We start from the raw sequence: 85734 nt of genomic DNA, 5'->3' as shown, positions 1-85734 counted from the left end.
ACGGCGGAGCCCCAGCGTCGTTGACCGCCGATCGCGCCGCCACGCTGCCCGGCCGGACCCGCCGAGCGTGCTACCCGCCGTGCCCACGCAGTCGACCTGGTCGCCGAAGTCCGTCATCCCGACAAGAAGATCGCCGCCCCAGAGCAACGCGTGTCGGATCGCTCGACCGGCCCCCAGCTCCCGCCACCTTGCGTCCTACTGCGGCACCGCGCCCATCGAGGTGTCGACCATCGGGCCGCAACACCAGAGGCAGCTTGCCAGAGAAGAGCTACCACCGACCACACACCGCCGCCGGAAACCGGCCCCCAGCCACCCGGCTCCACCCAGGCGTCACCAACATCAAGGCCTCACAAAGCTAGACGTTGACCGGGAACCCGAGTGCCAGACCGTCCTCCGGCCGCCTCGCCGGATCGGTCCATCGAGTCGTCACGACTTTGCCGCGGGTGAAGAAGTGCACTCCCTCGGTGCCGTGCGCGTGAGTGTCACCGAACAGCGAGCGCTTCCACCCGCCGAACGAGTAGTAGGCGACCGGAACCGGGACCGGAATGTTGACTCCGATCATTCCAACGTTGACGTCGGCTTCGAAGCGGCGAGCCGCCCCGCCGTCGTTGGTGAACACCGCTGTCCCGTTACCGTACGGATTGGCGTTGACGAGCTCGACCGCTTCGGCGTAGGTCTCGGCGCGGACGACGGAGAGCACCGGCCCGAAGATCTCCTCGCGGTAGATCTCCATGTCCGTCGAAACGTGGTCGAAGAGCGTCGGGCCGAGCCAGAAGCCGTCTTCGGCTCCGCGGGCGGACACCTCGCGGCCGTCGACGACGATCTTGGCGCCGGCGCGCGCGCCCGACTCGATGAACGACGCGACGCGGTCCCGGTGCGCCTTGGTCACGAGCGGGCCCATGTCGGCCTCCCGCTCCCCCGCCGGCGGGGTGCCACCGTCGCCGACCACCAGGGTGCGGGTCCGGTCTGCGATCCGCGCCACCAGCTCGTCCCCGGCCGACCCGACCGCGACGAGGACGCTGACCGCCATGCACCGCTCGCCGGCACTTCCGTAACCCGCGTTCACCGCGGCGTCCGCGGCCAGGTCGAGATCGGCGTCCGGCAGCACCACCATGTGGTTCTTGGCGCCCCCGAGGGCCTGCACCCGCTTCCCGTGCCGAGTCGCCTCTTCATAGACGTACTGGGCGACCGGCGTCGACCCCACGAAGCTGATCGCTTCGACATCCGGACTGCGCAACAGAGCGTCCACGGCTTCTTTGTCGCCGTGCAAGACGTTGAACACCCCGTCCGGCAAACCCGCTTCCTTCCAGAGCCGGGCCAGCCAGACGGCGGCTGACGGGTCTTTCTCGCTGGGCTTGAGCACGACGGTGTTGCCCACGGCGATCGCGATCGGGAAGAACCACATCGGCACCATGGCAGGGAAGTTGAACGGCGAGATGATGCCGACCACCCCGAGCGGATCACGCTTTGAGTGCACGTCGACACCGGTCGACACGCCTTCGGAATGACCGCCCTTGAGCAGGTGGGAGGTGCCACAGGCGAACTCGACGACCTCCTGCCCCCTGGCGATCTCGCCTTCGGCGTCGGACAGGACCTTTCCCTGCTCGGCGCTGATGATCGCGGCCAGCTCACCCCGGCGGGCGTTGAGCAGCTCCCGGAACGCGAACATGATGCGCGTCCGGCGCGCCAGCGATGTCTCGCGCCACGGCCCGGCCGCCGCCTTCGCGGAGGCGATGACGTGCTCGGCGTCGCTACCGGAGGCGAGCGTCAGGTGACCGGTGACCTGCCCCGTGGCGGGGTTCGTGACCTCCGACATACGCTCGCCGGTGCCGCGGACCGGTGCACCTCCGGCCCAGTGGGTGATGGTCTCGGTCGTCATGGGGGTGTCCTTTCGGAAACGTCTTCTAGAACTTGGCATGCCAGCCGCCGTCGACCGGCAGCTCGACGCCGGTGATGAACCGGGCTTCGTCGCTGGCGAGCCAGAGCACGGCATTGGCGACGTCCTCGGACTCGACCCAGGGCGTGGGAAGCAAGGCAAGGCCCTGCATGGTCTCGCGCACGTCGTCGACGGTCGGGTCCGCCACGTCGGGCCGGAACAGCCGGAAGGTCGCGGAGTTCATCGCCAGCGGCGTGTTCGTCGTTCCCGGCAGGACCGCGTTGACGCGGATGCCGTACTGCCCGGCCTCGTTCGCCAAGGTGCGCATCAGGCCCACCACGCCGTGCTTGGCCGCCACGTACGCCGACGTGTGCCGCAGGCCCCGGATACCGCCGAGAGAACTCGTGAGGACGACGGATCCGCCACCGTTCTCGATGAGCGTCGGCATCGCGGCGCGGACGGTCTTCCAGGCGCCGAGCAGGTTCACGTCGAGCACGGTCCGCCAGACCTCTTCATGCGTGGTCCACACCGTGCCACGCTCCCCGCCGATCCCCGCGTTCGCACACACGGTCGTCAACGTCCCGAAACTGTCGATCGCAAGCCGGACCGCGGCGTCGAGCTCCGCCGAGTTCCGGACGTCCGCAATCATCGTCTCGATCCGGCCGCCCTCGGCCGTGACCAGCTTCGCGGTCTCGTCGAGGTCTGCCGGAGTCGGCAGTGGATAGTCGATGTGGTCGTAGGTGGTGCACGCGTCGAGCGCGACCACGCGCGCCCCCTCCTGCGCAAGACGGACGGCGTGTGCCCGTCCCTGGCCGCGCGCGGCACCCGTGACGAGTACGACCTTGCCTGCCATCCGGCCCATCGGAACCTCCTCATTCCCCAAAATGTATGCATTATTGCAGTCAGAATATCACTTCACGGCGACTGCGTTCGCCATCGAGGCGATGCCGCCTTCCTTGTTCATCGGGGCGCAGACCACCTGGCACGTGTAGCGACCGTCCGCCGCGCAGTCGACCGCGAGCCGGTCGAGGTCCCAGAGTTCACCGATGGGGATGCCGAGCAGCGGGATGAGCGCGGTGTGCAGGAAGCGCTCCTCCGCGGCCTCCGGATCACCCATCAGATCCGCCGGGTCGGCCTTCGGCGGCCATACCTCCAGCCCCATGTTGTCGGCGGCAACCAGGCTCGGGTGCAGGTCCCACAGTGCCCGCGCCATGTCCGTGCCCTGCGCCAGCCCCGGCATCCGGAGCTCGGTCGTGAACGCTTCACGCTCCGCTCGGCCGAGGCCGCGATACCAGCTGACGAATCCGGTCCGGACCAGGAGCACGTCACCCGGCTCGACGACGGAGCCCTGGTCGTCGAAGGTGGCGAGCAGGTCGTGCGGGGTGATGGGATCCGTGGTCCCCTGCGCCAGCGGACGGCCTTGGCGCTCCCGCCAGCCGGCGACGTCCGCGAGCACGCCGCGCGCCGCGATGCCCCGCCGCGCCCAGTAGTGCATTCCGTGGTCCTCGCGGGCCAGGCCGTTGTAGAACCCGAGCTTCGGGTGTCGCACGTGGGCAAATCCGTCGATCTGCGAACTCGCCTGGACGTTGAACTGGTCGTATTCGTCGTCGTTGCCCAGTTCGGCGGCGACCGGGACGACGCGGTAGGCGAACGACGGACGTCCGCTGAGCGGCGGGTCCGGCAGCTCGAGCTCCAGGTTCAACGGGAAGGCCCGCCCGGTGCGCACCTCCGCCGCGCCTGCCTTGGTCCGGGCTTCGGTGACGAGGTTGAGCGCGCCGAACCGGTCCTCGGGCCCCCACAGGCCCCAGGAGGATCGCACGCCCTCCCGCACCGGCAATTCGCTGTACGGCGTATCCATTGGACAGTCCTTTCGAGATTCGCGGAAGTTTCAGGTGGTTCGCCGCAAGCGCAGTCGTTTTCCCGATAGCCGATCGCCGAGAACGGCGAGCACCAGGATCGCCCCGGTCAGCACCTGCTGCCAGAAGCTCGGGATTCCGGCGAGGCTCAGGCCGTTCTGCAGCACTCCGAGAAACACGACCCCGAGCACGGTGCCGCCGACACCACCGGCGCCGCCGGCGAGACTCGCGCCGCCGAGGAAGACGGCCGCGATCGTCATCAACGGCAGGTTCGCGTCGACCGTGGGAGACGCGACCCCGATCTGGCCGACCACCAGCAGCCCGCCGATCGCGGAGCACAGGCCCGCCCACGCGAAGATGCCGATCACCACTCGCTCGACCCGGATTCCCGACAGCCGCGCGGCGGCCTGGTTGCCGCCGACGGCGTAGATGTCCCGGCCGTACATGGTGAAGTTCTGGATGTAGGCCGCGACGAGAATGACCAGGCCGGTAACCCACAGCGGCGCCGGCACGCCGAAGAAGTCGTCTCGCGCGATGGCCGCGACCACGTCGTCGGTCACGAAGACGGACTTGGTGTCGGACCAGAGGTTGACGGCTCCGGTGAACGCCGTCATCGATGCGAGCGTCACGACGAGGAACGACAGCCGCAGCCTGCCGACGAGGAAGCCGTTCACCACAGCCCCGAGCGCGGTCCCGAACAGCAGGGTGGCCGCGAGGGCGAGCCCAGCCGGGACGTGTGCTGCCAAGGCCTTGCCCAGCAGGTACCCGGACAGCGTCGCGATCGCCGACACGGACAGATCGGCTGCCCCGCCGAGCAGGACGAACGTCTGCCCGATCGAGATGACCGCGAGCACCGAAGTGCTCACCAGGAGGTTGAGCAGGTTGTCGCGGTCGAGGAACATCGGCTGCGTAACGGCGAACACGAGCACCAGCACGACGTCCACGGCCAGCACCGGCCGGGCCCGCCGCGACGAGTTCCAGATCCTCCGGCCGACGCGCGCGCCACGACTCGACTGCGGGCCCGGCTCGGTGGCGACGGGTTCGAGATCAGTCAACTGGCTCATGGACTCCCTCTCTCGACAACCGGGTGACTTCGCCGAGCGTCGCTCCGGCCGCACTCACTTCCGCCACCACGCGACGCCGGGCCATGACGAGGATGCGGTCGCACACTGCGAGCAGCTCCTCGTTCTCCGAGGAGCTGACCAGGACCGCGGCGCCGTCGTCCGCGGCGGCCCGGAGCAGGGCGTGGATCTCCATCTTCGCTCCGACGTCGACACCGCGGGTCGGCTCGTCCAGGAGCAGGATGTGCTGCCCGGCGACGAGCCACTTCCCTAAGCTCACCTTCTGCTGGTTGCCACCGCTGAGGGTGCCGACCGGCTCGTGCGGGGCTTTCACTCGCAGTCGTGTTCGCCGGACGAGGTCCCCGATCAGGCCCTGTTCGTGCCGGACGGCCGGCCGTCGCCAGCGTTTCCGGCCGAGCGTGCCGACCATGCCGGCGTTGCCGAGGGTGCTCATCGACAGGACCAGGCCGCGTTCCTTGCGATCGGGGGGCAGGTAGGCCACGCCGGCGTCGATCGCGGCTCGCGGGTTACGCGGGGTGAACGCCCGACCGTCGACGGAGATCCGGCCGCCGGTAACCGGACGCACGCCGAAGAGGCTTTCCAGTAGTTCGCTGCGGCCGGCGCCCTCCAGGCCCGCCAGGCCGACGATTTCCCCGTGCCGGACCGACAGGCCGATGTCCTCGAAGGCGCCGGGCGCAGTCAGGTCCGAGACCTCGAGCGCGACATCGCCGAGTCGGGTTGTCCTGGTGTCGGACAGTTCCCGGTCGTGGGCCGCTTTGGCCTCACCCAGCATCGCCGTCACCAGCGTCTCCGCCGACTGCGTTTCGGCGGGCCCGGTGTAGGCGACCGAGCCGTCCCGGAGCACGGTGATCCGGTCGGCGATCGCGAAGACCTCGGGCATGCGGTGGGAGACGAAGAGGACGACGACATCGTCGCGGCGCAGTTCGTCGATGGCCTCCAGCAGTGCGTCGGCTTCGTCGGCGGCCAGGGAGCTGGTGGGTTCGTCGAGGATCAGGATCCGCGCGTTCATCGAAAGTGCCCTGGCGATCTCGACGATCTGGAGCTGGTCCGCGCGCAGTTCGCGCGCGGGCGTCCGCGGGTCCAGCCGGGAGCCGAGCCGGCCCAGGTAGCCGCGGGCCGTGTCCACCGAGGAACTGCGGTCGACGCCCCACCAGCGCCGCTCGAGCCTGCCCAGCAGGACGTTCTCTCCCGCGGTGAGGTCCGGCGCGATCGAAGTCTCCTGCGACACCATGCAAATGCCATGCGCGATCGCGTCCGCCGGGTTGCGGAAGCTCACGCGTCGGCCGTCGAGGAGGATCTCGCCTTTGTCGGGGCGGGTCTGTCCGGAGAGCACACCGAGCAGCGTCGACTTGCCGGAGCCATTCTCCCCGCCGAGTGCGTGGACCTCGCCCGGCGCGGTCACCGTCAGCCCGGCGTCGCTCAGTGCAACCAGATTGCCGTAGCTCTTGTGCACGCCCTGCAGCTGCAGGACCGGATTCCGGGTGGTGGTCATCCGACGACCGGAACCTGCTCGTAGTTGTCCTTCGTCACCAGAGTCCCGCCGCCGGCGCTGACCACCGGCGGGGTCGTCTGCTTCGTCGCCGCGAGGTACGCGGCCTGGGCGACGGACTTGCCGAGACCTTCCCAGTTCCACCGGACGCTGCAGCTGCCGTTCTTCGTCGACACGGCCTGGTAGCCGTTCTTGTCGTAGTCGGTGCCGCACACGATGACATCGCGCTTGTTCAACTGGCGCGCGGAGACGAGTACGCCCGCGGTGATCGCATCGGTGAACGAGACGACCGCCTTGATGCCGGGGTTGCGCTCCAGCATGGCGGTCCCGGCGACCTGGCCCGCGTTGATGGTCAGGTCGGGCACGTCCGAGCGCTGTGCGATCTTCAGGCCGAACTGCTGTGCCCAGTACTCGGTCCGATCAACGCCGTACTTCACCGAGTCGCTCGGCACGCCGTACCCGAGGACGCCGATTTCGGCATCCTTCGGGAGGCTCATCGCCAGATACCGGGCTTTGGTGAACGCCGCCTGGTCCAGCCCGAAGGTGACGTTGCTCGTGACGCCGGGAAGCAGCGGCTTGGTGGTGTCACCCGGAGAACCGATGGTGATCACCGGAATACCCGCGACCCGGGCGTCGACGAAAGCGGGTGCCATCGCGGTCTCGACGAGCGGTTGCACGATGATCGCCTGGACGCGCTGGGCAACGAACTGCCGGAACTGGCTCAGCTGCTTCTGCGGGTCACCGCCCGCATCGAGCAGGGTGACACGGCCGCCAAGTCCCTCGATCGTCTTGCGCGCCGCGCTCGCCCCGAGGGCGACGCCGGGGATCTGGCACGCGGCACAAGCGATACCGACGTTGATTCCGGCGTTGGTCTTCGTGGGTTCGGGGTACCGGGTGGGCAGCCCCGCCTCTGGTCCGGTGTACGGCTCGGCGTGCGTCAGGGCCTTGGGGCCGCTGGCATTCGCCGGACTTCCGCCGGAACCGCTGCAAGCGGAGGTCAAGATCGGTAACACGAGAAGGAGCGCGCCGAAACGGCGGATCTTGCCAGTTCTAGGTGACATCTTCGTCTCCCTGTTCCGGAGCGGCGCCCGTGGGACCGACCCGACGGCCGAGTGCATCCTTTAATGTATGCAAAAGTGCAGGCGCAACGCTAGGATCCGCCTCGACGCTTGTCAACATCGGGAGATTTCGGTTCGGCATCGTGCCGCGGCCGGCTCTCACTCGGCGGGATTCTGCGGCCGGAGGCCGCCGACGGCCAGGGCGTCCGCTTCCGGTCCGTGCGTATTGACCCGAACGGCACCCGACGCCCGCGCGGACGTGAATGTCCGGTCTGCGAGCGCTGCCGTTCGAGCCGTCAGTACATGATCACGCCGACGGTGACATTCACGTCCTGTCCGGTCACGTGCCGCGCGTGACCGGAGGCAAGGAACAGCGCCGGGCTCAGCACGTTTTCCGGCGCCACCTGGGCCCCCAACGGGGAAAGTACGAGAGCTTGCTGCGTCGCTGCGTTGAACCCGGCAGCTGACGGGCAGGACGGGCACGCCCGCAGCGGTCGTCGATCCGCCTCGGGATCGGGCATACCGCGATCGACGAGGACGAACGCGATGAGGCAGTCCTGCGAGGTGCGGTGCTCCACCCGTGTGTTGCTCATGAAGCCGTTCTTTCCGCTGTTTTCGCGTCGCGGCGACGTTGTGCGGCCAGTTGCGCCGCCCCGACTAGGTTGACCTAGCCCGTGCACCGGCAGAGATTTCTCCCCAGCGCACGGCGAATCTCGATCTACGATGGGTCCGGAGTGGACTCGAGCAGGTCCTCGATCACGAAGCAGAGTCCGCACTGGAACGTGTCGGCGTCCCAGAACGCCTGCTGGACGTCACCGAGCCTGCCGTCCGGCGCCATCCCCTCGAACGTGGTGATTCCGGGCCCGTCGACGGCCGGGGTGCGCACCAGGCACGACTTCGCGATCCAGCCGTCCACGCGAACGGTGCAAGCGCCGCGGTCGCCGTTGCGGCAACCGACGTGCGTCCCGGTCAGGTGCAGCTCGGACCGGACCGGGTCGACCAGCAACCCGCGGTCTTCGATCGTGGCCGACCGCGACTCGCCGTTGACGGTCAACTCGATCGTCCGCGTCGTTCCCGCCCGTCTCAGCCTCCCACCAGTTCCCCGGCTGCCCGGCGCGCGACCACCGGCGAGATTTCCGCGCGGTACTTCCCCGAAGCGGGGACAGCGGACCAGGGCACCGCGATCGCGGCGGTCACTCGGTTCGTCAGCTCGGCGGGGTCGTCCGCGGCGTCGACGGGCACGATGACCGGAACGGCCTGGGCCGCCCGGACGACGACGCGGACCGCGCCGGCTGTCGCGAAGGGCCACGACCCGCTGCTGTGCTTGACCTTGCAGCGGCCGCCTGAAGGTGGTGGGGCGAACCGCAACGACCGGACGAATTCGCCGGGTTGCAGGTCGATGGTGTAGGCGTCGACCAGGAAGTCCGTGATTCCGATCGTGCGCCCGCCGTCCGGACCCTCGATCCGAACCTGGGCGTCGAGTGCGGCCAGTGCGCCGGGCACATCGGCGCTGGGGAAGCCGAGGCACGCCGCGCCGACCAGAGTCGCCTGCAGAGTGAGCTGGCGCCCGCCCGTGACGCCGTCGGCCGTGCGTGGCAGCAACGGCAGGTCTTCCCGGAGCAGGGGCGAACCGAGCACCTCCGAGTACGTCGCCCTCGCACCGATCTCCACCGCCCCGTCGACTCTCCGGATGCCCGCCAAGCCGAGGTCCTTGAGGTCCACGACGTGCTCGGCTTCGATCAGCTGCCTGGTCATCCGCGGCAGGAGCTGCCCCCGCCGAGCACGGCGACGTTCCCGTGCGGTGCCAGGAGCACCTCGGCGGCCTCAGCCGGTGTCCGCGGGCGGTGGTACCGAAGGCGGGTCCGGATCATGTCAGCGTCACCCCTTTCACCGCGCTCAGCACCCGGGGCGGGGTGAGCGGCAGTTCGTGCAGCCTCGCTCCGAGCGGGACTACAGCGTCGTTGACCGCACCGATCACCGCGGCCACCCCGGCGCCCATGCCACTCTCCCCTGCTCCCTTTTCCCGGTCGACCTCGGCCACCTCGGTGAACGGGTAGGCTGGGTAGAAGTTCGTCCGGCCTTGCGCGTCGGGTTCGTACTGGAAGTTGCGCGGGCCGGCGAGCTCGGTGGCCTCGAGGTGGCCGTGGTTGATCCCGTGCATCGTCGACCCGCAGGTGCAGACGGTCCTGACCAGTTCGGAAAAGGTAATCGACTCGTCCGGCCTTGCCACGTTCCGCACCAGGCCGCCGGCGAACTCCACCTGATCGGCCGGGCAACTCCATTGTTCTCCGGCGGCGAGCGCCAGGTGCCCGCGGATCGGCGGACCGCGGCGGCGTCCACGCTCGCGGTGGCCGCGCGGCTGCTGAACGAGCCGAACCCGTAGGGCACCGATCGGTGTCGCCCCTCCCCCACTTCGACCTGGCCGGTCCCGATCCCGAACTCCCGTGCCACCAGGTAGCCGATGGTCGTCTCGTTTCCGGTGCCCGGATCGGCGACGCCGGTGAGCACCTTGACGGTGCCGCCGGGGTGCATCCGGGCCGTCGCGCTGTCGTGGCCCCGGGGCAGGGTGTCGATGAGCTCGCCGCCTTCGGCGGAGAGCCGGAATCCCCTCGGGGACTGGAAGTTGCGGAAGCGGACGGTCGCCGGATCGAGGCTGGGCTCGGCCGCGATCAGGTCCATCACCCGTTCGAGGACGATGGCTGCCTTTTCTTTGCCGTAGCCGAGAGATCCGGCCCATGGGGCTTTGTTGGTCACCACGGCGGCACCGTCCACTTCGTAGTCGGTGCACCGGTAGCGTCCGGGGAAGTTGAAGCTCCCCATGCCTGTCAGTCCCCGCCCGCTCCACGACGCGAGGCAGCCGGAGTTCGCGAGCATGCGGACCCTGGGCGCGCGTAGGACGCCGTCGGGATCGAACCCGATGTCGTGGACGAACTCCCGGGCGCCGGCCAGCAAGGCGGATCTCGACCCATTTCGCCGGCACGCGCGCGATTCGGCTCAGGACGCAGACGAGGACTTCCTCCGGGTAGCCCACGAACTTCGGCCCGACCGCACCGGCCATCCGGGTCACCACGACAGGACCCGTTCTTCCGATACGTCGAGCACGTTGGAGAGCCGTGTCCGGAGCATATGCGGCGGCCCCAGCCGTGGCAGCCGAATCGGCGGCAACGGCAACGACCGGGTCTCTCCGCCCCAGCGGACCTTGTCCGTCGCGAGCACCGGGAACTCGGCGGTGTTGCACCCCATCAGCCCGGGGTCCATGAGGTGGGGACCGGCTTGGCGAACGCGGCCGCACGCTCCCCCGTGAGCACGACCCGCACTCCGGGGCTCCTCTCAGCCGCCGTGGTGTCGATCGACACGATGCGCGCGTACGGCTGGGAACTGCGACCCAAGGCCGCGTACAGCATGCCGAGCAGTGTCACGTCGTCGGGGAACTGCGCGTGCCCCGTCAGGATCCGGCCGCCGTGCTGCCGGCGCCGCTGATCCGGCCGGGCGCCCGGTCAGCTTGGCGCTCCGGCCGGGCCGCGCATCGATCGGTGGTCATCGCGTCCGGCGACCTCAGGTGTCGAGCCCCAGCAGGTCTTCGGTCAGCCCGCGGAGGCGCCGCCGTGCCGCGCGGTCGTAGGCCTGGCTGTTCGCGCGGGATTCCCTGCGGCAGTTGAAATACGCGCCGGTTCGGCCTTCGTGCGCGGGATCCACCGCGAGGGCGACCGTGGCGTCGGCACCTTTGTCCACTGAGTTCGACGGAGTGATGCCCGCCGCGCGCACCGGCGCGGTGTCCATGTGGTCGGCCGGGTGCAGACAAGTGGCGGTGACGCCCGTCCCGGCCAGGTCGTCCGCCAGGTCGAAGGTGAACATGATGTCGGCCAGCTTGCTTTGTCCGTAGGCGCGGTAGCCGGAGTAGCCCTGCTCGAGCATCACGTCGTCGAAGTCGATCGCGTTCTGCGCGGCCGAGGTGAGGGTGACGACCCGGGACGGCCGTCCACCGCCGAGCAAGGGGCGCAGCAACCGGGTCAGCAGCACGGGCGCCAGGTAGTTGACGGCGAAGTGCAGTTCATGACCGTCGCGGCTGGTCCGCCGCGGGCCGTCCACCTGGGCGATGCCGGCGTTGTTGATCACCGCGTCGAGATGCTCCGTCTCGGCGCCGACCATCGCGGCGAGGTCGCGGACCTTGTCCAACGAGGCCAAGTCGGCGCGTAAGAACCGCGCGGTACCGCCGGCGCGGACGACGGCCTCGACCGCCTCCTTGCCCCGCACCTCGTCACGTCCGTGCACGAGGAGATGAGTACCCGGGGCCGCGAGCTTTTCGACTACCCGCCGCCCGACCCCGTCCGTCGAACCCGTGACGAGAATGGTCCTGGCGAGGCTCATGAATCCACCTTTCGGTTCACGGAATGCTCTGTCCACTGTCGACGGGGAAGACGACACCGGTTACGTGCCGTGCATCGTCGGAGGCGAGATACAGCATCGCACTGGTGACGTCCTCGGGCTCCACGAAAGCTTCGCCCATCGGGTTCATCCCACCGGCCCGCTCGATGAATTCCGCGTCGCTCGGCAGGTCCTCGCGTTCGGGGAAGTAGACGCGATACACCGGCTCGTTGACCACCATCGCCGTGCGCACGTTGCCGGGTGTGACGAGGTTGACCCGGATCCCGTGTGCCCCCAGCTCCCGGGCGGCGGTCCTGACCAGGCCCACCAGTCCGTGTTTCGCTGCGACGTAAGGCGCCAGGTTGGCCGATCCCTTGGTGGACGCGCCGGATCCGGTAACCAGCACGGATCCGCGGACGCCGTCGTCGAGCATCGCCCGGACGCCGTGCTTGACCACTCGCCAGGCACCCACCAGATCGATGTCCACGACGTCCTGGTAGACCTCGTCGTCGATCTCCCAGGTCGGGGCCAGGTGACCGAGGATGCCCGCGTTCGCCAGCACCACGTCCACCTGGCCGAAGTGGCGCCTCGCTTCGGCGAAGACGTCCGAAACCTGTTCGCGCGAACGGACATCCGCCTGCATGGTAACGATGTTCCCGCCCGCGTCCCGCACGAGCTTCTCGGTCTGTGCCAGGTCCTCTTCGCGCGCGAGGGGTATCGCCGAAGAGGCGAGATCCGCACAGATGTCGAACCCTACGATGTTGGCGCCCTCCCCGGCGAAGCCGAGCGCATGCGCCCTGCCCTGCCCCCGACCCGCACCGGAAACGACGACCGTCTTTCCTGCATAGCGCTTCACGGCACCAAGACCATTCCGTGCGTGCCCCCGTAGGAGCCTCCGGCGTTGTTGTCGAGGTCGGCGATCCGGCGCCGGCCGGCCACGTCGACGACGGCCACCCGGCCGGTGGCCAGGCTCGCGACCCACGCCGTCGCGTTGTCCGGCGACACGCGGATCGTCATGGGCAGCGCGTCCACGGTCACGGTGCCGACCAGCGACATGTCCGTGGCGTCAAGGATGTTCAGCACCCCGTCGGTGCGGGGCAGGGCACTCAGATCGGCTTCGGGTCCTGGTCGTACCCGGTTGTTCATGGAACTTGCGTACACCCGGCCGTCACAGCCGGCGCGGATCCCCATCTGGTGGTTGCCGAACTGGATCTCGTCGATGACGGCGTTCGTCTCGACGTCGATCTTGACGATCCGCGGCACAGGATCTCCCGGCTGGGGTTCCGGCCGGAAGAAATGCCCGCTGGCCAGGTCCACCTCGACCGGCATGCGCGGCGTGACGGCATAGACGAAGTCACCCTCGGGAGCGGCATCGATCTCCTCGGCTCCGCCCGGCACTTCGATGCTTCCTTCCAACCGGCGCCCGACCAGGTCGATGACCGAAATGATCGGCGCCTCCTTGTGGGTCACGTACACCTTCCGGCCCGGCACGAGCGCCAGCCAGTGGCAGTTGCGGGCGTCGGTCGCGATGCCCGCCTCGATCTCGTGCGTCGTCGCGTTGATCAGCACCACGCCGCGCCTGCCTGCTAAGTTCTCGACGCCGGTGATGATCAAGTCGAGCTCGGGGTCGTACTCGACGTCGTGCGGCGCGTGGTACGGCGCGATGTCGATCACCGACTCCACAGCCCGGTCATCGACGTTCACGACGGTGATCTCGTGGGACTTGGGCACGTCCTGGTCGTAGACACCGTGCCGGTAGGTGTGCGCGATGTACGCCCTACGTCGGCCGGCGTCGTAGGCGATCTCGTGGGGTTCAGCGAGGAGGTCGGTGATGGTCCCGAGCTTCCGGCCTGACCGGAGGTCGAAGAAGTCGAGGTTCTTCGCCGTCGAGCTGGAGACCAGTAATGTCCCCGCAGTGTAGGTCGTCGATGTCATGCCAACCTCTCTGTCAGCCCGTACTACCTCGCGTGCACGCAAATATGTATACGAAAAAGCGTACACCATCAGCCTGAGCCGGGATACTTCGAACTGTCCGGAAGGGCGGTCAGGCCGGCTGGCGGCGGCGCCCGAGGCGGCGGACCACGAGCTTCTCCGTCCCGGCGCGGTGCGCGTCGAGCTCCCTGAGCAGACGCTTCGAGTCCTGTGCCTTCACCACGTCGATGATGGCCTTGTGTTCGGCGACCAGGCGCTGGGTGGTCTCGAGCTCGTACAGGTAGAGCGAGCGGTAGAAGTCGGACATGTACCACAACCGCTGCAGCTCCTGACGCACCAGCGTCAGCGGAGAAGCATCGAAGATCGCGAAGTGGAACTGCCGGTTCAGGCGCTGGAACTCCTCCGGGTCCTGCGCACGGGCGGCCGCCACCATTTCGGTGTGCAGCTTCCGCATGGCAGCCACGTCGACACGGGCGAGATCGGCCGATTTCACCAGCTCGGTCTCCAGCAGACGGCGCATGAGGTAGAGCTCCGCGAGATCTTCGCTATTGAACCGCGCCACCGTGTAGCCGGTGTTCGACTTGTGCTCGACGATCCCTTCGGATTGCAGCCGCGACAACGCCTCACGGACCGGGATACGGCTCACACCCAACGCCTCCGCCAGGGCGGCCTGCTGCACCTTCTGCCCCGGCAGAAGCTCGCCGCTCAGGATCATCGAGCGGATCGCGGCAAGACACTTGTCGACCCCGGAGCCCGTCACAGGATCGGTGCTCTTGCCCATGCGAACCCCTCACGCGAAGACCGTCGGCCGGAAGTGGATAAAACTTTGCATCCACAGCTTACAGGCATACCCGGCCGCGGCCACGTCCACCCGAAGCACGACGGGTCACCCATCGACAGAAATGCATACAAAACTGTATAGTTTTGCTCGGCTGCCGACGGAGAACCAGTAGTGGAGGCGAATGTGCTCAGTGATGACCCCCAGGTCGGCCCTCGGGAACCTGCCGCCGGACCGTTGCACGGCATCCGGGTCCTCGACCTGACCCGGGTGATCATGGGCCCGCTCGCGACCCAGATCCTCGGCGACCAGGGCGCGGACGTCCTCATGGTCGAGGCTCACGACGGCGACACGAACCGGGTGATGGGGCCTGGCCCCCATCCGGAACTTTCCGGCATCGCGCTGAACCTGCTGCGCAACAAGCGCTCGGTCGGTCTCGACCTGAAGACGCCCGAAGGTGTGCTCGCGGCGCAGCGGCTTGCCGCGACCTGCGACGTCGTCGTCGCCACGATGCGGCCGGCCGCGCTCGAACGCCTGCGCCTGGACTATTCGACGCTCTCGGCGCTGCGGCCCGGCCTGATCTACTGCCAGGCACAGGGTTTCCCGCTGGACACCGCACGCGCGAACGATCCCGCCTACGACGACATCATCCAGGCCGCCAGCGGTGTCTCGGACATGATGGAACGAGTGTGGGGGCAGCCCGCGCTGCTGCCGACGATCTTCACGGACAAAGTTTGCGGACTGGTGATCGCGCAGGCGGTCACCGCCGCGCTCGTGCACCGCGAACGGACGGGCGAAGGCCAGCACGTCGAGGTTTCGATGCAGGAGGCGACTGCCGCCTTCATGCTCGCCGAACACGGCAGTGGCGGGATCGCCGAACCGCCGATCGCCTACCCCGGAGAGCCGGCCGCAGGCTATCCGCGCGTCCTGTCGGCAGAACGCCGTCCCCACAAGACAAAGGACGGCCAGATTCACCTGTTTCCCTATCTGCCGAAGCACTACGCGGCGATGTTCGCCGCTGCCGGGGTTCCTGACGCCGATCGCGATCCGCGCTACGCCGACCGGCGGGCGGCCCTGCGCAACTCCGATGCCCTCTACCGTGACATCCGCGCGATCGCTCCGGCCCGCACGACCGACGAATGGCTGGAGTTCTGCGCGACGACCGGTATCCCCGCAACCCGCGTCGCCACCCTCCAGAACCTGCTCGACGACCTTCCGCTCGCGACGCATCCGGCGTCCGGCTCCTACCGGGTCATCCCGCAGATGGCGCGCTTCTCCCGCACCCCCGGCGCGCTCCGCCGTCATGCCCCGTTGATCGGCGAGCACACCCGCGACACCTTCGAAGAAGCCGAAATCCCGACCCTGCGACCGGAGGCGCGCGGATGAATCTCCTCCCGACCGAACTGACCGAGGACGAACTGCGGTTGCAGTCGGAAGTCCGGTCCTTTCTCGAGGACCGGCTGCCCGCCGGCAGCTACCCGGTACAGCTCGGCATCGGCGGGTGCGACCCCGCCTTCTCCCGCGACCTCGCCCGGAAGGGCTGGGTCGGTATGGCCATCTCGCCCGAATACGGCGGCCACGGCCGCAGCGCCGTCGACCGCCTCGTCGTCGTCGAGCAGTTGCTGGCCCGTGGCGCTCCGGTCGCCTACCACTGGATCGCCGACCGGCAAAGCGGGCCGATGATCGAACGCCACGGGTCCGAGGCTCAGAAGCAGCAGCTCCTACCCGGCATCGCCGGTGGCGAGCTGTCGTTCTCCATCGGCATGAGCGAGCCCGGCTCCGGCTCCGACCTCGCTTCCCTGCGCTCCCGCGCACAGTGGCGCGGCGACCGCTGGGTGCTCAACGGCACCAAGACCTGGACGACCGGCGCCGCGCAGGCCACGCACATTCTCGGCCTGTTCCGGACTTCCGAAGACCGCCACGGCGGGCTCACGCAGTTCGTCGTCGGGTGCGATACGCCGGGCCTCACCATCTCCCCCATCGTCTTCATCGACGGGTCCAGCGAGTTTTGCGAGGTGTCGTTCGAGGACGTCGAACTCGCCGACGAGCACCGACTCGGTGAGACCGGCGCGGGCTGGGCCCAGAACACCGGCGAGCTCGTGCTCGAACGCGGCGGGGTGGATCGCTGGATGTCGATGTTCCCGGTCATCGAGCACTGGGCGGGTCGGCTCGCCGCGGACGACAGCGTGGCCCAGTCCGACCTGGGGACGATCACGGCACGGATGTGGGCCCTACGTGGACTGTCGCTGTCGATCGCCCGGCTCGTCGACGAGGGTAAGTCACCCGTGACCGAGGCGGCCATGGTTAAGGAACTCGCCACCGGCTGGGAGGCCGATTGCGTCCGTCTCGTGGCGCGGCACCTCGGCCGGGCACCGGATCCCACGTCGCCCGATCCGTGGGAAAGATTGCTCGCCCGCGCCGTGCTCGTTTCGCCATCATGGACCATTCGCGGTGGCACCAACGAGATCCTGCGTTCCGTCGTCGCGAAAGGTCTGGCCCGCCGATGACCGCAAGCCCTGACCCCGACCTCGCTGCCGGCGTGCGGGAGTTCTTCGCCGGCAGCGCTGCCGAAGCGGCCGCCGACTTCGACCGGAGCGGCAGGTTCCCGCGCGAGCTGTGGGCCGCGGCAGAGCAACTAGGCCTGACCCTGGTTGCGGTCGACGAGTCCGGCGGCGGCTCCGGCGGCTCGCTGACCGACCAGCTGACAGTCCTGGTGACGGCGGCGCGGTACGCCGCGCCGCTCCCGCTTGCCGAGACGGCGCTCGCCGCGTACTTGCTCGCCTCTGCTGGTGTTCCGGTGCCGAAGGGCCCGCTCACCGTCGCGCCGGTGAACACCTTCCGGTTGGATGACGATCAGCTACGCGGCACCGCCCGGGACGTTCCGTGGGCGGGGGCCGCCGGCTTGGTGGTCGCGCTGGCGACCGACGACGACGGCCGGAGCCGGGTCGTCGCAGTCGATCCGTCGGGATACGAACGTGAGGACGGCACCGATCCGGCCGGTCTCCCTCGCGATCGCCTGACGGTCGAAGCGACGGCGGTGATCAACGCGGATACCGAGCTCACCGCGGCTGACCTGCGGGCTCGCGGTGCGCTCCTGCGGACCGGCCAGATGGCCGGGGCGCTCGAGGCCATCCACCTGCTCACCAGCCGCTATGTCGGGGAGCGAGTCCAGTTCGGACGCCCGATCGGCCGGTTCCAGGCCGTGCAGGCGCACACCGTGGCCATCGCTCAGGCCGCCGAGATCACCGCGATGAGCACCTGGCGGGCAGCCGCCATCGCCGCCCGTCGTCCGGCCCGGTTCGAGGCGTTCGCGGCCAAGCTCGTCGCGAACGAATCGGCGCGCACGGCTGTCCGTGCGGCCCACCAGGCGCACGGCGCGATCGGCATGACCCGCGAGTACCCCCTGCACCTGCACACCCGGCGGCTCAACGCCTGGCAGCACGAATTCGGCACCGAGCGAGAGCTCTCCAGCGCGATCGGCGCCGCGGTGGCGCCGGGTTCGTTTTCCCGCTCGGTCTCCGACCACGACCCCGACATCGAGGTGCCATGACCGAGGATGTGACCGTCGGGCGAGTCGGCTTCGTGGCCGACATCGTCATCCATCGCGGTCCGGCGAACTTCTTCGACGCGGAAGTTCTGTGCCGGGTGGCCGACCTCGGCGAGCAGTTGTCCGCCGCGGACGGTGTCCGAATCATCGTGCTGAGTTCGGCCGGGAAGCACTTCTGCGCGGGCGCGGACTTCGGGGCCGGCTCGCTGGCCGACGACCGGGACCGCGCCGCCGCCGAGATCTACGAACACGGCGCGCGGCTGTTCGACCTGCCGCTGCCCATCGTGGCCGCGGTGCAGGGCGCCGCTGTGGGCGGCGGGCTGGGTCTGGCGTGCGCCGCCGATTTCCGGGTCGTCTCCCGCGCCAGCCGCTTCGCCGCCAACTTCACCGCGCTGGGATTCCACCACGGCTTCGGCCTGTCGGTGACGCTGCCTCGTATCGTCGGCCACCAGCGCGCGCTCGACATGCTGGTCACCGCACAGCGCGTCGACGGAACAGAAGCTAGGCGGACAGGTTTGGCCGACCGCCTCGTCGAGCCGGGCGAAGAGCACGCGGGGGCCCTGGCCCTGGCCGAGGAGATCGCCGGCCAGGCCCCCCTCGCCGTGCGGGCTGTCAAGCGGACGCTGCGTGCGGAGCTCGCCGCCGAAGTGCGCGCCGCGCTCGCGCACGAACTCGAGGAGCAGCGCCGGTTGTGGCGCACGGAGGACAGCCGCATCGGCATAGCTGCCGCTCGTACCCGCGCAGAGCCGGTGTTCACCGGCCGGTGATCCTCTCCGCGGCACGGCGGTCGAGAGCCATCTCGTCGCCTGGATTTTGCATATGTCTTCATATACAGCCGGCCCGGGACGACGCGAAGGTAAGGGGCTGATCGACGTGGATCTGGAGTTCGACACCGGGAACGAGCAGTTCCGCGCGGAGGTGTCGGCCTGGCCCGACGAAAACACCCCGGCCGGAGAGCTTTCTCCACCGGCGACCGTGGAAGGACTGTGGCAGCAACTGGAGTGGGAGCGCCGACTGTTCGACGCTGGCTACGCCGCACCGGGTTAACCGCGGTGGTTCGGCGGCCTCGGGCCGGACCTGTGGGCGAGACCGTTTTCGATGAGGAGTACGTCCATCGGCAACTGCCCGAACGGCTCAACAAGATGGCGCTCATTCACGGCGCACGCACCGTGCTGGTACATGGAACCGAGGAGCAGCAACGAAACTGGCTGCCGAGAGTACTCGACTGCTCGGACATTTCGTGCCAGGGGTTCTCCGAGCAGCACGCGGGCAGCGATCTGACGAGCCGGCGCACCACGGGACGTCTCGACGGGACGAAGTCGTCCTGAACGGACAGACGACGTGGACGTCCAACGGAGTCGATCGCCACGCACGTGTACGCGCTCGTACGCACCGACCCCGCCGCGCCGAGACACCACGGGACCAGCTTCCTCGTTTCCGACTTGCGCCGGCCGGGCGTCGAGATCCGACCGGGGCAGCCATACGCGCCTTCCCGAGCATCTGGGCAAGTATCGAGGACACTCCGGGCAGGACGAGAGCTGCATCTGCGAGTCCGTCCACCGCGAGCTCAACCGGATCGGCGACGACCTGGACAAGTCGGCCAAGGACCGCCCCGGGTTCGTCCGCCCGACTACCGACGAAGAGCCGGGAACAGTGGCGCAGATCGCGATCGCACATCCCGGCCGGTGCGGGAACAGGTCAACGAGGCCGATCCGTTCGTCATCGCCACGCGAACGCCGGGAGCTCAATTGTGCTGACCCGAGCGCAGCGCAACGGCCCCGGCACCGTCGATAAGAACCCCAAGATCCCCAACGTCGCTGACGAGCACAGGGAGGACGTGCTCAAGTTCTTCAATCAAGTCCACCGCGAAAGGTGGTCATTCCGGGCCATGAGCTCGCCAAAGCCGAGTCTATGGTCGACGCCCAGTTCTGAAGCACAGTCGGTACCTTGGCCGCCAGATCTTCGTCGATCTCGATGACGGGCTTGGCACCGCTAGGGGGCGGCGACCTTCCGTCTTGGTCGCACACCCGGCGAGCGTGACCAACATGATGCGCCACGAAGGCCCACGCGGCCCGTTGCCTGCGGAACATCGAAGCTCTCTTGTCTCGTCACGCACGACTGGTCTCGCCACCCGCAGCCGTGTCTCCGGTGACGCAACTCTCACCTTTTCAGATATGATCCAGCGCGCAGACGTGCTGCACATCCATTGCCCACGAGGCCGTTGTGGCATCAAAACGCGGCCACATCGGCACATCTCAGCAGGTCACGGGCTGTTCCGTGCCCGCTTGACGCCTTGACCTGTCCGCGTTACAGTCAAGCTGCCCTCGCAGATAAGATCTTATTTGAGTGCAGACGCCATCCACCGCCGCGGGGCTAGCGTCCCCCAGCGCTGTTTGGTTTACCTTGCGGTCTAGTTGTCGGACGGAGCTGACGGTGGACGAACGTGTTGAGTTGCCGGCGTCGGTGAACAGTGCTGATGCGCCTGCGACGGTGACGATGCGAGCGCGGATTGCCGTGTGGCGTGCAGGGAATCGGCAGAAGCAGCAGGTTGCGGCGTTGGCTCCGATGTCGCGTCCGACAGTCGATCAGTGGCTGGGGAGGTACTCGGCGGAGGCATCGGCGAGCTGCTCGACCGTCCTCGCGCGGCCGGACGAGAGCAGGTGCCAGCGGCGGGACAAGACGTTGCGATCGCAGAAACCGAGAACGCACTTACGACTACGTCCGAAACGGGGTGACACACCCGGTTCGCCGCCCTGAAGTTCGGCACCCGGCGAGCGCTACCCGTCCGCGGCCGCACAAACTTCCCGACCTTCCTGGAGGAAGCGACCAAACACCACGCGGGCAAACCGATCCAGGTCGTCCTGGACAACTTGTCCACCCACGTCACCCCCGGACGTCCAGACACAACCGGAGGCCCACCCGGACGTGCGGTTCCACTCCACACCGAAGAGAGCCTCGTGGACCAACCGGATCGCGGCCTGGATACCGGCGACGAGAGCGTCGCCAGGGTTCGACTTGCGCAACAAGTCGTCAACATCCTCGTCGACGACAACGGAATATACGAGTCATCGGAATCACGAGGCACGAGCAGTGCTCTGGACATGAGAACTACGGGATACCAGGAGGCAGCGACAATTGTCGACGCTCGAACCGAAATCGGGTGGCCGAAACCTGCTCGTCGACGAGGTGTATGCAGCTATTAAAGATGCGATCCAGACGATGACTCTTGCGCCCGGCGTCGCTCTCGTGGAGAGTCGCTTGGCAGCTCAGCTGAATGTGAGCAAGACGCCGATACGCGAAGCACTTGGCCGGCTGGCCCAAGAAGGATTGACGGAGGCTGCGGCATTCCGCGGTTATCGTGTGACAAAGTTCACGGGAGCGGACGTGCGGTCCATTATGGAATTGCGGTCGGTATTAGAGGGTTTGGCTGCGCGCAGGGCATGTAAAGCGATGCCGGAGGAAGCGCTGGAGCTTCTTGCACGGACCACGTCGCTTGCGGAGCAGGAGCGCGAACGCGAAAACTGGTCTTCTGTCTCAATTCTGGTCCACCAGGTTCACAACCTGATACACGAGAACTGCGGTGACGCACGCCTAACCACAATGATCGGGGTGCTGGACGGACAGTTCGAGCGCGCCAGGTTCGCAATGCCGGTTACATCCTTTCGCTTGGTAAAATCAGTGCAGGAGCATTCACTGCTGTCGTTGGCCATCCAAACGCGAAACGGCCATCTTGCCGAATCGATAATGCGTGACCACCTGGTTGCACTCATCGACAAGATCGATCTGGATGCCGCATTACGCCAAACTGATATCAAGCGGACCTCGCTAGCGGAGATAGCCCGCAATCGCCCCTTGTCGAAATCGGGGCAAACAGGAGTGTGTTAACGCATCGGTCAATCGACATGGCGAGCCCATACCAGGTCGGCCCGCCACTGCTTACCCATAAGCGAGCCGCCGGCTTCTGGACCTGTCAAGTGCGCGAAGTTCACGGGCGTCGGATCTCGAGTTGTCGTCCAATCGCCGGGACACCGGAAAATCTGACGAAAGTTCTCAACAAACTACTGGCAGCAGCTAGCGGCGTACCGACCGCGAGCCGATTCTTCGCCACTTTCATACCAATGAAAAGAGGCCAGAGAGCCCATGGCAGTCAACGTAGCTCTTGATCACAATGCGGTCTCCGAATACCACGGAAACGGCGCAGAGATCATCACAAATTGGCTTCAAAGAAGCGATGTGGATACGATTTTCGGTGTTCCTGGCGATACCGGGGTCGCACTCTACGATGCGCTGCGAGCAACCCCGAAGCTGAAGCACGTGTTGATGAACGACGAGCGGGGAGCGGTGTTTGCTGCGGACGCCTATGCTCGGCTCACCAACCTTCCCGGCGTGGTCGAAGTCTCAAGCGGCGGTGGAGCAACGTTCTGCATCGGAGGTCTCGGGGAAGCGCTGGCCGCATCTGTGCCGATGGTGGTGATCAGCAGCGATATCCACATCAAGAGCCGTCATTCAGGAGCGCTCACCGAAATCGATCAGATTGCTTTGTTTGCCGGTGTGACGAAGTGGCAGGGGCGGGCCGAGAGTGCGCACGAGCTGCCGGCAATTCTCAGCGATGCATTCCGGGAGGCGGTAAGCGATAGGCCCGGTCCCACGGTCGTCATAGTTCCCGAAAACATCTTTGACGAATCAGCTACGGACAACGCGTCGACTCAAATATATTCCCTACCGTTGACCCGACACGGTGTTGATTCCGGAAACATTCAGGCAATGGCCGACGCCGTGGCACAGGCACAACGTCCCGTAGTTCTCGCCGGCGGTGGAATCCACTGGTCCGCCGCCTACTCTGCACTGGAGACCTTCGCCACCACCGCTGGCGCTCCGGTTGCCACTACCATCCACGGCAAGGGTGCCATCGCCGAGACGCATCCACTCAGTCTGGGTGTTGTCGGCGCGAACGGCGGCCGTGACTACGCCACCGATTGGGTGGCGCAAGCAGACTTCGTGCTGCTCGTCGGAACACGGGCGAACTCAACGGATACTGATGGTTTTCGCGCGCCAAGACGCGACCAGTCGGCTGTTCCAGTGGCCATCATCGACATCGACGTGGAAGCCAAGGCGATCCATATTTTCCCAACGCAATAGTCGCGTCTGGAGATGCAGCAACCGTACTTTCACAACTTACGGATGCCGTGCGGGCAACGCCCGAAAACTCTGGGCTTGAAGATAAAATTTCTGCCTTGTCTCAGGAATGGCGTCGCCGGGTGCTGACCAGGAAGTTGCCAGCGGGCGCACTGGATCCATGGCACGTGATGGAACGTATTCATCCTCTGCTGCCTGAAAATACGACAGTGCTAGCAGATTGTGGCACGCCAACACCTTACCTAGGCGCGTTCTGGGAAGTTTCTGGATCGGGGCGAACTGTCGTGACGCCACGCGGACACGGCCCGATGGGATATGCTTTACCGGCATCTCTGGGCGCGCGGTACGCCGACCCCGGAAATCAGATATTGACGTTTACCACCGACGGCAGCCTGGTCATGGCCGCAGGAGCTCTCGAAACTGCAGCCCGCAATGACGGGCCGATCATATTTATTCATTTCTCGAATGGCTCCCTGGGATGGATCAAGGCGTTGCAGCACTTTTACCACGATGCACAGTATTTTGGCACCCAGCTGTCGAAGTTCGATGCAGTTTCAGTGGCCCAGGGTTTCGGAGTGCGCGCCACACGTGCACACACACTGGACGACGTTGCCGCGGCCGTTCGACGGGGCTTGACGACGCGAAAGCCAACATTCATTGACGTACCGATTCCCGACGAGCACGACGCGCTGCCACCAGTGGCGTCTTGGCAACGAGCCGCGTCAGGCGAGGAGACCAGTCGTCCGGTGTACTGAAGTCCGCCGTGCTTGTTGGGTACGGAGCGACAGAATTATTCACAACATGTCAAAAATGCCCGCTTTTTAGCGGAGAAATTCCGGTGACTTATGTCCAGTGACGCCGCCCCGGAGTCGGTTGTAGTCGTCGGCGGAGGATTGATTGGCCTGTGTTGCGCCTACTTCTTGCGCCAGCAAGGGCTAGACGTCACAGTAGTGGAATCAAATTCCGTGGGAAGTGGATCTTCTAGGGGTAACGCGGGAGAGATCATCCCAGAAATTGCTGCGCCACTATCGACCCCCGGAATTGTTCGTGACAGCCTTAAATCTTTTCTGGATCCCAATAGTGCCCTGTTCGTTCAGCCGCATTTCTCGTTCGAGTTGTTCCGCTATTTGAGGCGATTTGTACTAAGCACCCGCCCCACAGTGTTCGAGAAATCTGCAGCACAACTGCGAGATTTTGCCCAGGATTCGTTCGATCTGTTTAAGCAGATTGAGTCGGAGGGGTCGGGCCTGAACGCCAATACCGAGGGTTTTCTATTTGTTTTCGACACCGCGGCAGCCGCAGAAAAGTCGCTACGCATGCAGACGTCGACGACCGGCGTCGAGGCTGAAGTCATCACGGGCAACCGTATCCGCCGCATGGAACCAAACTTGAGCGCAAAGATAGCAGCCGGCTATGTCCTGAAAAATCAATGGACAATAGATCCGGGCCGGTTCATCGATGAACTCACGAAAACGTTACGTGCCGCGTCAGTCTCCATCATCGAGTCGACTCGCGCGACCAGCATTGGTATGAATGATCAATCGGCCTGGGTTCGTACTACTGATGGTACATTCGATGCAGACAACATTGTTGTCGCGGCAGGCGTCTGGTCACGAGATCTCTGCCGTACGTTAGGCGTCGATCTCGACCTCGTACCCGGGAAAGGGTACAGCTTCAATGTCGACCTTCCGCACCCGTTCGTGCGCACTATTCAATTCGCTGATGTGCACGTCGTCGCGACGCCGATGGGAGATAACGTACGGATCGCCGGCACGATGGAACTGGACCGACGGCGAGAACATTTCAGCCCAGGGCGCATACGGTCGATCATCGCCGCGGTGGACCCCTACCTTGCCGAGGTCGATTGGCAGTCGATACGAAATGAATGGGTAGGACCTCGTCCGATGACCGGTGACGGCATGCCGATCATAGGTCGGATCGGTCCCGACACGTCACGGGTTATGGTGGCGACTGGTCACAATATGCACGGTCTGACGCTGGGTCCCGTGACCGGCCGGTTGGTTGCGCATCTAGTCACCGAATCATCTGCATTGAGCGACGCGAACCCCTTTGATCCTGCAATCAACGGTAGGTCCAAGCGATGGAGCCATCGACTGTAGTTCATGGACTGCAAACCGGAAAATCATCAACGTAGCAGGTCATTATTGCGATCCATGACGGACCTCGACGACAGCTGACGGTTGACCGTCCCTATTTTTCATGACCCCATGTCGGATCCACCTATGACTGTTCAATCTTTCCACGGTGACGGCAATATATCCCGTCGTTCACTGCTCGCTGGTCCCGGTAGCACGCCCGATCGCGCAGCTCCAGGGATTGTCAGACCGCGTACGATACCCAGGCAAGACCTGATCGCTTGCGAAGATACCGAACGGCGCGTACGACGACGGTGGGGTTGCGTCGTAAACTATCGAGACACCTCAGCCTGACAACGTTCAATTCATTGCCCGAATCAAAGTCACTACGTCGACGGCGCCGGTACTAATCCTCGCGATTCCGACGTCGTACCGATCGAACGCGATAAATGGGATGCTGATCACTGCAACTTGCCACGACAACGTCCACTTCAGCCTCGACCTCACGGCCATGCGTTTGGTCGAGCGGTTCCACGACGACGCGTCCGGCCCGAGCGCCAATCGCGACGGGTTGAGCGGCGCTCGCCGCCGCCCGTGCCGGGCTGATAGACGTGCTGCTCGTCCACCGGGTGGACAAGACCAGCGGCACCCTCGTTCCCGACGAGTTCGGAGCCGTGATCGTGCGGCTCGTCTTCGACCTCTACACCCGCGACCGGCTCGGCAACCCCGCAGTCGCGAAAGTCTTCAACGACCGGGGCCATCGCCGACTCACGCTGGTCCGGAGACCAAGTCATCCGCGCGTTGAACAACCGCGTGCATCTTGCGGAACTCTCGTTCCGAGACGCCACCAAGACCGGCACGCCCCGCCGTCATCACGGCCGAGACGTGGGAGAAGGCGCAAGCAATCCTCGACGCACGCGGCTAGTCCCACGCTCACCGCGCCTCCCCCCAGCTCCGACGGTATCCTCACCGATCGCCTGCGCTGCCCCGAGTGCTCCGCTGCAGGCTCGCGGAGATGGTGGTCCCGGAACCCAAAGCGTTCCCCGTCCCGATCCGCGACACCGCACGCCCAGCAGCGACCGGTGACGCCGAATCACGCATGACGGTCACTCCGCGCCGCTGTGATGGGCGATCCCTGCCGCCGGAATGAGCGGTCCACGCATCATCCGAGCGGTTGGCTCCTGCGAAAGTTTCTTGGTGTTGGAGCCCTTGTCCGCACGTGGGCGGTGTACGGCCTGCCACAGCCACCACCGCACGTGGCCGGGGGGCACGTGTGCCACCTGCCCCCCGGACCGCAGCGCTGCGAACCGGACACTGCCGCCTGTGCTGGGAAAACGCCCGGAGCCTGGCCCACACCACCAGCCACCGCGACGTCACGGAGGTCCTCTGCATCGGCAAGGTCCACCATCCGCAGCTGTTCTTCACGGGCCTCTCGCCCCGCCGTCGGGCCGGCAGCACCCCGAGCCGATCGAAAAGCCGCACCCGAACGACGTTATCTCGGTCGGCGTCGGATCGTGACCGCGAGGCGCCGCCACCTGATGGTCATCGTCGGTAGGCGCGGGACGACCATGAGCGCCGAGGGCTACCGGGTCGCCGCGGGCCACCGAGTTCTCCTCGCAGCGCGGCGGCCGTTCGACGAGATCAGCGAGGAGCACGGCTGGAGCGACGCCGTGACGATCAACTGCCGTCGGGCTCCGACGATCGTGCTCGCCGGGTTCGTCGAGGGCGGTCGGTTCGCTCGTTCCTGCCTCCTCACCAGTCTGCACACTGCGGCGGCGACACTGTCGGTCGAGCGCGCGGCCGAGATCCTGGACGCTCTCGGCCACTACTTCGACAACCGTCCGTCTCGTGTGGACACCGCCTTGAGCCGCGCCCTGGCCGACGTCTCGGCAGGCATCGTCGCCAAGGTCGAGCAGGCGATCCGGGCCTGATCGCCGGTGACACGCGCCGATCGCCGCGACAGCAGCAGACCTTGCTGCGCTACCTCCACGGCCTCCGACCTGCGCTAGGGGAATGGGCGCAGCACTACACTAGCTTGCGCGAACTCACCCGCGAGGGCGTACACGCCGTTACCGTCACCGCGGCAACACAGCCAGTCGGCCCACTGATCCTCGGCGCCGGCCACGCCAATCCGCAGCACCGCCGCCACGCTCGGCCACGGCAGGCCTTCCGCCGCCTTTCCGCCACGCTGGAGCGCCTACGCATTGGACCGCCACCTCGACGAAGCCATCGCCTACCGCGCCGATCCTCGCCACCGTTGTCGAAGACTACGACCGGCCGGAGTCCGCACCCGCTCCGTCATGGCTTGCAAGATCGGTCACGGGACGGGCGATTGGGTGGCCCGGCCACGCTACGGCGTAGGCCGGATCGCGGCCGGCGCTGACCCGGGCGAACCTCAGCAGCTCGCGGATGATCCCGGCGTTGCCCATCGCCCACCCCGTGCGAGGCTCCCGGATGCTGGGCGTCACGCGGTGTTCCTGATTGGGCCAGCAGACGCCCGGGACATCGGCGGTGGATCGAGCGGCGAGGTCATCGACCAGCCCGGCACCGAAACCGGGCTGCTCCCGCTGCTCAACGTGCCGATCGCACGCCAGTGCGAGCACTCCGGCGGTGCCGCAGCACGAACCGTTGTTGTCCCAGAACCCTGGGCGGATCCGGCGTGGCAGACCGGACTGCGTGACGGTGTGCCAGCACCGGTCGGCGAGGACGGCCCATGTCGAGTCGTCGGTGGTGGCACCGAGCAGCCGAAAGGCCTGGGCGTCACCGGCGGGGCCGTTGCACCAGCCGTAGCTGTAGCGCTCGATCAGGTCCGGCCGGTGTTGCGGATCGGAGTGCGGAACGAGGAAACCGCGCGGCCCGGCCTCGTCGCGTGTCACCACGTCAGCGGCGCCGGCCTGTGCCAGGTCGATCAGATCGCGGCGGCCGGTGGCGCGCCCGATCGTGGCCAACGCGACCACGATGCCGAGCGTGCCGTGGGCCATGTGGTGGGATCGCGGCGGGCTGGGACGGACCGCCCAGTTCACGCCGCCGGGAGTCGGATCGGCGGAGCGGAGATAGGGTTCGGCGGCGAGAATGGCCAATTCGTCATCACCGCAGGCCAGTGCGCCCAGGCCGATACCTGCGTTGCCTGCCAGCAGTTCGAACATCTCGCCCCACCGCTGCCCGTCGAAGCGAGAACGCACCCGGCGCAGCGCGGACCGTGCGGCGGCCGTCGCGGAGGGGTCGTTCAGCAGCGCGCCGACGGCGTGGAGGGCGAACGCCATGCCGGTCAAGCCGAAGTAGAGCGAACAGTCCTTGTCGGGATCGACCGCAGCCGCGATGGCGCGCGCACCGCGTTGGGCGGCGTCGCCGTAGCGGTCGTCGCCGAAGTGGCGCTGGGCTTCCAGCAACGCAAGCACGATCCCCGCCGCTCCACTGTAGAGGAACGGGTCCACCTCGTCGTCGGTCGCAGTGCTCCCCCAGACCAGGCCGGCATCGGTGGCACGCGCGGCGCTCAGCAACCAATCCAGGGCGTCTACGGCAAGCCCCTCGGCCACCACCCCACGCGAGGCACCGAGTGACTTAGCGTTCCCAAGCTGCATCGTTACACATTAGCCTCGATCCGCTGGCGGCTTGATTTCCTAATGGCTGTCACGCACCGGCGAGGACCCTCCGAGCTGCGGTAGTTGCCGCCGTGGCAACGAAAAACGCGCTGGCGTGTCCGCCGTCAGGACGGTCACCTGGACCTTGCGGCGCGCTCTCGGGACCGGCCGGCTCGACGCCGCCGCCCGACCTCCGCGCCCCGTCGTTGTGGCGGCAGTACAAGTGCCCCGCCGCGACCGGCAACTTCTGCGCATACGCGCGCCTCGTCGGTGTCGGGCACCGACGCCAACATCCACACGTAGCCAGCACTCGGCCGCACCGCAGCCAAGACGCTCGCGTAGACCGCCACGCGCCCACCGCAGCTGCGCGGCTGACCAGCCGCAGCGCGACAACACGACCAACGCCAGCAGCCGACCGTAGCCGCGGAGCCGATAGCCCGACCTCACCTGGACGTACCCCAGCACTCCGCGGCGATCTGCGGCGCACACGAACAGCTCCGCTCCCCCCGGCGACCCGTCCGTCGAGCCGCGGCCCGACCCGGCCAGCTCACAACCCGCTCCGGTGGCCTCACCCGACTCGACCTGCCGCAGCGAGGTGTGCCAGCAGAACGTCCCTGAATCCTGCACCCGGTACTCGCGTGGGCAGCTCGACGGTGGCGAGCAGCGAACGCCCCCATCTGGCAGGAGCGTCCACCGCAGTGCCGGCCGGACCGGAACGTCGCCCGAGCCGAACTCGTTGTGCGAACCGGACCGGAGCTTGTCACCGCCCCGAAGACGTGACCGACCATCAACGTCGGATGGCTGCTACGGCGACCGGTCGGCGGCGCTCCGGCCGCCGCCCCTTCGGTTTCCGTCATAGAACCTTCGGAATTCCTGGATCAACGCCACCTCGACCGGCAGGTCCTAGAACTACCTCGGCCGCAACCGCTGCAGGTGGCAAGCTGGGCGCCGGATTCAATCTGGAACGCCGCGACCGCGTCCGCCGCACACGACATGTCGTACACCGCCGGGTCGGCGAGGTCGAGATCGTGCAGCCCAATATGGACATCGTGGTGCTCGGCGACGAGGTCGAGCATGTAGTGCAGCGCGGAGAGCATCCCCAGGCCGAGCAGGTCGAACTTCGTCAACCCCATGCTCGCGCAGTCGTCCTTGTCCCATTGCAGCACCGAGCGGTCGGCGGCGGTGGCCCACTCGACCGGGACAATCTCCGACACCGGGGTGTGCGGCGCGATGACCCTGCCCCGGAACGCACCCCGAGATGCCGCCGCGCGTCCTGCTGGCCCGGCGAGTAGCCGAGCGCTCTGACGGCGTCGCGCGCCCTTCGCACGGTAGGTGATCACGTTCGCCACCTGCACAGCATGAAACCGGTCGTGGCGCTGGTGGACTTACTGGATGGCTTCCTCACGGCGGTCGGACTCGATGTCCACTGATCGAGACAGTAACCAAGGTGAAGACCGTCGGCGGCGGCGCCAATCTGCGGAAACCGTTGGCCAGAAACACCGCGACCGGCTGGGCGATCCCAATGTTTCTCGTGGCGAAGCAGTCAGGGCCGGAGGTGGGGGGCAGGCTGGTGGTAGGGGGCGAGGTGATCGGCGCAAAGGTAGAGGGTGAGACCTTCCGGAGTGGTGTAGCGAGACAGGCCACCCCAAGTCTCGTCCGGGTCGAGCTTGGTGAGCATGGCAGCCAGTGCGCGGAAGTCGGCATCAGTGGCGGCGTGCGCCTCGGGAGTGGTGTCCACTGTGCTTACGCCTTCGAGCTTCCGTGTGCCGGGCAGCTCCTTGGGGAGTTGCCCGGCGAGCTCCTTCATCAGGTCGACGTCGGCCTTGAGTTGTGCGTCGAGTACACCGACCGCGATGCCGAGCGCTGGGCCGGCCAGCGGGGCGGCGTGCTTGAGTACGGTGATGAGGTGTTGCAGGTGCGGACCGAGCTTGGCGAGCCACTCGCGCGGCTGGGTGATCGAGTACACGCCCTGGCCGTCCGGCAGGCGATGCCAGGCGCCGGGTTCCTCGCAATACAAGTGGATCTCGTACGCTGCCCCGGTCAGCCGCTTACGGTCGGCCGGCACTACGGCGAACACGCTGGGGCAACGGGCTTCCTGCTGGAGTTGGAGCAACCGCTGCAGTCGCAGGAACATCCGTTGGGAGTATTCGCCCTGCTCGTCCAGGCGATCTCCGATCTGCTCGAGCACCTTGGTGAGGTGCTCGATGCCTGCTCGTGTGCTGTCCCGCTCGGATGGGGTGAGGCCGTACAGCAGCTCCGGCACGGAGACCGGCTCGCCGGAGTGATGGCACTCGATCTCGTATCGCGGTGGGGTGCGGGCGAGTCGGTTGCTGAGGTTGGTGTAGTCGAACAGCTGCGGGCAGGACTCCTGACATCGGCATGGCACGTTGCGGGTGATGTGCAGGCCGGGGAACCGTTCCAGGGTCAAGTTCAAGCCGTCGTCGAGGACCATGAAGAACCCGACCGGGGATGGGCCGCGCACCGTGAGTTCCACAGTGTTGCGGTGCTGATCAGCATGTACCAGGGCCAGATGCTTGCCGTCGCTGTGTGCCAGCAACGCGCCGGTGCGCCAGTGGATGCCCTTGCTGAACCGATGTGAGCGGGCGATGAACCAGGTGGGGATACCCGGCGGCATGGTGTTCAGCTCGTAGACGACTTTGATCTCCGCAGCACCTGGCAGTTGTCGCAGCGCCTCCCATTCCTCTTGGTAGGCGGGTGGGTTCCATTGCAGCCGTTCCACCACGAGGCTCAGGTCGCGGGAGCGGGTGTCCTCGATCCGGTAGGACAGGTCGTACTTGTCCATCATGCCGAGGAAGTGATCTCGTACCCCGCGGTCCAGATCGACCCACAGCGTGTCCAGGTGTTCCCTGCTCAGCAGGCCGCTCCGCTTGTCCACCTCGGGGCTGTCCAGCACCCGGCTGATGTAGTCGTTCACCCAGGCCGGCCGCAATATGACGAGCTGGTTCAGCTCCGGGTCATCGGCGTAGTAGAGGAGGTCGCCGAGTTCGTGCAGGGCACGGGCGATGAACCGCTGCAGCTGTGGGTTGGTCACGCCGGTGGCGGCCATGATCTCCCACATCCGTGTGGGCGTGACGTGATCATCCGGAATATCGCGCAGCGCGTCAGCCGCAGTGAGCCAGGTGGTCGGCCACTCCGACCCCATGAGCGGCAGTCGCGCGGACTGCTCGGTGAGCAGGGTGCGCAGAGCTTCGATTCCTTCCCCGGTTGCGTTGTCGATATGCACGCTGGCCACGATCCGTGGGTACTGGGTCCGTAGCTCGGCCAAGGGGAGGTCGACCGGGCGGTCGTGGATATGTGTGGCCACCAGGACGATGGGGGACTCGGGTGCCCGCGCGGTGATGATGTCCAGCCAGCGACGCAACTTGCCCTGTTCCCATCCGAGCCGGGAGTTCCAGAGCAATAGGAACAGCGAGCGGTTGGTCAGGAAGAATTGATGCGTAGCGTGGTAGATCTGTTGGCCACCGAAGTCCCAGGTGCTCAGCTGCATCGTCACCTCCGGCCGTTCCGGGTGGTTGAGCGCCAGGTTCTTGATCATCAGGCCGTGTGTGGACGGCTCGTCGGGGTCGTGCGGGTCCATCGCCAGCGCTTTGACCAGAGAAGTTTTGCCGACACCTCCCTCGCCGACCACGAGCAGTTTGGACATCCATTGTGGTGCGCTGCCCTGTATTCGGTCTCGGAGAAAGGCGAGAACTGCTTCCGAGCCGGCCGCGCTGATCTCCGGTGGCGGACTCACGAGCGGGTTCCCTGACACTGTCAACGCGGTCAGTGCTGGTAGCTCCACCAGCCAGTCTGGCAGCTTGGTCAACTGGTTCTCGACCACGTCGAGCCTGGCCAGCTGGTGAAGCCGGCGGAGGCTTGCCGGGAGCTCTGTCAGCTGGTTGTGATCCGCGTCAAGGATTTCCAGTCCAGTCAGTTCGCCGATCTCGGCAGGAAGTTCGATCAGGTCGTTGCTGCTGAGGTACAGCCTTTCCAGCCGGGTGAGCCGGCCGAAGTTGGCGGGCAACTGGGACAGCTTGTTGTCATCCAGGGACAGACTGGTGAGCCGGGCAAGCTCACCAATGTCGGCCGGCAGCTCCCGGATCCGGTTGTCGTCCGCCCGCAACATAGTCAGGGCGGCGAGTCGGCCGAGACCGGCGGGTAGTGCGGTGATCTGGTTGTCGTCCACGTGTAACCAGGTGAGCCGGGTGAGGCGCGGGAGACTGTCTGGCAGTTCGGTCAGCTTGTTGGCACTCAGTACCAGATAGCGTAGTCGGTCGAGGCGGCTGATCCATGCGGGTACCGCGGTGATCTGGTTACGACTCAGATTCAGTCGAGTGAGGGTGCGGAGGTGTGCGACGCACTCCGGAACTGTCGTGAGCCTGCAGCCGCTGAGATCGAGGTCGTCCAGGTGAGCCAACCGAGCGAGGTCGGGTCCGACCGTGTCGACCGGGTTGTCGCGCAACGACAGGGTGCTCAGCCTGGTCAGCTCGGTGAGGCGTTCCGGTAGCTCGGTCAGCCCATTGTCGTCGCACTCAAGCAGGGTCAGATTGGTGAGCCCGAACACCCAGTCCGGGATCTCGCCCAGCCTGCATCTGTTCATCTGCAATGACGTCAGTGCGCTGAGATCACCAAGCCGGCCTGGCAGTTCGGCGAGCTGGTTACCGCTGACACAGAGCGCGACGAGATTGCGCAACGCGGCCAGCCGATCCGGCAGCCGTTGCAGTTCATTGTCGTCAACCCTGAGATCCGTAAGATTCGACAGGTCCGCCGTCCATTCTGGCAGTTCCGTCAGCTTGTTTTTGCGAAAATAGAGAAATTTCAGATCAGTGAAGTCGGTTAGCCATCTCGGCAACTCCGTCACGCTGTTGTTGTCAGCGATCAGCATACTGAGATTCCGCAGTTTTCGCAGGTAGCTCGGGAGTACTTGAACCTGACAGCTCCCGATGTCCAGCGATTCCAGTTCGGCGAGATTGCCAAGCCAGGGTGGAAGGTCGACTAGCTGATTGCCGCCGATCCACAGGTGAGTGAGGTTGGTGAGATTGCTCAGCTCCGCCGGCAGGTGATTGATCTCGTTTCCGCGGAGCCATAGGATCGTGAGATCAGTCAGTTTGGCCAACCAGGAAGGCGCGGTCGTGAGCTGATTGTAGTGCACCCATAGGCTGTCCAAGTCGGTGAAACCGGCGAGCCACTCCGGCAGCTCGGTCAGCCGGTTCTGGTGCAACTGCAACGACGTCAGACCAGCCAACCGGGAAAGCCAGTCCGGTACGACAGTCAGTCGGCAGCCACCGAGGCTGAGGTCGGTCAGCCGGGTGAGGTTGCCGAGCCAAGAAGGCAGCTCGGCCAGGTCGTTGCCGCCCACGTCGAGCAGTTCGAGTGCGGTCAGCCGAGCCAGCCACTCCGGGAGGGCAGTCAGCCGGTTACCGCCCACGTCGAGGTGAGTCAGGTCGGTCAGCCGAGCCAGCCACTCCGGGAGGGCAGTCAGCTGGTTGCTGGACACGTTCAGCTTGGTGAGGCCGGTGAGTGTGGCCAACCGGTCCGGTAGCTCGGTCAGGTGGTTCCTGCTGAGGTCCAGCTCGGTGAGATCGGTCAGAGCCCCCAGCCAGTCCGGAGCCTCCGCCAGTCGACAGTTGCCGATGTCCAGCGTAGCCAGCCCGGTCATCGTTCCGAGCCAGTCGGGCAGGCCGGACAGCTGGTTGTCCTCCAGGTACAGCGCCTCCAACCGGCCGAGGCGCGTGAAGGTAGTGGGTAGCTCGGTCAGCCGGTTGTCACCAACACGGAGGTAGGTCAACTCGGTGAGGTCCCCAAGCCAGTCCGGCAGTGTGGTCAGCTGGTTGTTGCCCAGCTCCAGCCGGGTGAGGCGGCGCAGCCGGGCCAGCGATGGCGGTACCTCCGTCAACCGGCAGCCACTGACATCCAGCACAGTCAGCCCGGTCATCGTCCCGAGCCAGTCAGGCACGCCGGACAGCCGGTTGTTCTCGATGCTGAACTTGGTGAGGTTCCGCAGCCTGCTCAGCGAGTCCGGCAGTGTGCTCAGCCGGTTGAAGGCGAGGGACAGCTCAGTGAGGCCGGTAAGTCCGCCAAGGCTGTCCGATAGCTCCGTCAGGCGGTTGCTTTCGATCCTGAGAACGGTGAGGCTGGTCAGTCCGGTCAACCAGTCCGGCACCGTGTCCAGCCGGCACCCACCAATGCGCAGTTCGGTCAGCCTGCTCAGCGTGCCCAGCCACTCCGGCAATTCGGTCAATTTGTTGTGACCGATGCGCAGCTTCTCAAGTCCCTGGCATTCTGCCAGCCAGGCCGGCAGTTCGGTCAGATAGTTGTTCGACACGAAGAACTGAGCGAGGTTCGGCAGATCTGCCAGCCAGCCGGGCAGCGTCCGGAGCCGGTTTCGATCGAGGTCCAGTGCACGGAGATTGGTGAGATTGGCTAGCCACCCCGGCACGGCGGGCAGCCGGCAGCCGCTGATGTCCAACGTAGCCAGGCCGGTCAGTTCACCGAGCCAGTCCGGGAGTTCGATGAACTGGTTGGCACCGACGCGCAGATGGGCTAGATCGCTGAGATCGGCCAGCCAGCGCGGCAGCTTCGGCAGGTAATTGCCGTTGACGTCCAGGCGACGCAGCCCATTGTGCCGGGCCAGTTGGTCCGGCAGCGCACGCAGCCGGTTTTTGGCGACGCGGAGTTCGGTCAGCTCCGACAGATCGGCGAGCCACGCCGGCAACGCCGCGATGCGGTTGTCGTCGAGAATGAGGGTAGCGAGCTGGGGGAAGTCAGCCACCTGCGGCGGGACTTCGGTGAGGTGCAGGTTGCTGAGGTCGAGGACGGTCTCACCCGCCGCCACCGCACGGTCGATACGCTGGTCTGCCTCGTCCGGGCCGTATCCCATAGCGTCAGTTAACCACCTGGCGAACACTTCCAGCACCAAACCGGGCAACGCCATGGGCATGAACAAGCGCCGCAGCTGATCAACTCGGCATGCGGAAGCAACGATGCAGGTGGCATATGGGAATGCGACCAGTGTGCGCGGTGGGCACAGCCAACGCCGATCCCTCGGCTTGGGGATCGCGCTGCTATGTCCGCCCGCTACCTCGGTCTTCCCTACCGCAGTAGATCTTCGCAACGTGTACATGGGAGTTGTGGACCGGGACGGCCTAGTGACCGAGCAGGAGCCGACGCTGGGCATACCAGTATTCCGTCCTGTCATCGGCACGACCGCCAACTTCCTCCCCGCGCCGCCCGCGAGGCCAATCCGCAACGAGGGCCGAGCACGACCTCGGTGAGGTGGTCCAGGGCAACAGGAATCTGGGCAGGCTCACTTGTACACGACTGAGCAAACAACTCAGTACCCAGACAGTCAGGGTGCCGGATCGACAATGATCGGCATTCCGAGGCTGGCTGGGGCGCTGCGCTGCCGGTCACGCATCCGGTCCAGGCCAGGCAGCGGATGCAGGCTTCTCCGAACTCGTGGTGATCGTCGCCTACTGTGTCGCAGGTGAACGCGGACGGTTGGTTGACAGACACCCGGACCTCCTATGACACAGTCGCGGTCAGCTATGCCGACCAATTGCGCAGCGCCATCGCCGAGCAGCCGTACTTGCGAGCAGCTCTGGCGTTGTTCGCCGACATGGTGCGCATCGCCGGCGGCGGCTCCGTGGCGGACGTGGGCTGCGGACCGGGGCACGTCACCGCTCACTTGCACGAACTGGGCATCGACGCGTTCGGAATCGACCTTTCACCAGCGATGATCGATGTGGCGCGGCGCGACCATCCCGGGCTGCGGTTCGAGGTGGGCTCGATGACGGACCTGGCCGTCGCCGACACGTCGATTACCGGCTTGCTCGCATGGTGGTCCCTGATCCATGTTCCCGACGATGCGGTTTCCACGGCCCTTGTGCACTTCCGCCGGGCGCTACGTCCTGGCGGACTACTGGCGCTCGGCTTCCACGTCGGCGACGAATCGCGGCTGAAGACGCAAGGCTACGGCGGCCACCCGATGAAGGTCCACGTCCACCGCCGCCAGCCCGACCAAATGGCAGGCTGGCTGCGCGAATCCGGATTCACAATCGAAGCCCAGCTGCTGCTGGCCCCGGAGGAGAACGTTCCACAAGCCATCCTTTTCGCACGCCGTCAGCCCTAACCTCGGAGCAGACGGTTCAGGTTCTCTGACCTATTTCTCCGCGACTACCGCTACGACTTGTCCACCGATGGCGGTGAACGATGACATTCCAAGTTCGGTAGCGGTGTTTTCCCGGCGGGGCGTGGCGTTGATCTGGGCAAGTTTGTTTTTGACACCGCTGTAGCTGACTTGAAGTCCCTCGACTTCGCCGAGCCAGCCTTCGCGTTTCGCTTCGATGACGCGGGCTTCAAGGTTGTCGTGGATCTCTTCCACTCGAGCACGTTGTGCGGGGTCCAGTCGCAGGAGCGAGCGTCTGACACATGCATGCTCATGGACACCGGGTGATCCAAATTCTCGCGCACAGGTTCCAACGGATACCTTTCGTTTCTCGAAGTGAGCGAGGAATGAGGACCATTCCTCGTCGGTCGGCGTGCGAAATTCTTCACTCGGCCGGGTAGCGCGACGCCGGGCAACAAAAGATCGATGGGCTTCGATCGTCTCAGTAGGGTAGACGGCGTTGTAACCCATGGTCGTGTCGATGGTCTTGTTCCCGAAAATGATCTGATCGATATGCGGCGGTAACCCGCTCATGATGGCATCCATGACGAAGATCCTGCGGAAATCGTGGGCTTGGAACATCAGTGGATTGCCATTGGCGTCGGCGAGTCCGGTCGCGGCGAGCGCGTTGATGAGCAGCTTCCGGACGGCCGATGGGGTGAACGTGCGGCGCTCGTTGCCGATGCCGCGCTGGAACAGTAGCGGCATCGGCGGGTGCCAGATCTTCTCCCGGACGTCGTAGGAGACCACCAGCGGGACAGACCCGTCGTGGCTGCGCAAACGCTGGAAGATGACGCTGCGGACGTCGGCCAACTCGGGGCTGACCAGCAGCAACCGTTCGGTGTCAGTCTTGGACGGGGCGATCTGCAGCAGCGGCACCAGTTCGCCGGTGCCGAGCAGCCGGTATTCGGTGATGCTGTGGTGGGACAGTTCGAGTAGTTCCTCGCAGCGGATACCGGTCAGCCGCAGCACTTCGATGGTGGCGAACGCCCAGAACGCCTCGTCGTCCTGGTAACACAGGTTGCGCCACTTTCCGGTGGCGACGTCCCCGGCCCAGACAAGGCGACCGATCGTCTTGGGAGCAATGGCCCTTCGCAGTCTCCCGTCGGTACCGTCGAGGACCTCGCCCGGTTCGGTGGCTTGTGCTGCGGCCAGGAGGCGGGCGGCAGCCGACCGTCGGTCATTGGTGGTGCGCACCAGCACGGGCAGGACAGGTAGCCGCTCGCGGGTGCGCTGGTCCATGCGGGCCTTGCGATGCTTGCGTTCCGTGGCTTTCTGGACCTCCGTGCCGCTGATCGGGCAGGGCGCGACCCACTGCGCCCAACGGGCGGCGTCCTCGACGGCCCAGTGTGCGATGTCCAGATAGCGCGCTCGGACGCGCATCAGCTCGCCCTTCCAAGCGCGGACGACCGCGGGCGGGAGCCGAAGCCGGAGGGTGTCGGTGCCGGGAGCGAGGGCCTCGGCGCGAGCCCAGAACAGCCCGGCCAGTGTCCGCGAGACGACGTCCAGGCTGGGTGAAGTCCAGCGACGGTTGGCGCTCCTGCAGGTAGTTGACGAGCAGGTCCCGAATCGGTCGGCACTGGATGCGGTATCGGTCGACCAGTTGCTCGATCGTCAGCCTCCCGCCGGCCAGGCCGGACGCGCGGATCCTGTGCGGCGCATCCCCCGGGAAGACGCCCAGAGCACGCAGCCGCAGGTAGAAGCCAAGCTTCTTGTGCCCGCCGCGGGTATGGACGCGTCGCATCGTTTCCACCAGCTCGACGCAGCCGCCGACGGTGGTGTCGGCGATGGCGCCGCTCTTGCCGGCCAGGATCGTGGCGATCCGGGTGGCCGCGATCTTCGCATCGACCGGGGAGCTGGCTGGTTCGGCGGCGGCCAGCTCTGCCGGCCTCGCGAACCCGGCCGGATCCCTGACCTGCGCCATCACCGACGCCGGATACCGGTGGGTGCGAGGGAGCATCCACGGCAGACCGGGTCGGATGACGTCGCCGCAGATCAGCATCAGCAAGCCGGACGGCAGGTCCGTGGAGTCGTAGGACACCACTCCACCGTGCGCTGCAAACCACTGCATCGGCAGCTCGATCCATCCTGCTCCGGGACGCTCCTCGGCACCGCCGGCCAGCCGGTGGTCCTGCCAGGTATCGCCAGGGAAGGACAACAGCCAGCGCAGCAGCTTGGCAACCTCGCGCCGTCGCGCAGCCTGGGTACCGTTCGCTGCGGCAGCGAAGGGCGCAGCGGTCAACCGCTGCTGCACCTGCTCGGCCGTCGCCGCGGCATGCGGCCACCATTCCTCGGCCGATCGTGGTGGAAATTCGGTGCGCAGCCGACCGTTCCGCAGTCGCTGCTCGGCGGCGACCGAGGTGACAGCGGGCAGCGGTTTGCGTGTGCTGTGCTTGACGATAGAGGTCACAGCGTCCTCCCGAACAGCACGCTCAATGCCTGCGGGTCGTAGCCGGGCGCGGGCGGCGGAGGCGGCTTTTCCCGCTGCTCGGCGATGCGGGCGTGATGGGCCAGGACACCGGCGATCACCTCGTCCTTGTCGGGCGTGAGGTAGAGCTCGGTGGTGGACAGGTGCGCGTGGCCCATGACGAGCTGCACGTCGCTGAGCGTCGGCTGCGGATCGCAGGCCATTCCGGCCGCCGAGCTCTGCCGCAGGCTGTGCAGTGTCCAGTCGGACCCGAGTGCAGCGTTGGCGCGCTCGAACATCCGATGTGCCGCCTGGTAGTCCAACGACCGCCTCGGCCGGCGCAACGTCCACCACACCGGCTGGGTCCGGCCCCGCAGTTCCTCCTGATACAAGCGCAACCACACGAATGCGTCCGCCGACGCCGGGACCTGCTGAACTGCCCGGGTTCCCTTGCACACCAAGGTCATCAGCTGCTGGCCCGGGTCGATGTCGCACTGCCGTACTCCCAGCAGCTCCGACGCACGCACCCCGGTCGAGATCCAGAATGCCACCAGCGCCCGGTCCCGATTGGACGGCAGCGCAGCGAACAGCTCGTTGAATAGCTGGTCGGGTATCGCCCGAGGAACCCGCTGCGGAACCTTCCGCCGGTAACGCCCCACCCGCTCGCTCGCCCACCCGTCCATCGGGTTGTGATGCGCATGCGCGCGCCGTGCCTTGCGGGACGCGTCGAGCGGAAACGGATTCAGAATCGGGTCGGCGCCCGCGTCCCGGTGCAAGTCGTAGAAACCACGCAGCACCGTCTCGCTGTGCGCCACGGTCGCCGGAGCATACCGATCTCCTCGACTCCTGCAAGCAACTCCGCCGCCGCTTCCCACCGGGAAGCTCTGCCTGATCTGCGACAACCGCCGGCCCCGCGGCAAGGCCGAGGTCACCACGTGGTGCGCGGCCCACGACATCGAGCTGGTCTACACACCCACCCGCGCCTCCTGGCTGAACGCCAAGGCCCGCCACCCCGATTACCTACCCAACGTCGCTTGACGCGGCACTAGTGACTGTCTCCTCCGCCATCCTGACCAGAGGCCTCGTCGTGATCAGCGTCCTTGCTGGTCAGACCGGCAAGGAAGCGGTCGTACCACGGTGTCCGACGCGGTGTGGCTCGGCGTCAACGCGAGGGAGTACCGTGCGCCTGCTGCGCTGATGCCGTTGTGGGCAGGCGGTGGGACAGCAGCACATCGATCAAGGCCGCGACTGCGGGGCGCTCAGCGGCGTTTTGTCGGGTGGCGAGGTTGACGATCCACGGCGTCATCGGTTCGGCGATCGCAAGCTTGACGCAACCGCTGGAGTCGATGATGTCTGGGACGACAGCAACCCCCATTCCGGTGGCGACGTATTTGGGGATCGCGAGAAGATCGGCAACCTCGGCGACCACTTGTCGCCGCAGTCTGTGCTCAGCGAGAGCGTGTTCCACGCCGACCCGGTGGCCGTATCCCGCCGGCGAATCGATCCAGGGCTCTGGTGCGAGCTGTGCAAGTGAGACCACGGTATCCGCCGCCAGCGGATGGGACGGCTCAACCAACGCGACGAAGGGGGCCTCGAGGAGCTTGACAACATCAAGTTCGGGCGGTGGTGCCAACGCAAAAAAGGCCACGTCGAGTCTCCCCCGCACAAGATCTTCGGCGAATCCGGTCGACCCGCGCTCAGACAAGACAAGTCGAAGGTCGATGTGGGGGTGTCTGGTACGGAAGACGCGCAGTGCCGCCGGCAGATCGTGGACGAGGTCTTGGCCGGTGAAGGTGCCAAGCGTCAATCGCCCACGCTGGCCGCTCGCCGTCTCGGATGCGAGAGTGCGTAGACGCTCGACCGCGTCGATGATCTGCTGTGTGTTGGCAAGGAGCTCTTCGCCGGCGGTCGTCAGCTGGACGTTCTGGGTAGTGCGGCGCAGCAGCTGGACCCCCAGCTCGGCCTCGAGACTCCGCAGGCCCGCAGAGACCGTCGACTGCGCGGCGTAGAGGCGACGTGCAGCTTCGGTGACGCTCAGTTCGCTCGCGACGGCGACGAAGTACTCGAGCAATCGAGTTTCCATCCGGCAACCTTAGAACGCCCCGTCAGATTTTTCTGTTGACCGCCGGGTTGAAGTAGCTCACTTGGTGAGCAGGACGTCGGGCGCTTGGCGTTCCCGGCGGTACCAGGGGCTCCGCTCAGCCGACCGTGCGACCGGCACCTTTGAACAGCTCCGACCACGCCCAGAGTCTCTTGGCAACAGGGTGCAGGCGGGCGCGGGATCTGGTGTGGACGTGGCAGGGCGTGGCAGGCCCCATCGTTGGATGATAGGAGGCGGCGATGCGGCGGCGGGTCATGAGCAGGACGGTTCGGAGTAGCCACCCGAAACTGCGTTCGACCACCCCCTGCGCGGCACGACGCGGAACGTGTGGGGTTGGTGCGTTTGGGAATCCCTCCACATCGACCGCTTGCGCCCGTTGATCTTCTTCTCGGCATCGAAGCCACGCGGTCCGCCACGACGGCCTCGGCGGCCTCGGCGGCCTTGCCCGACGGGGAGTTCCAGCGCCGGAAGAAGGCATACGCCGTCTCTCGACGTAGGAAGGCCACCGGCACTGCCCACCGCTCGATTCTGTTGCGCACCAACGAGAACACCGTGTACAGCATTGCCCGCAGGTCATGCGCCATCGGCCGACTGGTCACCTGGCGCAGTTCTGTCCTCACCTGCGCAGTGTGCTGGCGCAGGACCGCATCGGTCAGATCCGGGACAGGAGCGACACGGTCACGACACCAGCAACCCCAGCCAGTCCCCCACCGCGCAACCAGAACTCGGCCGCGGTGGTCTTGCGCTCGTCATCGAGAACCTCGGTGTACACCAACCGGCTGAAGTCATCCACGGCGTGGTGCAGGAACCGGTAGCCGCGTGATCCGGTTGCTCCACGGCGCGCCGGGAGGCCAGCATGACGAGGGGAACGACGGCGAACGCGATGCCGAAGCTCAGTATCACCTGACTCGCGACGAGCAGGAACGTCGGGTCCAATCCCGCAGCGAGCACTACGATCGCCGGGATCAGCATCACGACCCGCCGGAGCAGCGGCGGGATGTTGATGTGCAGCAGCCCGCGGATGATCTCGTCACCGGCCATCGTCCCGACGGATGTTGTCGCGAGGCCCGAGGCAAGGGTCGAGACCGCGCCGGTAACGAGCCCGCCGGCAACGAGGCGGAACCGAACAGCAAGTGCAGCGCAATCGCACCACCGACGATCTCCGCCGCGCCCGTGGCAACGGCCACGATCTCGGCTTGCGCCCAGAACAACAGCCGCGGCATCCGTCTCATCCGCTTACCGCGCAACTCCGGCAGCGACCGACCGGTCACGATCCCGAGTTTCGCTGAGAGATATTGCACGAGCACCGCGCTCGCATTCGCGACGACGAGCACCCGCGCCAGCAGATATCCGTAGCTCGCGCCGGTCGTGAGATTCGCCGCGACGTTGCCGGGATCGACGTAGGCGATCGCCGCGACGAAGGCTGGTCCGAGAAGTGCGAGACCGTTGGTTGGGTGGCCCCGTGCCGCACGGAACGCTGGTCGGCGCGCTCCATACCTGTGAGCATGGCACGGAATCCAGCATGACGATTGACCTCGGCAAAGTTATCCGCTTTGATCGATAAAGCTGTGCGGGCTGCGCCAACCTCCGGGAAGGCTGCTGCAGCCTTGGTTGATCTCTGAGAGGTAGGGGCGGGCCCTGCTGGACGGATGTGCGCCTCGGTGAAGGCGTACGGAGGATTTCCGCCGCGACGTGGTCGCGCTCGCCCGGAGGGAGAGACGTGGATCAGGCGGGTCGCGAAGGACTTCGGGATCTCGGAGACGGGTCGTGCTCACTGGCTCCGCCTCGCAGACCGTGGCGGCGGCATCAGGTCGGCCGTGTCGCCTTCGTCGAAGACGGTCAAAGCCGCGGATTCCCAGAAATGAAAGGAGTCACCGCAGGTGACCAGCAAGCGCACCATGATCGTCTTCGGCGCGACGGGGGACCTCGCCGCACGTCTGCTGCTGCCAGGTCTCGGGACCTTCCTGCAATCCGGCCGCAGTGTGCCGGTGCAGCTCATCGGGACGGGCCGCAGCGAGCGGACCTGTGAGCAGTGGAAGAGCGTCGTCGAGAAGTCTTTCGCCACGGAGGACGTCGAGGGCCTCGAGGTCGACGCGACACTCGAGTCGACGGTGTTCCTTCAGGGCGACCCGACCGACCCAGAGCACCTGCAGAAACTGCTCGAGACGGCCGAAGCACCGCCGGTGCTCTACTTCGCGCTGCCCCCGCAGATCGCATCGGACATCTGCGGTGCGCTGCAGCACGTGGACCTCCCCAAAGACACCACGCTCGCCTTCGAGAAGCCGTTCGGCACCGATGTCGCCAGCGTCGAGGTGCTCAACGAGACCGTCCACAAGCTCGTCCCCGAGGAACGCGTGCACCGCACCGACCACTTCCTCGGTCGCACCACGGTCCTCAACATCATCGGTCTGCGCTTCGCGAACCGCCTGTTCGAGCCGGTCTGGAACGCGGACAACATCGAGAAGGTCGACGTCTTCTACGACGAGACCCTCGGCCTCGAAAACCGCGCACAGTACTACGACGAGGCCGGTGCCCTGGTCGACATGATCCAGTCGCACCTGCTGCAAATCCTCGGCCTGATCACGATGGACGCCCCGTCGGCGATCGACGCGGTCGAGTTCCGCTCATCGCTGGCACGCGTGCTCCGCTCGACGCGGCTTAAGGGCGACGACCCGAAGACCGCGTCCCGCCGTGCCGTGTACACCGAGGGCACGATCGCCGGTCGCGAACTGCCGTCGTACCAGTCCGAGGGCGGCGTCGACGCGTCGCGCAAGACCGATACCCTCGCCGAGATCGAGGTCGAGGTGGACACCGCACGCTGGAAGGGTGTGCCGTTCACCCTCCGCTCCGGCAAGGCGCTCGGCGCCAGCCGCAAGGAGGTCCTCATCACCTTCAAGCCGGTGACCCGCCTGCCGTCGGGCCTGGCCGGTCACCCGAAGACCGACACGCTGCGCATCGTCCTGAACCCGGACGAGATCGAGCTGACCGTCTCGGCGAACGGCGGCGGCAACCCGTTCGAGATGGGCCAGATCACCCTGTCGTCCTCGTTCGGCGACGGCGAGCTCACCCCGTACGGCGAGGTCCTCAACGGGATCTTCCACGACGACCCGCTGCTGTCGATCCGCGGCGACGTGGCCGAGCGCTGCTGGGAGATCGTCGAACCGGTCGTCAAGGCCTGGACGGCCGACGAGGTCCCACTCGAGGAGTACCGCGCCGGCTCCCGCGGGCCGGCGGGCTGGGAGTCGAGCTCCTGATCTGGCGCGTTGACGGACGTCAAGATCCCGCGGGCTGACGGCTCGATGCGGGCGCGAACGCGCAACCATCCAAGCGCCGAGGTGCCGCGCGCCACGGGGGCCGTTGTCAGTCGTCGAGGGTGCCAGCCAACGGTACGAGCGTGGCAAATGCCAGTGGGGCAAAGTCAGACACCGCGACGCCCTCGACGTAATCTGCGGCGCGGCCGTCGGCGAAGACGACTCAGCAACCACTGGCGGTGCCGTACCCCAACAGCAGGGTTGGCGCGCCATGCCTTGTTGATATAGACGCTGCCAGGGCGAAAAGGTATGAAGTGCTGATGACGAGGTGACAGTTTCTCTCATCGTTCTGTTGGCCGATGTCGGGAAACTCGCCACGGTGTATTTCGGCGCTGTCGTCGTGATCGGTGACGGTGAGAAGAACAACGCCCCCCTGCTCCACAACGGCGCGCACGTCGGCAACGGTCACGGTCCCGCGTGCGACCTCGCGGTCGACCCGATCGACGGCATGAGTCTGACGGCGTCGGGGCAGCAGAACGCGATCAGTGGGATGGCAGTGTCGGATCGACGTACGACCCAGGCACGGTGTTCCAGCCGGACATGATCGCGGCCGGGGTCGAGGGCTGCGGGGTCCTTCGACCTGGAGCTGGAGAAGTCGATCGGGGAGAACATCGGCGCGCTCGCTGCACCGAAGGGCAAGGACCTCAAGGATATGGTGGCAGTAGCGGTTCGCGAGCGGTCCCGCCACGACGAACCCATCCGGCAGACCCGTGCCACGGGTGTGGGAATGCGATTGCTGCTGGACAGTGCGTCGCTGGTGGTATTCCGGCGACGTTGCCAGGGTTGAAGATCGGAATGTGCGTCGGTGTCGGCGGCGCCCCGGAGGCATCATCGCGGCGTGCGCGATCACGGCGCTCGGGATCACGGCGCTCGGCGGTGTGGTCCTCGGCAAGCTCCGGCCCAAGGACGACGAAGAGCGCGAGAAGGCGATCGCCGCCGGCCACGACCTGGAAAGGTCCTCGACCAAGGACGACCTGGTCGCCCACGACAACACGTCCTTCGTCGCGACCGAACGTCACCGACGGCATCCTTGTCCGAACCGCCACGGTCGATACTCGCCGACCGACCGCCTGACCCGGTCGGCCCGGCATGCGTCCTCGGCGTACCCGACACAGCAACCAGCACGGTCGGGCGTCCGACGGACCGGGCAAAATGGCCGGCTCTCTGCGGAGAGGTGTCGCCGCCGAGGCATCGAGGGTGACCCGCAGGAACGGGCCGACTTACGTGGTGCTGCCGTGCAGGCTCCCTGCGACGCGGTCAAGGCCCCTCCTGGAAGCTCGTCCCACCATTCGCTCTCATCGATAAGCCTATGCGGTCTAATCCATTGGACTCGATCAGTGTATGCGCGGATACTCATATCCGAGCTCAGCACTGTTGCACATGTGTTGTCCGAGCTTGAACGGAACAACAGAGGAGAGCGCACCATGTCGCAACCGGACGACGTCAAAGTGGACGTCGCTTTTCCCATCCCCACCGCCATGAAGGCCTGGGTCTTGGGCGATCCTGGCGAGTTGTCGTTGGTGGACAAGCCTGTTCCGGTTCCGAAGCGGGCCGAGGTCCTCGTGCGCATCGATGGGGCCTCCATCTGCGCGACCGACTTGGAGATCATCGCCCACGGGCCGCCGGCCCAGATCGAGGGTGGCCTCCCGTTCAACAAGAACTTCACGCCTGGTCACGAGTACATGGGAACCGTCGTGGCACTCGGCCCGGGGGTGGACGAGTTTGCCATCGGAGACCGCGTCACCGTGGAGGTTCACGCAGGCTGCGGTCAGTGCAAGCGCTGTCGTGAGGGCATGTACACCGCGTGCCACAACTACGGCAAGAACTACGGCGACGTCGACAAGGGCCACCGCGCCAACGGCTTCACCACCGATGGCGGCTTCTGCGAGTACCAGGTCAACAACATCAACACGCTCGTCCACCTCGACGAGTCCATGAGCGACGAGGAGGCGACGCTCGTCGTCACCGGCGGGACGGCCATGTACGGGCTGACGGAGATCGGCGGCCTCGTCGCCGGCGATTCCGTCGTCGTGACCGGACCCGGTCCGATCGGGCTTCTCGCCACCGCGGTCGCCAAAGCTCTCGGCGCTCAGCCGGTGGTCCTCACCGGCACGCGGGACAACCGGCTCGAAATCGGCAAGCGCCTCGGCGCAGACCACGTCATCAACGTGCGCAACGAAGACCCGGTCGAAGCGGTGCGGAAACTGAGCGGGGGCAAGGGCGTCGACTTCGTCGTCGAGTGCTCGGGTGCGCCGAATGCGGTGAACGAGGCAGCGAAGATGCTGAACCGAGGCGGGAAGATCTGCCTGGCGGCATTCCCGTCCGACGAGGTCCCGATCGATCTCGCCTACCTGGCGCGCAACAACATTTATCTCTACAGCATTCGCGGTGAAGGCAAGTCGGCGACGCACCGCGCCGAGGCGTTCATGCGCCAGAAGCGGTTCGACGCCTCGATCATCCACACGCACACCTTTGACATGGAGGACCTCCCGGAGGCGCTCCGGTACGTGCGGGATCGAGTGGAGGATGCGATCAAGGTCGTGCTCAAGAACAAGAAGAAGTCGAGCACACCCGGCAAGACGGACGAGCCCGCCATGGCGTCGGTGTGAGGACGCCCGCCTGACTCAGGGCGCCGTCGCGAAGCCACACGAGCAGAACTTGTGCATACGAGGCGGCTTCGCCGAGAACTTGTGGATAAGAGGTGGCTTCGCGGCGGCTAACCGGCCTGTGCGCCCGCCGGCGCGAGAACGTCGGGGAATCTACCCCAGACGTTTTGCTTGCTGTCGATGTTGTCGGCCGACGCCGGCATCCGGTTGACCGCAGAGAGGACAACGATGTCCGCAACAACAAGGCATTCCGGTAAGACAGACAAAGACATCCTGGGCTACAGCCGGTATCGCGTCGTCACCGCGGCGTTCTTCGCGATGTTAGTGATCAGCCCGTTCGAGTACGCCTGGAGTTCGATCTCCGGAAAGATCGGCGTCGTTTACGGGTGGTCCGATAGCCAGACCTCCACGATGTTTTCACTGTTCGTGGTTTTCCAGGCGGTCGGCATGCTGCCGGGTGGCCTGCTGCGGGACCGGTTCGGCCCGCGTTGGACGACGACCACTGGCGGGGTGCTCTCCGCGCTGGGCATCTTCTCCGTAACGCTGGGACCGAACTATGAGCTGGTGCTCGTCCTGTGGTGCATCGGGAGCTTCTTCACGGGCTTCATCTACAACGACGCGGTGACGACCGGCAACAAGTGGTTCCCCGACCGTAGAGGGCTGATGACCGGCATCATCGCGGGTGCGTTCTCCTGGGGATCGATCCCGTTCATCTTCTGGACCCGGGCAATCCCGGAGTCCGCACCCGAATCCGACTTCTTCACCGTCATCTACGTCATGACGGCCGTCCTTCTCGTCGTGCCGCTCGTCGCGGCGATCTTCCTCAAGGACCCTCCACAAGGCTGGGCTCCCCCGCGTTGGGAGCCGAAGAAGGCGGCCAAGCACCCGAACGACCGCGAGTTCACCCTTTTCCAGGCGCTGGGCACCTGGCAGCTGTGGGCGTTGATCGTCTCCTTCATGCTGATCTCCGGCGCAGGACTGGCCGGGATGAGCCGGATCGTCCTGTACTCCTCGAGCTTCGGTTTCGCCGCCGCGGCCGGGACTGCGGCCGCGGCCGGAATCTCCATCGCTAACGGCTTGGGGAAGCTCGGGCTCGGCTGGGTCTCGGAGCGCGTGGGACTCGAGAACACGATGATCGGCAGCTTCGTGCTGTCCGGCTTGTTACTGCTCGGATCGGTGGCCGCCGGGAACTTCGGGGGCGAGTTCCTGTTCATCGTCACCGCGATCCTCAGCATCTTCTTCTGGGCGTCGCTGTTCTCGTTGTTCCCCATCACGATCGGCAGGTACTACGGCAACGCGGCCGCGGGGGCGAACTACGGCCTGCTCTATGCGATCGCGAAGGGCACCGGCGGGGTGTACGGCGGGATCCTCACCGCCGTCTTGATCAGCAACCACGGGTTCTCCTTCAGCATGAGTGTGGCGGGCGGGCTCGCGATCGTCGCCGGGCTCATCATCATTCCCCTCAAGTTCTTCCCGGTAAGGCGGCGTGGTCGGCAAGCGCGGGAACCGGAGCCGGCGGAGGACGGCCGGCCCGCTGTCCGGCCCGTGGTGCTCAACGATTCGGAGGGTCGGTGACCGCATGGAACAGCCGGTGAAGGTGATGAGCACGCTCGCCGTCGAGCTCGCGTTGACGAGCGCATTGCTTCCGGCCTGGCGCGGGACCGGTCGAGACGTCGACGTGGAGTGGAGTCCGACGGGCGTGCTGATCGATCGTGTTCGAGCCGGTGAACGTGGAGACGTCTTGATCGCCATCGACGAGCCGATCGCGGAGCTCGTCGAGCAGGGCATTCTCCGTGCGGGGTCCGTGCGGCCGGTCGCCCGTGCCGGCTTCGGCCTCGGTGCGAAGCGCGGTGCCCCGCGCCCCGACATCTCGACACCGGAGCGCTTCCGAGCGGTATTGGTGTCGGCCCGATCCGTCGCCTACTCGTTGACGGGCGCGAGTGGCATCCACTTCCAGGACGTCATGAGGCGTCTGGGCATCACCGAGACCGTGGGCGCGAAGGCGACTGCCATCCATGCCGGTTTCACCGCCGACAGGGTGATCGCGGGCGAAGCCGATCTCGCCGTGCAGCAAATCAGCGAGCTCATGTCGATCGACGGCATCGACATCGTCGGGCCGTTCCCGGCCCCCTATCAGAAGCACACGGACTTCTCCGCGGCGATCTTCAGCGACAGTGGGTCGCCGAGCGCCGCCGAAGCGCTTGTGGAGCATCTCAGCGGCGAGAGGGCGGGTGAGGTCTACTCGCGTTCCGGTCTTCTGTCGCGGATCGGGAGCGCTGCTTGATGACATCCACGTACATCGCCAAGGCCGGTCCTCGCATCGTGCTGCTCCACGCCACTCCGGTCGCGATGGACCCGATCAATGCGGCGATGGCGTCGCTCTGGCCGGAAGCGGAAGCCGTCAACCTGCTCGACGACGGCCTGACGATCGACCGCGCCAAAGACGGCCCGGACCTCTCGGAAGGGCTCATCCAGCGGTTCGTCGACTTCGGCCGTTACGCGCAGCGCAGCGGCGCGGACGGCATCCTCATCACCTGCTCGGCGTTCGGTCCAGCCATCGACCGGATGCAAGAAGAACTGCCACTGCCGATCCTGCGCCCGAACGAAGCGATGTTCCGTTCGGCAATCGCCGCCGGCGGCCGGATCGGCATGATGGCGACGTTCGCACCGGCGGTAGCGACGATGGAGGAGGAGTTCCGCCAGTTCGCCGCGGAGGCCGGCGCGCCGGTCACGCTCGAGACGATCGTCGTGCCGGGCGCCATCGATGTGCTGCGGCAGGGCGATGCGAATTCCCACAACCGCCTCGTCGCCGAAATGGCGCCGCAGTTCGCCGGCCACGACGCCATCATGCTCGCGCACTTCTCCACCTCCCGCGCGGCCGAACAGGTACGGGCCGAGGTGCAGGTGCCGGTCTTCGCCGCGCCAGAGGCCGCGGTCATGCGCATGAAAAGCCTGCTCGGCGGTGACCCATGTTGATCGGGGTAATCGCTGACGACTTCACCGGTGCAAGCGATATCGCCAATACCCTCGCCAAGGGGGTACCCGGGCAGGGCGGACTCGTGGCCATGCAGTACATGGGAGTGCCAGAAGGCGCCGCCGGTCCGGAGGTGGAGGCCGGCGTCATCTCCCTCAAATCCCGGTCGGTCCCGGCAGACGACGCGGTCGCTTCGTCGCTTGCGGCGTTGCACTGGCTGAAGGCGCAAGGATGCCGGCAGATCGTCTTCAAATACTGTTCGACCTTCGATTCGATGCCTGCGGGCAACATCGGCCCTGTCGCCGAAGCCCTGGCGGACGCGCTCGACGTGAAGGGCGTCGTAGCCTGCCCCGCCTTCCCGGTGATGCGACGCACCGTCTACCAGGGGCATCTCTTCGTCGGTGACAAGCTGCTCAACGAATCGGGGATGCAGAACCATCCGTTGACGCCGATGACGGACGCCGACGTCCGCCGCTGGCTCCGTCTGCAGACCGAGTCCGATGTCGGTCACGTCCCGGCTCCGGTTGTGGGCGAAGGTGCCGAGGCGATCGACGCGGCGATCCGCGCATGCGCGGATCGCGGAGAGACGCTGGTGATCGTCGACGCAGTGACCGACGAGGATCTCGTCAGGATCGGCCAGGCATGCGCGGACGCACCGCTCTTGACCGGCGGATCGGGGATCGCGCTCGGGCTTGCCGGGAATTTCATCGCGAAGGGGCTCGCCACGGGCGACCGCAATCGGTTTGAAGGCGTAGCAGGCACTGAGGCGATCCTTGCCGGCAGTTGCTCGGGGAGGACCAGGAGCCAGGTGGATACGCACGCCCGTAAGCACCCGACGATGGCAGTCGCGGTCGAGGACGTGATGGATGGCCGTACCTCATCGGATGATCTCGTGGCGTTCATCGAGGCGAACCACGGCGAAGCACCGCTGGTCTACTCCTCAGCTGCGCCCGAGGACGTGACGGCAGCGCAGACACGATACGGCGCCGAGGCGGTATCGGATCGTCTGGAAGGCCTGTTCGCCGAGACCGTCAAACGCCTCGTCGATGGCAGCGTCAGCCGGGTCGTGGTTGCCGGAGGAGAGACATCCGGAGCCGTGGCGCAGGCGCTGGACCTCGGCGGCTTGAAGATCGGTCCGGAGATCAGCCCCGGCGTTCCTGTGCTGTTCAGCGACAAGCGGGGCGTGGCCCTCGCGCTCAAGTCGGGAAACTTCGGTGGAGAGGACTTTTTCGACCAAGCCCTCGACGCCTTGGCAGGGGAAGGAGCCGTACATGAGTGAGGAGGCCGAACTTCGCCAAGAACTCGTGCGGATGGGCCGACTGCTCTCCGCGCGTCAGCTTGCCCACGGAACCGCCGGGAATCTGTCGGTGAAGCTCGGGGACGGCAACGCCTTGGTGACACCGACCAACTCGAGCCTCGGAGACCTCGATGCGGACCGCATCTCCAAGGTATCGCGCGCCGGAGATCTGATCAGCGGAGACAACCCGTCGAAGGAGTACTTCTTCCACCTCGCGGTCTTCGATGAGCGGCCCGGCGCACGAGCCGTCGTCCACCTGCACTCCGCTTACTCGGTTGCGGTCTCGTGTCTTCGCCACGAACAGACCGACGACGTCCTCCCGCCGTTGACGGCGTACTACGTCATGCGGGTCGGAAAACTCCCGCTGGTGCCGTACTTCCCGCCGGGCGATCACGCGCTCGCGGAGGAGGTCAGGAGCGTCTCCCGCGAGCACCGCTCGATGCTGCTGGCCAACCATGGGCCGATCGTCTCGGGTGCGAGCCTGAGCGACGCCGTCTCCGCGTACGAGGAACTCGAGGAGACGGCCAAGATCTCCTTCATCCTCGGCGACCGGCCGACGTCACCGCTCAACGCGGAGCACGTCGCCAACCTCAACCGAGCGTTCCCGACGTGATCAAACCCCGGTCCCCCACCACCACTGCCAACTGGAAAGGATCATCATCATGAGCTTCGCGTACTCCGAGGGCAACCCGGTCGAAGACACGTCCAAGCACGGTCACCCCCCATTCGACACCGAACGCCTGGATCACCTCATGGAGGAAGCGGGCCTCGACGCGCTTCTCGTGACATCCAAGCACAGCATCCAGTACCTCCTGGGTGGTTACCGGTTCTTCTTCTACGACTACATGGACGCCCACGGGCTCAGCCGCTACCTGCCGTTCTTCGTCTACGTGAAGGGCCGCCCGCTCGACTCCGGGTACGTCGGCGCCTCGATGGAACGATACGAGAAGCAACTCGGAAGCTTCTGGGTCACCAACCTCGACTTCGCGAACGACGCGAGCACTGGTTACGCCGGCGCTGCCGCCGAGATCCTGAAGAGCGTTGGTGCAGCTGAAGGGAGGGTCGGCATCGAAGCCGGGTTCATGCCGATCGACGCGTTTCGAGTCCTCGAAGCGCAGCTTCCCGGAGTCGAACTCACAGACGCCACCTACACGCTTGAGGTCCTGCGTGCGCTGAAGACGCCGGAAGAATTGGCGATCCTCAAGGAGAGCTCCGAGAAGGTCGTCGATTCGATGCTCACCGTCTTTTCGAAGTTCGGCCCGGGCACCAGCAAGCTCACGCTCTTCGATGCCTTGCGTCAGGAAGAAACGGCACGCGGCATGAAGTTCGAATACGCACTGACGAACATCGGGACCGCCTTCAACCGTGCGCCCTACGACAAGATCTGGGAGGAAGGCGAGACACTTGCCCTTGATTCCGGCGGCAACTACCGGGGCTACATCGGCGACGTGACTCGGATGGCGTACGCCGGGGAGCCGGACCAGGAGCTCGTCGATCTCCTCGGCCAGGTCGAACTCGTGCAGCAGGCCGCCCGCAAGAACCTCAGGGCCGGCACTGTCGGCGCGGAGATCTTCGAGAACGCAAACGCGGCGCTGCTGCAGTGCTCGGCATGCGACAAGATGGGATTCGCCGCACATGGCATGGGCATCGTCAGCCACGAGGCTCCGTGGCTTATGCCGAATGCCTTCCCCCGGTACACCCCGCACCACCGCGACAAGCCGCTGGAGGCCGGAATGGTGATCTCGATCGAAACGGAACTTCACCACACCGGGCGCGGGTTCATCAAGCTCGAGGACACGGTCGCCATCACGCCGACCGGATGTGAGGGCTTCGGCGACCACGGCCGCGGCTGGAACATCGCGGGCCGCTGACGTGGATAGTGACGTGCCCGGTTACGCGTACAGCGCACACATCGGCTACCTCTTCACCGACCGGCCGATGGCGGAGCGCATCGGCTCGGCGATCTGGTGCGGCTTCACGGCGATCGAGCATCCGGCGCCGTATTCCGTGCCGGCCACGGAGATGGCCGGGTGGTTGCGGTCAGCCGGCGCTCGGTATGCGCAGCTGGGCCTCTACCCGGGCGACGCGTCGAAGGGCGAGAAGGGACTCGGCATCTTTCCCGGCCGGCGTGCCGAGTTCCGCGAGAGCGTCACTCAGGCGCTGGACTACGCGGAAACCGTCGGGGCATCGATGGTGCATGCAATGGCCGGGATCCTGCCGCGGGCGCAGCGGTCTCGGCAGCACTGGGACTGCTACGTCGAAAACCTCGCCTTCGCCGCCAGGGAGGCGAGACCGCGGGGTATCAAGATCATCGTCGAAGCGATGAGCGAGACCGCGGTGCCGGAGTACTTCTTCGATACCCCAGACCGAGCAGCGCGCGCCATCGGAGAGGCCGGCGAAGAGAACATCGGCCTCTTGCTGGACGTCTTCCACACGGTGAGCGCCGGCTTGGACGTCGAGCAGGAGATCGCCAAGCATGCGGGGCTGCTGGCGCACGTGCACATCGCGGATGTTCCCGGACGCCATGAGCCGGGATCGGGGACGGTGGACTTCGACGGGGTGGAGCTCGCCCTGCAGAAGGCGAACTACGACGGCTTCCTGGGGTGCGAATACAGCCCGATCGAGTCGACCGAAGCCGGCCTCGGATGGCTGCACCGCAAGACCCTCACTTGAGTGGAGACCGAGCCCGACGAACGACCGAGTGTGCTGTAGACCGGTAACGGTCTCTCGCGACGACGCCGACGCGATTGCCTGCCACATTCGAGCCTCGGCAGGGACCGGCACCTGACCATGTCGCTGCCCGGCGAACAACCACTTGTCACCGAACGAATGGATCGACGATGACCGATACCGAGAGCATCGGACGCACCGAGAGCACGGGCCGCCCAGGAACCCCCGCCGGTACGGCCAACATCGGTGTGGTGGGCATGGCGGTGATGGGCTCGAACCTGGCCCGCAACCTCGCCGGCCGCGAGGGCAACACCGTTGCGGTCTACAACCGCTCCCCCGAGCGGACCCGCACCCTGGTCCAGGAGCACCCCGAGGCCGGCTTCCTGGCATCGGAGTCCATCGACGACTTCGTCGCATCCATGGCCCGGCCGCGCACCGCGATCATCATGGTGCAGGCCGGCCGCGGCACCGACGCCGTCATCGAGCATCTCGCCGAACGCTTCGAGCCCGGCGACATCATCGTCGACGGCGGCAACGCGAACTTCCACGACACCATCCGACGCGAGCACGACCTCCGCGAGCAGGGCCTGAACTTCGTCGGCGCCGGGATCTCGGGCGGTGAAGACGGCGCCCTGCACGGGCCGTCGATCATGCCCGGCGGGTCCGCCGAGGCCTGGGAGACCCTGGGCCCGATCCTGAAGTCGATCGCCGCCGTGGCCGAGGGCGAACCCTGTGTGACGCATGTCGGCACCGACGGCGCCGGCCACTTCGTGAAGATGGTGCACAACGGCATCGAGTACGCCGACATGCAGCTCATCGCCGAGTCCTACGACCTGCTCCGCCGCGTGGGCGGGCACGATGTCGACGAACTGGTGCAGATCTTCGAGCGATGGAACGAGGGCGACCTCGAGTCGTACCTGATCGAGATCACCGGCGAGGTGCTCGAGCAGCGCGACGCCGATACGGGCAAGCCGCTCGTCGACGTCATCCGCGACGAGGCCGGCTCCAAGGGCACCGGTGTGTGGACCGTGCAGAACGCGGTCGGGCTCGGCATCCCCGTCTCCGGCATCGGTGAGGCGGTGTTCGCTCGCGCTGTGTCGTCAAAGCCGCCCCAGCGTGCCGCCGTGCAACAGTCAGTGAAAAGTCGGCCGGAGATCGCGCAGGTGCCGGACACGTTCGCCGACGACGTCCGTGCGGCGCTGTATGCGTCGAAGGTCGTCGCGTACGCACAGGGCTTCGACCTCATCATCGCCGGGGCGAAGGAGTACGGCTGGGATATCGACCTCGGCAACCTCGCGAAGATCTGGCGCGGCGGCTGCATCATCCGCGCCCAGTTCCTCAACCGCATCGTCGAGGCGTACGCGAAGAACCCGGAACTCGAGTCACTGCTGGTCGACCCGTACTTCGCGAACGCGGTCGCCGAGGGTGAAACGGCCTGGCGCCGCATCGTCGGCATCGCGGCCGCGTCTGGCATCCCGGCGCCGGGCTTCTCGTCGGCGCTGTCCTACTACGACGCCCTCGCCTCCGACCGCCTGCCCGCCGCGCTCATCCAGGGGCAGCGCGACTTCTTCGGTGCACACACCTACCAGCGCATCGACAAGGACGGCACCTTCCACACCCTCTGGTCCGACGATGACCGCCGCGAGGTCGACCAGGACTCCTCCACACGCTAAGTGATGCCTGGTAACCGGTTTGAATCTGCTCCTGGGCGGCGCTGATCATGGCCGGCCGGCCGTGGGGACTGGGCTAACGCACGCTGTGTCTGCTGCCCAGCGACAGCCCGGCCGTGGTGATCAACGGGCATCACGAGCCCAACCAGCTGCCGGCGAACGCGTACTGGGACGTCGTCCTGGCGCTTGACCTACACCGGTTCCTGATCCTGCCGGGCCGGTACGCGAGGCACAGCGAGCCCGCCAAACAGCGCGATCACCTGGCCACCCTGCCTGGCGCCTGGGCCTGGCATTGAACTCGATCATTCAAGGCTGCCGACAGCCAGATCTTCCGCCACCTTGAGCGCAGCCCCGTCCGTCCACCCGGTCGAGCACCGCCGGCTCGATGGGCACGCCTTGGCAGCAGGAGCCGCCTTAGGTGTATTTGGTCAGGATGTTGGCAGCGGAAGGCTCGGGTTGGCGTGGGGAAAGCCTCCGAGTGAGGTGTGGCTTGTCTGGGACCCACGCCGACCGGAGGCTCTCGTGTCTCACCGTAACGCCCGCACCACCTTCCTCGGCAGGTTGCTGATCGTCCAACGCCACCAAGCAGCGTGGCCGCAAGCACATATTGCCGCCGCAACGGGAATCTCTCGCACATGCGTGAAGACCTGGCTGGGCCGCGATGCCACCGACGGCGAGCCCGGTCTTCGTGACCGATCCTCACCGCCCGCACACCTCACCCCGGCGGACCAGCGCGCCGCACTCGATGCGCGGATCATCACGTTGCGGCAGCGCGAACGCCGCGGACCGGCCCAGCTCGGCTGTGAACCGGGTGTCCCGACACGGACGGTGTCGCGAGTACTGGCACGCCACCAGATCCCGCCACTGGCCACGCTGGACCCGATCACCGGGCCGGCAAGACCACCGCAGTCCGCTACGAACGAGACCGGCCGGGAGAGCTGGTCCACATGGACGTCAAGACGATCGGCCGCATTCCCGACGGCCGAGGCTGGCGAGCCCACGACCGGGCCCAGCAAGAAGCCACCCGCAACCGCCACGCCAAGATCGGCTACGACTACGTCCACTCCCTGGTCGACGATCATTCCCGCCTGCCCTGCTCCGCGATCCACCCCGGACGAAAAAGGGCCCAACCTGCGCTGGCTACCTCACCCGGGCGATCGCCTGCGTCGGCGGCCACGGCATCACCCGGATCAAACGGCTGATGACCGACGACGCCTGGCCCTACCGCTGGTCGTTGCGTACGGTCTGCGCCGAGCACGGCATCCGGCAGACGTTCATCAAGCCCCACTGCTCCTGGCAGAACGGCACAGTCGAACGTCTCAACCGCACACTGCACACCGAGTGGGCCTACCGCCAGGCCTTCACCAGCAACACCAACCGCACAACAGCCCTTACACCCTCGCTCGAGCACTACAACCCCACAGCGCACCCGACGACAACCCACCCATCAGCCGACTGCCACCAACCTGACGGCCACATACACTGGTCGCGCACCGGCACCCTGTTCACGCTGGTGGCGACGGGACGTATCGGCCGGTCCCACAGCGGGCCCACCACCAAAATCCACCTCGCCTGCAACGGTCACGGACAGACCTTGCCGATCGTGTCGACCGGCGGAAACATCAACCACTGCACCCTGCTCATCCAGGTCACGGCAGGAATCAAGTTCCATCGGCCGGGTTCAGCTCGTCCACCGGCCCCGCCGAAGAGGACGCTGCCGGACACGGGCCACTCCAGCCGAACCATTCGTTCCCCCAACACCGCAACCAGCAAACCGACCGGCCGCGCCACGGACAAGCCGGGCGAGGTCCACCAACCTTCGACCACACCACTTACACACGCCACAACATCGTCAACGCCGCTTCACCCTCCTCACGCACTTCCGCCCGCTCCGACAAGACCACCGCTCCTACCCACACGACCGACCCTGCCACCCCGCTCCCCCCGGCTTCGAGAACACGACCCAGTAGAAGCAATGCGGATCTGCGCACGACGGCCGCGGCGGCGAGCAGAAGGGTCGCCCGCATCCCGCTCGCCAGCCCGTACGGCGCGGCCTGCAAGACCACGAACACGGCGACCGCGAGCGCACCGCCGGGCTGGCGGCTGGGGTTGAGCACGCCGCTCGCGGTCCCCGCGACCGCCCTCTCCGGTAGACCCGCAGCAATTGGCGCAAAGGTGCGCGGCGCCTACTCGATAGCCCTGAGCCGTGACGAGGGAACCGAAGTACTGCACACGGTTGGCTGCCGTCCTGTTCTTGACTACACACGCGGCCGTCGGCATGACAGGCTCGCGTTTCGGACGCGAAGGGGGCCGTAGCCGATGACTTACCTCGGCCCCGTCCCCGGCCGGTTGACACCGGCCCGCCGACTCGTGCTTCGAGGACAGGCAGCACGGACTGCATCAGCGTCCGGTCGCGTGCACGGTCGCCGGCAGCGCTCCCGGCGGCCGGTCCAGCGCCGCGATCAGGTCGTCTCACGCCGCATCGGCAGGAACCAGAGCGGGGCTTCGTGCGGAGCTGGCCCATCGCCAGCGTCGCGGAAGCTGCCAGTTCGCGCGCCAGCCGGTCGCCTCGTTCGGGCCGCCGCACCGGGTGCCACGACAAGTGAGTTCAGGGCGCCCAATTCACCGTAGAACGGGATGGGTTCCGGACGGCCTTGCGCAATGTCGAACAGTGCCCGTCCTCCCGGCAGTGAGCCGGTGACGCCCACCGCCTTGATCTGCGGATGCACTTGCCCTGCAGCACAACAATCTTGCCCCGCCGCTAACCCTTGCTCCCCGGAACCGTCCGGCCGGAGCCCGACAGTTCCATGACCTCCGCTTGGGGACACATCGACCAGTCCGGGCCGCATCTCCGGCCGGACGGTCCTGCACGACCTCGGACGGAACCGCGGCTTCCTGGGCGAGGCCGGGCCAAGACCACCCCGTCGAGGCGACCGGCCTGTGTGATGCGGCCCGGACCGGGGCATCGCGCAGCTGCAGGACCAGGTCAACAGGGGGCCGGCCAGGTCCGGCCGGCCCCATGCCGCCTCACATTTTCACGATCGCGCCCCCGTCGATCGGCAGCGAGATGCCCGTGACGTAGCGGGATTCGTCGGACGCCAGCCACGCCACCGCGGCGCTGATGTCGCGCGGCTGCACCCACGGGATCGGCAGCACGTTCATCGCGCCCTGGCACGCCTCCTTGAAGTCCTGGTGCGTCGGGGACTCCAGGTCCGGCCGGAAAAGCCGGTACATGGCCTCGTGGTCGATCATGTCGGTCAGCACCGATGTCGGCTGGATCGCGTTGCACCGGATGCCCTGTGCGCCCAGCTCGTTCGCGATCGACCGGGTCAGGCCGATCACGCCGTGCTTCGCCGCGACGTAATGCGCGAAGTTCGGGAATCCCTGGGTGCCGCCGGTCGAGCTGATCAGGACGATCGAACCGCCCTCGCCCTGTTCGAGCAGCGTCGGCACGGTCGCCTTCACCGTCTTCCACACCCCGGTGAGGTTGACGTCGATCATCGTGTTCCACTGCTCTTCGGTCAGCTCGTGGACCGCGGCGGAGGAGAACACCCCCGCGTTCGCGACGACCGCGTCGAGCCGGCCGAGCCGGCGCACCCCGTCCTCGACGGCCGCGGTCAGCGCGGTCAGGTCCCGCACGTCGGCCTCGTGCGCGACGACCTTCCGGCCGGCCTTTTCGACGTACCGGGCGGTCTCGGCGAGGTCCGCCGAGGTCGCGCCGTGATATTCGGTGGTCGCCACGGTGTCGCAGATGTCCACCGCGATGACGTCCGCGCCCTCCTCCGCGAGCCGGACCGCGTGCGACCTGCCCTGGCCCCGCGCGGCGCCGGTGACCAGGGCGACTTTCCCGTCAAGACTTCCCATTGCTCGAACTCCCGTCGTCGTTAACGGACTTCCTGCCGAGGGTGCCCCGCCGCGGCGTCCGGGCGGGACCGGGCGACCACGTGGTCCCGCCCCCGCCCACCCGTGAGCGCCGCGCGCAGCCGGGTGACGTCCCGGGAGGACACTCCGTGGCTCTGCAGCAAACGGATGCGTGCCGCCGTAGCGGAAATCGACCTCGGCAGGAACCGGTGCATCACCTCCGGCGGGTAGCTCCCAGCTCCGGCGCCGTAGGACCCCATGTGTCACAACCGACGCCCGTGCGGTGTCCGCGCCGAGGAACTGCGGCGTTCCGCTCCGCACACCACGGGTCAGCTGCTCTGCGTCCGCCGCACCACGCTCGCGTAGCCCCACACATCCTCGCTGCGCTGGTCCCGCAGCGCGCCGGACACCATCGCCGACGCTTCGATCCGCAAACCACGCCGGTTTCCCGCTCCCCGCCGACGATCGCTGCATCGCCGGTCAAGCAGCACTGCAGGAAGGTCAGCACCTCCTCAACCGTCGGCGCACCCGAACGCAGCTGCGCGAGAGGGTCGTCGAAGCCGTTGCGTTTGTTCTTCACCGCCACCGCGCTGCGCCTGGAGCTGCCGGGCGGGCACACCGCCCTGGTCGGCTGTTCGACGCGAATGTGCGTCAGCGGAAAGAGGATTCCCTGGTGAGTCCGTGACGGGATGTTCCCCGATGACCATGGACACGAAAATGCCATACCCGGCGGCGTCGCCTTCCCGGCAGCGGATCACGGTGCCCGGATCGGAGACGTCGGCGTGGCGTTCGCCGTCCATCTGGGAATCGCCGGACCAGGTCCCGTGCCGGTGTCCCTTGAACCCGAAGTACAGCCCGGTGGTGCCTTCGGGTGGTTGACGAACCCGGAGAAATACGTCGACTGGCCGTCGACCCACTCGGAGCCGCTACCTGCGGTAGCCGTCCGGCGGCGGTTCGCCGACGTCCGTCCGCACGCCCGGCGAATGGTCTCGGAAGCCGAACCATTCGTCGTCGCGCACCTCGATCTCCTCGCCGCCGATCCAGATGCGGCCGCGGACGGTCGGGGCTTGGTCACGCCGGTGCCGCAATTTGTGGCCTAGTGCTGTGTCTTCAAAGTGGGTTGTGGTGGCCTGCTTGGATGTCGGGTTGTGGTGCGCAGGCATGAGTTGACTGATGAGCAGTGGTTGGTGATCGAGCCGTTGCTTCCGGTGTCGGGAGTGGCGGGGCGGCCGCGGGTGGGTGATCAACGGGATGCTGTACAAGTGCAAGACCGGGATCGCCTGGCGGGATCTGCCAGAGCGGTATGGGCCGTGGAAGACGGTCTACAACCGGTTCTGGCGCTGGGCCAGTAATGGCACGCTCACGACGTTGGTGGGCGGGGTTCGTGTGGTCGCGGAGGCGGTCGCCGAGCTGGACCGGGAAGTGTCGGTCGATTCCTCGATCGTGCGCGCGCATCAGCATGCCGCTGGTGCCCGTCCGGCCCGGATGGCCGATCCGGCAAACGGGCGGGTTTCCCGGCGGACAGACCGAACCAGATGATCATGCTATCGGGCGGTCCCGTGGTGGGCCCACCACGAAGATCCATCTCTCCTGTGATGGGCTCGGCCGACCGTTGCCGGTGGTGTTGACCGGCGGGAATGTCAACGACTGCACCATGTTCATCACTGTGGTGACCGGGATCCGGATGCCCCCGGCCCGGCGGGGACGGCCCTGGACCAGGCCGCGGCGGATTCTGGCCGACAAGGGCTACAGCTCCCGCGCGATCCGCAGCTACCTGCGTGGTCGCGGCATCGCCGCCACGATCCCCGAACGCCGCGACCAGCAAGCCCACCGCGCCCGCCGAGGACCAGTCGGTGGACGCCCGCCAGCCTTCGACAAGGCCGTCTACCGACGACGCAACGTGGTCGAACACTGCTTCGGGCGCCTCAAACAACATCGCGCCATCGCCACCCGGTACGACAAAACCGCCCTGTCCTACCACGGCATGATCGACCTCGCCACCCTCCTCATCTGGCTTTGAGGACACGCCCTAGTTGTACTGACCATGGAGGTTGGGTGCGGCGTGACATGTGATCGGGTGATCTTGGTGTGGGGGAGGGTCTCCGGGTTCGGTGTGGATTGCGACATCTGCACCGAATTGGCCCCGGGAGGCCTTCGTGACTCACGCTGATGCACCGTTGACGCCTGTGGGCAGGCTGCGTCTGGCTCGGTGTGTCGTGGATGAGGGGTGGCCGTTGCGCCGTGTTGCGGAGCGGTTCCAGGTCGCGGTGACCACGGCCGCCCGGTGGGCCCGGCGCTACCGTGAGCTGGGTGAGGCGGGCATGGCCGACCGGTCCTCACGCCCGTACTCCAGCCCGCGACGTACCCCGGCCCGTGTCGAGCGGCGGATCATCAAGGTCCGGGTTCTGCGCCGGTGGGGGCCGGCCCGGATCGCCTATCTGCTGGGGTTGAATCCGGCGACGGTGCATCGGGTGCTCACCCGGTATCGGCTGGCCCGCCTGTGTCACCTCGACCGGGCCACCGGGCGGGTGATCCGCCGCTACGAACACGCCTCGCCCGGCGATCTGGTCCACGTCGACATCAAGAAGCTGGGCAACATTCCCGACGGCGGCGGCTACCGGATGGTGGGTCGCCGAGCCGGACAACGACACCGCACCGTCACACTCGGCAAGAAGCGCGACCGCAACGGCAACAGCCACGTCGGCTACAGCTTTCTGCACAACGCCGTGGACGATCACTCCCGACTGGCCTACAGCGAAATCCTGCCCGACGAGACCAAAGAAACCGCGGTCGCGTTCTGGCGCCGCGCCCAGTCCTTCTTCACCGACAGCGGCATCACAGTGCAGCGCGTACTGACCGACAATGGCAGCTGCTATAAGTCCACTCTGTGGCGGAAAACGTTGTCAGATAACAACATCAGCCACAAACGCACTCGCCCCTACAGGCCGCAGGCCAACGGCACAGTGGAACGCGTCAACCGCACACTCCTCGACGAATGGGCATATCACCAGCCCTACCACTCAGAAACCGAACGCCGCGACACCTTCCCCACCTGGCTCCACACCTACAATCACCACCGCGGCCACACCGCACTCGGCGGCCACCCACCCGCCCACCGCGTCCCCAACCTCACAGGTGACTACACCTAGGGCATTTTGGGGGACATCGTCGCGCGCACCGGCGAGGCGGGGAACTCCGGTGCTCGTTTCGCCAGGAACGCCGCCACGCCTTCGCGTCCGTCCGGGCTCGCGGCCCGCGCCCGGATGGAGAGGGTTTCGCGGCGCAATGCGGTTTCCTCGGCCGGAGTGGAGGTTTCCCGGGCCAGCCGTTTCACCGCGACCTGCGCCGCGCGGGAGCCCGCGCGGAGCACGCCGACGACGCCTTCGACCGCGCGGTCGAGTTCCGCGTCGGGGTGCACTTGAGCGACGAGTCCCAGCGCCTGCGCCTCGTCCGCGCCGAGGACCGGGTTGAGCAGCGCCAGCTTCAGCAGCCGGTGCAAGCCCAGCGAGGCAGTGAGCAAAGAAGTCCCGCCGTCCGGGGAGAAGCCGAGTTTGGTGTAGGCCACCGTGAACCGCGCGGACTCGCTCGCCAGCACGAGGTCGGCGGCCGCGGCCAGGGCAAGGCCCGCGCCCGCCGCCGCGCCGGCAACCGCGGAAACCACCACGGCCTCCATCCGGTGCAGCTCGCTGACGACCCGGTGCAGACTTTCCGCGAGGTCGTCCACCAGCTGCCCGGGATCGTCTGTCGCGCCGAAAGCGGCAACATCCCCGCCGACGCTGAACGCTTTCCCCGCTGCAGTCAGGACAACGACGTGGGCATCGTCGGCGCGGGCTCGCCGGACCGCATCGGCGAGAGCGTCGAGGATCGCCTGGTTCAACGGGTTCCCGCGAGCGGCGTCGTTCAGCCGGATGCGCGCGACTGCGTCCGCGAACGAGTAGTCGACGAGGCTCATCGGGCCTCCTCCAGCGGTTCGAGGAACAGGTCGGTCTCCAACGGCCGGTCTCCGCTGCCCGCGCGGTACCGGTCCAGATCGGTCACGCCCTCTTCGGCCAGTACTTCCTCGTCGAGATAGAAGTTGCCGGTGCAGGAACGGCTTTCGCGGACCAGCACGGCGTGCGCGGCGTCGCCCATGATCTCCGGCACGCGGGCGCGTTCGATCGCAGCGTCGCCGCCGAGCAGGTTCGCGACCGCGGCGGTGGCGATGGTCGTGCGCGGCCACAGCGAGTTCGCGGCGATCCCCGCCTCGCGCAGTTCCTCGGCCAGTCCGAGCGTCACGAGGCTCATGCCGTACTTCGCCATGGTGTAGGCGAGGTAGCTGCCCGCCCACTTCGGACGGAGGTCCAGCGGCGGAGAGAGCGTCAGGATGTGCGCGCGGTCGCTGCGCTCCAGATGCGGGACGGCGAGCTTGCTGAGCAGGAAGGTGCCGCGCGCGTTGATGTCCTGCATCAGGTCGTAGCTCTTCATCCCGATCTCGCGGGTGGGCCGCAGGTCCAGCGCGCTGGCGTTGTTGACCACGATGTCGATGCCGCCGAACCGTTCCACCGCGGTGTCCACCGCCCGCTGCGCGTCCTCGTCCTTGCGCACGTCGCCGACGACCGCTGCGGCTTTTCCGCCGACCCGCTCGATCTCGGCGACTGCGGTGTGGACGGTCCCGGGCAGCCGCGGATGCGGTTCGCTGGTCTTGGCCAGCACCACCACGTTCGCGCCGTCGCGTGCCGCGCGCAGCGCGATGGCTAGGCCGATGCCGCGGCTGCCGCCGGACATCAGCAGAGTTCGTCCCGCGAGTGTGCTCATCGTCAGGTCTCCTTCAGCGGTCGTCACGGCGCACTCTCGGCGGGCGCCGTGCGTTGTTGGCTGGGCTCAGCGCGCGGCGAGAGCGGCGTGCCCGCGTTCGGCGAGCGCCGGGACCAGCGCGCCGAGCCGGTCGAAACCCGCGCCCACGGTGAGGCCCTGGCCGGCGCGGAAGTGGATGCCCTCGAAGATGACCGCGATCTTGTAGCAGGCGAACCCCAGGTACCAGGACAGTTCGGTCAGGTCCCGCCCGGATTCGGCGTAGCGATCGATCAGCAGCTCACTGCCCGCGAAGCCGGGAGTCTCCCCCGGCACCGCCGCGACCGGGCTGTCCAGTCTGCTCATCCCGTCCCACCACATCACCATCGAGGCCAGGTCGGTGAGCGGATCGCCGAGGGTGGCCATCTCCCAGTCGAGGACGCCGGTCACCCGCCCGGTGTCCGGGGAGACGACGACGTTGTCGAGGCGGTAGTCGCCGTGCACGATCGCCGGCGACTGTCCGCCCGGGACCGCCCGGCCGAGCCGCTCCCCCAGCCGGACCAGCTCGGGCAGGTCCCGGGTCCGCGACGCGGCCAGCTGCTTGTCCCAACGGCGCAGCTGCCGCATCAGGTACCCGGCCGGGCGGCCGAGATCGCCGAGCCCGACCGCGGCCGGGTCGAGCGAGTGCAGCCGGGCGAGCACGTCGGCCAGTTCGACAGCGAGGTCCTTCGACCTCGTCGCGAACTCCGCCAGCTGCGCGGGTTCGCGCAGGACGAGGCCGTCCGCGAACTCCATGACGTAGAACGGCGCGCCGAGCACGTCCGGGCCGGCGCTGACCAGTGGCCGCGGCACCGGGACGTCGGTCGGGTGCAACGCGGCGAGCACCCGGTACTCCCGGTCCATGTCGTGGGCGGTGGCGAGCACATGCCCGAGCGGCGGGCGGCGCAGAACCCAGCGCCGGCGCCCGTCGGTGAGCAGATAGGTCAGGTTCGACCGGCCGCCGGAGAGCAGCCCGGCCTTCAGCGGACCGGACAGCAGGCCGGGGGCGGCGGAGCGCAGAAACTGCTCCAGCACGGGCAGCGTGATGCCGGGCGGGGATTCCGAGACCATGCACGACTCCTGACACCGAGCGATTGCTCGGTACTATTGAACAATGGTGAGTACTGTGGACCAGGGACGGACGCACTGTCAAGGACGGCTGGGGTCACCCGGACGGGAAGGGAGCACGCAGGTGGCAGCAGAAGAACCCGAGGACCGGGAAGCCCTGGGCAGGCGGCTGCGCAAAGCACGCCGCACCGCCGGGCTGACCCTTCGCGACGTCGCGCGGGGGCTCGGCGTCAGCACGGGGACCTGGAGCGCGGTGGAGAACGGCCAGACCCGGATCGGCCGGGAGCGGCTGAACGCCGCCGCGTCGTTGTTCGGCGCGGAAAGCGCGGCGCTGTGCGACGCGCGCCCGCCGGAGGCTGGTTCGTGGCGCGATTTCCCGCCGCTGACGCTGGTTCCGCCGCTGGCCGGCGCACTGGAGGCGTTCGTCGAGCTCGGCTACCACGGCGCGCGTGTCCGGGACGTGGCGCAGCGGGCGGGACTGTCGGTCGCCGGCGTCTACCACCACCGGCCGACCAAACAAGCCTTGCTCGTGGAGCTGCTCGATCTGACCATGGACGACCTGCAGGCGCGGTGCCGCGCCGCCCGTGCCGAGGGCGACGGACCGCTCGACCGTTTCACCCGGCTGGTCGAATGTCTCGGGCTGTTCCACACCCACCGGCGGGAACTGGGGTTCATCGGGGCCAGCGAGATGCGCAGCGTCGAGGAACCACACCGCACCCGCATCGCCACCGCTCGCCGGGACGTCCAGCACATGCTCGACGACGAGGTGGCCGAGGGCTGCCGGCGGGAGCTGATGCACACCCCGCTGCCGCGCGAGGCGGCACGCGCCGTGGTGACGATGTGCACCGCCCTGCCGACCTGGTGGTCGCCGGCCGGCGGACTGTCCCCCGAAGTCGTGGCACGCCAGTACGTCGGTTTCGCGCTGGACCTCGTCCGCGCCCCGCGTTGACGCGAAAAGCCGTACACCCTATCGTTCAGCCGATCGATTGCTTGGTATTGTTCAGGAGGATTTCATGTCCGGATACGTCCTACCCGAACCCTCCGAGCGGGCGCGCCGGCTGCAGTCCGCGATGGAGCAGTTCCTGCGGGACCGGGTGCTGCCCGCCGAAGCCGCCTACGCCGAGTACCGGCAGGCCGCCGGTCCGGGCGACCACACACTGCCCCCGGTCGTGGAGAAACTCAAAGCCGAGGCCAAGGCCGCCGGGCTGTGGAACCTGTTCCTGCCCGCCGAGTCCGGGCTGACCCAGCTCGAGTACGCGCCGATCGCGGAACTGTCCGGCTGGAGCCTCGACCTCGCTCCCGAGGCCATCAACGGGCAAGCACCCGACACCGGCAACATGGAGCTGCTGCACCTGCTCGGCAGCGACGAGCAGCAGCGCGACTGGCTGAAACCCCTGCTGGCCGGGCACATCCGGTCCGCCTTCGCGATGACCGAACCGGACGTCGCCAGCAGCGACGCGACGAACATCGCCACCCGGATCGAACGCGACGCCGACGAGTACCTGATCACCGGCCGGAAGTGGTGGACGAGCGGCGCGATGGACCCGCGGTGCGCGTTCTTCATCGTGATGGGCAAAACCGATCCGGCCGCTCCCCCGCACCGCCAGCAGACCATGGTGCTCGTCCCGCGCGACACCCCGGGCGTCGAAGTGGTCCGCGACCACCCGGTGTTCGGGCACCACGACCAGCACGGCCACGCCGAGGTCGCCTTCACCGGCGCGCGGGTTCCGGTGACCAACGTGATCGGCGAGGAGGGCGGCGGGTTCGCCGCCGCGCAGGCCCGGCTCGGGCCCGGCCGGATCCACCATTGCATGCGCGCCCTCGGCGCCGCCGAACGCGCCCTCGCCCTGCTGGTGCGCCGGTCCAAGGACCGCATCGCGTTCGGCGCTCCGCTGGGCGACCAAGGAGTCGTGCAGCAGCAGATTGCCGAATCCCGGCTGGAGATCGAGCAGGCGCGGCTGCTGTGCCACCACACCGCGCACGTGATCGACACCGAGGGCAACAAGGCCGCTCGCAACCTCGTCGCGATGGCAAAAGTCGCCGTGCCGCGCGCGGCCACCCGGGTGATCGACCGCGCGATCCAGGTCCACGGCGGGGCGGGGGTCAGCGACACCACCCCGCTCGCGGCGATGTACGGCTGGCACCGCGCAATGCGGCTGTTCGACGGCCCCGACGAGGTGCACCTGCGCTCGCTGGCCAAGGCCGAGCTGCGCGGCACCCCGGTTCTTCCCGCCTGACCACGGCACGCCGACCACCGCAGCCTGGTACACGGCTGGGTGTTCGCAGAGGACGTAGCCGGGCACGGCTTGCCGCCCCGGCACGCCGACGGAAAGCGCACCGGACAAGGGATCCACCCGCGCGCAGGCGCCGGGCGGCACGGCGTGCGACAGTGCCGTGGTCTCGGTGCGGCCGTAGATTGCGCCATCAGGTCAGCGAACACGTTGCTCGAGCCGAGTCTCGCGCACGAACCGGCCGGCTGCCCTACGAGCTTGCTGCCGGAGTACCAGGAGATGTCGCTCCAGCACGACATCTTCTCTACCCCGCAGGCACTACGCTCGCTGAGCACCACGCGAGTGTCCACTTCGGCCGAGCTGAGGGGCAGCACGCCGGAGATCGGCTCGCTGCGATCACAGATCGCGTGCCACCGGCCGCTACGGACGCAGGCCCCGGCCGTGGAGGAAACCGTAGGGCCTGCGCAGCCGGACCGAGCTGGCGATCACGGTGCGCAGGTCCTGGTCGTCTGGTTGAGACCGGCTCAGCCGGAGCGTTCGGCCAGCGAATTCATTGCCGCACTGGCAGATTTCGCGGATCGCCTCGGCGAGTCCGGGTTCTTCGCCGGATGCCTCGGCTTCGAAGTCGGCCTCCCGCACCACTTCCGCACCCTCGGCGTGGTGCCGGCCTTCCACACCGTCGCCGGATTCGCCGCGATCACCAGGGTTTCGGCCACTCGCATAGCCATCCTCCGCACTCGCCGGGCTGTTGCTGCCAAACGCTACGAACGACCACGTGCGGGGCCTAAGGGATGTCTCGTAACCCGGTGTCTGACTGACTGGGTCGTTGGTTGATCATGTTGGTGTGGCGCAGGTGATCACAGCGTCGCGGCCGGAGTGAATTGCCCCGTTCACGGGCTGGAGCCGGGCCAGTTCCGCAAGCTGGTGCGGAATGCCTCTCGTGGCGCTGGATCTTCTTCGTCAACATCCCGCTGTACCTGGTCACCATCGGAGCGATCACCGCCAAGTTCCGCGAACGGGTCGAGCGCCGCGAACACTCGATTGACTACCGGAGCGCGACATTGCTGACGGCCGGGCTGACGCTGGTCGTGCCACAAGGCGCTCAGGCGTGTCGGCGTCGCGGTCTTCGCGGCCGGAACGGTGCTGCTGGTGGGGTTCGTGCTCGTGGAACGTCGTTGGCCGAACCGGTGCTGCCGTTGTGGGTGTTCCGGCGGAGGCTGCTCGTCGCCAGCGGCACCGTTTCCGCGTGCGCCGGGGCGGTCCTGACCTGATCGGCTTGAGTTCCTACATTCCGGAGTTCGCCCAGGAGGCGATCGGCGCCCATACGCGGGTAGGCGGGTCGTCGTGGCCGGGTTGCTGGTCGACTGGCCGCTCGCGACCTCCCTGGCCGGGCGGAGCTACCTGCGCATCGGTTTTCGCGGGTGCGCGGCGATCGGGATCACCTTGGTGGTGATCGGATCGCTGACCCCGCTGCCGCTCGACGAGCACTCCAGAGTGCTGCAGGTGACCGCGTCCTGCTTCGTCATCGGCCTGGGCATGGATACCACCACGAACCCGACGCTGGTCGGCGCGCAGTCGAGCGTCGGCTGGAACGACCGCGGCGTGGTCACCGCCAACAACCTCTTCCTGCGCTCCATCGGCAGCTCGGCCGGTGTCGCCCTGTTCGGCGCGATCGCCAACACCCGGCTCGGTCCGGCTTCGGACGAACACCCCGAGTCGGCGTTGCTCGCCGAGGCGGCGCATGGCGTGTTCGTCGCCATCGCAGGGGTGGCAATCATCGCGGCGGTCGTAGTGGCGTGCCTTCCTCGGCGCCAGAAACTCCGGGCTGAGCGCCGGGTCTCCGGCGAGCACTCTTTCGACGTCGTATCGAGACATTATGCCTCGAAATATAGTCGATATCGAGATATTATGGTCCGTAATCCGACTCGGGTGCTCGCCAGTCTGGTGGCGGCCCGGACGCCGGAAGCGGCCGGCACGCTGTTCATCGCCCAAGCGGCTGGCGAGTTCCTCGGAGGGCTGGCCGGTGGCGGACTGGCAGTCGGGTTCGGTCGGCGGCGCACACTGCCGGTGCCGCTGACCGGTGCGACGCTCAGCTGCGGGACCCTCGCCGCGGTCACGGCTCCGACCGTCGCGATCGTGGTTTTCCTGGCCGCCGGCGTGTTCGAGTCCGCCTTTCACCCGACCGTCGCAACCCTCGTCGGTGCGGTGCCTCGCGACGAGGACCTGCCCCGTGCTCACGACTTTCTTCGGGCAGGTGCCAACGTGGGCCGGGTCGCCGGTCCGCTGATCGGTGCAGCGGTCGCACTGACGGCCCTTTCCGCGGTGTTCGCCCTGAACGGGCTGCTTCTCGCGGCCGACGAGTGCTGCGCGCCGGCGCGGCGTCCGGCCCGTCTGTGGTTCGCCGGAGCGGCGAAGACCCAGGCCGTCCGTGCGGCGAACGTCGTCGTCGACCTTCGCGACCCCGCCGGTGTCGCCGGCCGGCTCAACAGGCGACCGCGGCCAACGAGCTCGGCAGCCGCGGCATCACGATCACTTCGATCGCGCCGACCGTGGTCAAGACCGAAGGCTTCGTGGACATGGCCGACCTGCTCGGCTACCTGGTGTCCGGCCAGGCGGGTTTCGTCACCGGCCAGATCCTGCACGTCGGCGGGGGACATACCCGAAGCGGTGCCTGACACTGTCGGGCTGCTTGCGGCCAACCCCTCGATTCTGGACACCGTGTATCGATACTGGTAATATTTCGATACACAGTGACTCGAAATTAATCAGCGCGAACAGGAACAGGAACCATGAGCAGCACCAACGATCGAACCGCACTCGTCATCGGTGCGTCCCGCACGCTCGGACTGGCACTCGCGGCGGAGCTCCTGCGCCGCGGATGGCGCGTGATCGGCACCGTCCGCGGCGATGACCGCACCGGCCTGCACGCTCTCGCCGAAGTCTCCGAAGGCCGGCTCGAGATCGAGAAGGTCGACATCACCGAGACGGGCCACATAGGCGAGCTGCGTGAACGACTGGCCGGACGCGTGCTGGATCTGCTGTTCGTCAACGCGGGGATCGCCCACGCCAACGTCCCGGTCACCGATGTCACCACCGAGTCGTTCGTCGAGGTGATGGTCACCAACGCACTCAGTCCCCTGCGCGTGATCGAGATGCTGGAACCACTGGTCGCGCCGGCCGGCACCATCGGCATCATGTCGTCCCGGCAGGGGAGCCTCACCCTCAACACCAACGGCGGCCACGAGGTCTACCGCGCCAGCAAGTCGGCTCTCAACCAGCTCGTGCGCAGCTACGCCGCTCGGCACGCCGAGGACAAGCGGGCCTTGCTGCTGATCAACCCCGGCTGGGTCCGTACCGGACTGGGCGGCCCGGGCGCGGTGCTGGAGATCGACGAGAGCATTCCCGGTGTCGTGGACACGATCGAAGGGCACGCCGGGGAACCGGGCCTCCAGTTCTTGGACTACCAGGGCAAGGTCGTGCCCTGGTAGCAGGCCCGCAATTGTTCTGGCCGGCCTCCCACAACCGACCTTGTCGAAGGAGCACCCATGAGCGCGAAGCCGACGCTCGCTGTCGGCCACATCCCGGAGAAGCAGCTGAGCCTGCACATCCTGGAACCGGACGGCGCCACGACCGGTGACCCGGTCATCGTCGATCTCTCCGGCGTACCCGGCGGCCCGCACGAGGTGGCGTATGACCCGGGGCGTCGCCGGCTCTACGTGGCCCACACCTACGTCAACGGCTGGTACCTCAGCCACGAGGCGCGCGACCATCGCATCAGCGTCGTCGACATCGACAACGCCGCCGTGGCCGAGGTGTTCGACATCGGCGCCGACGCCACTGCCGCGCGCGCACCGCACGACCTGTGGTTCGACACGGCGCGAGACCGCCTTTGGGTAGCGGTGGAGGCGGACGACGCCAGCCGCTCCGGTGCGCTGATCGCCGTCGACCCGGGCACGGGTGCCCAGATTGCCCGAATCGACGCCGACGCGCGTGCGGCGCACTGGTTCGCCACTTCGCCGGACGGTTCGCGCGCCTACACGGCCAACAAAGAGACACCGTACGTGTCGGTTCTCGACCTGGAGACCGAACGGCTCGTCGCGCGAGTCGAGGTGCCGGGCGGTGCCGAAGGCATCACCGTCGGCGGCGACGGCCGTGCGTTCGTGGCCGGCCCGTGCCGGCTGCCCGGGAGTCCGGTCACGGAGCCGGTGGGCGTGCGTGTGATCGACTGCGGCTCCGATGAAGTGGTGGATCTGATCGAGATGGCGCACGCACCCGGCGCGGTGCACGTGACCTCCTCCGGGTTGCTGCTCGCCGCCGAGCTGCGGGTCGCCACCGGCCTCGGTGACCCGGTCGCCGGCATGCTCAAGATCTGGTCGGCCACGACCCTGGAGCCGCTCGGTGAAGTCCCCGTCGGCGCGACCATCCTGACGATCAGGTCTTCCGCCGATGGAAAGCTGGCCTTCGTCGCGGACTGCGCGGGCGGACTCGTGACCGTGGTCGATCTTTCGACCCTCCGGGTCGTATCGACGATCAAGGACGTGACGGGGGCCCACGGTCTCGCGATCATTCCTCCCGCCTGACCGTTCACGTACCGGTACCTGCTTGCCGAACCTGGTCTCGCGCCGGTTGGCCCCAGTGCGTCGAGCCGAGCCGAATCGGGACCGTGTCCTTCTTCCGCGCAGCCGGGGAAGGACACGGTCCTTTCTTGTCAGAAGCTTCGCCGGAGCGGCACGCCTGCACCCCTACGGCATGCACTTGCCCGCGGTGGCACCGGGCCGTGAGTGTCGTCACCCTGCCGGCTCACCGCGCCGCCTGCGACGGTGCGATGCGCCACCCGCCCGTCCACCGTCTACCGCAGCTGGGATTCCTCGATGGACGCGGCGGGCGACAGCTCGCGGATGGCGGCGAGCAACGCCGAAGCCAGTGCATGAACCGGAACGCCCAGCTTGTCTGTTCCGGTCACCGCCAGGTAGAAGGCAGGTCCGGTCAGCACCGCCATCGCCGCATCAAGGGGCGTTGTCGGCGGAATGTCACCCCGGCTGATCCCGCGGCTCAGCACCGCACGGGCAGGTCCGTCGAACAGCGCGGCCGACCCGACGAGTTGTGCGACGGCAGGGTCGTGCTGTGCTTCGCCCAGAAGCGCACGGTAGGCGGCGCCCGCAGGGGAAGCCGTCAAGAAGCTCTCGACGGCTTCGAGGTAGGTGTTCACGTCTTCGAGCGTGGTCGGCTGAGGTTGTTTGATGAGCTCTTTGACAGCATCGGTGATGGCTGCCTCGAACAGGATCTCCGCTTTGGTCGACCACCACCGGTAGACGGTTTGGCGACCGACGCCGGCCCGTTCGGCGATACCTTTCATCGTCAACGCCGCGTAGCCGACCTCGACGAGCAGGTCGTCGACTGCGTGCAGGACCGCTGTTCGCGCTTGCTCGCTGCGAGGCCGCCCGGTCCGTGGTCGCTGATCGCTCATCCGCAGATCGTACCGAGACATTGTGGGTTGGATTATCGTCACGGTATCGGATTTCCACCGGGTTCGCCTGGATATCAGGAGCGTGCACGCCTCGATGGAAAGTCCGTTACCCCAGCACTCCGCAGAAAAGCGGCCACTTTGCTGCTCCGGCCGACGTGCCGGCGCCAACTGACGAGGAACGCTGTCGTCCGGCCATCGCCGCGCCGTGCGGACCCGGCGCACCGGCCGCCACTCGCGGCGCCGCGGGATGCTCCTGCGCACGTGCCCGGCGAGTCTGCTCACCTTCTACGACCGGGCCGTCCCGCGATCGTGATCGGGCCGAATGCAGGCCGTCGTCGGTGAGCTGGTGGCTCGAAACCACGCGCAGCACCAGTCCCGGCGGCTGCACACACTCGGTCGCTGTCATGCAGCAGGTCGAGGCCGCCACCAACGTGGAGTGGTGCGCATGAACCGCAGCATCGGCTCCCCGGGGAAGTCCGCCGACGTCGACGACGAGTTACGTGCGGGTCAACTGCGTCAGCCCGGCCTGACAGGGACCGACATGGTGGGCGGCTTCGGCCGGCCTCAGCCCGCCGCCGGTGCGAAGATCGCAACCCTGGGGCCGGACGGCCCTACTGGGCAGTTCCTCGGCGCGGACGGCTTCGCCCGTGGCGAGCCGACCCGCGCCGGCTGCATTCCCGTCGAGCTCCGATAGCCGAAGACTGTAGTCGAAACTCAGAACCGGACCGGGACTCAGGAACACGAGTCGAATGCTGTCCTTGCCGGGCGCTGCGCCGGGCCTGAGGGATGTCTCGTAACCCGGTTGTGGGCTGGGCTCGCCGGTAGTTGATCATGGTATGGTGCAGGCGATCTCGGCGGCGCGCCCGGAGCGGATTGTCCCGTTCACGGGGCTGGAACCGGAGCAGTTCCGGAAGCTGGTGCGTGTCGTGGCCAGGCGTGGCGGCGAGGAAATCGCGGACGGTCGTCCGGGTCTGCAGTGGCGGCTTGACCTGGCCGATCGGGTGCTGCTGGTGGCGACGCGAACGAACCAGACGATGCGCCAGATCGGGCCGTTGTTCGGGGTGTTGCACTCCGCTGCGCACCGGGGGAAGCGACACGATCGGCCCGTTGCTCGCGCTCGCGCCAGTCCGGAAACGGCGGGTGGACGCGGTGACGATCGTGGACGGGACCCTGGTCCCGACCCGCGATCACCGCCTGGCCGCGTCGTAGAAGAACTACCGGTACTGGGCCAATGTGCAGGTCGCTATCGACGTGGACACCCGGCTGGTGATCGCCACCGGTGACCCGCAACCAGGCAACCGCGGGCGGCTGCACCGCGTACCGCGATTCCGGCATCGCCGAGACGATCGCCGACCGGCCGGTGATGGCCGACGGTGGCTGCCGGGGTAACCCGGAGGTGATCATGCCGTACCGCACGCCAAGCGACGGCAGCGAACTGCCGGAATGAAAAGAGGAACTCAACTCCGTGCACCGCAAGGTCCGAACCCGGGCTGAGCACGCACTGACACGGATGAAGTGCTGGAAAATCCTGCGCGGCCATCGCCGCGCCGCCGGCACACCCGCCGACACCGTGTCCGGAATCGCGCACCTGCACAACATCCACCTCCTCGGCTGACCACAACACCAGAACCGCCAACCACAACACCAGTTACGAGACATCCCTTAGATGGCGGCGACGGTGAGGCCTGGTAATAGGCGGCACGTTGGGCGGCCAGGTCGGGGAACTGTCCAAGCGGGTTGAAACGGCTTTCAACAACGGCTCAATCACTTACCGGACACACCCTAGTCCGCTTTGGAGGACAGCCGTTCCCGCAGCGCGCGCTTGAGGATCTTGCCGCTGGGGTTCTTGGGCAGCGAGTCGGCGAACACCACGGACTTGGGGACCTTGAACCCCGCCAGCGCCCGGCGGCAGCCGTCGAGCACGTCCCGTTCGGTGAGCCCGCTCCCCCGCTCGGCGACCACGACTGCGGTCACCGCTTCGATCCACCGGGGGTGCGGGACGCCGACCACGGCGGCTTCCGCGACACCGTCTACTGTGTACAGTGCTTCCTCGACCTCGCGGCTGGCGACGTTCTCCCCACCCGTCTTGATCATGTCCTTCTTGCGGTCCACGACCCAGAGGTAGCCGTCGTCGTCGAAGTAGCCGAGGTCGCCGGAGTGGAACCAGCCGCCGCGGAACGCTTCCGCCGTGTGCTCCGGTTTCCCGAGGTAGCCCACTGTCGCGTGGGGACTGCGATGCACGATCTCCCCCACCTGGCCGGCCGGCAGCGGGCGGTCGCGCTCGTCGACGACCTGTGTTTCGACGTTCAGCGCGGCGCGCCCGGCCGAACCAGGGCGCGATTCCTGGTCCTCCGGGCCGAGTGCGGTGGCCAGCGATGCCATCTCGGTCTGCCCGTAGAAGTTCCAGAACCGCATGTCCGGCAGGCGTTTCTTCATCTCCCGCAGCACTTCCACCGGTAACGCCGAAGCGCCGTAATAGCCTTTCCGCAGGGAGCTGACGTCGGTGGAGCCGAGTTCGGCCAGCAGCGAGATCCACACGGTCGGCGGCACGAACAGGTTCGTCACCCGCTCCTCCTCGATCGCGCGCAGCATGGCGGCGGGATCGGGGCGGTCGAGGATGATGCTCGTAGCGCCGAGGTACAGGTCGGTGCTCAGGAAGTTGTCCAGCTGCGCGCAATGGTAGAGCGGCATCGCGTGCAGCTCGACGTCCGCGGCCGCCATGCCGCCGGTGACTATGCAGCTGGTGTACTGCCACATCAGCGACCGGCTGGTGAGCATCGCCCCCTTGGGCCGCGACTCGGTGCCGGAGGTGTACATGATGCGGATGACTTCGTCGTCGCCGACGTGCACGGGCAGCGGCCGGATGGTCTTTTCGGACCATTCCGCGAAATCCGTCCAGCCGGGCGGAACCCGGTCGCCGAGGACCGCGCGGACCCGGACCTCGTGCTCCGCCAGGGCTTTCTCGGCCACCGGCAGCAATGCATCCTCGACGACGAAGGCGTCGGCGGCGCAATCACGCAGCAGGTAGCCGATCTCGCCGCCGGTGAGCATGAAGTTGACCGGCACGAAGACCACCCCGATCCGCGCGGTGGCGAAATTGAGCACCGGGAACTGCCAGCAGTTGTGCGACAGCACCGCGAGCCGGTCTCCCGGCCGGAGTCCCGCCGCCTGCAGAGCGCCGGCGACCCGGTCCACCACCGCGTCGAACTCGGCGAAGGTGAGCCGGACGTCGCGATGCACCAGCGCGGTCTTGTCCGGGAAGCGAGCGGCCGAACGGCGCGGGATGTCGGCGAGACTGTGCGCGCGGGCCTGGTCGACGGTCACCAGAGATCTCCCTGTCGTTCAGGTGGAATCCGCGCGGGCGGCCGGTGTCGCGGAGACCGCCCGCGCGGAAGTTCAGGCAGTCCGCAGGTAACCGGGCAAGATGTCCTGCGCGGCCTCCACCAGCGTCATCGGGTCGACCAGCAGGTGCTGGGTCGCCACCGCGGCGTCGCGCGTGCAGCGGCCGAGCGCGCTGGGGTTGCGGATGGACTGACTGCCGCCCCACCGGTGCGCGAAACCGACGACCTCGCTCGCGACCTCCTGGACCCAGGTGGTGACCTGCCGCATCCGGGCCCGCTGTTCTGCGGTGATCTCCTCGCCCGCGGCAGCCGTCTCTTCCGCTTCGCCGTGGATCTGGTAGACGTAGGCCCGCGCGGCCTGCAGCAACGCTTCGTACTTGGCGAACTCGCGACGGAACAGCGCCGAATCCCCCACGAAGCCCTCGTACCCGGGACGGGCCTTCGCCGAGGAAACCGTCACGATCTCCTGCAGCGCGCGGGTCGCGAGCCCGAGCGCGACCGCGCAGTGCCCGCCGACGCCGATGCCCAGCAGCCCCAGCCGGTAGACCGGTTCGGACCGCACCGGGATGGTGGAGAAGGTGTCCATGGTGTGCTTCTCGGGGACGAACACGTCGGTGACCGCATAATCGTAGCTGCCCGTGCCGACCAGGCCCATCACGTCCCAGTTGCCCAGGAACTCGACCTTTTCGCGCGGGACGAACGCAACCCGGCACACCGGGTCGCCGGTCTCGGACACCAGCGGCTGGCCGTCGTCGCCGTACACCGTGAAGCCGGCCCCGATCCAGCTGGCGTGCGCCGAACCGCTGGCGAACTGGTAGCGCGCGGTCACGCGGTAGCCGCCGTCGACCCGGACCCCTTTGCCGGTCGGCAGGATCATGCCCGCGGTGATGCCCGGCGTCGGCTGGTCGAAGATCTCCCGCGCGCCCTCCTCGCTGAAGAAGCCCACCGCGATGCCGGTGCTGAACGCGTTGGCCATCAGCGCCCAGCCGGTGGACCCGTCGGCCCGCGAGATCTCCTCGACGACCTTCAGCGAGTCGACCATGCCGAGCCCGAGGCCGCCGTATTCCTCCGGCACCATGAGCCAGAACAGCCGCGCCTCGATCAGCGCGTCGACGACGGGACGGGTGATCGTGGTGTCGCGCTCGATGGTGTCGGCTTCGCTCTCGATCAGCGGCGCGACGGCCTTCGCCCGTGCCAGGGCGTCCGCGGCCGGGCGGGCGAGGATTCCGGTCATGTGCTTGGTCCTCTCTGACTGCACTGTGGTCCCTCCACCGTGCCGCCGGGGACCCGGGCCGCACATCCGGGCCACCACGTGGTCAGCCACCCGCATTCCGCCACTGCGCGACCTGCGCGCGCCGCGACAGCCCGAGCTTGTCCAAGATGTGCTCGACGTGGCCCTCCACCGTGCGATGGGAGATGACCAGCTTCTGCGCGATCTCGCGGTTGGTGAGCCCGTCCGCGACGAGTTCCGCGACCTCCGCCTCTCGCCGCGACAGCCCGGTCTCGCACGGGCGGGCCCGGTTGACCCCCGCGCGCACACCGAGCGCGAAGTCGAGCACCTCCCGGCGCGGCATTTCCTGCCCGCGCCGGAACGCGGCATCGTATCCGTTGTCCCCCAGGCGGTCGCGGGCCTGGCGCTCGAACCGAGTGCGCTGTTCGAGCCAGTGCGAAGAGCCGTAGAGCTGCATGCCGACCGACGCCCACAGCGTCTCGGCGGCGCCCAGCAGCACTGCCGCCCGCTCGGCTTCGCCGCGCGCGGCCTCGCTCCACGCGAGCAGGTCGGTGGCCAGCGACAGGCCGATGGCATCGTCGAAGGGCTGCTTCATCCGGAGGCTCTCGAGAGCGTGCCCGGCCGCCTGGTCGTGTTCCCCGCACATCAGCGCGGTCAGGCCCAGTCCGTAGACGGCGTAGGAGAGCATCCAGCGCTCGCCGTGTTCCTCGCACTGCGGGCGCAGTTGTTCGAAGTGCCGCAACGCTTCGTGAGTGTCGCCGGCGAAGATGTAGAGCAGGCCGAGGTGGACCCGCAGCGAACCGATCAGGTCCGGCGGCGCTTCGGTGCCGCGGTACCGGTCGAGCGCTTCGAGCAGAATCCGTTCCGAGCTCTCGAAATCGCCGCCGAAGAACGCGACCAGTCCCTGTTCGTGCCAGTTGTAGGCCAGCCCGAACGCATCGCCCGCCGACTCCGCCGCATCGGTTCCTTCCGCCAGCGCTCGGCTCGCCGCGGCCCGGTCCCCCTGCAGTGCCGCGACCAGCCCGAGCGTGGCCAGCGCCCGCGCCCGGTCCGGCGTCGGCTCCGTCTCGACGTGCAACGCGCGTTCGAGCCAGTAGCGATGTTCGCTGAAGGAAAACCCGGCCGCCCAGAGGAACCACGGTGCACCGATCAGCCGCGTCCCGTCGCCGGCCCTGGCCACTGCGGTTTCGAAGGCCGCGCGCAGATTGGCGTGTTCCAGCCGCAGCTCGACGCACCATTGGTGCTGCCGCGGGCCGAACCATTGCGCGGTGACGTCGCGGATCATCCGCGCGTAATAGGCGTGGTGGCGGTCGCGCAGGCCGGCGACGTGCGCCTCGGTGAGCTTCGCCTGGCCGTACTCGCGCAGCGTCTCCAGCATCCGGAACCGGACCTGTCCGTCGTGTTCCTCCCGCAGCAGCAAGGATTTCCCCACGAGGCCGTCGATCCCGTCGACGATCTCGTCCGACCCGAGCGCGTCGTCCTGGCAGACCTCCTCGGCGGCCTTCAGCGAGAAGCTCCCGGCGAAGACCGAGGTGCGGGTCCACAGCCGGCGTTCGACCGGGTCGCAGAGCTCGAAACTCCAGTCCACGGTGGCCTGCAGGCTCCGGTGCCGTTCCGGGGCCGCCCGGTTCCCGCCGGTCAGCAGCCGCATCCGCCGCCCGAGCCGGTCGGCCAGCTCCGCCGGGGACAGCACCCGCAGCCGCGCGCACGCCAGCTCGATCGCCAGCGGCAGGCCGTCGAGCTGGACGCAGATCCGGCGGACGAGCTCGAGATTCCCGTCCGTCAGGGAGAACTCCGGCAGGATGTCGCGCGCCCGAGCGGCGAAGAGGGTGACCGCGCTGTCCCCGCGCTCGTCGGTTTCCGGGACCGGCAGCGGAGCGACGGCGACCGTGTGCTCGCCGGGAAGCGCCAGTGCTTCGCGGCTGGTGGCGACGATTCTGAGTTCCGGGGCGCTGTGCAGGAGCGCGCTGGCCAGCTCGGCGCACGCGGCCAGCAGGTGCTCGCAGTTGTCGAGCACGAGCAGTACCTGCCGGTTTCGCAGGTGGTCCGCGAGCAGCTGCTGCGGGCCGGCTGTCCGGTCCCGGATGCCCAGCGCGTCGACCAGGGTCTGCGCCAGCAGCGCAGGATCCCGCAGCGCCCCCAGCTCCACCCACCGCACGCCGTCGGCGAACGCACGGCGCACCTTCGCCGCGGCCTGCACCGCGAGCCGGGTCTTGCCGACCCCGCCGGGCCCGAGCAGCGTCACCAGCCGGGCCGAGCCGAGCACTTGGCGGATCGCCGCCAGTTCCGCCGCCCGGCCGACGAATTCGGTCAGCTGCGAGGGAAGTTCGGCGCGCGGTGCCGGCGCGGCAGCCGGACGCGGGTGGTCCCCGCGCAGGACGCGCACCCGGTCCTTCAGCACCGTCATCGAGTGCTCCCAGCCGATCCGCTCGGCGATCGCGGCCACCGTGACCGCCGGGTCCTCGGCCAGCAGCGCCTGGATCGCCGGTTCGTGGGCGTCGGCCACGGACCCCCGGGCGCGCGGCGGCTCCGGCGGCTCGCCGAGCTGCAGCGCCCGGCGCACCGTGTTGCGGGAAATGCCGCGATGCCGGGCGATCGCCTTGATCGGCATGCCCTCGGTGTGCAACTGCCGGATTTCGCGCCAGTCCTGCACGTTCATCCACATGCCTCCTCGTCGAGGCGTCAGCGCGGTGACGCGTGCCCACTATGCGAGCAGCCCCGACTACGTGTCAAGGACGGCCGGGATTGACCCCCATGGGCGGGCGGCGCGCGTTTCCGCCCAGGTCAGGACGTCGGGCCGGGCACGTAGCGGATCACGGGCGATCCCGGTCCCGCGCCCGCCCCAGTTCCGGAAACCTCGGCGCAAGCACCCGATCCGGAAGGACGAACCATGAACAGTCAGGAACCGGCAGTCGTCGCCGAGCGCTTCATCGAGGCGTACAACTCCGGCGACCGGGACCGTCTTCTCGCGCTCTGCGCCGAAGACGTCCACGTCGAGCACCACAACCGCGGCGTCGAGCTGAACGACCGGAACGCCTTCGGCGACGTCATCAAGGGCTTCGAGGCAGCATTCCCGGACAAGCACTTCGAGAACCGTCGCGCCTGCTACACCGACGGCGACACGGTGGTCGTGGAACACACCTGGGCGGGCACCGCCGAAGCCGACGTGCCGGGCTTCGCCACTGCCGGCGAGGCGGCGCGGATCGACCTGTGCAGCCGGTACACCGTCCGCGACGGCCTCATCGTCGAGTACCACGACTACGGCTGATCCGTGATGGTCCTCCGCACCCGGGCGACCGCCGCGCTGGCCGCCGGTCGCCCGGCCGTCCTTCTCGACGAGCAGGGTACCGCCGAGCTCGTGGTCGCTGCGGCACTGGCGACCACGGACTCGCTGGCCTTCCTCGTCCGGCACGGCTCCGGCTTCGTCCGGGTGGCGTTGACCGGCCTCGCATGCGACCGGCTGGACCTGCCGCCGGTCACCGCTCGCGGGCCCTACCGGTGTGCGCAGGCGGTCGCCGTCGACGCTGCCGCCGGGGTGAGCACCGGGATCTCGGCGGCTGACCGCTGCCGCACCGTCCGGCTGCTCGCCGATCCCGCCACCGAACCCGGGCAGCTGCGCCGTCCCGGACACATCGTGCCGGTGCGCGCGTGGCCCACCGACGGCGCCGCCGACCAGCCGGGCGCCGCCGAAGCAGGCGTCGAGCTTGCCCGGCTCGCCGGCCTCGAACCCGCAGCAGTCCTGTGCGGACTGGTCTCCCGTCTCGACCCGTCCGGCATGGCCGGACCCGCCGAGGCACTGGACTTCGCCCGCGAGCTCGGGCTGGCGGCAATTGCCGTCGCGGATCTGTACCCCATGGCAGCACAGGAAAGGAGAGCAGGGTGACCGCGTTCGACGCAGCCGCCTTCCGCACGACGCTGAGCCGGTTCACCACCGGCGTCGTCGTGGTCACCGCACCCGGACCGGTCGGGATGGTGGTCAGCTCGTTCACGTCGGTTTCGCTGGACCCGCCGCTCGTGCTCTTCTGCGCGGGCAACGAGTCCACCACGTGGCCGCGGATCCGGGACTCCGGGCAGTTCTGCGCGAATGTGCTCGCCGCCGGGCAGGAGCCGATCGCCCGGCAATTCGCCGGGCCGGGCAACCGCTACCGCGGGATCGGGTACCAGCGCGGTCCGCACGGCGGGCTGCTCCTGGACGGCGTCCACGCCTACGTCGATTGCGAGATCGCCGGCGAGTATCCAGGAGGAGACCACACGATCGTGGTAGGCCGGGTGCGGCAACTGGACATCGGGCGCGACACCGTCCCGCTGGTGTTCCACCGCAGCAGATTCCACGACGGCACGGTCCTCAACGCCACCGGTTGATCTCCCCGCGCGACTCGTCCGGGGCTTTCCGACTTCTCCTCGAGGCGCCCTCGACCGGATTATCCGCATTCGCACAGGTGGTCTGATGCCAAATTCGAGGTGTCGCATCCTCTGGCTGTTTGACATCGCGCGGTACGAACGTGTCTCATTTGGTTGCGCGGTCCCGGAAGTCCGTGCGGCGCGGCACCAAGTGCTCCGCAACATACGCACCGAACGTTCGCTGCTCCCAACTGGCCGCTGTCAGTCGCGACTGCATCGCAAGTGTGGAGTGCGGGGCCGCCGATCAACCGACGTGACGAGCAGCAGCGTTTCCGGCGCGCACTGGCACGCCGCCCGAAACACGCCAAACTCGCCGCTGGCGAGCCGCTACGGGGCCACGTCCAGGACCGACGGTGGGCCATCGCATGGAGTCCGGAACAAGCCGCCCGCCGGTTCCCGTTCGACTTCCCCGATGATGACACACCACTCGTTTCACGATGCTCGCGCTCGCCGCCCTGGAGTACGCGGTGTGGTCTCGGGACGGTCGGTTGATGGAGAACTTCTTCTCGACGCTCAAGACTGAGCTGGCGTATCGCACCTGCACAGGATCGCCGCCGGCTGACGAACTCACGGCGAGTTGCGAACCGGTCGCGTCCCGGCACGTCAAGCGGCCACCCCGCTGGGACCGCATTGGTTTCCGCAGGAGACGACACCGGCCTTACCTCTTGAAGGAACTCGCCGCGCACATCTGGTCGGGTAGCCGTTCGTCAATTACGTGCGCCTCAAAGGCCGTCGGCTTCCCACTCGCCATGTCACTTGTCGCGACGCGCCATTCGCGCCCAGTGGGGCGCTCCCCCGCCAACCAGCTCAGGCCTGCCACCTCCTTGACCTGCTCGTACCACCTCCTTCACCTGGCCCTCGACCTCCACCATCTGCAGACGCCGACGAAAACACCGGGCCGGTGACGCGAAGGGGCCCTGTGTGTTGAAGCGATGTCGATCCCGCAGGGTATACAAACGCGCCACGGCGGGACTGCGGGCGTTGAGACGATCAGGTGATTCTCGTTCTCGTAGTTTTCAGCCGTCTCCTGTTCCGGCAAAGTCGAGCCGTCGTCCGAATCGACTCAGGAGCGCAGCGCGTGCCTTTCGACCCGAACCAGCCCAGAGGTCCCGACGGCAAATGGATCAAGACAGGCGGCGTTTTCACCGCGGCAGTCCTGGCGACAGTGGTGGCGGCGGCAAGCGGCGGAGACGTAGTCACCTCGGCCGGCGCCGGCCTCGACACTGCGACGACCAAGAGCGTGTCCGACGCGGACACCGCCAACAGCAAGAAGGCCGCACGGAACGGCGATCGCGCCAAGGCATGGCGACGGCTGGCCCTCAAGGAGGTCGGGAAGGAGATCAAGAAGGACCTGCGCTGCGCCGTCCAGTCGTTCGGCCAGGTTCAGCAGTACTTCCTGCGCCACCCGTGCCAGAAGCTGGACCAACTGCTTTTCGTCGTGCAGGACAGGAACGGAAACACGATCGCCGGATCGGTCACGTGGGTGAAGATGCCGTCGGCCGAATCGGCCGCACAGCTCCGCAGGCTGGAAGACACGTACGGATCCGGTGACGTCACCCCGTTCGGAACGGCGGTTCTCGAAGCAGGCGGCTTTCGTTTCACCGGAAAGCACTACCGGTCGCGGCTGGACGGCAAGCTGGCCGTCATCGCCGAAACGGACCCGATCAAGGGCCGCCCCTCCGACGCATTCCTCAAGCAGGTCGCCGACGTCGCGGATGTCCTCCCACCGCCATGACGACGTGGGCTGGTCCGCACGGATCCGGAGCCCAAGCACGCACCCACCGTCGCGCTCACCGCCGACGCAACCAGATCACGCCCGGCGCCCGCCCCCGTCGCCGAGCGGAGCTGCGTGCCATCCACAAGCACAGTGAAGCACCCCCACCTAGACTCGTAGGTCAACAAGTGTCATCCCCTGCACGAGCGAGGGTGACGTTTCCGCGATAGCCCGTGTGAGTGCGGGAGGCCGATGCAGCCGCGCCGCGACGGGATGGCAGGTGTCCTCATCCCGGCCGCCGCCCGGCGCACTACGGTTTTGCCGGGCCTTACCGACAGCGTTGCGTGCCGACGGGTGGGGGTGGCGTTCGCGTGCTCTGCAAGAGTGTGCTGATGATGGCTGCAGACGATGTGATCGAGATCTTGGTGCTCCGTGACTCGGCCGGCGTGCGTTCCTGGGTCGACGGAGGTTGGGGGGTGGATGCCCTGATCGGCGGGGTCGGCCGCGAGCACTCGGATCTCGATCTGGTGGTCTCTGCCGACGACCTGGAGCTGGTGCGGACGGTGCTCGCGGACGCCGGTTTCTCCCGTGTGCTGCGGAATTGGCTTCCCACGGCTCTGGCTCTGGCCGACCCGAGCGGCCGGGAGATCGACTTGCATCCCGTCACGTCGACACTTGATGGCGGAGGGGATCAGCAACAACCCGAGGGGGACGCATTCCATTACCCGCCTCCCGTGGCGGGAACCATCATGGGACGGAAAGTGCGGTGCGTGGACGTTGAGACCCAGGTGCTTTGTCACCTGGGCTATGAGGCCAGGTGACAAAGACCACGACGACATGCGCCGACTGCGCGGACGCTTCAAGATCGAATTGCCCGCGCCCTACCGTCTGGCATGAACCATGACACCATCCAATTGGTTCGCCGCGCCCGCATTGGATTCCTCCTCGTGAGGAAGCCGAGGTCGACCGTCGGACGCTGAGCCCGTCGGTAGGTGTCGTCGCGTTTGCCCCGAGAAAGGCCGGGGTCACCTCCGACGTCTTCGACCTCGCCGACCCAGTTCGCTGTCTGCGCCCGGGTGCGACAGTTCGAGCAGTTCGTCGGTGCCGTCGATCATCGCTCCTGGCGCGGCGTGTGGCCTGCCAGCAGCCCGGCGGCGATCGTCGGCACGGCATACCAGCATGGGCAGGACAAGCAACCGCTCACGGGTGTGCTCGTCCATGGCGTCGAGATGAGGGGTCGACTCGCTCGCCGGCGGCGCTGGTCGTGCTGCGACGCCGGCCATGACGTCACGGAATCGTTGCCACGAAACGAAGTCTGCACGGGAGGGCGCTTCACCTGCCGCACGCGACTGCTCCAGCTACCTCGAGTCGTCGGGTCGATTCGCGGACGAGCGCGGTCCGTTGGGAGGGGCCGGAACCCCTACCACGCCGAGCACGAGGGCGGTCGCATCGTCTTGAAGGGTCGGTTGCGTGGAAATTTCGGGGTCGCGGAACAGATCTGCGACGATGATAAGGCCGATCTGAATCCGAGCACGCGCCTCCAAGGGGCTCAACTCGGGCCTCGCTTCCACGAGGAGAGCCACGAGCTCCGCTACGAACTCGCGTTGAGCCG

The 85734-nt window shown here is 67.2% G+C and carries 71 protein-coding genes and 8 pseudogenes (1 of these 79 only partly in view); 42 read left to right on the top strand and 37 right to left on the bottom strand.

Going from position 1 to position 85734, the window contains the following annotated elements; translation table 11 throughout:
* Positions 1-355: 355 nt before the first annotated feature.
* The 16 genes and pseudogenes from ABD793_RS04970 to ABD793_RS04900 form a co-directional block, all read right to left on the bottom strand.
* Entirely contained in the window at positions 356-1879 is a 1524-nt protein-coding gene (locus ABD793_RS04970) for a CoA-acylating methylmalonate-semialdehyde dehydrogenase (RefSeq protein ID WP_344855735.1), read from the bottom strand.
* Positions 1880-1904: 25 nt separating this feature from the next.
* Positions 1905-2738 carry a mycofactocin-coupled SDR family oxidoreductase gene (locus tag ABD793_RS04965; RefSeq protein WP_344855733.1) on the bottom strand — a complete coding sequence of 278 codons (834 nt, stop codon included), beginning with the start codon at positions 2736-2738 and terminating at the stop codon, positions 1905-1907.
* Between the two features lie 48 nt (positions 2739-2786).
* Positions 2787-3734: a cyclase family protein gene (locus tag ABD793_RS04960; RefSeq protein WP_344855731.1), complete on the bottom strand. Its 948-nt coding sequence runs from the start codon at positions 3732-3734 to the stop codon at positions 2787-2789.
* A 30-nt stretch (positions 3735-3764) separates the two neighbouring features.
* On the bottom strand, positions 3765-4796 hold the full coding sequence (locus ABD793_RS04955) for an ABC transporter permease (RefSeq protein WP_344855729.1): 1032 nt from the start codon (positions 4794-4796) through the stop codon (positions 3765-3767).
* Positions 4780-6306 carry a sugar ABC transporter ATP-binding protein gene (locus ABD793_RS04950; protein WP_344855727.1) on the bottom strand — a complete coding sequence of 509 codons (1527 nt, stop codon included), beginning with the start codon at positions 6304-6306 and terminating at the stop codon, positions 4780-4782. The genes ABD793_RS04955 and ABD793_RS04950 overlap by 17 nt, the downstream gene beginning before the upstream one ends.
* Positions 6303-7364, bottom strand: a complete 1062-nt coding sequence (locus tag ABD793_RS04945) for a sugar ABC transporter substrate-binding protein (protein ID WP_344855725.1) — start codon at positions 7362-7364, stop codon at positions 6303-6305. The genes ABD793_RS04950 and ABD793_RS04945 overlap by 4 nt, the downstream gene beginning before the upstream one ends.
* A gap of 293 nt (positions 7365-7657) precedes the next feature.
* Positions 7658-7954 carry a hypothetical protein gene (locus ABD793_RS04940; protein WP_344855723.1) on the bottom strand — a complete coding sequence of 99 codons (297 nt, stop codon included), beginning with the start codon at positions 7952-7954 and terminating at the stop codon, positions 7658-7660.
* Positions 7955-8079: 125 nt separating this feature from the next.
* The gene (locus ABD793_RS04935) at positions 8080-8415 is read right to left on the bottom strand and encodes a (2Fe-2S)-binding protein (protein ID WP_344855721.1); all 336 of its coding nucleotides are present in this window, start codon (positions 8413-8415) and stop codon (positions 8080-8082) included.
* Between the two features lie 29 nt (positions 8416-8444).
* Entirely contained in the window at positions 8445-9116 is a 672-nt protein-coding gene (locus ABD793_RS04930; RefSeq protein ID WP_344855719.1) for an FAD binding domain-containing protein, read from the bottom strand.
* A 112-nt stretch (positions 9117-9228) separates the two neighbouring features.
* Positions 9229-9591: a hypothetical protein gene (locus ABD793_RS04925; protein ID WP_344855717.1), complete on the bottom strand. Its 363-nt coding sequence runs from the start codon at positions 9589-9591 to the stop codon at positions 9229-9231.
* 107 nt (positions 9592-9698) lie between these two features.
* Positions 9699-10313 (bottom strand): annotated as a pseudogene (locus ABD793_RS42620) (molybdopterin cofactor-binding domain-containing protein); the annotation flags it as partial.
* A 290-nt stretch (positions 10314-10603) separates the two neighbouring features.
* Positions 10604-10810, bottom strand: a complete 207-nt coding sequence (locus tag ABD793_RS04920) for a xanthine dehydrogenase family protein molybdopterin-binding subunit (RefSeq protein ID WP_344855800.1) — start codon at positions 10808-10810, stop codon at positions 10604-10606.
* 106 nt (positions 10811-10916) lie between these two features.
* Complete coding sequence (locus ABD793_RS04915) at positions 10917-11729, bottom strand: SDR family NAD(P)-dependent oxidoreductase (protein ID WP_344855715.1); 813 nt, start codon at positions 11727-11729, stop codon at positions 10917-10919.
* A 16-nt stretch (positions 11730-11745) separates the two neighbouring features.
* On the bottom strand, positions 11746-12582 hold the full coding sequence (locus ABD793_RS04910; RefSeq protein ID WP_344855713.1) for a mycofactocin-coupled SDR family oxidoreductase: 837 nt from the start codon (positions 12580-12582) through the stop codon (positions 11746-11748).
* Positions 12579-13661 carry a YncE family protein gene (locus ABD793_RS04905; protein WP_344855711.1) on the bottom strand — a complete coding sequence of 361 codons (1083 nt, stop codon included), beginning with the start codon at positions 13659-13661 and terminating at the stop codon, positions 12579-12581. The genes ABD793_RS04910 and ABD793_RS04905 overlap by 4 nt, the downstream gene beginning before the upstream one ends.
* A 109-nt stretch (positions 13662-13770) precedes the next feature.
* Positions 13771-14439 carry a GntR family transcriptional regulator gene (locus ABD793_RS04900; RefSeq protein ID WP_344855709.1) on the bottom strand — a complete coding sequence of 223 codons (669 nt, stop codon included), beginning with the start codon at positions 14437-14439 and terminating at the stop codon, positions 13771-13773.
* Positions 14440-14622: 183 nt separating this feature from the next.
* Between ABD793_RS04900 and ABD793_RS04895 the strand changes: the two genes are divergently transcribed.
* The 11 genes from ABD793_RS04895 to ABD793_RS04845 all read left to right on the top strand — a co-directional run bounded on the left by ABD793_RS04895 (position 14623) and on the right by ABD793_RS04845 (position 27146).
* On the top strand, positions 14623-15822 hold the full coding sequence (locus ABD793_RS04895) for a CaiB/BaiF CoA transferase family protein (RefSeq protein ID WP_344855707.1): 1200 nt from the start codon (positions 14623-14625) through the stop codon (positions 15820-15822).
* Positions 15819-16943, top strand: a complete 1125-nt coding sequence (locus ABD793_RS04890) for an acyl-CoA dehydrogenase family protein (RefSeq protein WP_344855705.1) — start codon at positions 15819-15821, stop codon at positions 16941-16943. The genes ABD793_RS04895 and ABD793_RS04890 overlap by 4 nt, the downstream gene beginning before the upstream one ends.
* Positions 16940-17986, top strand: a complete 1047-nt coding sequence (locus ABD793_RS04885) for an acyl-CoA dehydrogenase family protein (protein ID WP_344855703.1) — start codon at positions 16940-16942, stop codon at positions 17984-17986. Before ABD793_RS04890 ends, ABD793_RS04885 begins: the two co-directional genes overlap by 4 nt.
* A gap of 32 nt (positions 17987-18018) precedes the next feature.
* Positions 18019-18750, top strand: coding sequence for an enoyl-CoA hydratase/isomerase family protein (locus ABD793_RS04880; RefSeq protein WP_344855701.1), 732 nt, complete (start codon positions 18019-18021; stop codon positions 18748-18750).
* Positions 18751-18802: 52 nt separating this feature from the next.
* On the top strand, positions 18803-19030 hold the full coding sequence (locus tag ABD793_RS04875; protein ID WP_344855699.1) for a hypothetical protein: 228 nt from the start codon (positions 18803-18805) through the stop codon (positions 19028-19030).
* Between the two features lie 32 nt (positions 19031-19062).
* Positions 19063-19311: a hypothetical protein gene (locus ABD793_RS04870; RefSeq protein ID WP_344855697.1), complete on the top strand. Its 249-nt coding sequence runs from the start codon at positions 19063-19065 to the stop codon at positions 19309-19311.
* A 1807-nt stretch (positions 19312-21118) separates the two neighbouring features.
* The gene (locus ABD793_RS04865) at positions 21119-21868 is read left to right on the top strand and encodes a GntR family transcriptional regulator (protein WP_344855693.1); all 750 of its coding nucleotides are present in this window, start codon (positions 21119-21121) and stop codon (positions 21866-21868) included.
* Positions 21869-22123: 255 nt separating this feature from the next.
* The gene (locus ABD793_RS04860; protein WP_344855691.1) at positions 22124-23122 is read left to right on the top strand and encodes a thiamine pyrophosphate-binding protein; all 999 of its coding nucleotides are present in this window, start codon (positions 22124-22126) and stop codon (positions 23120-23122) included.
* Between the two features lie 95 nt (positions 23123-23217).
* A complete protein-coding gene (locus tag ABD793_RS04855; RefSeq protein ID WP_344855689.1) occupies positions 23218-23874 on the top strand; it encodes a thiamine pyrophosphate-dependent enzyme in 657 nt (218 codons plus the stop codon).
* Positions 23875-23964: 90 nt separating this feature from the next.
* Positions 23965-25239 carry an NAD(P)/FAD-dependent oxidoreductase gene (locus ABD793_RS04850; RefSeq protein WP_344855687.1) on the top strand — a complete coding sequence of 425 codons (1275 nt, stop codon included), beginning with the start codon at positions 23965-23967 and terminating at the stop codon, positions 25237-25239.
* A gap of 1490 nt (positions 25240-26729) precedes the next feature.
* A complete protein-coding gene (locus ABD793_RS04845; RefSeq protein ID WP_344855685.1) occupies positions 26730-27146 on the top strand; it encodes a hypothetical protein in 417 nt (138 codons plus the stop codon).
* Between the two features lie 336 nt (positions 27147-27482).
* Here the strand turns inward: ABD793_RS04845 and ABD793_RS04840 are convergent, their stop codons facing one another.
* The 3 genes and pseudogenes from ABD793_RS04840 to ABD793_RS04830 form a co-directional block, all read right to left on the bottom strand.
* Complete coding sequence (locus ABD793_RS04840) at positions 27483-28796, bottom strand: lanthionine synthetase LanC family protein (RefSeq protein ID WP_344855683.1); 1314 nt, start codon at positions 28794-28796, stop codon at positions 27483-27485.
* Between the two features lie 932 nt (positions 28797-29728).
* A pseudogene (locus ABD793_RS04835) lies at positions 29729-30223 on the bottom strand (error-prone DNA polymerase); the annotation flags it as partial.
* Between the two features lie 116 nt (positions 30224-30339).
* The gene (locus tag ABD793_RS04830; RefSeq protein ID WP_344855798.1) at positions 30340-35736 is read right to left on the bottom strand and encodes a leucine-rich repeat domain-containing protein; all 5397 of its coding nucleotides are present in this window, start codon (positions 35734-35736) and stop codon (positions 30340-30342) included.
* Positions 35737-36282: 546 nt separating this feature from the next.
* Here ABD793_RS04830 and ABD793_RS04825 point away from each other — a divergent pair.
* Entirely contained in the window at positions 36283-36927 is a 645-nt protein-coding gene (locus ABD793_RS04825) for a class I SAM-dependent DNA methyltransferase (RefSeq protein ID WP_344855681.1), read from the top strand.
* Between the two features lie 30 nt (positions 36928-36957).
* On the opposite strand, the gene ABD793_RS04820 is transcribed toward ABD793_RS04825, so the two are convergent.
* From ABD793_RS04820 to ABD793_RS04795, 6 genes are all read right to left on the bottom strand, one after another.
* Complete coding sequence (locus ABD793_RS04820) at positions 36958-38205, bottom strand: hypothetical protein (protein ID WP_344855679.1); 1248 nt, start codon at positions 38203-38205, stop codon at positions 36958-36960.
* Positions 38144-39373 carry a hypothetical protein gene (locus ABD793_RS04815; RefSeq protein WP_344855677.1) on the bottom strand — a complete coding sequence of 410 codons (1230 nt, stop codon included), beginning with the start codon at positions 39371-39373 and terminating at the stop codon, positions 38144-38146. Before ABD793_RS04815 ends, ABD793_RS04820 begins: the two co-directional genes overlap by 62 nt.
* Positions 39370-40185 carry a tyrosine-type recombinase/integrase gene (locus ABD793_RS04810; protein WP_344855675.1) on the bottom strand — a complete coding sequence of 272 codons (816 nt, stop codon included), beginning with the start codon at positions 40183-40185 and terminating at the stop codon, positions 39370-39372. Before ABD793_RS04810 ends, ABD793_RS04815 begins: the two co-directional genes overlap by 4 nt.
* A 347-nt stretch (positions 40186-40532) precedes the next feature.
* Positions 40533-41453 (bottom strand): LysR family transcriptional regulator, encoded by a 921-nt coding sequence (locus ABD793_RS04805; protein WP_344855673.1) that lies wholly within the window; start codon positions 41451-41453, stop codon positions 40533-40535.
* Between the two features lie 696 nt (positions 41454-42149).
* Positions 42150-42512, bottom strand: a complete 363-nt coding sequence (locus ABD793_RS42615) for a divalent metal cation transporter (protein ID WP_425548647.1) — start codon at positions 42510-42512, stop codon at positions 42150-42152.
* On the bottom strand, positions 42443-42880 hold the full coding sequence (locus tag ABD793_RS04795) for an Nramp family divalent metal transporter (RefSeq protein WP_425548650.1): 438 nt from the start codon (positions 42878-42880) through the stop codon (positions 42443-42445). The genes ABD793_RS42615 and ABD793_RS04795 overlap by 70 nt, the downstream gene beginning before the upstream one ends.
* 471 nt (positions 42881-43351) lie before the next feature.
* Between ABD793_RS04795 and ABD793_RS04790 the strand changes: the two genes are divergently transcribed.
* The 14 genes and pseudogenes from ABD793_RS04790 (at position 43352) to ABD793_RS04730 (ending at position 57469) form a co-directional block, all read left to right on the top strand.
* Positions 43352-44725 (top strand): glucose-6-phosphate dehydrogenase, encoded by a 1374-nt coding sequence (locus ABD793_RS04790; protein WP_344855670.1) that lies wholly within the window; start codon positions 43352-43354, stop codon positions 44723-44725.
* Between the two features lie 325 nt (positions 44726-45050).
* Positions 45051-45569 (top strand): annotated as a pseudogene (locus ABD793_RS04785) (fructose-bisphosphatase class II).
* Positions 45493-45780: pseudogene (locus ABD793_RS42610) on the top strand (fructose-bisphosphatase class II); the annotation flags it as partial. The pseudogenes ABD793_RS04785 and ABD793_RS42610, both read left to right, overlap by 77 nt.
* 426 nt (positions 45781-46206) lie before the next feature.
* Complete coding sequence (locus ABD793_RS04780) at positions 46207-47391, top strand: zinc-dependent alcohol dehydrogenase (protein ID WP_344855667.1); 1185 nt, start codon at positions 46207-46209, stop codon at positions 47389-47391.
* 225 nt (positions 47392-47616) lie between these two features.
* Positions 47617-48963 carry an OFA family MFS transporter gene (locus ABD793_RS04775; RefSeq protein ID WP_344855665.1) on the top strand — a complete coding sequence of 449 codons (1347 nt, stop codon included), beginning with the start codon at positions 47617-47619 and terminating at the stop codon, positions 48961-48963.
* Positions 48964-48967: 4 nt separating this feature from the next.
* Positions 48968-49672 carry a molybdate ABC transporter substrate-binding protein gene (locus ABD793_RS04770; protein WP_344855662.1) on the top strand — a complete coding sequence of 235 codons (705 nt, stop codon included), beginning with the start codon at positions 48968-48970 and terminating at the stop codon, positions 49670-49672.
* Positions 49672-50364, top strand: coding sequence for an aspartate/glutamate racemase family protein (locus ABD793_RS04765; protein WP_344855796.1), 693 nt, complete (start codon positions 49672-49674; stop codon positions 50362-50364). Before ABD793_RS04770 ends, ABD793_RS04765 begins: the two co-directional genes overlap by 1 nt.
* Complete coding sequence (gene otnK / locus ABD793_RS04760; protein WP_344855660.1) at positions 50358-51641, top strand: 3-oxo-tetronate kinase; 1284 nt, start codon at positions 50358-50360, stop codon at positions 51639-51641. Before ABD793_RS04765 ends, otnK begins: the two co-directional genes overlap by 7 nt.
* Entirely contained in the window at positions 51634-52272 is a 639-nt protein-coding gene (gene otnC / locus ABD793_RS04755; RefSeq protein ID WP_344855658.1) for a 3-oxo-tetronate 4-phosphate decarboxylase, read from the top strand. Before otnK ends, otnC begins: the two co-directional genes overlap by 8 nt.
* Positions 52273-52321: 49 nt before the next feature.
* Entirely contained in the window at positions 52322-53530 is a 1209-nt protein-coding gene (locus ABD793_RS04750; RefSeq protein ID WP_344855656.1) for a M24 family metallopeptidase, read from the top strand.
* Positions 53531-53597: 67 nt separating this feature from the next.
* On the top strand, positions 53598-54332 hold the full coding sequence (locus ABD793_RS04745) for a hydroxypyruvate isomerase family protein (RefSeq protein WP_344855653.1): 735 nt from the start codon (positions 53598-53600) through the stop codon (positions 54330-54332).
* A 167-nt stretch (positions 54333-54499) separates the two neighbouring features.
* Positions 54500-56002 carry an NADP-dependent phosphogluconate dehydrogenase gene (gene gndA, locus ABD793_RS04740; protein WP_344855651.1) on the top strand — a complete coding sequence of 501 codons (1503 nt, stop codon included), beginning with the start codon at positions 54500-54502 and terminating at the stop codon, positions 56000-56002.
* A gap of 116 nt (positions 56003-56118) precedes the next feature.
* Positions 56119-56295, top strand: a complete 177-nt coding sequence (locus ABD793_RS04735; RefSeq protein ID WP_344855649.1) for a hypothetical protein — start codon at positions 56119-56121, stop codon at positions 56293-56295.
* 226 nt (positions 56296-56521) lie between these two features.
* Positions 56522-57469: pseudogene (locus ABD793_RS04730) on the top strand (integrase core domain-containing protein).
* 362 nt (positions 57470-57831) lie between these two features.
* Here the strand turns inward: ABD793_RS04730 and ABD793_RS04725 are convergent.
* Positions 57832-58116, bottom strand: coding sequence for a hypothetical protein (locus tag ABD793_RS04725; RefSeq protein WP_344855646.1), 285 nt, complete (start codon positions 58114-58116; stop codon positions 57832-57834).
* Positions 58117-59026: 910 nt separating this feature from the next.
* The gene (locus tag ABD793_RS04720) at positions 59027-59863 is read right to left on the bottom strand and encodes a mycofactocin-coupled SDR family oxidoreductase (protein WP_344855644.1); all 837 of its coding nucleotides are present in this window, start codon (positions 59861-59863) and stop codon (positions 59027-59029) included.
* A gap of 686 nt (positions 59864-60549) precedes the next feature.
* On the opposite strand from ABD793_RS04720, the gene ABD793_RS04715 reads away from it, so the two are divergent.
* The 3 genes from ABD793_RS04715 to ABD793_RS04705 all read left to right on the top strand — a co-directional run bounded on the left by ABD793_RS04715 (position 60550) and on the right by ABD793_RS04705 (position 63009).
* The gene (locus tag ABD793_RS04715; protein ID WP_344855642.1) at positions 60550-60960 is read left to right on the top strand and encodes a hypothetical protein; all 411 of its coding nucleotides are present in this window, start codon (positions 60550-60552) and stop codon (positions 60958-60960) included.
* Between the two features lie 188 nt (positions 60961-61148).
* Positions 61149-61880 (top strand): IS5 family transposase, encoded by a 732-nt coding sequence (locus ABD793_RS04710; protein WP_425548649.1) that lies wholly within the window; start codon positions 61149-61151, stop codon positions 61878-61880.
* A gap of 136 nt (positions 61881-62016) precedes the next feature.
* Positions 62017-63009 carry an IS481 family transposase gene (locus tag ABD793_RS04705; protein WP_344855794.1) on the top strand — a complete coding sequence of 331 codons (993 nt, stop codon included), beginning with the start codon at positions 62017-62019 and terminating at the stop codon, positions 63007-63009.
* Here ABD793_RS04705 and ABD793_RS04700 read toward each other — a convergent pair.
* The 3 genes from ABD793_RS04700 to ABD793_RS04690 all read right to left on the bottom strand — a co-directional run bounded on the left by ABD793_RS04700 (position 63006) and on the right by ABD793_RS04690 (position 65740).
* On the bottom strand, positions 63006-63812 hold the full coding sequence (locus tag ABD793_RS04700; RefSeq protein ID WP_344855640.1) for an enoyl-CoA hydratase-related protein: 807 nt from the start codon (positions 63810-63812) through the stop codon (positions 63006-63008). The genes ABD793_RS04705 and ABD793_RS04700 overlap by 4 nt on opposite strands.
* Positions 63809-64654 carry an SDR family oxidoreductase gene (locus ABD793_RS04695; protein ID WP_344855638.1) on the bottom strand — a complete coding sequence of 282 codons (846 nt, stop codon included), beginning with the start codon at positions 64652-64654 and terminating at the stop codon, positions 63809-63811. The genes ABD793_RS04700 and ABD793_RS04695 overlap by 4 nt, the downstream gene beginning before the upstream one ends.
* 66 nt (positions 64655-64720) lie before the next feature.
* A complete protein-coding gene (locus ABD793_RS04690) occupies positions 64721-65740 on the bottom strand; it encodes a phosphotransferase family protein (protein WP_344855635.1) in 1020 nt (339 codons plus the stop codon).
* 121 nt (positions 65741-65861) lie between these two features.
* Between ABD793_RS04690 and ABD793_RS04685 the strand changes: the two genes are divergently transcribed.
* Together ABD793_RS04685 and ABD793_RS04680 are read left to right on the top strand one after the other, a co-directional pair.
* Positions 65862-66686, top strand: coding sequence for a TetR-type transcription factor C-terminal domain-containing protein (locus ABD793_RS04685; protein WP_344855633.1), 825 nt, complete (start codon positions 65862-65864; stop codon positions 66684-66686).
* 64 nt (positions 66687-66750) lie between these two features.
* Positions 66751-67974 carry an acyl-CoA dehydrogenase family protein gene (locus ABD793_RS04680; protein WP_425548646.1) on the top strand — a complete coding sequence of 408 codons (1224 nt, stop codon included), beginning with the start codon at positions 66751-66753 and terminating at the stop codon, positions 67972-67974.
* Between the two features lie 414 nt (positions 67975-68388).
* Here ABD793_RS04680 and ABD793_RS04675 read toward each other — a convergent pair whose 3' ends face one another.
* Positions 68389-68610: a hypothetical protein gene (locus ABD793_RS04675; protein WP_344855631.1), complete on the bottom strand. Its 222-nt coding sequence runs from the start codon at positions 68608-68610 to the stop codon at positions 68389-68391.
* 702 nt (positions 68611-69312) lie between these two features.
* Here ABD793_RS04675 and ABD793_RS04670 point away from each other — a divergent pair.
* Genes ABD793_RS04670 through ABD793_RS04660 form a run of 3 tightly spaced genes read left to right on the top strand, consistent with a single transcriptional unit; the run spans position 69313 to position 72548 of the window.
* Positions 69313-70704, top strand: coding sequence for an MFS transporter (locus ABD793_RS04670; RefSeq protein ID WP_344855629.1), 1392 nt, complete (start codon positions 69313-69315; stop codon positions 70702-70704).
* 53 nt (positions 70705-70757) lie between these two features.
* A complete protein-coding gene (locus ABD793_RS04665; RefSeq protein WP_344855628.1) occupies positions 70758-71456 on the top strand; it encodes an SDR family oxidoreductase in 699 nt (232 codons plus the stop codon).
* Between the two features lie 57 nt (positions 71457-71513).
* Positions 71514-72548 carry a YncE family protein gene (locus ABD793_RS04660; RefSeq protein WP_344855627.1) on the top strand — a complete coding sequence of 345 codons (1035 nt, stop codon included), beginning with the start codon at positions 71514-71516 and terminating at the stop codon, positions 72546-72548.
* A 269-nt stretch (positions 72549-72817) separates the two neighbouring features.
* Here ABD793_RS04660 and ABD793_RS04655 read toward each other — a convergent pair whose 3' ends face one another.
* On the bottom strand, positions 72818-73717 hold the full coding sequence (locus ABD793_RS04655; RefSeq protein WP_344855626.1) for a TetR/AcrR family transcriptional regulator: 900 nt from the start codon (positions 73715-73717) through the stop codon (positions 72818-72820).
* A 163-nt stretch (positions 73718-73880) separates the two neighbouring features.
* Between ABD793_RS04655 and ABD793_RS04650 the strand changes: the two genes are divergently transcribed.
* Together ABD793_RS04650 and ABD793_RS04645 are read left to right on the top strand one after the other, a co-directional pair.
* Positions 73881-74129 (top strand): hypothetical protein, encoded by a 249-nt coding sequence (locus tag ABD793_RS04650; RefSeq protein WP_344855624.1) that lies wholly within the window; start codon positions 73881-73883, stop codon positions 74127-74129.
* Positions 74130-74274: 145 nt separating this feature from the next.
* Positions 74275-75050 (top strand): annotated as a pseudogene (locus tag ABD793_RS04645) (transposase family protein).
* A 167-nt stretch (positions 75051-75217) separates the two neighbouring features.
* On the opposite strand, the gene ABD793_RS04640 reads toward ABD793_RS04645, so the two are convergent.
* The 4 genes and pseudogenes from ABD793_RS04640 to ABD793_RS04625 form a co-directional block, all read right to left on the bottom strand.
* Positions 75218-76759 (bottom strand): acyl-CoA synthetase, encoded by a 1542-nt coding sequence (locus ABD793_RS04640; protein WP_344855622.1) that lies wholly within the window; start codon positions 76757-76759, stop codon positions 75218-75220.
* 72 nt (positions 76760-76831) lie between these two features.
* Positions 76832-78010: an acyl-CoA dehydrogenase family protein gene (locus ABD793_RS04635; RefSeq protein ID WP_344855620.1), complete on the bottom strand. Its 1179-nt coding sequence runs from the start codon at positions 78008-78010 to the stop codon at positions 76832-76834.
* A gap of 82 nt (positions 78011-78092) precedes the next feature.
* On the bottom strand, positions 78093-80414 hold the full coding sequence (locus ABD793_RS04630) for an ATP-binding protein (RefSeq protein ID WP_344855790.1): 2322 nt from the start codon (positions 80412-80414) through the stop codon (positions 78093-78095).
* 140 nt (positions 80415-80554) lie between these two features.
* Positions 80555-80666, bottom strand: a pseudogene (locus ABD793_RS04625) (helix-turn-helix domain-containing protein); the annotation flags it as partial.
* 231 nt (positions 80667-80897) lie between these two features.
* Between ABD793_RS04625 and ABD793_RS04620 the strand changes: the two are divergent.
* The 6 genes and pseudogenes from ABD793_RS04620 (at position 80898) to ABD793_RS04600 (ending at position 84943) form a co-directional block, all read left to right on the top strand.
* Positions 80898-81275 (top strand): nuclear transport factor 2 family protein, encoded by a 378-nt coding sequence (locus ABD793_RS04620; protein WP_344855618.1) that lies wholly within the window; start codon positions 80898-80900, stop codon positions 81273-81275.
* Between the two features lie 6 nt (positions 81276-81281).
* Positions 81282-81890: a 3,4-dihydroxy-2-butanone-4-phosphate synthase gene (locus ABD793_RS04615; RefSeq protein ID WP_344855616.1), complete on the top strand. Its 609-nt coding sequence runs from the start codon at positions 81282-81284 to the stop codon at positions 81888-81890.
* On the top strand, positions 81887-82369 hold the full coding sequence (locus tag ABD793_RS04610; RefSeq protein WP_344855614.1) for a flavin reductase family protein: 483 nt from the start codon (positions 81887-81889) through the stop codon (positions 82367-82369). The genes ABD793_RS04615 and ABD793_RS04610 overlap by 4 nt, the downstream gene beginning before the upstream one ends.
* A gap of 324 nt (positions 82370-82693) precedes the next feature.
* Positions 82694-82843, top strand: a pseudogene (locus ABD793_RS42605) (IS30 family transposase); the annotation flags it as partial.
* A 559-nt stretch (positions 82844-83402) separates the two neighbouring features.
* A complete protein-coding gene (locus tag ABD793_RS04605) occupies positions 83403-84143 on the top strand; it encodes a hypothetical protein (protein WP_344855611.1) in 741 nt (246 codons plus the stop codon).
* A gap of 350 nt (positions 84144-84493) precedes the next feature.
* Positions 84494-84943 (top strand): nucleotidyltransferase domain-containing protein, encoded by a 450-nt coding sequence (locus tag ABD793_RS04600; protein ID WP_344855610.1) that lies wholly within the window; start codon positions 84494-84496, stop codon positions 84941-84943.
* Positions 84944-85480: 537 nt separating this feature from the next.
* On the opposite strand, the gene ABD793_RS04595 is transcribed toward ABD793_RS04600, so the two are convergent.
* Positions 85481-85734: the 3' end of a TetR/AcrR family transcriptional regulator gene (locus ABD793_RS04595; protein ID WP_344855609.1), read on the bottom strand. Its footprint extends 955 nt past the window's final position; 254 of the gene's 1209 nt are visible here — the last part of the coding sequence; the start codon falls outside the window, past its right edge; its stop codon occupies positions 85481-85483.

This window comes from Amycolatopsis ultiminotia (genome assembly GCF_039536925.1).
Classification (GTDB): domain Bacteria; phylum Actinomycetota; class Actinomycetes; order Mycobacteriales; family Pseudonocardiaceae; genus Amycolatopsis; species Amycolatopsis ultiminotia.
Note: the sequence above shows the minus strand (reverse complement) of the source record. Positions and strands in the feature narration are given on the sequence as shown.

What these genes read in the sequence shown, in the direction of transcription:
- ABD793_RS04970 (WP_344855735.1), bottom strand. Translation starts at nt 1,879, where the DNA reads ATGACGACCGAGACCATCACCCACTGGGCCGGAGGTGCACCGGTCCGC.
- ABD793_RS04965 (WP_344855733.1), bottom strand. Translation starts at nt 2,738, where the DNA reads ATGGGCCGGATGGCAGGCAAGGTCGTACTCGTCACGGGTGCCGCGCGC.
- ABD793_RS04960 (WP_344855731.1), bottom strand. Translation starts at nt 3,734, where the DNA reads ATGGATACGCCGTACAGCGAATTGCCGGTGCGGGAGGGCGTGCGATCC.
- ABD793_RS04955 (WP_344855729.1), bottom strand. Translation starts at nt 4,796, where the DNA reads ATGAGCCAGTTGACTGATCTCGAACCCGTCGCCACCGAGCCGGGCCCG.
- ABD793_RS04950 (WP_344855727.1), bottom strand. Translation starts at nt 6,306, where the DNA reads ATGACCACCACCCGGAATCCGGTCCTGCAGCTGCAGGGCGTGCACAAG.
- ABD793_RS04945 (WP_344855725.1), bottom strand. Translation starts at nt 7,364, where the DNA reads ATGTCACCTAGAACTGGCAAGATCCGCCGTTTCGGCGCGCTCCTTCTC.
- ABD793_RS04940 (WP_344855723.1), bottom strand. Translation starts at nt 7,954, where the DNA reads ATGAGCAACACACGGGTGGAGCACCGCACCTCGCAGGACTGCCTCATC.
- ABD793_RS04930 (WP_344855719.1), bottom strand. Translation starts at nt 9,116, where the DNA reads ATGACCAGGCAGCTGATCGAAGCCGAGCACGTCGTGGACCTCAAGGAC.
- ABD793_RS04915 (WP_344855715.1), bottom strand. Translation starts at nt 11,729, where the DNA reads ATGAGCCTCGCCAGGACCATTCTCGTCACGGGTTCGACGGACGGGGTC.
- ABD793_RS04905 (WP_344855711.1), bottom strand. Translation starts at nt 13,661, where the DNA reads ATGACATCGACGACCTACACTGCGGGGACATTACTGGTCTCCAGCTCG.
- ABD793_RS04900 (WP_344855709.1), bottom strand. Translation starts at nt 14,439, where the DNA reads ATGGGCAAGAGCACCGATCCTGTGACGGGCTCCGGGGTCGACAAGTGT.
- ABD793_RS04890 (WP_344855705.1), top strand. Translation starts at nt 15,819, where the DNA reads ATGAATCTCCTCCCGACCGAACTGACCGAGGACGAACTGCGGTTGCAG.
- ABD793_RS04885 (WP_344855703.1), top strand. Translation starts at nt 16,940, where the DNA reads ATGACCGCAAGCCCTGACCCCGACCTCGCTGCCGGCGTGCGGGAGTTC.
- ABD793_RS04875 (WP_344855699.1), top strand. Translation starts at nt 18,803, where the DNA reads ATGTCTTCATATACAGCCGGCCCGGGACGACGCGAAGGTAAGGGGCTG.
- ABD793_RS04860 (WP_344855691.1), top strand. Translation starts at nt 22,124, where the DNA reads ATGGCAGTCAACGTAGCTCTTGATCACAATGCGGTCTCCGAATACCAC.
- ABD793_RS04850 (WP_344855687.1), top strand. Translation starts at nt 23,965, where the DNA reads ATGTCCAGTGACGCCGCCCCGGAGTCGGTTGTAGTCGTCGGCGGAGGA.
- ABD793_RS04840 (WP_344855683.1), bottom strand. Translation starts at nt 28,796, where the DNA reads ATGCAGCTTGGGAACGCTAAGTCACTCGGTGCCTCGCGTGGGGTGGTG.
- ABD793_RS04830 (WP_344855798.1), bottom strand. Translation starts at nt 35,736, where the DNA reads ATGCCCATGGCGTTGCCCGGTTTGGTGCTGGAAGTGTTCGCCAGGTGG.
- ABD793_RS04820 (WP_344855679.1), bottom strand. Translation starts at nt 38,205, where the DNA reads ATGGACCAGCGCACCCGCGAGCGGCTACCTGTCCTGCCCGTGCTGGTG.
- ABD793_RS04805 (WP_344855673.1), bottom strand. Translation starts at nt 41,453, where the DNA reads ATGGAAACTCGATTGCTCGAGTACTTCGTCGCCGTCGCGAGCGAACTG.
- ABD793_RS42615 (WP_425548647.1), bottom strand. Translation starts at nt 42,512, where the DNA reads ATGGCCGGTGACGAGATCATCCGCGGGCTGCTGCACATCAACATCCCG.
- ABD793_RS04780 (WP_344855667.1), top strand. Translation starts at nt 46,207, where the DNA reads ATGTCGCAACCGGACGACGTCAAAGTGGACGTCGCTTTTCCCATCCCC.
- ABD793_RS04775 (WP_344855665.1), top strand. Translation starts at nt 47,617, where the DNA reads ATGTCCGCAACAACAAGGCATTCCGGTAAGACAGACAAAGACATCCTG.
- ABD793_RS04770 (WP_344855662.1), top strand. Translation starts at nt 48,968, where the DNA reads ATGGAACAGCCGGTGAAGGTGATGAGCACGCTCGCCGTCGAGCTCGCG.
- ABD793_RS04765 (WP_344855796.1), top strand. Translation starts at nt 49,672, where the DNA reads ATGACATCCACGTACATCGCCAAGGCCGGTCCTCGCATCGTGCTGCTC.
- otnK (WP_344855660.1), top strand. Translation starts at nt 50,358, where the DNA reads ATGTTGATCGGGGTAATCGCTGACGACTTCACCGGTGCAAGCGATATC.
- otnC (WP_344855658.1), top strand. Translation starts at nt 51,634, where the DNA reads ATGAGTGAGGAGGCCGAACTTCGCCAAGAACTCGTGCGGATGGGCCGA.
- ABD793_RS04750 (WP_344855656.1), top strand. Translation starts at nt 52,322, where the DNA reads ATGAGCTTCGCGTACTCCGAGGGCAACCCGGTCGAAGACACGTCCAAG.
- ABD793_RS04745 (WP_344855653.1), top strand. Translation starts at nt 53,598, where the DNA reads ATGGCGGAGCGCATCGGCTCGGCGATCTGGTGCGGCTTCACGGCGATC.
- gndA (WP_344855651.1), top strand. Translation starts at nt 54,500, where the DNA reads ATGACCGATACCGAGAGCATCGGACGCACCGAGAGCACGGGCCGCCCA.
- ABD793_RS04720 (WP_344855644.1), bottom strand. Translation starts at nt 59,863, where the DNA reads ATGGGAAGTCTTGACGGGAAAGTCGCCCTGGTCACCGGCGCCGCGCGG.
- ABD793_RS04715 (WP_344855642.1), top strand. Translation starts at nt 60,550, where the DNA reads ATGTTCCCCGATGACCATGGACACGAAAATGCCATACCCGGCGGCGTC.
- ABD793_RS04700 (WP_344855640.1), bottom strand. Translation starts at nt 63,812, where the DNA reads ATGAGCCTCGTCGACTACTCGTTCGCGGACGCAGTCGCGCGCATCCGG.
- ABD793_RS04695 (WP_344855638.1), bottom strand. Translation starts at nt 64,654, where the DNA reads ATGAGCACACTCGCGGGACGAACTCTGCTGATGTCCGGCGGCAGCCGC.
- ABD793_RS04690 (WP_344855635.1), bottom strand. Translation starts at nt 65,740, where the DNA reads ATGGTCTCGGAATCCCCGCCCGGCATCACGCTGCCCGTGCTGGAGCAG.
- ABD793_RS04680 (WP_425548646.1), top strand. Translation starts at nt 66,751, where the DNA reads ATGTCCGGATACGTCCTACCCGAACCCTCCGAGCGGGCGCGCCGGCTG.
- ABD793_RS04665 (WP_344855628.1), top strand. Translation starts at nt 70,758, where the DNA reads ATGAGCAGCACCAACGATCGAACCGCACTCGTCATCGGTGCGTCCCGC.
- ABD793_RS04660 (WP_344855627.1), top strand. Translation starts at nt 71,514, where the DNA reads ATGAGCGCGAAGCCGACGCTCGCTGTCGGCCACATCCCGGAGAAGCAG.
- ABD793_RS04650 (WP_344855624.1), top strand. Translation starts at nt 73,881, where the DNA reads ATGAACCGCAGCATCGGCTCCCCGGGGAAGTCCGCCGACGTCGACGAC.
- ABD793_RS04635 (WP_344855620.1), bottom strand. Translation starts at nt 78,010, where the DNA reads ATGACCGGAATCCTCGCCCGCCCGGCCGCGGACGCCCTGGCACGGGCG.
- ABD793_RS04630 (WP_344855790.1), bottom strand. Translation starts at nt 80,414, where the DNA reads ATGACGGTGCTGAAGGACCGGGTGCGCGTCCTGCGCGGGGACCACCCG.
- ABD793_RS04620 (WP_344855618.1), top strand. Translation starts at nt 80,898, where the DNA reads ATGAACAGTCAGGAACCGGCAGTCGTCGCCGAGCGCTTCATCGAGGCG.
- ABD793_RS04615 (WP_344855616.1), top strand. Translation starts at nt 81,282, where the DNA reads ATGGTCCTCCGCACCCGGGCGACCGCCGCGCTGGCCGCCGGTCGCCCG.